Consider the following 114,276-nt stretch of genomic DNA (forward strand, 5'->3'; position numbering starts at 1 on the left):
GGCCATGGATGGCCGATGGCGGCGGGCCCACGGAGCAGGACCGGAGCGAGGGCATGCCGAGCCTTAGCGAGGCACCGAACGAAAGGGGCAAAAGCGCTTTGGTTACTTTCGCGCTTTTCGAAAGTGACCCGCCGTAAGGGCGGAACCAATAGCCGCCGTAACCGCAAAAATGGATATGTACACCCGATAGAAAATGGCCGGCTGCCAGAAAGCTATCGCGAGCAGGCTCACTCCTACAGAGGGCGTACGCGTTCCAGCTAAAAAAAAGCCCCGCAATTGCGGGGCCATAAAGGGTGCAGCAGTCATGCTTTAGGGCGTTTGTCCAGAACGTGGCAAGCCTTGCCCTCAGATCGCTTGATCGAGTGAAACGGCTGCAAGACGATCCGCGAACTGATCCCGATATACGTCTTGATGTGTTTGCTCAATTCACCGCAAACAGCCTTCTGCTGATCATCGGTCAGGTGCTGGTGCTCAGCCTTCAACTCGACATGCACATCAACACTGTCCATGTTGCCATTGCGATACAAATGGATCTCGTAACACTCGGCCAGTTGTTTAACTTTTAAAACCTGCTCCTCAATCTGCGTCGGGAACACGTTGACCCCACGAATGATCAGCATGTCATCGCTGCGTCCGGTGATCTTGTCGATACGACGCATTGGCCGCGCGGTGCCGGGCAGCAAGCGCGTCAGGTCGCGGGTGCGGTAGCGGATCATCGGCAAGGCTTCTTTGCTCAGCGAGGTGAACACCAGTTCGCCCATTTGACCATCCGGCAGCACTTCGCCGGTCACCGGGTCGATGATTTCCGGGTAGAAATGGTCTTCCCAGATCGTCGGTCCGTCCTTGGTCTCAGCGCATTCCATGGCGACACCCGGCCCCATGATTTCCGACAGGCCATAAATATCCAGTGCAGTAATGCCCAAGCGGTTCTCGATGGCGCTGCGCAGCTCGCCGGTCCACGGCTCTGCGCCGAAGATGCCCAGGCGCAGGGCCAGTTTGTGCGGGTCGATGCCCTGGCGCTCGATTTCATCGGCGATGTTGAGCATGTACGACGGCGTGACCATGATGATGTCCGGCTGGAAATCCTTGATCAGCTGCACTTGTTTTTCAGTCTGCCCACCGGACATCGGAATCACCGTGCAACCCAGGCGTTCGGCGCCGTAGTGGGCACCGAGACCGCCGGTGAACAGGCCGTAGCCATAGGAAATATGCACCTTGTCACCACGACGCCCGCCCGCCGCACGGATCGAACGGGCGACCACGTTGGCCCAGGTGTCGATGTCGTTCTGGGTGTAACCGACCACGGTCGGCTTGCCGGTGGTGCCGCTGGAGGCGTGCAGGCGCACCACCTCGTTCATTGGCACGGCGAACATGCCGTAGGGGTAGTTATCGCGCAGGTCGGATTTGGTGGTGAACGGGAACTTCGCCAGGTCGTCCAGTGATTTGATGTCGTCCGGGTGCACACCCAGCGCATCGAAACGCTGACGGTACAGCGGCACATTGTTGTAGGCGTGAGTCAGGCTCCAGCGCAGGCGATCCAGCTGATGTTGACGCAATTCGTCGATGCTGGCGGTTTCCAGCGGGTCCAGCACAGGATCAAGCACGGCTTTGGCAATTGGCATGTTCATGAGTTCACTCGAATTGTTTTTGTGTTCCGGCCCGGCCGCGGCAGGGCTTTGAGTGCATGCCCCAAGGATACCTCTGGGCGCCTTGGGAATCGCGGTTCTTTAGTCGGATATACGCTCAATGATCAGCGCGATTCCCTGGCCGACGCCGATGCACATGGTGCACAAAGCGTAGCGGCCCTGACGTTCTTCCAGTTCATGCAGGGCAGTGGTCACCAGGCGCGCGCCACTCATGCCCAGCGGATGGCCAAGGGCAATCGCGCCACCGTTCGGGTTGACCCGAGGATCGTTGTCGCCAAGGCCCAGTTCACGCAGCACCGCCAGGCCTTGTGCAGCGAAGGCTTCGTTGAGTTCGATCACGTCCATGTCGGCCAGGCTCAGGTTGGCCAGTTCCAGCACTTTGCGGGTCGCCGGCACCGGGCCGATGCCCATGATGCGTGGCTCGACACCGGCGGTGGCCATGGCGACCACCCGGCCGCGCGCTTTCAAACCGTGGCGTTTGGCGACTTCCGGGCTGGCCAGCAGCAGCGCACACGCGCCATCGTTGACCCCGGACGCATTGCCAGCGGTGACGCTGCCGCCTTCGCGAAACGGCGTACCGAGTTTCTGCAGTTGCTCAAGCGTGGTATCGCCGCGCGGGTGCTCATCGTGCTCGACGATTTTGGCCGGGCCTTTGCGTTGCGGGATGTCGACCGCGACGATTTCCTTGGCCAGACGGCCACAGGCTTGAGCGGCACCAGCGCGCTGCTGGCTGCGCAGGGCGAAGGCGTCCTGGTCGGCGCGGGAGACATTGAACTGCTCGGCGACGTTCTCGGCCGTCTCCGGCATGGAGTCGATGCCAAAGGTTTTCTTCATCAGTGGATTGACGAAGCGCCAGCCGATGGTGGTGTCGTAAATCTGCGCATCGCGGGAAAACGCCTGTTCGGCCTTGCCCATCACCAGTGGCGCGCGGGACATCGATTCAACACCGCCGACCAGCATCAGGCCAGCCTCGCCACAACGAATCGCTCGCGCCGCGGTGCCGATGGCATCCAGCCCGGAGCCGCACAAGCGGTTGAGCGTGGTACCGGGCACGCTGACCGGCAAGCCGGCCAACAGCGCTGACATGCGGGCGACGTTGCGGTTGTCTTCGCCGGCCTGGTTGGCGCACCCGTAAATCACGTCATCCACGGCATTCCAGTCGACCTGCGGGTGACGGCGCAGCAGTTCACGCAGTGGCACCGCGCCGAGGTCGTCGGCACGTACGCTGCTCAAGGCTCCGGCGTAGCGACCGATCGGGGTCCGCACCGCGTCGATGATCAAGGCGTCATTCATTCGGGGTCTCCTGCGCCAGCACCGAGCCGCGCACTTTGTAGGATTTGCCATGGAACAGGGCGATCAACTGGCCCTGTTGGTTTTCGATACGTACGTCGTAGTTGCCGGTGCGCCCGGAACGGCTTTGCTCGGTGCACTCGGCAGTCAAGGTGTCGCCCAGGCGGGCTGGGGCGATGTAGTCGATGCTGCAACCGATGGCCACCGTGGCGTCGTTGTAGCTGTTGCAGGCAAAGGCAAACGCCGAGTCGGCCAGCGCAAACAGGTAGCCGCCGTGGCAGGTGCCGTGGCCTTGAAGCATGTCGGCGCGCACGCTCATGCCCACGCGGGCACAGCCGGGGGCCGCCGAGAGCAGGCGCATGCCCATCGCCTGGCTGGCGGCGTCGCGGTTGAACAGGGTTTTTGCGCAGTCGCTGGCCAGGTTCATCGCTTCGTGATTAGTCATGGAAAGTCCTCCCTTCGGCGACCCGACGGCGCAACAGCAGCGAGGGCCGATAGCGCTCTTCGCCGTAACTGGCTTGCAGGTTTTCCAGCACCTTGAGCACGTGCGACAGGCCGACGGCATCCGCCCAGGCCAGCGGGCCTTGCGGGTAATTGACCCCGGCGCGCATTGCCAGATCGATGTCGGCGGCCGACGCCACGCTTTGCAGCACAGCGTCGGCGGCTTCGTTGGCGAGCATGGCGACAGTGCGCAGCACGGCGAGGGCCGGGCTGTCGCTGAGCAGGCTTACGTTGAAACCGGCCCGTTGCAGCAGGGCAACGCCTTGTTCGAGGGCTACCGGCTCAATGTCCGCTGTGCAACTGATCGCGATTCGGCTGGCGTTGCCGTAATCGAGCACGAGGTCGAGCAGGATCAGATTGCGTACCCCGTCTTCCCTGGCGCGCTGACAGGCCATGCGCCCATCGCTCAGCGCCAGCACCGCGTCGCCCACCCGCAACAGGCCTTGGCCGTCGCGTTGAATGACTTCGATGTTGTGTGTGCGCAGGCGCGGGATCAGCGCATTGGCAGCGCCGAGATCACCTTCGATCACGCAGCTTTCAACGGTCTGCTCGCTGCTGATGGTGGTCGGCTGCGGGCGTTCGGCGTTCTCGGCGTAGCTGTAGAAACCGTGACCGCTTTTGCGCCCCAGACGCCCGGCGTCCACCAGGTCTTTCTGGATCAGCGAAGGCTGGAAGCGGGTGTCGGCGTAATAGGCGTCGAACACTGAGCAGGTCACCGCATAGTTGACGTCATGGCCAATCAGGTCGGTCAGTTCGAAAGCACCCATCGCAAAGCCACCGGCATCGCGCATCAGCGCATCCAGCGTCGAGCAATCGGCAACGCCTTCCTGCAGCAGGCGCAGGCTCTCGGCGTAAAACGGCCGGGCCACGCGGTTGACGATGAACCCCGGCGTTGAACGGGTGTGCACCGGTTTTTTGCCCCAGGCCTTGGCGGTGTCGTACAGGCAATCGGCCAAGGCTGGATCGCTGGCCAGCCCCGAGACGATTTCCACCAGCGCCATGATCGGCGCGGGGTTGAAAAAGTGCAGGCCCAGCAGGCGTTCTGGGTGATCCAGTTGTGCGGCGATGCTGGTGATCGACAGCGACGAGGTGTTGCTCGCCAGAATGCAGCGCTCGCCGCAGATGCCTTCCAGTTGGCGGAAGAGGGCGCGCTTGACCTCAAGGTTCTCGACGATGGCTTCGATGACCAGTTCGCAATCGGCCAGCGCTTCGATGGCTTCCACAGGCAGCAAACGAGCGATGGTCGCGGTGCGGGCGTCGGCCGAGAGCTTGCCTTTCTCGACGCGTTTGCCCAGTTGGCGGTCAATGCCGTCGATGGCTTGAGCCGCGGCGCCGGGGCGATTGTCCAGCAGCAGCACGGTGTGACCGGCCTGTGCCGCGACCTGTGCAATCCCGGCACCCATGGCGCCGGCGCCGATCACGGCGATGGGTGCGTTGGTGTTCAGTGCGGTCATGACTCAGCGCCCCTTGAAGCTTGGGCTGCGTTTTTCCATGAAGGCGCTGACGCCTTCACGGTAGTCCTCGCTGCGCCCGGCCAGGCGTTGCAAGTCTTTTTCCAGCTCGAGCTGCTCGTCGAAGGTGTTGCTCAGGCTGGCATTGAGGCTGCGTTTGATCAGTGCCAGGCCGTAGGTCGGTTGCGTGGCGAGGTGACGGGCCAGTGTCAGCGCTTCACTACGCAGTTCGGCGTCGTCCACGCAGCGGTAGATCAGGCCCCATTGCTCGGCCTGTTCGGCGCTCAATCGATTGCCGAGCAAGGTCAGGGCTTTGGCGCGGGCCATGCCGACCAGGCGCGGCAAGGTCCAGGTGCCACCGGAATCGGGGATCAGGCCAAGTTTGCAGAAGGCCTGGATGAAGCTCGCCGAACGCGCCGCCAACACCAGGTCGCAGGCCAGCGGGATGTTGGCGCCAGCGCCAGCGGCCACACCGTTGACCGCGCAGATCACCGGCATTGGCAGGTCGCGCAATTGGCGGATCAGCGGGTTGTAGAACTTCTCGATGGACTCGCCCAAGTCCGGCGCGGCATTGCCCGGCGCCACATTGCGATCGCCCAGGTCTTGCCCGGCACAGAAGCCGCGACCTTCACCGGTCAGCAGCAAAACGCGTACGTCCGGGTTTTGCCGAACCTGCTTCAGGGCTTCTTTGACTTCACCGTGCATCTGCGCGTTGAAGCTGTTCAGTTGCTCGGGGCGATTGAGGCTGAGCAGGGCGACACCGGCCTCGATGGAAAACAGGATGTGTTCGAAGTTCATGGTCATGGCGCTCTCTGGGAGGTCGTTCGCTTTTTTGTAAAAAGGGCGGGGTGATTACTGGCCCGTGAAGTTCGGTGTGCGCTTTTCCTGAAAGGCCTGAATGCCTTCGTCGCGGTCGCGGGTGCCGGCCAGCACGGTGAAGGCATGGCGCTCGAAACGCAGGCCGCTGGCCAGGTCGGTGTCCATGGCCTTGAGCAGCGCTTCCTTGGCCAGGCGCACCGCCAGCGGTGCTTTGCCGGCAATGTTGCGGGCGATCTGCAAGGCGCGTTCGACGGTGAATTCCGGCTGGGTCACTTCGCTGACCAGGCCGGCGCGTTGCGCCTGGCGGGCGTCGATCGGCTCGCCGGTCAGGACCATTTGCATGGCCATGGATTTGCCGACGGCCCGCAGCAGGCGTTGGGTGCCGCCGGCGCCCGGCATGATCCCGAGGTTGATTTCCGGTTGGCCGAAACGCGCGTCTTCCCCGGCAATGATGATGTCGGCGTGCATCGCCAATTCACAGCCACCGCCGAGGGCGAAGCCGTTGACGGCGGCGATCAGCGGTTTGTTGAAGCGGGTAATGGTTTGCCACGACGCCTGGCGCGGGTCGTCGAGGATGCCGACCAGATTGCGCTCGGCCATTTCCTTGATATCGGCGCCGGCCGCGAAGGCTTTGCGGCTGCCGGTCAGGACCACGGCGCGGGTGTTGGCGTCGGCTTGCGCGGCGTTCAGTTCATCGGCCAGCTCACCGAGCAATTCGGTGGTCAGGGCGTTCAGCGCTTGCGGGCGCTGCAACGTAATCAGGCGAACGCCCGGTTCGATGATCTCGACAACAAGGGTTAGAGGCATGGCGGATGCCCTCACGGTGCACGCTCGGCTGTACTGCCGGCTCATTATTGGATCGGCGCGGTGGGCCGGTTTTGCCTGAGTATACCTACAACGTGATACGCAATAACAACATAAAAGTTCATTTAATGTGTCTTATTGATGAGCGGTCGGTTTCTTTCAGTCCGCGTCTCAGGGAGCCTTGTGAACGAGTAATCACCGGTTTTTCTGGCTTTAATGCCCGGTTTACAGCGCGTGAGGTGCGGTTATTCGGCGCCTTGACTAAGTGATACGGATTTTTGTCTTTGTGCTGTTAAAAGTGATGTGATACAAAATGAGCCTCTATCGGCATCGCTTTGCGAAGATGCCTGGCACTGCGCTTGAAGGAATGTCCAATGACCTGCTACAGCCTCGATGGCTTGACCCCGGTGGTTGATCCCACCGCTTACGTTCATCCGTCCGCCGTGCTGATCGGCGATGTGATCGTCGGTGCCCATTGCTACGTCGGGCCGCTGGCGAGTTTGCGCGGGGATTTCGGCCGGATCGTGCTGGAGGAGGGTGCCAATGTGCAGGACACCTGCGTGATGCATGGTTTCCCCGAGAGCGACACGGTGGTCGAGCGCAATGGCCACATCGGGCATGGCGCGGTGCTGCACGGTTGCCGCATCGGCGCCGATGCGCTGGTGGGCATGAACGCCGTGGTGATGGACAACGCACGGATCGGCCCGCGCTCATTCGTGTCGGCGGCGGCGTTCGTCAAGGCCGGGTTCGAATGCCCCGACCAGTCACTGGTGATGGGCGCACCGGCCAGCGTCAAGCGCGGCCTCAGTGACGAAGAAGTGGCGTGGAAGCAGGCGGGCACCCGCGAATATCAACAACTGGCCAAGCGTTGCCTTGAGCGGATGCAAGTTTGCGAGCCACTGACCGAGCCGGAAGCGGATCGACCGAGCATCAATGACAGCGGCTTTCGCCCAAAAGGCAATACCCTGTGAATGCCTCTGTAGCCGCTGCCGAAGGCTGCGTCCGGCTGCGAAGCAGTCGCCATCGGGTCGATACGATCTTCCTGAAACACCGCATGTTCAGGCTTTACGATTGCTTCGCAGCCGGACGCAGCCTTCGGCAGCTGCTACACGGGTACGTGTGAGTCATATGAAACCGGTATATTCCTTTTCTTTTTTCAGCCCGGTACGCCCATGTCGTCCCTGACACCCTTGAACCAATTGATCACCCGCTTCCAGGAGCAGACGCCAATCCGCGCCAGCTCGCTGATCATTACCTTGTACGGCGACGCCATCGAACCCCATGGCGGAACGGTCTGGCTGGGCAGCCTGATTCAATTGCTCGAGCCCATCGGCATCAACGAGCGGCTGATCCGCACGTCGATTTTCCGCCTGACCAAAGAAGGCTGGCTGACCGCCGAGAAAGTCGGGCGCCGCAGCTATTACAGCCTCACCGGCACCGGTCGCCGGCGATTCGACAAGGCGTTCAAACGCGTCTACAGCTCCACTGTTCCTGCGTGGGACGGTTCCTGGTGCCTGGTGATGCTCACGCAACTGACTCAGGACAAGCGCAAACAGGTGCGCGAAGAACTGGAGTGGCAAGGTTTTGGTGCGATTTCGCCGGCGGTGCTGGCGTGTCCGCGCAGTGACCGCAACGATCTCAACGCCACGTTGCTCGACCTCGGCGTTCAGGAAGAGACCATCGTCTTCGAAACCACCGTGCAGGACGTCCTGGCCTCCAAGGCCTTGCGTTTGCAGGTGCGCGAAAGCTGGAACATCGAAGAGCTGGCGACCCATTACAGCGAGTTCATTCAACTGTTCCGACCGCTCTGGCAAGCGCTTCGCGAGCAAGAGAACCTGCAACCGAGTGACTGCTTCCTGGCACGCGTCCTGCTTATTCATGAATACCGCAAGCTGCTGTTGCGCGACCCGCAACTGCCGGACGAGTTACTGCCCGGCGATTGGGAAGGTCGGGCCGCTCGCCAGTTGTGCCGCAACATTTACCGGCTGATCTACGCCAAAGCCGAAGAATGGTTGAACAGTGCACTGGAAACCGCCGATGGTCCGTTGCCGGACGTGGGCGAAAGTTTCTATCGACGGTTTGGCGGGCTGAAGTAGCCCGTCATTGTGGTGGGAGTGTGTTGGTTAGGGAGGACCTGTGGATTGGCGTAGATAATAAAAATAAGCCTGCGTGAGGCCCGACATGATTTCTGCAAATGCACAGCGCCGTGATGGATTTGATCAGTGGATCCATCAGATCAACCAGATCTGCGGCGCCTTCAATGCGCAAACCCTGGGCGATGAGTTCTCCGGCCAGATTCGCGAATACCAAAGCGGCGCGCTGAAACTCAGTTTTGTCGACGCCTGCCAGGCGCGGTTGTACCGCACACCTGCCGAAGTCGCGGTGGGCGAGGGCGGTAAATACTTTGCGGTGTTCCAGCTCGACGGTACGGCAGGCATGGCTCAGGGCGACGACAAGGTGTTGCTCTGCGCGGGCGACATCACCCTGATCGACGCCTCGCGCCCCAGCGACTTCACCTACAGTGAAAACTCGCGGCAGTTGTCGCTGATTTTGCCTGCGCCGTTGATTGAGCAATCCTTGCGCTTCAACCAGATCAAGTGCGGTCACCGGATCGCCGCAACGTCACCGATGGCGATGCTCTCTCACCACCTGATTCTCGATGCCTCGCGCCAGAGCAGCCTCAGCCTGCCCGAAAGTGAGGCGACGCTGGAGGCGATTGTCAGTCTGCTGCGCCCGGCCATCAGCCAAGCCGAAGACAGCAACGATTTGCACGAGCGCTTCTTTCGCAAGACGCTGGAATGCATCGACGCGAACATTCGCTCCGAAGAGCTGTGTCCGGAATGGCTGGCGCGGGAAGTTGGCATGTCGGTTCGAGGGTTGTACCGGATCTTTGCCAAGAAGGGCCTGGTGGTCGCGAAATACATCAAGAATCGTCGGCTGGACTTGTGCGCCCAATCCCTGCGCCAATCGCGCACCGAACAGAAACTGTCCGTGCTGGGTTACTCCTGGGGTTTCTCCGATTCGAGTCACTTCTCCACGGCATTCAAATCGCGGTTTGGCATTTCCCCCGGTGAGTACCGAAAAAACCGCGCCTGAGATCTGCCTGAATCAACGCATACCCCTGTGGGAGCGGGCTTGCTCGCGAAGGCGATAAGTGTGTGTTCAAGGTTTGAGCATCTGGCTGAACGCCTCCAGCTCGCTTTTCTCCAGATCGGATACCAGCACAAACCGCATGTGATTCGCTTGCCAGGACACCACGTTAAAACCACGAATGGACTGACTCTGTAGTGGCTGGTCCGCCTCCGGCGTGGGCAGGATAAACACGTTGATAATGTGTTTGGCCCGTCCATAACTCAGGGCCGCCGTGGTCTGGTGCTGCAAGTAATCCAGCCGTCCGCCCAACAGCACAAACCCTTGTGCCGAGTAATCGACGACCGGTGGCGAGAAGTCGAGTTTGCCGGTGAACCAAGGCTTCACGGTGTGACGGTCGGACGACACCACATCATTCAAATGCTCACCCATCAACGAGCGGACATGACTGGAGACAGCTTCGTCCATCAACGGCTGCTCGCTGGCCGGCGTAGCCACATAAAACACCACCGCCAGGCCCAACGCTGCCGCAGAAAAGGCCGGTGCGAACCATGTTCGCCAGCGCTCGACAATGTTTGGGCGCGGGGCAGCAGCGGCGAACACACTGGCGGTCAACGATGCCGGGGCCGTGTAATACGGCGCCTGGCGTTTCACGCCGAGCATCAGCAGCCTCGCCTGATCGTGCAAGCGCGCGCATTCGGCGCACTCGGCCAAATGCCCGGCTACCGTTGCCGTCGTCGGCGGGTCAAGTTCCTTGTCCAGATAGCCGTGCATCAACGTCTGGCAAACCGTGCAGTCGAGTTCATTCATGATCGTGCAACTTCAGTAGTTCGAGCTTGAGCATGGCGCGCGCCCGAGCCAGTCTCGACATGACGGTGCCGATGGGAATATCGACCACCAGGGCGATGTCCTTGTAGGGCAGGTCTTCGAGTTCTTTCAGAACAATCACCTCACGAAATGCCGGCGGCAGGGCGCACAGGGCTTGCTGGATCAGCGCCGCATTTTCCGTATGAATGGCCAGCAGTTCCGGGGTTTGGCCATGACCCAGCGCGGCGTCCTCTTCGGACAATTCATCGCCGATCGCGACCCAATGGCGCCCGGCCGACGCCTTGAGCCAGGTGTAGCTTTCGTTGCGCACGATGGTCAGGAACCACGCCTTGGCGTTGCCATCGGCGAAGCGGTGTAAAAAGCGGAAGGCGCGCAGGGCACTTTCCTGGACGACATCGCGCGCGGCGCTGTCGTTGCCGGTGAGCCAGCGCGCGAGGTTGTAGGCCGCGTCCAGGTGGGGCGCAAACAGTTCCTCAAATCGCTTCATAGTGGTTCCCGCACTGTCCCACCTCTATAACCGCGCTACTCCGCATTTTATTCCCGAAAAAAACAACTTTTCCAACACACAACTCATTTCCCTGTAGCCGCTGTCGAGGCACGAGGCTGCGTTGGGCTGCGTAGCGGCCCCCGAAGGGCGGTCCTGCGGACACGCAACGCAGCCTCGTGCCTCGACAGCGGCTACAGACGTTCAATGTAGTGGAATAAAACGCCGTCCTGATGGGTTGTACCTTGTGTCAGCACCATCACTGTAGTTCGCCAGCGAGGGAAAACCGATGGACATTCAATCAAGACACCCGCTTCGCACCGACGGCCCGCTCAACCCCGACCGCCGGACACTGCTGAAATGCTCGGCGTGGGCCGGAGCGGGGGTCATCTGGGCCTTGAGCGGCGGCATTCCCCGGGCCTTTGCCCTAGATGCGACGGGCAACGTTTCCGACCCCAAGGCACTGGCCAGCACCTTCCACTTCGTGCAGATCAGCGACTCGCACATCGGCTTCAACAAGGAGGCCAACCCGGAACCGGTGAAGACCTTGCAGGTGGCGATCGACAAGGTCATCGCGCTGCCAAAACCACCGTCGCTGATTCTGCATACCGGCGATATCACCCACCTGTCCAAACCCGAGGAATTTGACACGGCCGCGCAACTGCTCAAGGGCCTGCCGTCCACCGTGCACTACGTTCCGGGGGAGCATGACACCCTCGACGAGGGCGGCGGCAAGCTCTACCTGGAGCGTTACGGCAAGGGCACCAAAGGCAATGGCTGGTACAGCTTCGACGACCACGGCGTGCATTTTATTGCGCTGGTGAATGTCTTCAATTTCCAGGCGGGCCGTGAAGCGACCCTCGGCGCCGATCAACTGGCCTGGCTGGCCGATGATTTGCGCGCCGTGACCAGCAGCACGCCCATTGTGGTGTTTACCCATATCCCGTTGTGGACGGTTTATCAGCCGTGGGGCTGGGGCACCGAGGATGGCGATCAGGCGATTGCCATGCTGCGCAAGTACGGTTCGGTGACGGTGTTGAACGGGCATATCCACCAGGTCATCCAGAAAGTCGAAGGCAATATCACCTTCCACACCGCCCGTGGCACCGCTTATCCACAACCCGCACCGGGTGCGGCACCGACACCTGGGCCGATGACGGTGGCGGCTGATCAGCTGCGCAATTACCTGGGGATCACCGATGTGCGAGCGACGCAGGGTGATCATCCGCTGGCGCTGATCGATTCGACACTGGTTTAGGGGGAGGATACTCGGATGAAAAAGCGACTGTTGGCTGCGGCCTGCCTGATGCTGTCGATGCCGGTGTGGGCTCAGGAGGTGAAAATCGATATCAAGGAGTTCATGTTCGGGCCCAAGGATTTGAACGTGGCCGTGGGCACCAAAGTGACGTGGGTGAACGACGACCAGATTCCGCACACGGTGGCGGAAACCCACAAGGTGTTTCGCTCAGGGGCGCTGGACACCAATGACAGCTTTTCCTGGGTGTTCAATACGCCGGGAGAGTTTGAATATTTTTGTGCGCTGCATCCGCAGATGATTGGGAAGATTGTGGTTAGCCAGTGATGCTGCAAATACCTTGAACAACCCCGGACCCCTGTGGGAGCGAGCTTGCTCGCGATAGCGGTGTGTCAGATTACGTAGATGTTGACTGACACTCAGCCATCGCGAGCAAGCTCGCTCCCACAAGTTCTATGTGTGTAGTTACTGCGGGGCGTTGAGGTTCAACGTTGGCGTCTCGTCAAAGAAGTTCCACGGCTTCAACAGCACGTGAACCCACTCGGTCGGCATGATCGGCCATTCCTCGGCCCGCGCAATGTGCGTGGTGCCGGTGGTCAGCCAGACCACATCGTCCGAGTTTTCGATGGACTGGTTATCCGCGGTGAACTGCCCGAGCCCGGAGTCTTTATCCGAACGGTTCGGGTATTTGCCTTCCGGGTACTTCTCCTGCGGATCGTAGCGCGTCACCCACAGTTGTTTGTCCATGAAGCTGAGGCGGTGATAGAGCCATTCGTCCTTGCCGAAGTTGGCGCCCTTGGCCACCGGGTGCGTGCCGCCGGCATACGGAATCAACTGATAGGAAACCGGATTGCCGACTTTGTTTTCCTTGCTGAAGTTGGTCATCAGGCGAACGGTCGAAGGGTCGAATTTCTGTGCAGCTTGCTGTTCGTTGCTGACCACGTTGTGCTCGGTCTGCATCGTGCTGGTGCGCGGGCCGCCACGGTCGTTGGGCAGTACCACCGGGTTCACTTCAACCAGCGAGTTGCTTTCGCCATCCACGTCCATGTCCAGGCGGAAGTTATAGATGTGCTGGTGCGTGGTGCCGACGATGTTGTGGTCCAGCAGGGTGCCGTAGCGCGTGTCTTCCTTGGCCGTGGCTTCGTGCATGGTCTTGGACTGCACGCCCTTGACCGCTTCGATCCCGGTGGCGCCGGCATCGATGCCGATGGTGCCGTTTTGCTGGAAGACCCAATCGACGATGTAGTCGTAGTTGCCCACGGTGCTGATCCAGCGCACCACCAGTTCACGCCGCTCGGTGCTGAGGTTGGGCTGGCCCATTTCCTGGTGTTTGTATTCCGGGCCGGCGTAGCGTTCGAACACCGCTATGGCGCGGGGAATCGACTGCGGCGCGCCGGTGTAGTCGGCGATTGTGGCGTCGAGCAGCACGGCGTTTTGCGGGGCGTCTTTGCCGCGGGCAATCGGCGAAGTCAGGGTACCCATGCCGTATTCGCCTGAGTCCAGGTAAGCCTTGAAGTACCAGCCGGCGTCGGGGTCGCCGTAAGGCACGATCATCCCGCCCAGCGAGCCTTCGTACATGATTTTGCGTTTCTTGCCCTTATCGTCGTACGTGACGGTGGACAGGATCGGGCCGACCCGCGAATCGAGGCGAACATGGAAGTCCCAGTTCTGCCAGTGAATGCTGTTGCCGGTGATGGTGTAGTTTTTCCCTTCCGGCTCGATGATTTCCAGCGGCTTGACCTGCACACCCTTGCGGCCACGGCCGTCGTACGGCGTCGGCTTCATCGGTACAGGAATCAGTGCCTCGTCTTCGATCTTGATCAGCTTCTTTTGCTCAAGGTCGACAATCGCCACCAGGCCCTCGATCGGGTGTGCCCAGTAGTTGCCGTCATCGGTGTTGAGGTAGCTGACGATTTTCAGCAGGCGTTTGTCCTGCGTCAGCCCGTCCTTGCCATCGAAGTAACCGACCGTCAGCGGCGTGGCGACGACCTTCTTCACATCATTGATGCCACGCTTGGCCAAGGCTTGCGCGTACTCGGGGCTGTTCTCGACGGCCGACTGCACGGTGGCGAAATCGTCCAGCAGGACCATGCCGTGGGCACCTTCGATCGGCTTCCAGGACTTGAGCGCCTTGGCGTCGAGATCGACCAACGCTTCAATCACGTGCTTGCCGTCCAGCACCACGATGTTGGCCTGGCGCGGTTGCGTGACATTCTGGCCAGTGAAGACGAAGTTCCAGACCTGATCCTTGGGCGGCTCATTGACGGAGACTTCGGTGAAACGAAAACCGGGTTGGTAATGCTCGGACTGCTTGACGATGTCCACCGCTGCCTTGATTTCGTCCGCGCTCAACGGGTTGAGCGGGTTAGGGCGGGTTTCGACGACAAAGGTTTTATCCAGGCCGGACTGGAACACCTGATTGATGAAGTCCTTCGACATGTACGCGGTGTCGTGTTTGAACACCACCGGGACCGACAGCTCCATGCGCTTGCCGTTGAGCATGGCGACTTTGCTGTCCGGTTTGACCTTGAGGTAGACACCGTCCTTGGCAATCACGAACAGGTTGGCGTAACTGTCCCATTTGACCGTGGCGCCAAACTCTTCAAGCGTCGATTGCAGCGGCACCATCTCGGCAGCCCCGCCGTGGGCCTGTGCGCTAGACATCAAACCCGGCAAGCCGAAGGTACTCAGGGAAATGGCCAGCGCGAGCCGGGCCAATGGTTTTCTTTTTAACGAGACAATAGAGGTGAACATTTCTGAGTTCCTTGGTAAACCGGTGTCAGCACAGCACACTTTGCTACAGCCAGTGGATGGCTTCTTGTGAATTCCTGCCAGATTTCTGTTTCTGCGTGCCTAAATGAGCGGTTGACCAAGGTTAATCCACAAACAACAACGTGGCGTCGGCCAGCTTCCAGTTGGCCTGATCTGTCGCATAATGAATATGCGTGTCTTGGCTTCCAACGTTAACGTAATCAAGTGGGTCGAACATTGATCGAACGACGGCAATTCAGCGGCGGCATGAAAGGCAAAAATCTCCGCTACCTCAATGAGCATTCCAACGCGCCGGTGCAACTGACGCGAACCGGTTTTTTGCTGCTCGAACACTTTTCGCTGCCGGCGTTCACGCAAGCGCTGGACACGATTGTCACGTCCAACCTGCTACGCCCCGGATTGTTCTCGTCCCGCACGTTTGGCTTGAATGACGGGGAGGTGGTCAGCGATCTGGGGTTGGTCATTCGACCCGATGCCCGATTCAATGCGGGGGCGCTTCAACAGCTGGATCTGCTGGTCATTTGTGGCGGCTACCGGACTGAACTGAAGGCAAGCGATGAACTGATCAGCGTGCTCAAGGCTGCGGCAGAGCAGGGCATCACCCTGGCCGGGCTGTGGAACGGCGCGTGGTTTCTGGGCAGCGCCGGCCTGCTGGACGGCTACCGTTGCGCCATTCATCCAGAGCATCGGCCCGCGCTGGCGGAGGTTTCCAAGGCTGCTCATGTCACCAGCGAGCCCTTTGTGATTGACCGGGACCGACTCACGGCGTCCAGCCCTGCGGGGGCTTTCCATATGGCGCTGGACTGGATCAAGGGGCTGCACGATAAAGCGCTGGTCGAGGGTATCGAGGACATTCTGGCTTTCGAAGAATCTCGCTACCGGCGCATCAAACCGGCGGAAAACATCTGCGTGAGCGCGCCGTTGCGTGAGGTGGTCAAGCTGATGGACGCCAACCTCGAAGAACCTTTGGAGCTGGAACAACTGGCGGTCTACGCCGGGCGTTCACGTCGCCAGCTCGAGCGCTTGTTCAAGGAGCAACTGGGCACCACGCCGCAGCGCTATTACATGGAGCTGCGCATCACCGAAGCGCGTCGACTGCTTCAGCACACGGAGTTGTCCCAGGTGGACGTGTTGGTGGCGTGCGGGTTTGTTTCGCCGAGCCATTTCAGCAAGTGCTACAGCTCGTATTTTGGCTACCGGCCGTCCAAGGAAACACGGCTCGTCAAATAAACAGCCATGCCCTCTCCCCGGCAGGAGAGGGCGGTTGTTCACCTTAAGTGTGATGAATCTCGCGGTCCTTGGTTTCCGGCAGGAAGAACGTGCCGAGTACGGCCGTCATCACCGCGATCACGATCGGATACCACAGCCCGTAATAGATATCCCCCGTGGCCGCGACCATGGCGAAGGCCACCGTGGGCAGAAAACCGCCGAACCAGCCGTTGCCGATGTGATACGGCAGCGACATCGAGGTGTAGCGGATGCGCGCCGGGAACAGTTCCACCAGCCAGGCGGCAATCGGGCCGTAGACCATGGTCACGTAGATCACCAGGATGGTCAGCAGCAGCAACACCATCGGGTAGTTGGTCTTCGCCGGGTCAGCCTTTTCAGGGTAACCGGCGTCCTTGAGGGCGGTGCCGAGGGTGGCGACAAAGGCATCGTTCCTGGCCTTGAAGTCGGCGGCCGGCAGGCTGGTGCCCTCGAAGCTCGGCAACACCTTGTCGCCGATGCGGACCTGCGCGACGGTACCCGGTTCGGCCTTCTCGTTTTTGTAGGGGATGGCTTTCTTCGCCAGCACGCTCTTGGCGAGGTCGCAGGAACTGGTGAATCTGGCCTTGCCCACCGGGTCGAACTGGAACGAGCACTGGCCGGGATCGGCGATCACCGTCACCGGGTTCTTTTCCTGCGCGGCGAACACGTCGGGGTTACCGTATTGGGTCAACGCATGGAAGATCGGGAAGTAGGTCACTGCCGCGAGGATGCAGCCGGCCATGATGATGCCTTTGCGGCCGATGCGGTCGGACAGGCTGCCGAATATGACGAAGAACGGCGTGCCGATCAGCAGCGAGCCGGCGATCAACAGGTTGGCGGTTTGTGGGTCGATCTTGAGCATCTGCAATAGAAAAAACAGTGCATAGAACTGCCCGGTGTACCAGACCACCGCCTGGCCGGCCGTACCGCCGAGCAAGGCCATGATGACGATTTTCAGGTTGCCCCAGCGGGCGAAGGATTCGGTCAGCGGTGCCTTGGAGGCTTTGCCTTCCGCCTTCATTTTCTTGAACACCGGCGACTCGCTCAGTTGCAGGCGGATGTACACCGAGACGATCAGCAGCAGGATCGAGAGCAGGAATGGAATCCGCCAGCCCCAGGCCTCGAACGCTTCGGTGCCGAGCAGGGTGCGGCAGGCGAGAATCACCAGCAGCGAAAGAAACAGGCCCAGGGTCGCCGTGGTCTGGATCCACGACGTAAAGTAACCGCGCTTGCCGGGCGGCGCATGTTCAGCCACGTACGTCGCGGCGCCGCCGTACTCACCGCCCAGGGCCAGGCCTTGCAGCAGGCGCAGGCTGATCAGGATGACCGGCGCTGCCACGCCGATGGTGGCGTAGCCCGGTAGAAAACCGACGATGGCGGTGGAAATACCCATGATGACAATGGTGATCAGGAAGGTGTGCTTACGTCCGATCATGTCACCCAGCCGACCGAACACGATGGCGCCGAAAGGCCTTACGGCGAAGCCTGCGGCGAACGCGAGCAGTGCGAAGATGAAGGCCGTGGTCTCATTGACCCCCGCGAAGAAGTGCTTGGCGATGATGGCGGCGAGGGAGCCGTAAAGGTAGAAGTCGTACCATTCGAAAACGGTGCCCAGGGAAGAGGCAAAAATGACCTTGCGCTCCTCCTTGGTGATCCCGCGTTTGGGCGTGCTGCCCGTGGTTGTGCTGTCGATTACGGCCATGAGTGTTCTCCGTCTTGCTCTTGTTATAGGCCGGAGTACCTCACACCATTTACCGCACCCAGGCCCTGGGGCTGATGTCGTCGGATTGCAAATTGCACGAAGTCTGGATGCAGCTGACCGCCTCGGATAGGTGCCGGGTTAGTTGAAGCATAATCACCTTCGCGCAGATATCCACTCGCCATCACGCAGACTACAAATCAGTGCCCCAAAAAAACCGAAAACCTTCGTAATGCTCAAGCCAAAGCGAACCCTGTAGCAGCTGGCGAAGCCTGCGTTCGGCTGCGCAGCAGTCGTAAAATCAGACGATGCAGTGTTTCAGGAAGTCCGCGCGCTCAGGATTTACGACTGCTTCGCCCGAGCGCGGACCGGCCGACGCAAGCTTCGCCAGCTGCTACAGATCGTGGGTTCCTTAAAGGGCGGTGCTTACAGCAGCGAAATCGTGTAATTGACGATAAAGCGATTCTGGTCGACGTTGCGCCCGGCGTCCGTATTGGACTTGGCGTTACGCACGGTAAAGCCCAGGCCCTTGAGCGTGCCCGATTGCAGTACGTAGTCCAGGGTCATGTCGCGCTCCCACTCGGACTGGTCACTGGCGTTGCGGGCCTTGATGTCCGTGCCTTTGAGGTACGCCACAGAGGCTTTCAATCCTGGAATGCCCAGGGGCGCGAAGTCATAGGTGTACTGACCGAAATTAGTCTGCTCACCGGCGCGGGCAAAGTTCTGGATCATCTTGTCCGTGGGCAGGTAAACGCTGCCGCCACCGGCGCCCTTGTCCACCAGGCTGCCCTGGTTGGGCTGGACGAAGTTGCTGCCGTCGCTCACGCGTTGATGCCCCAAAGACACCGCATGACCCCCGTTCACATAGGTGATCATCGCGGACCAGGTGTTGTTGTCGATCTCACCGTTGTTGTTCTCGGTGAAACCGGACATGCCATAACCTTGCGCCCGGCCGGCGGCGGTGCTGTTGGCGCCGGTCGAGGTCGTGTTGAAGTAGCGCAGGTCGGTGGTGAGCGAGCTTTTGCTGTCAATCGGCAGGACGTGGACCAGCCCCAGGAAGTTCTGGTTGTAGAAGTCTTCCAGCTGCGCGAAGTAGTACTGGGCCTTCAAGTCTTTGGTGATGCTGTAGTCGCCACCGGCGTAGTAGAACGTGTTGCTGTCCTGAGTCGCGCCAGGCACTGACAAACCGGTACGGTCGGTGGAGGCTCGGCCGACCGCGTGTTCAATCACGCCACTGGTCAGGGTCAGGCCATCGATGTCGTTCGAGGTGACTTGGGCACCGGTGAATGACTGCGGCAATACCCGGGCATCGTTGGCAATGAGGATCGGCAACTTTGGCAGCAGGGTGCCGTAGCGAAATTCTGTTTTCGAAATGCGCATCTTCGCCGTCGGGCCGAAGCTGCTCCAGGCGTCAGCCGCACCGTCGCCGTCAGTCGGGATCATGCCGCTGCCGACATGCCGGCCTGCGCCACTGTCCAGCGTGATGCCCTGCAGCGCCTGCGCATCCAGCCCGAACCCGACCGCGCCTTGCGTAAACCCGGATTCATAGCGCAGCACCAAACCCTGGGCCGCTTCTTCGGTTTTCGAGGGGGCGGCGGTGCCGTCGCGGTAGTCGCTGTTGAAATACAAAGTGCGCATCGAGAGGGTGGCTTTACTGTCTTCCAGAAAGCCGTGCGCGGCGGTGTCTGCTGCCTGCGCGCACATGGAACTGGCGGCCAGCAAGAGGGCGGTGGGGACTGCTCGTTGGTACATACGGTGCTCCTGGTGAATTCTTATGATTGTTCTGGAGGTTCACCGCCAACCCGAAACCGGCGCGCAACAGGGCGCATCCGATGAGCGACCCTGAACATCAGGCCGTCGGGATGACGTGTTTTTTTGGTTCGACCGGAATACGGTTAAATCAGGCAGGAAAGTCCGAAGGACAGGGTCATGCGGTACTCCTCGAAAGGGTCACGTCGAATGGGTTGTGAAACTCTTAAAACATTTCGAGAGGTGATTTTCAAACGAGGCGAAAGTAATTTTCGTGGAGGGATAAGGCTTGTCGTACAGAGGCATGGGGCGTCGGTGTTTTTGAAACTCGGCCGGGCGGATTTTCATCCATCTGCGCCTGCTGGCGTTCAGTCAGATGGGGAGGCCAACTGAACAGGAACGTTGCAGGCGATCGAGTGGGCCTCGGCGTAATCGGAGACTGAAATCGGCAGACCTGGATTGCTTCGCAGCGCTGTCTTCAAGCGCTCCTGACCCATTTATAGAGTCGTTTCAGGTTGTCCAGATAGTTCCAGGCCAAGGTAGACCCAATGACAACGCCAGCCAGGCCAAACTTGAACACGGTTTGCTGCCAGTCATGGGACTCGTCGAGTACCAAATGGCCAAGCCAGTAAGCGTCCAACGAATGGTGTGTTCTGTAAGTAATCAAAAAGGCGATCAGGCAAAGCCCTAAAGACAAACAGAACAGAATGAATCCAAACCTGTTGACCGGTTTTTCAAGTTTTTTCAGGTTCATGCGCGGGACTTCCTTATCGAAAAGCCCAGCATTCAATCAATCTCGACCCGCAAAATCAATCCGTTGCGAGAACAATGGCATTCACACTCCTTGATGGTAGTGTTTGCGTGATTTTATGGATTGCTACTCAACTGATGGAGTTGTCGCGATGGCCGAAAAGATTCTGAAGTCCAAGCTGGTCAATTTTCTGGTGGCCGACGTCGAGGTGAATTACGCCAATGTCAGCGATGTGTACGCCGTCGCCGAGAGTGGTGATGTGGACGTGTTGGCCGGGGTGCTGGAAGCATTCAAGGAAGCATACGGTGGGTTGTGGGTGGGCGGGAAACTGGAGGTGACCCCAACCGTGGTTCGCTTGAACGCCAATGCCATGAACCGCCTCGTTCAGGATGGCACGCTGGATATTGAGCTTCCGCTGGCATGGGTCCGAAAAGTCAGCGTTGAAGGCGGGTTTGTGACGAAGATCGTCCGTCTGGACACCGATGCCGGCAGCGTCAAATTTCGCTGTTTTGGAGCGAAGGACGTCGCCTCGCTGATAGAGAAGCTGACGTTTCAGTGAATGACGAGCCAAACCGGGCAGTTGGAAAAAGCAGGGACGAGCCGTCTCGATGCTTGAAGGGGTTTTATCAACGACAAGGAGTCCGTTCATGAAGATGAACATGTTGGTTCCAGAGATGATCGTCTCTGACTTGCAACGAAGCCTGGCGTTTTACTGCCAGGTTCTGGGTTTCCAGGTTGAATACGAAAGGCCTGAAGACAAATTCACCTTTTTGTCTTTTCAAGGCAGCCAATTGATGCTGGAACAAGATGATCTGCAAGCATCTCCATGGCGCGTTGGCCCTCTAATGGCACCCTATGGCCGAGGAATGAATCTGTCGATTCAGTGTTCTGACTCCAAAGCGTTGGCTAGAGCCCTCGAAGAGGCCGGTATTGAATTGCGCAGACCCATTCAAGAGTGCTGGTACCGAGATAACGAGCGCCTGCACGGTGAGCTTAATTTCCTGGTACTTGATCCAGATGGCTATCTATTGCGGTTCACTCAAAGCTTGGGAATCAGGGCGGTCGAGCATCATGTAACAGCCTGAGAGCATGATGTCGCGTAGCGTGAGGGCTGAGGATTTTAATGTTCATTTCTGGTCGTTTTCTGCCTGTCGTGACGGGCAGCAAACAACCCGAAGCGGCCAGTGGAAAAACGACTACTAGCTCCTCCTTGAGCTGCAGTAGCGATGGTGCGGCCTCTTGGCTAGCCCCGAATTACTTTACGCGGACCGTCCCCCATGCAGAAACGCCCCGCGCGATTTGCCAGCGAGAGACAGGGACTACCGCGCCGCGCTCTTGACCTGTTGCATTTTTTGATCGAAAAGCACCCCATTCTTCAGCAATCAGCTTAGGCGTCTCCAGCGTGATGGTCAGCTTGTCGAGCGTGCCGGTAAAGCGGAACGGCGGCAGCTTGGCGTCTCGGATGGTCTTGCTGTTGTCTTTTCCGAAGTTGGCGAATGGTTTAAACAGCCGGTGGGCCACATCAGCTCGACATTGCGTTGTGATTTTTGTTCCAACCGCCGACTCAATTGAATGCGGTTGAGCCAGTCGTAGATGTAGATCTTCATCAGGATCGCGAGAGGGTAAGCAGGTCGGCCAGTATCTGCTGGAATGACCCTTTCAAAACCCGACGAAGACGTCGACTACGCGCACAGGATTGGTATCGCTGATGTACTAACACTCGAATAGATGTACTACGCTGCATCATAGGCTGCAATTCTAGATACAAGCAGCGAGGCAAGATTCGGTGCCCTCCAACACATTCGAGCCTTGAGGAAGGCAACGCCAGGTTTCTGTTTCCGTTGCCAACGATGGAGAGGGAGACGCGTTGCCGGAGGAGTTGAGGGTGAAACGGGGCTCGACGGAGCTCAATGGTGAACGACATGCTGAGGTAACAGCAAATGCTCTCGCCCGTCCGCCCGTCCCGCTTCGCGTGTACATCGCGATGGCTACCCACTGTTGCAATAAGCATGCTGGCTGTTCTTGCGCAGAAGACGGCGTACGCCCAGCCAGTCGTGATCGATGGCGGCGAGACGGTCACGGTGCCGAGCACCACCCAACCGAGCCCCTGGATCGTAGGGGAGCAACTCATCATCGGTTTCGCCGGCCAGGGCAACCTGATCATCCAAAACGGCGGAAACGTGGTGAGTAGGACTCCTGGCAGCACGCCGGCCGGAAGCCTGGGAGCATTGCTGGGCAGCGTGGGGTCGGCCACGGTTACTGGCGTGGATTCCGCTGGCGTCCGTTCCACTTGGGACAACCTCAATGGCGAATTCCAGGTCGGTCAGTCGGGCCATGGAACCCTGCTGATTTCCGATGGCGGCCTGGTGAGAATGTTTGCCATCTTCGGCACCCGCATCGGCACCAATACACGGGGTGTGGGTGAGGTGACGGTCACGGGCTCCGGGACCAGCATGCAAATGCCCGGTGAGATGGATGTGGGCTTCAGCGGTCAAGGCCACTTGACTATTAGTGCTGGTGCCACCGTCAACAACGACGGCGGCCGCATTGCGCGCAACCCGAATTCGATCGGTGATGTAGTGGTAACCGGTTCGGGCTCGACCTGGACCAACACCGATACCTTGACGGTCGGCATCGGCGGCGCCGGCAGCCTCACGTTGGCCGACGGCGGTCGGGCCATCGCACCGCGTGTAGCCATTGCACAGGACGCGGGCTCCAGTGGCGTGCTCACCATCGGCGCTGCCCAAGGTGCGTCCCCCGTCGCGCCGGGCACCTTGTCGACGATAGGGCCCGTGACCTTTGGTGCCGGCGCGGGGCGTATCGTGTTCAACCATACCGATACCAGCGGCGCCTATACTTTTGCTCCCCTGATTGCAGGTGCTGGCCAGGTCGTCGCCTTAAGCGGCACCACCGTGCTCAGCGCCAACAACTCTTACTCAGGCGGTACCACCCTTGGTGGCGGCGTGCTGCAGATCGCCAGTGATGCGAACCTTGGGGCTACTTCGGGAGCACTGTCCTTTGACTCAGGCGCCTTGAGCACCACAGCTGACATTTCGACCACCCGGCAAGCGAATCTCGGTGCGGGTGGAGGCACATTCGAGACGCAGTCCGGCACAACGTTGAACTATGGCGGCGTGATCTCCGGCAACGGCGCATTGACCAAGGCAGGTGACGGCACGCTTGTATTGAGTGAGGTCAACACCTATGGCGGGGGCACCACCATCAACGCCGGCACTGTCTCAGTCGACAGCGACAGCAATCTTGGGGCCCCAGGCGGGTCGTTGACCATTGGTAACGGCACACTCATCACCAAGCAGACGTTCGCGACAAATCGCCCAGTAACCCTGACCGCAAACGCCACACTCATACAAGCTGTCGATACCGGTTTCACCTTGAATGGTGTGATCAGTGGCTCCGGCTCTTTGGCCCTGGACGGTGATGGCGGTTCCGGCGGGCTTGTCACCCTGAATGCCGGCAACACCTACACGGGGGCGACAAACCTGAACCGCGGATTCCTGTTCATCAATGGCTCAATCGCAACCTCCAGTCAGTTGATAACCAACCCGGGAACCTTCCTCGGTGGCACGGGTACGCTGCCGCAAACCACTGTCGGCGGTATCGTTTCACCGGGACCGGCCCGCGACACAACCGGCACCCTCAATATTGCCGGGAGCCTGACCACCGCCCCCACGGCCAATTACATCGTGGACTTCAACCCCTCCGGCGCGCATGACCTGATTCACGCCACCGGCGTCGCTACGCTGAACAATGCCGACGCCACCACCTTACTCAACGGCTTTATCCCGGTGGTGAACCAGCGGTACGCGATCCTCACCGCTGACGGTGGCGTCAACGGCACGTTCAATTACCCGACCCGAGAGCTGCCGCTGTCGACCGTCAGCCTCACCTACGACCAGAACAATGCCTACTTCCTCGTCGCCCGCAATCAGGTACCTATTGGCGGCACACCCGAACACCCGATCATCATCCCGCCACCGGGGGGCACACCAGACCCCCCGATAGCGATCACCCCACCTCAAGAATCAACAGGGGGCGCCGTGGATGAGTTACCGCCGGACAACCCGATCCTCGGCGGGATCATCCTGTTGCCCACCGTGGGTGAAATCCGGGTTGCTCTCGATCAATTGTCGGGTCAGATCAACCCATCGCTCATGACCGTGATGCTGGAGGACAGCCACTTCGTGCGGGACGCGGTCTTTGACCGTCTCGACACGCCATTGGGGGCGCCGGTCACCCCCCACCATGCAGCGGACAATACGGTGCAACTGGCTTCGAACCTGACCGCATGGATACAAGGTGTCGGCGCACACCGCGAACAAGGTGACCTATCGGTTGACACCGGCGGGACGTTCCTGGGGTTTGACTCGCGCATCACTGATACGACAACACTGGGCGTTTTGTTCGGCTACACGCGGTCCAATGCAGACGCGCGCTACGGCTCGGCCGATGGCGACAATTACACCGTGGGCGCGTACGTCGGGACGCTGCTCGGGCCGTGGTCGCTCAAGGCCGGCACCAGCTACACATTCAACGAGATCGATACGCGCCGGACCGTGAACTTCGGCGATTTCAGTGACTCCCCTCACGCCGATTACTCAGCCAATACCACTCAGGTTTTCAGCGATGTCGGGTACAGATTGAACGCGGGGCCCATGGTGCTGGAGCCCTATGCCGACCTCGCATGGGTGAAGGTGAACGCCGATGGGTTTACCGAACACGGTGGGCCTGCCGCTCTCACAGTGGACGGCAGCGACAACGACGTGACGTACAGTACATTGGGAATACGGCCCAGCTACACATTTGTCGCCAACGAGATGCCCATGAGAGTGAAGGGCGGGTTGGGCTGGCGCCACACGTTCGGTGACCTCGAACCCTCCGACAAAAACGCATTCGCCCGGACCACAAATACATTCGCGATCCCCGGTTTACCGCTGGCCGAGGACGTGACGGTCGTCAATTTGGGGGTAGAAGCCGCCCTGACACCGAGTACCAACCTGAGCCTGATCTACAGTGGCCAGTTAGCCAGCGACGCGCATGAGAACGGTCTCGTGGGGTTGTTGCGGGTAACGTTCTAATTAGCCTCCCAAGTGTGCAGGTTGGCCGGCAGGTGGAGCGAGTGATCGACAACGGCTGATGAGCGCTCAACGTCTGGCCTCGTCACGTAGCGTTCATTGCGAGCCTCAATTACCACCACATGAAAATCTTCGACGGGCTGCTATTGGCCGATGGCGGTCTGTCACGAATGGCAGCTAATGGCTGTGACAGCCTCGGGCAAAGAGCTGCAAACAAACAGTCAGGACAGTGGCCATAAGTGTTGAATCGACCGGTTGAATCCACCCCCCATCGCTGCCACTGACCGGCGGTAAAACATCGTTCCGTCAAACTAACCCCACGGCGATATGAGCACTCTGATGTGCTCATATCGCCTGGCGGTGTCTCTCGTTACTTTTTCTGCAAATCGCCAGGTTTCCAGGCTTTATCGAAGAACGCCTTGGTCGGGCCGTACAAACGCAGGATGACGAAGAAGCCCTTGTCAGGCAGAGTCCGAATCCAGTTTTTTCCAGCCCCCGGTGACTCGGGGCCGAAGTGGACGTCGATCGAGCCGTCGGCGTTGGCCACTGGTTTGTCCATGGTGTTCAGCGATGGGAAGGGTTGCCCGTTATCCAGACCGGAGGCGGTCACCGAGTCATAGGCCGTGACCGACCAGAACAACGCCGCCGGAATGCCTTTTGGCAAGTTCAGCGTGTAAACGTTGCTGCCCGACAGGAATTCCCCTTTGGCATCGACGAACGTCGCCGGGTACTTGGCCCCGACGTTCTCCATGTTCACCGCCATGCCTGGGCTCGCCGAATAGGCGTTGGTGAAGAAGCCTGTGCGCGGGTCGATGTAGTTGAAAGTGTCGGCAGTAAAAGTGGCGTTGCCGGGGAATACATTCAGCCACTTGCGATCCGGATACCAGGTGCCACCGGTGACAATGGTCTGCGGGGTATAGGAAATGGCGTGGCCGATCTTGCTGGCGGTTTTCGCGGCCTTGTCGAGCAGCTCCCGCGTTGCCGAGTCAGGCTGGAACGGTTTGCCCTTGACGATGCCCAGGGCGGCGAGCATGCCGCGCATTTCCATGTCTTGCGGGTCGACGTATTCGTGGTCGATAAAGCGCGAGAGCATGTCGAATGCGCTGCCATCGGTAGGGTAGAGCATGTTGACCGGAGTTTTCGAAGCGTTCGGGAACACCATTGCCTTGGCCGTGGCTTCTTTACCCAGCGGATAGATGCGCGTCTGTTCCATGACCTTCACTGGCCCCTCAAGCTGCTTCGGATCCTTGAAGAACCCGCGCCAGAACACGAACACGCCATAGGTGCGCGAGCGGTAAGTCAGGTAACCGGGCGGCACTTCACCTTTGAAGTCCGGTGGCAATACCAGGTACTTGGCGCCCTTGCCCTTGTCCGGTCCGGGCAAGCCGACATCGCCGCACCACTGGCGACCTTCAATCGGGCCCTCGGAGCAAATCGGGCGCTGGAAAAAATCGTCGAGAATGCCCTGCAAGCCCGGCGGAACCTCGATCACCATCGGACCTTCCTGCTTCAGGTCGAGATAGCCCATGGCATAGATCACGTCGGAGTTCGGCGTGGTCACGAGTGTCCTGGCATTGAGTCGGTCTTTCCAGATCGGCAACACGTTGTAGCCCGCGCCGAAGGTTTTCTCCGAGCCTTCTTTCATGGCGTACATGTTCAGCGCGGGCAAGGCCCAGATGTAAGACTGCACGGCGCGCTGGAACAACAGCTCGTTTTTCAGTTGCGCCACACCGTCGAGTGTTGGATAGCCGCCGGCAAACGGCAGATCGGCCAGTTGCTCGTAGTGCGTGGCGGCCTGGGCGCTGATGCTGATTGCAATGCCCAGGGTCAAGGCAGTCAGGGTTTTACCTGAGGTACTCATGATTGACGTCCTGTTCTGATTAATCGGCTTTGACTACGGCTGGCGGAACCCACTGGCCATTCAGTGCGGCGGGCTCTGGCCAATAGGCACGGATATACAACGAGTAGTCCGCATCTTTGGGCGAAGGCAGCCAGTTGCTTTCCTTGTCCTTGCCCGGCGATTCGCTCTGCACATAAATCGTCAGCGAGCCGTCGGCGTTGGCTTGCAGGGATTTGTTCTTGGTGCCGATGGAATAACGCTTCAGGTCATTGGGCGCGAAAAAGTGTTGTTCGTTGTACAGCGTCAGCGACCAGAAGCCTTTGACCGGGGGCAGCTTGTCTTTGGCGAAGGTCACGCTGTAGCCGTTCTGACCATTGAGACGCGCGCCAGCCTGATCCAGATCCTGATAGAAGTATTTGGTCTCTTTCTGCTGGTTAACGAAAATGTTCGAGCGTGCCACGGCCGTGCGGGTGAAATAGTCGGTACCGAACGCCGCGCCGTTACTGATGGTGCTCCAGTGATCTGGCAATTGCAGGCCGTAGTTGCGGAACTGCAACAGCGGATCGATCACTTCGCTGTCGGCTTTTTTCGCCTCGTCGATCATCGCTGCCTTGAGCTGCGGATCTGCCTTGGCGATAGCACTCAGGGCGGCCATTTGCGCATAACGGGCTTCTTCACCCGGCAATGGCTTGGCATCTTTGAGAAGGGCAGGCAGTTCGTCGAAGAACTTCTCTGGCATCACCCACTTGGTTTCGGCGTTGCCTTGCGCTTGGGCGGGAAATTTCGGCAGCTTGGCCCAGTCACGTTTTTTGACCTTGCCGTCGTACTTGGACAACGGGTACATGTCGATCCCGGCCAGCGCCGGTTGCACTGTCTGACGGTCGGCGGCGGTGTCGTCCTGGAACACGCGGGGAATCACGAAACCGGTGTTGCTGCGCGCACGAAACACTTTGGTAATGCCGGCCGGGACCTTGCCATTCCAGTCCGGCCCGACCAGCAAGTAGAAGCCAGGTTGAGTGCCGTACATTTTGCCCAGCTCGGCGAAGCTGTCCGAGCGCAGATCAACCACCTGATACACCCAAAACCGACTGCCGAAATCCGGCACTTGCAGCACCACGGGCTCAAGGTCCAGGGCAATGCTGCCGGCGCCGTACACGACGTCTTGATTGGGACACGCCACCAGCCGCTCGGCGGGGTCGATGTAGTCGCTCAGCAGCGACAGCTGATTGATCGGTGCCACTGGCACAATGCCGCCCATCAAACCCGGCTCGGGAAGGTCTTTGAAGGCCTGGCGACGGTTGAAGATATTGGCCATCGGCCAACCCCAGAAGTACGCCTCACGCGCCATCATGCGCACGTACGGCTCAGTCACCTTGGTGCCGGCTACAGGCCCGGCGATGGTGGCCTCGGCGGCGTAGCTCTGAGTGGCCAACAAAGCTGCAGTGGAGAGTGTCGTGATGAACGTCAGTGCAAAGAGGGCGTGGCGATAGGGGGGGCGATTCATAAAGCATCCTTACTTGATGGCGATCACCTGATGGCGGTGAGTCGCTGACAAGATAGCTCATCTTTACCGAGTCATGATTTGGGTCTGTTTACATGCCTGCTATTGGCTGGATTCAACCGGCACCTCAATAGCTGAATGCTCGCTATGTCGCGATTTGTCATAGCGCTGGCGCGATTTTAAAAGTCCATTGCGGACGTAGCGAGCGACAGTGGCCTGCGAATGCCGTTACTCCGGCGTCATCATCAACGCGAGCGTTATCTTGATGAACTCTTCATTCTTGTCGAGGAACGAGGTGTCCCCGCCGGGTGAATTCTGTCACTCAAGAAGTGCCTTCATGGCGCGTCCTGTGTTTCTTTACTACGTTAGTTCAAGTCGCTCTAACGCATAGTCCTTGCCTGCCAAGGTAAGTTCAAAAATGGTCGCGCCGAACGTACCCCGTGTCACTTTTTGCTTAACAAGACGTTTGACCTGGAGTTGCTTAAGCCCTTCTTCAACTTCCAACTTGCTGAGTGACACAAGTTTGCAAACCGAGTCTAAGTTTGCAATTTTTCTGAAGTTTGCATGATAGGCCAACGCTTCCATCAACAGTGTCTGGTTCTCTGTCAGCTGTGGAAACTGAGGGTTGTTCGCTTTGTAAATTTTTCGCTCTATCTCATGTAGCTCGCCGCAAGCTCCGTCAGTGGTGCGGTAGTAGTAAATTGCTATAGCCAGAGTGCTGATCAGCGCCGCGATAAACATCAGCAGCGACCAGTTCGGCATGGGCGTTTCTAACAGAAGCCAGCTCCACGCACGTAGCAGCCAGTCCTTGGTAACGGCCAGCAACGTCAGCTCGAAGTAAGTGTCGAGCAGCTTTGTGGCAGCCCAAGCGACAAGGACGCCTCCAGCCGAGCCGGCCATAACCTTGAAAGTGAGCAGGGAATGCTTGCCTTCTGCTGCCATGCTGCTCGTCTCTAGTGAAGGAAAAAGATGCTATCAGCATAGCAGTGGAAAAGTGGCACTCCGGCATTGGCCTTTGCATTTGCATTTGCATTTGCATTGGGAAATTATCCTGGGCGCGAATTTCGACCAGGTACTCTCCGGGTGGCACGCCAGCCCCCCCAATAGTCGGGGTGCCACCACAACCCCCCATAGCGATCACCCCGCCACAAGAATCAACAGGGGGCGCCGTGGATGAGTTACCGCCAGACAACCCGATCCTCGGCGGGATCATCCTGTTGCCCACCGTGGGTGAAATCCGGGTTGCTCTCGATCAATTGTCCGGTCAGGTCTACCCATCGAACATGACCGTGATGCTGGAGGACAGCCACTTCGAGCGAGACGCGATCTTCGACCGACTCGACATGCCATTGGGGGCGCCGGTCACCCCCCACCATGCTGCGGACAATACGGTGCAACTGGCTTCGAACCTGACCGCATGGATACAAGGTGTCGGCGCACACCGCGAACAAGGTGACCTATCGGTTGATACCGGCGGGACGTTTCTGGGGATCGACTCGCGCATCACCGACACCACCACACTGGGCGTTTTGTTCGGCTACACACGGTCCAATGTGGACGCGCGCTACAGTTCGGCCGATGGCGATAATTACACCGTTGGCGCGTACGTCGGTACGCTGCTCGGGCCGTGGTCGCTCAAGGCGGGCACCAGCTACACGTTCAACGAAATCGATACGCGCCGGACCGTGAACTTCGGCGATTTCAGTGACTCCCCTCACGCCGACTACTCGGCCAATACCGGCCAGGTCTTCAGCGATGTCGGATACAGGTTCAATGTGGGGCCGATGATACTCGAGCCCTATGCCGACCTCGCGTGGGTGAAGGTGAGCGCCGATGGGTTCACCGAACACGGTGGGCCTGCTGCACTCTCCGTGGACAGCAGCGACAACGATGTGACGTACAGCACATTGGGAATACGGCCCAGCTACGCCTTCCTCGCCAATAACGTGCCCATGAGGGTGAAAGGCGGGTTGGGCTGGCGCCATACATTTGGCGATCTCGAACCTGTCGACACACAATCGTTCGCCCGCTCAGCAAACACATTCTCGATACCCGGCGTACCGTTGGCCGAGGACGTGACCATCGTGAATCTGGGGATGGAAGCGGCGCTGACCCCGAGTACCAACCTGAGTCTGATCTACAACGGCCAATTAGCCAGCGACGCTCATGAGAACGGCCTTGTGGGGTTGTTACGGGTAACGTTCTAATACCCTTCCATCTATGCAGGTTTGCCGGCAAACGGAGCGTACGATCGATAGCGGCTGATAAGCACTCGTCGTTTGGCATTGTCACGTAGCGTTCATTGCGAGCCTCAATGAACGTTACAGGGATATCTTCGACGGGCCGCTATTGGCCGATTTCTGCCTGTGGTCAAGGGCAGCAGACGACCCAAAGCTGACGATGGCGATAGGCAAAAAAGTGACCCGAAGTTGACTGTCGCGAACAACGCTCCGGCTAAGGTCATGGTCACAAGGGGGAGCATGCGAGTGGTGTGAGGCTACTTCATGACGGACAACCTAGGCAGGGAATGCCTTCTCGAGCAGCTTGCTTTCGGTGTCGCGGTCCAACTCCCCGGTTTCCGGTAATTCAGCTTGATTTTGGAACTGCTTCACCGCCGAGGTTGTGCAACGACCGCGTAAGCCATCGATTGGCCCAGGATCGATCCCAAGATAGAGCAATGCCGCTTGTGCGGTGCGCAAAGCTAAATCAGGGTGAACAACCTTGTACTTAGCGTAGGCAGCAGCCAGGCGCGTGTCATACTCGTTTTTATCGTGCTGAACGTTGTAGCCGCGTGTAAAAGCAGCCCAGTTCTTGCGCTGCAGCTCACCCGCCAGGTTATTTTCTTTGATAAAGTTTTCCACGGCCAGCAGTTGGGCGTCCTCATCCTTCACCATGGCGGCGACCATATCATTTACTGTGGCGAAGCCAACTGATTTGAAATTGAAACCCATGACTTGGCCGATACCCCATGATGTGCTTTGGAGTGCGGCGCCCGGCTCAAGCTCCATCGCTTTCTCTAGGCGTCGGTATCCACTTGGGCCTCCAATATAACCTCCTGGGTTTTGATTGCTGATATCTGAGTCTCCCGTATCGTGCTCCCCACCTGTAAGGCGGTGGAAAATATGACGCTCAAAAAATATCTTTGGTCGTCGATCCTGCAAAAAACCAAAACCCTGTGATTCAACACTCAGTATTGCCCATATTTCTGGTTCGAAAACGCTCAAAGCGTCGCAAATCCGCTCTATGCCTCCATCACTTAGCGGGCGGCCTTTACTTTTAAAGTTCATGATGAAGTCCTCTCTGTGTTAAAGCGTTATTAGCAAGCGCCATTTCAGCTTCTTCCGCCTGTGATGATTCAAAGCGGAAGTTACCGCCCCCCTGGCATGAGCGTTAAAATCATTGCCTTTTGGCACCCATCGAAAAGCTCAGAGCGTTCATAAGCCGAAAGTACTGCTTTCGTACTTCTGCTTTCTCTACGACATTTTCCGTCGAAAACTTCTGAGACCAAGCTGGATTCCACATGTATGCGCAATCGTTAGTTCGGTCTCCATAAGCTCCTTGAATGTGGGAGCGGATCTTGGCATCTTGGCCCGGGCTAGTGAACGTCTCGAACAAAGTATGAATATAAGATTGGTACGCCTCGTAAATTTCGTCATCAAACAGGTGGCGATAGATATTGAATATTCTGTCCAGTTCGCGTTTGGCCTTGATGACCTCTTCCGGTGAAACCTCCTTCCATTGACCTACCCAAGTGTAGAAGCACAGAAGCTGGTTGAGTAACGGTGCTATGGAATCGTAGATCGCTATTCTTTTCTCGGTCAGCTTTTGATTTGACCATTGAATAAATTCCAGGCGCTTTAGATGACGGCTTATAAACCATCCGAAGGCGGCAACGGACAAAGGCGTCAAGATCCCGACGATGAGTTTAACTATTTCCAGCGAACTCCATGGTTGCATTGGATACCCTGAGGAAAAAGTGTTAGACAAAACGAGTCCATTCAGAATAGGTCCTTGCAGCCTTAACCGCTTGGGTAATTGCACAGACTTGCCCACCCATTTGCATTCGACCTGACCAATCATTTGCATCGGATTTGACCATCACGCTGCGTGGCCATGACCGGCAGAGAACGACCCTGTATAGATAGTCCGTCTGCTTCCAGCCGCTGAGGAGACAATCTCGAAAATCGTTCGGTGGAACGCAGTTCGGCCTTCCGGACCGTCAGGAGAGGAGCTGATGCGCCTATCCAGAACTTCCGAGACTTACTCATGCAGACGGAATGTGAGCGCAAGGCGTTAAACGCTCACTTCGGCTCGAAGTGTCAAATACCCGTACCCGACCCACTGAAGAGACTCACCGTTCTGCGCTGCGAACACACGCTACCCTCCCTGGTCAGCCACCTCATGCTGTCATGGACAAAGATCGAACGGACCTCAAGGCCCTTGACCTCTGGATGAAGAGCCTGTCCGATTGCCACCGCCGCCTTCTCGCTGCGGGTCCACGGCAGAGTATCAAGCGCGTGCTGTACGCCCTAGTAAAGGGGATGGCTGTATCTGATGGACAACCGCTATCGGTGCGACGAGGTTTAGCGAGTGTATCCGTGGGTGGAGTCTTGACGAGCCGGCCGTTCAGGCCGGATCGAAGAAGCGCTCGTAGATTTGCCGCTGAACAGCCGACAGTGGCGTGGCCGAAGGTACCCACGCCCGCACGAGGGCCGTACTGCGCGGCCTGCGCCACGCGGCGAGACCGTCCGAAATGGACTCGATCTCACCAGGACGCACACCGAGATGGCGCGTCCACCGCTGCAGGCGCAGCCGCGCGGCTATGGCAGTGGGCTTGTCGGCGTCGTTAGAGTCGCCGGTCAGCGTGACCATCATTTCGCTATCGTGGGTGGCCGAACGGTTGCTGAAATTCATCGAGCCAACCATCGCCACTGCGTCGTCCGAGATTGAGAGTTTGGCATGTAGATAGCTACCGTCGCCGGACGGCGAGCGAGATAGGTTGAGCATCTCGAAGATCATCACCCGACCTGGAAAGGCCGCAATCAATGGCCGCCAGAAGTCGGAACGGCGCTGCGTCAGCCAGCGCAGGTCTCCGACAACCTCGATGGGCGACATCACGCCCACCACCGTGAAGGTGACGTTGCTGTTCAGGCGATCGCGAAGCACAGCGCCTAGCTCGTTGGTGCCGATGAGGTACTGGTCTTCGAAATAGATATATTTCGAAGATAGGCGGATTATGCGCAGTAAGGCATTGGCGCAGGAACGCACGCCACCTTTGAACGGGTAGCCATCGCCGTAGGTGTGAGTGACCTGCGCCGACACGTTGCCGACCGATATCTGCGGGTCTGCGTAGCCATCACCCCGCAGGGCCAAGTTCTTAGAATCATCATGCAACTTCCAGCGGTCGACGAAGGTCTTCAGCACGTCGGCGCACACTGGCCCAGTGATCCGGCATGACACGTCCTCCAGCGGCGCCCCGCGGTCTGTTGGCGGGTTCTTCGCCTTGCCGCCTTGGGCGAAGATGCGGTCGGCGTTGAAGTCGGTGCTGCCGACGTAAGCGACCAGACCGCGTCGCGACCTGACGACCAGGAACTTCTGGTGGTGGGATCCGAACAGCCGATGCTCGCCGTCAAGAATACCCAGCGAGTTGGCTGAACAACTGCGAATGTGCTTGATGGCCGCAGTGTTGATTGCCGCGAGCCAGGGGTCGCCGAAAATCGACACCGGTAAGCTGAGCATGCCTGCTGGCAACCCGGCCAAGTCGTGCTGCCGCTTATGGCGCCAGATCATGCCACACACCTGCGCGCCCATAATTGTCTGCGGAACCGGCTGCGAAGAGTTCGCGGCTGGATCGGGTCGCTCGCGGCAGATAAAGGTCATCACGCTACGCAGCAAGGGCGGCGACGGCGACGCGGCCGGGTCGCCCAGCGGAATGTCGACATCGCACCACCAGTTAACAAAGTACGCGAAGTCGTCCGCTCCGTCGGCCCCACTTAAGTCGGCCAGCACCGAGGAGAAGAGCTTGCGGTTGTCGGTGAAGAGTGTGACCTCGTTGCCGGGCTTGCTCTCCCAGACTCGGTCGCCATCGTTCGGCGGAAGAAAGAATTCGTCGTTCACGGTGCGGCTCCGATCCGGGTCGTAAAGGTCACATGTTCAAGTCGATGGGCTTGTACTCGACGGCGACGATCTGGTCAGTCGGCAACACGGTGATCCATTGGCTGAAGACCTGATTGGGTGGCAGGCCAGCGTTGAAGCCGTCTGCCAGCGGGTCGAAGCCGCTTTGGAACACCTTGTCGGCGGCCAGTGTATTCTGAATGTCGCCATTCTCGGCGGTGAGCTTTTCTGCAATGATCTGGAGCACCTCGCCCACAGTCTTGCCCGCGTACTGCGCGTCTTCGGCCGACGTACCCAGGTAGGGCGTATCCCAGCCGTCGTTCTCGTGGCCTTCGATCGATCGCAACCAGTTCAGCGCAGCCACCTCGCGACCGGGGCGGATGGGAACGACGGCCTTGGCCCACGGCGCGTTGAGAAAGGCATTGCGCAGGTTGTCGCCATCAAGCTGCATCAGCCACCCGAGCGATGCGCCGAGCTTGGCTGGCGCCGAGTCTTCGGTGATGTTGTAATTGGCGCTGCGCTTTTCGCCGCCCCATCGTGAGCTGTCGCCATCGGTCAGGCTGTAACGGTTTCCGTCGAGGTTGACGTTCAGGTCGAGCTGCCCCGTCCGGCGCTGCGGCATCCACCACTCGGGCGCAACGAAGTACAGCATCGCGTCGATGTCGAACAGCGAACGGACGATCTCGGAACGCACATGGCTCAGCCTCCGGTTTTCGGGCGTGTCGGGCAGCTTCCAGCTGTCGAGCATTAGCCGCTCGATGAGCTTGCGATAGACGATCGTGCGCTCCTCTTCGCGCAACGCAACTGTTGAGCGCTGGCGGACGTTGCTGGCGTCCTTGATTCGAGCACGAACGTTCTCAAGCACCGTCTTCTTGTACAGGCGCTGGACCTCGGCGTTGTACTTGCCCTGGTTGGCCGCGTTGATGGTGTCGACGCGGGTGATCTCGTCGCTTGTAGGCTGGTAGATGAGCTCAAGTTCGAGGTTAACCTGGTTCTCGCCACCGAAATTTACGAAGTTCATTACGATCTCGAAACTGCCGTCGGTCGTGGGCTGCGGCGGGAACTTGATCACCGCCTGTTTGTTGCCCTGCACGCCGACCGACCGCACTTCGCTTAACACATAGTTCGCCTGCGGCGGGTCGAACTTGAACGGAAACGGGCCGAAGATAGTCTGGCTATCGTCGTCTTCATCGTCGCCCTTGATGATGCTCAGGTGCTTTCCCTTGTACTGGGTGTTGGCCGTTTCGAGATAGGAGTAGGCGTAATTGGCGTGATTGTTCGAGTAGTTGAGGATCGGCGAAAACGGAATCGGCACTACGACCTTTTTCGAAATGGCTGCGGGACGCGGAATTAGGTCCGGTTCCTTAATGCTCGCCAAGTCTGGCGACTCGACCATGTGCACGAGGTCGGCCAGCCCCAACGTGCTGCCCGGGTCGTCGACGAAGATTTGCCAGCACAGGCGCACGCCGACATCCTGCATTTGCACGCCCACGCGCCGCATCTTGCGACGCAGCTCGTAATTGATGAGCTTGTTGCTCGGGTTCTGCAACACGTAACGGCGGCTGCGCGTGTCGGTGGTTTCGGTCGTCGTCTTGAAGACTGACTTGTAGCTGCGCTTGATCTCAGTCGACAGTTTCTCAGCCTGCTCGCGGCTTTGCTTGTGGGTCGTTTCGCGCCCCTCCTTGCGTGTCGACTCCAGCCCGAAGCTTGCAGACACCGTGCCTTGGTAGACGCCGAATTTCACGGTATTGGTATTCGACACGCCAAGTTTGGTGCTGCTGGTGTTTTCTTCCTTGACAGCGTCGCTGAGTTCGTCCTTTGACGTCTCGCTCAGCTCGCTGCGGGTCGTGGACTCTTGGGAGATCTCGTCGGTGCGCTCGAGCATCGTCTTTCGCGTGCTGACCTCGATCAGCTCGATTGTCGTGGCTGGCGCCAGCCAGACATGTTCGACCGGTTCGCCGATGAATGTCCCGAGGTCGAAGAAGTACTGTCTGAAGAGGTGCACGAATCCGACCGGTGCCAGTGCTCCCGTGCGATCCGCGGGGTCGATGTTAGCCAGCGGGTCGGTGGGCAGCAGGATGTCGCTCAGGGGCGGTGCTTCGTCGACCGAAAAGAGCTTGCGCAACTCGTCCGGATTGACACCAGCCTGGCCTTCGGCGAGGGCTAACAGAAGGGTCGCGATCTGTGATTCGTACTGCATCGTCACCAAGAAGTCGCGCCGCGACTGTTCTATCATCGCCTTGGTTGGCGATTGCCCAGCGGACTGCAACAACTGCTGATTGGCCAAGGCGCGCGCTGCGTCGTTAGCCTTGCGCAGATCGCCCTTATCCTTGTCCAAGAGGTTGTTGATTTCAATCAGTTGGCCCCATTCCGGACCGGCGGGGAGCTTGCCAGCGTGCGCGTCGACGAAAGCTTGGACCTTGGCCAGCACGATGAGGACCAACTGGCTGCCCAGGTCCTTTGTGAGCCGCACCTTAAAGGGTGACTTACCCGCGCCGGGCTCCAGCGGGTCGGCTATGAACTCCAGTGTGGGGGAGTTGTTGACGCTCGTCGGTCCGGGTGTGATACGACCGTCGAGGATGCGCTTTACGCGCGGATCGACCAAGATCCCGCCGCGCTCGATCCACTTCTTGCTGAGCTTCGATTGCCAGCCCAGTAGCGGCTGGTACACACCGTAGTGCTCGCTGGCATAAGGTGGAATTCCGCCGTAAGTGGCAAGATCCTTGGTTAAGTCGAACATGGCTGTGTCCAGAGAGCTACCAGTTGGGTCTCAATCGAAGGGTGGGGCTGAAGGTACGATCACTTGCGTAGATACAAGAAAAATCTGGCCACAAGTAAAATCGCATCGCAATCCTGCATAGCAATCCCGAGGCACTACTGTTGACCGACTGTTACCGGCCCTCGATCGCGTTTTTACGTGGCCGTGTCGTTTCACAATTCTCTATGTAACGTCGAAGGCCAGCGCGACCCTAGTGTGCTATGCGCATGGGGTTGAGCCGACCAAGCGATCTTAGATCTACTTCCAGCAACTTAATGGATACTGCTGACCGTTCCAAGTCGTCCATCCCGTAGTTTTATTACCTATAGGTTTGGGTAAATACCATCGATTACCATCAGCGTGATTGAAGTACATTCCTCCTTTATTGCCAAGGCGAGGATTGGTCAGTGCCACCCACTTCGAACCATTGTCGGAAAAACTGCCCTTCCAGCGGACGCCGGAGGTACTGGTCGCTGTGCCATCACCGTTGTCTGTCGTTTGGCTAGCCTCGACCACGGTCCACTTCATTTGAGCCGCCCGCCCATCGATAGTGCAGGACCAAGAGCCACCCCACCAGCCCGACGCCATGCCTGCGTATGCCGGGCCGGCAACGACGAGACAAAATAACGTCAGGTTGCAGGAAGCTGTAAGTAGCGAATGATACTTTGCGGTCATAAGCGCATACTCCTTGCGAAAAGATATGGACTGAATAACAGCAAAAAGTGAGCTTGGACGTTTGTTTGTTTCGGTCTCCAATGCTGGGGCATCATTACTTTGGCCAAGGACCAGATGTCGTCCTGCAATGATAGACAGTACGACGGCAGTCGTCAGAGCAATTGGAAGCCAAGGCGGCGCCAGTAATCGCAATTAATCAGACTGTAGTTTCAAGGGCTAGGAAATCGCTGAAAAAATGATTCGCGTTATGCTCCTGCAATTCGTTCTCATCGCAATCGATTCGACCGAAACCCATTGGTATTAGGACAGGACCGGCCCAGCGTCGTCCAGCTTACCCCAGACTTCTTAGTTGAAAATTGCACAGATTCCACCCACGGTGTTGTCGCAGCTTTAGATTGTAAGCGGTATCTCGTGAGTGGCTGTTTCTGGCCGATTCTGTTGAAAACAGTCGGTTTTCTGAAACGGCCAGAAGATTGACCGGTGAAAGCACCTTTTTAGCACGCTGATACGTGAAATCTGAGTCCGCTAACCTTTGCCGAAAGTGAAGATTTCAATCTCAGAAGCATTCTTTTCTGCTGCGGAAACCATGGCCGACTTTTTCAACAGAATCGGCCACTCTCTGCCAATCATGGTTACAAAGCGTGCTGGTCAAATCCGATGCAATCGGAGGTCAGAACGAATGCAAATGACTGGTCAGGTCGAATGCAAACGGGCGGTCAAGTGGAGTGCAATTTCGCACGCTAATGGAAATCGCTGGGGTACTTTTCGAACCACCCGAATTAGCTTGCGAAATCAGAATGGCGCGGATTGTCGCCAATTTACGGACTTTCATCCAATGGCTGCATTTGGCCGTTTTTTGCCCGTCGCGAAGGACAGAAAACGACTCAGAGTTGTCTGTCAGGCTGAATCCTCTCCTATGCATTCGCGACTAGAGTTTCACTGCCGACTATTCTAAAACCAGATTCTAAAATCAGGTCCTGTTTCAACGGTGCAACGTCAGGACACGAGCGCTATTTCAGCCTCTGGGAAACCGGTATGACAAGTCCGCAAGATAAAACCGAACCTGAGGAGGATTTAGCTCAGATGGTTATAGGGCTAGGGCCCTGCACCTATCTATTGCTGCTCTTACTAGGGTTGATCCTTGTGTTTCCCTTCCTTGAGGAGGGCACGTTTGCTCGCACGTTGCTCGGCATTCTGTTTTCCATCGTGCTGCTCGTGGGTGCTTTCGCCACCAGGCAGACTCGGCAAGGGTTCATCCTCAAACTGGGCCTGGCATTGCTTGGGGTTGGCCTTCAATGGGCTGCTTTGTGGGCTGAGAGCATCGCCATTCTTAACCTCGCCGGAATATCTTATGCGGCGTCTCTTGCCGTCTCGTTTAGCGCAGTGCTTAGCTATATTCTCAAGCGCGGGCCAATTACAGCCGACAAACTGCATGGCGCGCTTGCGGGGTACATCATGCTGGCCTTCGTTTGGTCCTTCGTTTATGCCCTGGTCGAGATATCCAGCGCTGGCTCATTCGGCCCTGGTCACCTCGATTTCGTACAGCCCGGCACTTTCTTCAAGCTGATTTATTTTAGCCTCACGACGCTCACAACCACCGGTTACGGTGATGTTATCCCGTTGACTAACCACGCCCGCTCACTTGTGATGGTCGAAGAGTTTTCAGGCGTCTTTTACGTTGGTGTTGTGATTGCGCGGCTTGCCGGTCTTTATCCATCGAATCAGATGAAGTGACTCTCGATTTGCCTGAGCCACCTCCGACCGAATGCAAATGGCCGGTTTCAGTCCATCACCACCGGCTGCAAACAAACCCTGGTGGGTAAAAAAGAACGTTTTTACAGCTCCAGTGAGGGGCCGATATCAGCCTTGAGAGCCGCTCTCAGAGGAAATGATGACGTCTTGACCGGACTCAGCCGCAAGCTTCAATCGGTCCGCTTTACTGATGTATTTAGAGGTGTTTCGTGGTGCCAGTTTGGCGCTGGCCTTTTTGGCGTGGGCCTTCAATAACTGCTTTATTTTTTTCTGGCGGTTCATCTTTTTCAACTCGGCTCGTAAATGTTTGAATGATATCAGCTTAAGGTATTGGGCCAGACTCCCGTGGCGCGCACCGAGTGCATAACGTTACACACCTTGCGATATGGACTGGCCGCGTCGGCAACTCAAGCGCACGAGGTAAAACAACGCAACGGATCGGCTTCATCACTCCTCTTCTCGAAGTGCATTAATCCGCCCTGATTTTTCTGCAGCGATAAGCGCGGCATGATCTTTCGCATTCTGATTGGCATAGGCGATGGCAAATTTGCCGATGACCTGGTCGAAGGAGTCCGTCTTGCCCAAGTAACCACTGATCAGTGCCGCATCCCCGGATTTGGCGTGGGCACGCGCCAGGGTATGACCGCACCACTCGGCATACATTTTCATCCGTGCGGCGGACATGCCTTCAATGGGCGCTGACATTTTCATGTCTCGTAACTGGCGTACAAAAAAATGCCGGTCGTTTTTACCGCGTGTCCAGCCCAGAAAAATGTCGCTGGAAGACTGCATCAACCGTTGCCCCGTGACCACGCGTTGCCCTTGGTTCTCGTACTCGCTCTTGCCGGCATAGGGCGCCAGTACCGAGGGGCAGGCTTCCTTGAATTGCAGGAGCAAAGGGTGGTTTTCCGCGGAAAAGAACAGGCCGACGAAACAATAGGTGCCGACGCTGCCGATCCCGACCGCTTTGACTGCAATGTCCTCGAGGCGGTAACGATCAAAAAGCACGCGTCGTTCATGGGGCAGTGACAAGCGATAATCCAGCAGTGCCAAACGGACGCGCTGGTTGAAGCCTTTTTCATACACATGGAACAGTAAGGGCGGTTGATCGATCAGCCGTCGACGCCCACCCACTTCGCTGCTGATTTTTGGAAAAAGGTAATCACCAAGACGCGTCTTGGCCTTGGCGACCACCTGCTCGCGAGTTTTCTTTATTTCAGCATTGGGCGCCATATCGATGATCGCTTGGGCATCCAGGCAGTCATACCAGACCTCCAGCGGGCCCATTTTCGAAAATTTGCGCAGGCCTTCGCGGTAGGCACAAACGCATTTGGCAGCAATGGCCCGAGCGTCTTTGTCGCTGAGTCGGTTATCGCGTGCGGCCACGGTAAAACTGATCGCCAGGCGTTTCACATCCCACTCCCAGGGGCCGGGGAGTGTTTCGTCGAAATCGTTGATGTCAAAAATCAGATTGCGTTCAGGTGTCGCGAACAACCCGAAGTTCATCAGGTGGCAATCCCCGCAGGCCTGCACCTCAATGCCAGTGGTCGGGATCGTGGCCAGGTCATGGGCCATCAAACCTGCAGAACCGCGCAAAAAGGTGAAGGGACTGCGCAACATGCGCCCGTAGCGCAGTGGCACCAGGTTGGGCAGTCGATAGCGGTTGGACTCTTCGAGAAGCTCTATGGGGTCGCGGTGTTTGCTCGGTGGTTTCCAGACGGAGTGAACCGCATGTGGCAGACGCTCGCGTAATTGCTCACCCGCGTACAGACGCTCCTTGCGCGAGAGAAAGATTGACTCGTCACCGGTGTTTTCCGATGGCCTTGCCAGGCTGCTGGCAGGCCTGCTTTTGCGGGGGGGCATGTCCACTCCTTTGCTCAACGAAGTCAAACTTGCGCGGGCACAGGATCTGGTAATGCGACTGTTCCATCAGCCCACAGAGCGCGCGTGCACCGGTGTCCAGGAAAGCGCTAAAAGGCTATTTGTTTGAAGCGTAGCAGCTGGTAAAACCGGCGCCTGTAGAAATGAGGTGGTTGTTACAGCGGGTACTTCTGACAGTTATTCCTGCGCTCACCGACCAGCGGAAACCCGCTTCCTTGTAGGGCCGCCTACGTCGTCTATCGTTAAATTCCACCCTGTGAGGAGTGTTTCGGTTTGCACGCTACAACAGCTCCCGTCCGCCCTGTGCGATGAGTGATTGGGGCACAACGGGATCGATGACTCTGGAAGGAGGAACATCATGATTCGCAAACGTTATTTGCCTGTGTTGGTCACGCTGGCCATTGCTGCGGGCAGTTGCTGGGCACCGACGCTGGCCTACGCGACCGACCAGGCTGACCAGCGCCGGGATTCGCGCGACACCAAGCAGGAAGGGCGCGACACTGCCCGGGAAACCAAGCAAGCCTGCAAGTCTGGCGATGAAAAGAGTCGTCCTGATTGCCGCCAGGACAAGCGCGACACCAAGCAGGACACGCGCGACACTGCGCGTGACATCAAATATTAATAATCTGGATCATGCCCCCGAGCATCGCTGGGGGGCTGAGAAGGTTGATCCTGCCGGCCATTGAATGCCGACCAGGTCTGTAGCTACCGCGATCACTGGGCGCTGGCGTTGACTTCGTGCTCGTCTGCAAAGGCCATGAGCACTTCCAGATCGAGCACATCCAGCTTGATTCGGGAGATAAACGCCGAGAAGGCCAGGTTGGCGGCGAGCAGGCGCAGGTCGCTGGCCCAGGCCGGAAGATGGGTGGGGCCCTGAAGCCAGCCGGATTCGAACAGTGGCGCCAGACGCACGGTGTCACCCAGAGTGAGGCGCCCCGCAAACAAGTGGCTCACCAGTTCCGGACGGTTGTCGCGGATGGCAATGCGCAACAGCGTGTGGACCCCGATCAATCCGGTCAAGTAAGCGGCATCCTTGGTAAACGCCGAGCCGCCCTGCAGGTTGGCGCCCCGGAAAATCCGTTGGGTGGAACGGAAAGACTCCTCTTGGGATTGCCCGGCCGCCAGAAAACCTTCGAATACCTGGATAAAATCGGCGCCATCCAGCGCTTGCTGAACTGCGAGCACGCGCAGGGCGAGGCGACGCAAGCGGTTGATGTCCATGCTGCCGGTGAACAGTTCGGCCAGCGTGGCGATGCCCTCTTGAGTCTGGGTTGTACGTGGTGCTCCCAGGCCCAGGCTTCGAAGGTTGGGTTGGAGCGCGCCGTTTTGGGCCGTGGCGACATGCACGAAGGCCTCATGCTGCAAAAGCTGATGCTTGTCCAATTCGCTAAACAGAGCACTGGTACGCAGGCGGATGCGGCTTGAGCCGGCGATGGCCTTGGCGGCCAGACTCGAATCGAGCACCACCGTGATCCGGCCCGGGCCGAAAAACCGGTCCAGTTCCGGCTGCATCCAGGCGGCGAAAGCCTCGGCCGGGATGTCGGCCTGGCTCGCTGGAATTCGGGCATTGCCCAGCAGGGCGTCAGTGGTCTTGAGGAAAAAGCGGGCCGCGTCGAGCATGCTCAGGTTCAGGCGTGGGTAGTAGAAATCCGGCCGCCGGTACAGCGCTGATGAATACTGAGTAAACGCGGGAGTGCCTATGGCGCCCAACAGGCGGCCGGCCGTGGCATAGCTTTGCGCGGTCATGGCCAGGTGATTCCCGGCCGGATGCCCCAGGTCGCAACGGCTGACAAAATCTTCCAGGGCCGCAATGTCGGAGCTGTGGTCGCGCGGGTGCAATTCGACGGTGGGCAGTTTTGCCCGTCCGCCGCGCCAATGCGCCAGGAAGCTTTCCTCGACGCCATCCGGCCAGGACAGCGCATCCAGCACGCGGATCTTGCGCGCCAGGCAGGGCAGGGCTGCATCGAGTTCGGACAGGGGCGCGGCGCTCATGGACGTCTCCTTGAGAGGCGAGGTTCAGTCGCTAAAGCTTAGTCGTTGTCGTCCCGGAATCATTTATTGTGGTCACTGCGTTTCTCGGCCACCAACAGCAACGATTGAGGCACAGGACTTTGCGGGTGCTGCGGCTCTTGCAGCGCGGCGAGGCAAAAACCGGCCATGTCCAATGCATTGAACCAACTGGACAAGGTCCGCAAATACCACGGCATGGGTTGCCATTGCCCGTTGAACCCGGCAAAGGTTTCTTCGCGCCAGCCATCCTGATAGTCGCCCGCCGCGACGCTCCATGGATGCAACGTCTGGATCACCAGCGCGCCGCCGGGGGCGAGCAGTGCGTTCATGGCGGCAAGCAGCGCAATGATGTCCTGATGCAGCAGGGCGAAGTTGGCGCAGATCAGATCGTAGTCGCGGCCGACGTCCACCTTCGCCTCCACCAGATCTGCATAGCTCGCCAAATACACTGGCGAAGCGCTCGCCGCCCGCGCGGCCTCCACCAGCGTCGCATCGCCATCCACGCCGACCCCGGTGATGCCTCGTTCAGTCAGCGCCCGCAACAACCAGCCCTCGCCACAGCCCAGGTCGAGCACGCGTTCGGGCTGGCGGCCCAGAACCGCCAGCACCATGGCCTGGTCGGTGACCTGAACGCGGCTTGCGAGGGTGCCACTGCGAATGGCTTCGATCCAGGCGCGGGCGTTGTGGTGCCAACTCTGGAGGAGGGTGGATTCGGGATCGGGCATTTCATTGTTCGCATCGATGGGTTTGATGCAAGGATAGGACACATGCCGGTGGCGCGGGAGCCAGGGCCGGTTAAATGACGCTGCAGCAACCATAAACGAGTGCCAGCACCGCAGCGATGGCAAAGGCTCCCACTGCTTTTTCAATGGCATGGTGCGCGGGCTCGGACTCGGTCGATTGTTGCCAGAAGGGCTCTGAATACGCCGACTGTTGGGAGCGGCGTTGGGCGATGACCTTGTAGGCGTATCGCGAACTGATCAGCAGAAACAGAGCGATCAGGCTCAAGACAATCCGGCGAGTGACAACCGGTTTGAGGTCTGACTGGTATTCGTGAAGGCAGGCAGCGCTCTCGACTTCCACAACGCTGATTCGCCCTAAGGCCATTGGGGACTGCTGGGCGCCAGTGTGGATGATCGGCTGTTGTTCCATGTCCAGCGCCTGATACTTCCAGAGTGTTAACGAGCCTTCCCGGCAGTAGGTGAACGTCATGGGAGTCGCCGCCGCAATAATGCAAGCGTCGTTGATGTTCAGTTTTTTCAGCGTTTGGTCAGCTGACCTTGTGAAATCGAGATCGATGACAGGAATGACCCCGTTGGCAGAAACCATGGCCGAAAAGAGCACGCTGAACGCAAGGCACACTGTTGAAGCCTTCAAGGTTAGCTTTCCTTGTTTTTCATCAACATAGGGGATGGCGTATGGAGCGGGGCTCCGCCTGATTCGATGAGTCTAGAAGACGGTTGGCCGCTGAATGAGTGATAGCAATTAAAGCGTCTAAAATGGCGTAAATGGCCTCAATAGGGGGGTGGCGGTCGGGCGACTCAATTGCTCATTCCATCTTCGATCGCGATCCCTTGCTCGCGCATTTCCTTGATCAACTCTGCCCGTGTACCCGGCAGGTTCAGCATGGCTTTGTGGCGTAACTCCGCAACTTCCTCCGCGCTGTAAGGCTGGTAGTTTGCTGGCGTGCTTTTGCCCGCCAGGCCATCTTCGCGCATCAACCAGTTGAGCAGATCGGCCAACTGCGCATTGTTCAGCGCCGATTGCGACATGCCCGGCACACGCACCAGAAACTCTCGGCCCCCCGGCACCTTCAGAAAGTTGCCGACAAATCCTGTGAGCCGAGGCGTGTCATTGGCGGCCGAGCCCATGCCGTTGCCCAAGTGGCAGCCAGCGCATTGCAGTTGGTAGTTCACGCCAACGCCGTAGCCGGCCTCGGCGATGGGTTTTTGCGGTGCTTCGTTGCCCGGCGCATGTCGCTGCGCCGGGTCGGGAATGGCACGGGCATAGGCGAGCGGGGCGCTCATGACACAGACCAGACCGAGAAAGAGCAACTTACGCATGACAAGCACCTCTACGGTAAAACACACGTTTATGTAGCAGCTGGCGAAGCCTGCGTCGGCCGGTCCGCGCTCGGGCGCAGCAGTCGTAAAATCAGCGCACGCGGTTTTTCAGGAAGACCTTGTTCACAGGGTTTACGACTGCTTTGCCCGAGCGCGGACCGGCCGACGCAGGCTTTGCCAGCTGCTACAGGGATTGCGTTGGGCAAAAAAAAGCCGTCGATTGCGTGAGCAACCGACGGCAATGCGCGTTAAACGGCGACGCCACGGATGACCGAAACGGTGCAGTGGTAGATGTGCGATTTGGCGGCCAGGCACCAGTTCACATCGTTGTTGTTGAACGGGCGATAAGCCGGTTCTTCACTGTCGTTACGGGTGCAGGCGCACTGGGCGCAGCTTTGCTTACCGCAGCAGTCGTTGTACGAAATGATGTAGTCCTTGCCGTCCGCCGGGTTGCGGCAGGTGCCGATCCAGGTCACTTGCGAGGCTTCGGTGCCCGGCGGGCAGGACGTTACCGATCCGCCGCAGCAGCTGCACAGAAAGCCGTCGATGGAGCAGTAACGCCAGTAGTCGCAGCTGTTCGGATCGCCCGGGTCACCGGCTTTCGGGTTATCGGCGGCCAGGGCTTTGCTGGTGCGGTCCAGCGGCAACAGCAGCGGCAATGCGGCACCGGCGACCATCAAGGAACCCATGCGCGACAACAATTTGCGGCGTGAGGTGGTGTCGGCCACTCGACGTGTCGAGCGCTCGAACAGCAGGTCTAGCAGTTTCATAAAAATCTCCCTGCCTTAATCAGTGGCTATGGCCGTGGCTGTGGTCGTGTGGGTGCGGCTGGCTGTTGAGGTATTCCTGCAGCGTGGACTTTTTCAGGTGCTCGACTTCGAACAGGCTGTCCAGGTGCTCGCGGGAATTGACCAGGCCTTTGGCGCGCAGGGTGCCGGACTTATCGATCAGGGCGGCGTAAGGGAGCTTGCCGATCTGATAGGTCATGCCGACTTCCGGCCCGACCACGTAGGTGGCGTCTTCCAGTTTGTGTTCGCGGATCAGCTTTTGTTGGGCGTCCATGTCGCCGTCACTGATAAACACCACGTCCAGGCGATCAGCCTGCTCCTTGGCAATGGACTTGATCGCCGGCAACAGCGATTTGCAGATCGGGCAGGTCGGCGAGAGGAAGAACAGCAGCTGATTCTTTTCGCCGGCATAACCGAAGTTCACCGGGCGACCGTTACGGTCGGACGCGGTGACTTGCGGCGCGGCTTCGTTGACCGCCACGCCTTTGTCCATCATCAGCGCCCCGGCCGGAGCCAGGCGGCCGTGCAGGACACCAATCTGACGCACCAGGCCCATGACGGCAAACGCCACGGCCGCGAGCAGAATCCAGAGCAAAACGTTGGAAACAATTAAGCCTTCCATTGATCACCTACCAATCAGTTTGAGCAGAAGAGGGGAGTTCGCCAGCAAGCCATCGGCTGCGGCGTACAGGAGCAGCGCAACGGCGCTGGCGGCAACGGTGACGAAGCCATCAAAAAAACCAAGGTCGCGAGCCATCGGCAGGGTGCTGGCCAACAGCGCCAACCCCACCAGCACGCTGTTGCGCAGCAGCAGGACCGGGCGCAGCGGTTGCGCCTGGTCCGGACCGGCACAGCCGCAGTCGATGTCGCGGCGACCGCGCCACAGGTTGATGCCAATGGCGGCGGCGTACAGCGCAATCAGGCTGGCTGCCGTCAACGCTGCCCAATGCCGGCTGACCGGCACCAGCAGCGCAAACGCGATCGCCAGTTCTACCACCGGGATCACACGGGCAACGGGACGCACCAGCGCGTCGGGCAGCAGTTGGTAGTCCGCCAACTGTTTGGCAAAGCGTGCCGGAGCGCGCACCTTGTGCGTCGCGGCACTGGCCAGCAACACCGCAATGGTGAGGGCGCAGGCAATGATGAAGATCGGATCTAAAAGCATGGCCGAACCTCGTTTAGTAGCTCATGACCTGAGTCGCGGTTTTGGCGACTTTTGGCATGCTGGCGGTGAGCTTGTTGGTCTTCAGATCAAAAATCTGCAAACCGCCCTCGACGTCGGCGCCCAGCAACAGCGGCTTGTCATCGCCAGTGGCTTGCATGCTCCAGACCGGCGCCGGCGCTTCCAGCGTCGCCACTTTTTTGTGGGTCTTGAGGTCGAACGCCCAGATCAGCGGGCTCGGGTCTTCCCACTTCATCGGTTCGTGCGCGTCATGCATCAGCACGTACAAACGGTCGAGCTTCGGCGCCACGGCCATCAACTGCCAGCCACCTGGCGCCCAACCGGCTTTCTTTTCCGCGTCGGTGGTCAACGACCACGACGGCAGGATCTTTGGCGCATCGGCCGAGAAATCCACCGGGCGAACGGTGCCGGTCGTGGTGGTGAAGTAGTACCTATCGCCGACGTTTACCGCGCGCTCGATGAGCTTTTCAGCATTCGGGTCGAAGAACGGCGTGCGGCTGCGCGCGGTTTCCTGGCCCTGATCGTTCAGCGTGATCACCTGCAAACTGCCATCGCCGCACAGAGAAGCGAAGCGACGAGCGCCGACCGGGTAGTTGAGCACGCAGCCCGGAATCGCCAGTTCACCGGCGACCGACTTGGTCTGGGTGTCGACCACGGTCACCGACGTCGACGGCGTGAAGTTGTAGACGTAGACGAAGCGGTCATCGCTGCTGGTGCCCAAGCCAAAGCGCTGGGTCAGCGATTCGGCCCGCTTGGTCGGAATCAACAGCTCCCAGGCCGGCGCCAGGGTCGACGTGTCCCACGCGGTCAGCACATCGGTGCGCGTGCCGCGGGTGCCGCGCGAGTAAAAGATGTCGGCGCTGTAGAGGGTTTTCTTGTCGCGGCTGAGCGTCGAAGGCGCGGCAAAGCCCGTCGGCACCATACCGAGGATGCGTTTTTTGTCGGGGTCGACCACGGTGACGCGGCCAGCCACGAAACTGTCGAATTCGACGTCGACGATATACGCCCGGTGAGCTTCTGGCGGAAACGCCAAAACGGTCTGGCCGATGGTGTCAGCCGGCAGGTCCGCACGGGCGCTGGTCAAGCCGAGTACAAGCAGGCTCAGACCTAGCGCTGACTGTACGTTGATCCTGTTGGTTCGCATTAGGGGAACTCCCTGAATTGTTATTCACGCAGATCGCGGGTGCTTGGGCAGATTTTTACAATTCGATTCTGCCTCGCCGGGAACCCCCTGGAATTGCTGTGGCTGCCAAGTGTTTGTGTGTCTGTGCCAGTCGTGGGAAACCGGCGAAAAGCACTGCAAACGCGGCGCACCTGTGGCTTCTGCCGAAGCCTGCAACGCGGCATACCTGTAGCAGCTGCCGAAGGCTGCGTCGGCCGGTCCGCGCTCGGGCGAAGCAGTCGTAAACCCTGATGACACGGTCCCTGTGACACACCGCGCGCTCTGGTTTTACGACTGCTGCGCAGCCGGACGCAGCCTTCGGCAGCTGCTACAGGCCGGCGTGGGATTTGGGTGTCAGGCGGGGTTCGCGAGGGGAAGGGAGAAGGTAAACACCGCGCCGCAAGGCTCCAGGTTTTGCGCCCAGATATCCCCGCGATGGCGGCCGATGATGTTTTTGCACAGCGCCAGGCCAATGCCGTTGCCGCTGACTTTGGACGAGAAGAACCCGTCGAAGAGTTTCTCTTGCGCCTGGGCCTGGATGCCGCGACCGCAGTCTTCAATGCGCACCAACGCAACCTCGTTGTCGGCGCTGGCATGAATGCGCAGCACGCGTCGTTCCGGCGGTAAATCGCTCATCTCTTCAATGGCATTAAAGGCCAGATTCAGGATGACCTGTCCGATCAACACCTTCTCGCAACTGATCAGCAGCGGTTCAGGGCTGGTGACGATCTCGACCTTGATCAGGCTCGGGTCGGCACGCAGGCTGATGAAATACTGGGAATCGCGTAGCAGCTCATTGAGGTCGATCAGCTCTTCGGATTGCTCCAGCTTGACCACGTATTCACGCACGCTCTTGATGATCACCGACGCATGCTCGATTTGCCGCACCGCGTTCTGCAAACCCCAGGCCACGCCTTGCTCGGTGGTGTCAGCATGGCCCAGACGGATCACCGCGCCTTCGATGAAGTTGCGCGTGGCCGCCAACGGTTGACTCAACTCATGGGCAATCGCCACGGCCATTTCGCCCATGGCGTTATAGCGCGCCAGGTATTCAAGCTTTTGCTCACTAACCCGCCGCGCTTCTTCGGCTTGCACCTGTTCGGTGACGTCGCGAAACAGCAGCAGATGCCCGACCAGATCATCTTCAATTTCAATAAAACGACACGTTGCCTCATGCCAGCGCCATTCACCGTCACGTCGCTGCACGTGGTAGTGGACGCTGAAGGGCGCGTGCTCGGGTGTCTCGCCGGCCAACTGTTGCAACAGGCGCTGGCGCGAATCGTCGTCGCACCAGGTCAGGAAATTTTCACCGATCAGCGCCGGCTCCTCGCTGTGCAGCAAGTGCGCACCGGAGTCGCTGATAAAACGGATCTCACCGTCCGGCCCGAGCACCGCCACCCCTTCGGCCAGGTCCTGCATAAAAGCCTTGAGGCGACTTTCGAAGCGCTTGAGGTCGCGCTTGACCCGGTCTTCCTTGGAGATGTCGCGGAACTGCACCATCAGTACATCGCGACCTTCCAGGTGCACCAGCGTCGCCACCGCCTCGGAGAGAATTTCCACGCCTTGCTTGGAGCGATAACACCACTCGATGGCGCGCTGACCCGTGCGCGCGGCGCCTTCCAGCCAGCGCAAACCCACCGAACGTCGGTATTTGGGCTCATTGCGGGTCATGTCCGGGGCCTTGAGCGGCGTCAGTTCTTCCAGGGTAAAGCCGAGCGCCGCCAGGGCCGCGGCGTTGGCCCACAAGATTTCCTTGCTCTGCGCGTCGTGAAGAATGATGCACAACGGCATGGCTTCGATGAGGGTGTAGAAGTCATTCGGTTTTGGCAGGTACATCGCGCAGCCCTTGACGACGGAGGGGTCCACTACGGGTGAGGTAGAAGTATGGCGTTTTATACCGGCTTGCGCTTCGGGATGCGCTCAGAGGTAACCCGCCTGGGCCTAGGGGTTTTCTTTAGCAGGGAGGCTACACGCACCAATAGTGGCGAGCGGATGCGGTTTTTACACTGAACCCATCAACGGTCGCCTCGCCACGAGGCAGGCTCCGTCTAATAACAAGTCAACGGAGAAGAAGCCCATGCTGCGTTCAGCTACCGCGCAGAAAGACCCTCTGCCAGGCGTCGACGACACCAGCGTCCACTGCCAGGAATTTCAGCGGGTGCTGGATGAAGTGCGCCAACGTCGCGATGAATTCGACGCCGGCTCCCATGTACCGCGGGACATGATCGAACGCTTCAAGCAGGTGGGCATCTACCGCGCCGCCACGCCGAAATGCTTCGGCGGCGATGCGCTGGCCCCCGCGCTGTTCCTGCAGATGATCGAACGCATTTCTGAAGCCGACGGGTCCGCCGGCTGGGTGGCGAGCTTCGGCAGTGCCGGTGTTTATCTCGCTGCGTTGCCGCCAGAAACCCTCGCTGAAATCTACGCGGACAGTCCTGATCTGGTGTTCGCCGGCGGCCTGTTCCCGTTGCAACCGGCGGAAGCGGTCGACGGCGGCTGGCAGGTCAACGGCACCTGGAAATTCGCCAGCGGCTGCAAAGGCGCCGACCTGCTCGGTGTCGGCATCGGCGCGGCCGGCGGCAAACCACGCACCGCTGTGTTCCGTGCGGACCAGGTCGACATCATCGAGAACTGGGACGTGGTCGGCCTCAAAGGCACCGGTAGCCACGACCTGCGCGTCACCGACAAACATGTCGATGAGCGCTGGACCTTCATCCGTGGCGGTGCTGCCACCATCGACGAGCCGCTGTTCCGCTATCCCTCGATTGCCTACGCTGCGCAAGTGCTGGCCGTGGTCAACCTTGGTCTGGCCCGCGCCGCCCTCGACGAAGTCAGCAGCATGGCCGCCGGCAGCGGCATCACAGGCGCGCCGAAGATGGCTGACCGCGCTTACGTGCGGATTGAAATCGCCAAGGCCGAAGCGCAACTGGCCGCCGCACGCGGGTTCTTCTACAACGCCACCGAACAGGTGTGGAACTCGATCCTCGCCGGCAACCCGGTCACGCCAGAGCAAACCAGCCTGCTGCGCCTGTCCGCCATTCACGTGTCCCAGGCCGGTGCGGCCGTGGTGCAGAGCGCATACAGCCTGGCCGGCACCACCGCCATTTATCTGCGCCATCCATTGCAGCGCTACCTGCGCGATTCGATGGTGGTCACACAGCACGCATTTCTCAGTGAAGGCCTGTACGACGGCGCCGGTTCGGTGTTCCTCGGCGTGCCGCCATTCCCTGGCTACATCTGAACCCTCTCTTTCAAGGATCAAGTCCCATGTCCCAGACCACTCAAGAACCGCTGCGCGTCGTCTTTTGCATCGGCATCACCCAGAACTTTTTCGACCTGCCAACCGGCGAAGGCCTGAGCGTGTGGAAAGGCTTCAGCCAGATGATGGGCTCGCTCGGCGCCCTGCCGGGTATCACCGTGCTGGGCGCGATGGACGATGACCGCTTGATGGTCGGCCCGTCCACCACCTCGCCGTGGACCGTCTACATCATGGCCGACGTCGACTGCCATCAAACGGTGATCGACGCCTGCAACCTGTTCCGCACTACGCCGGTGAACGAATACAGCCTGTGGCGCTACGCCAAGGTCGAAGCGCGCATCGGCCGCCCACTGACCATTCCTGATGCAGCCAAGGTTTAAACCATGAACGAGGCCGTGCTGCAGCGTCTTGAAACGCTGGAAGGGGAGAGCCAGGTGCGCCGCTTGATGGCGCGCTACATGGACCTGTGCGATGTGCCGAGGGCACCGACGCAGGTGCGTGAACTGGCTGAATTGTTCAGCGAAGACGCGATCTGGGAAGGCATCGGCAGCCAGACGGTGCAGACCTTTGGCCAGCATCGCGGACGTGACGCCGTGGCTGCGTTTGTCGGCAGCTACTTGCCGCCGTCCGAACACTTTGCGCTGAACCTGCATTACCTCACCAGCGAGTCGATTGTGGTCGACGGCAGCACGGCCCAAGGGCAGTGGATCATGCAGCAGATTTCAACCTATGCCGATGGCCGCAGCGAATTGTTCGGCACGCGCTTGAACATCGATTTCCAGCGCGTCGACGGTGTCTGGCTGATCGCGCATTTCCGCACACAACGTTTGTTCAACACGGTGCTGGGCGCATGAGTACGTTTATCAGCGAATTTCTACTCGGTGGCAGCGGCAAGCGGGTCGCGATCAAGGATTCCATCGACATTGCCGGCCACCCGACCCAATCCGGCAGCCGCGCCTTTGCTCGCGCTTTGCCGGCCCTGAAAAACGCCGAGGTGGTCGATGCGATCCTCGCGGCAGGCTGGCAAATCGTCGGCAAGACCAACATGCACGAGCTGGCGTTTGGCGTCACCGGCATCAACGACTGGACCGGCACTCCGATTAATCCGCAAGCGCCGGACCGCGTGCCCGGTGGTTCTTCCAGCGGTTCGGCGGCAGCCGTCGCGGCCGGGCTGGCAGACATCGCCATCGGCTCCGACACGGGTGGTTCGGTACGTGTACCGGCAGCGTGCTGCGGCATTGCCGGGTTGAAACCGACCTATGGCCGTGTCAGTCGGGTCGGTGCGCATCCGGCTGAATCCAGCCTCGATTGCGTGGGGCCTTTTGCGGCGGACATGGCGGATTTGATTGCTGCGATGCAAGTGATCTGCCCTGGCTTTCAGGCTCAGGGTTTGCCATCGGCCAATGCCTCGGTGGGCTTTCTCGATGTCGCCTGCGATCCGCATTTGCAAGCGTGTCTGGGCGCTGCTGCCGACCGTGCCGGTTGGCGCCGCAGCACCGTGCAACTGAGTGAATTCGACGCCGCATTTGCCGCCGGCCTGACCGTGATCAATTTTGAAAACTGGGCCGCGTTCGGCCACCTCACCGGTCAAGGGCTGATCGGTGCGGACGTCGAACTGCGTCTGCTGGCCGCCAGCCGCACCAGCGCTGCCGAACTGGCAGAAGCCGAAAAGGTCCGTGAGCGCTTCACCCGGCAGGTGGATGCCGCGCTGGAAAACGTTGAAGTGCTGCTATTGCCGACGATGCCGAGTTTGCCGCCGACACTGGTCGAAGCCCGCAGCGCGAGCAAAGCCGTGGCCGGCATGACGCCGCTGGTACGGCCATTCAACCTCAGCGGCCATCCGGCGCTGACGGTGCCGGTGGAACTCGATTGCGGCGGGCTGAAAGTCGGCCTGCAAATTGTTGGCCGCAAAGGTCAGGACGAAGTGGTCTGCGCCTTTGGTGCGCAGTTGCAACAGAGCATGACCGGTGAACGGTCGATCCCTAACAAGAAGTCATAAAAAGCCATGAGGAGAACCGCATGAGCACTCATGAATACCGGCTGATCGCTACGTCGAAAAGCCCTGACGAACTGGTCGAGCACGACCGCGTCGACGTCTCGCTGTACAACGACCCGGCGCTGTTCGAAGCCGAGCTGGAAAAGATTTTCTACCGCACCTGGGTGTGGGTCGCCCACGAAAGCGAAGTGCGCAACAGCGGCGACTTCAAGACCGCCACCATTGGCCGTCGCCCGGTGATCGTTGTTCGCGACAAAAAGAACAACATCAACGTTCTGGAAAACCGCTGCCGGCACCGTGGCGCCACAGTGTGCGAAAAACACAAAGGCAACGCCACCGGTTTCACCTGCCCGTACCACAGCTGGTCCTATGGCCTGGACGGCAAACTGCGCGCGCTGCCGTACCCGGACGGCTACGAAGGCATTCTGGAAAAGTCCGAACTGCCGCTGACCAGCCTGCGCGTTGAACGCTACGCCGGTATGGTTTTCGCCAGTTACAACGACGAGATCGAACCGCTGGAAGACTTCCTCGGCGGCGCCAAACACTGGATGGACCTGTTCATGAAACAGGGCGCCGGCTACCCGATCAAAACCCAGGGCGAACACAAGTTCAGCTTCAAGGGCAACTGGAAGATCCAGCTGGAAAACACCACTGACGGCTACCACTTCCCGATCGTGCACAAGTCGTTCATGTCGTCGGTGGATGAAGAAACCTCGGAAATGCTCTCGTTCATGACCGACGAACAAGCCGTAACCCATTCGTTGGGCAACGGCCACAGCGTGATGGTGATGGTGCCGGAACACGTCGATCTCGATCACGACGACGGCACCGAACAGCTGCAAGAGCGCTTTGCGCATGTGACTGAAGAACTGTCGAAAACCCTGCCGGCGGATCAAGTGCGCCGCATCGTGCGCTCGCTGCACGGCGCCGGGTTCAACTTGAACCTGTTCCCTAACGTGGCGATGTCGATGTCGTTCTTCCGCGTGCTGCGTCCGGTATCGGTCACCGAAACCGAGATCCGCCACGTCGCCCTCGGCATGGACGGTGGCCCGGAAATCGCCAACCGCGAACGCATGCGTATTCACGAACACTTCCAGGGCCCGTTCGGTTTCGGCAGCCCCGACGATGCCGAGGCCTGGGACCGCGTGCAGCGCGGCTCGTACGCCGGCGTCGATGCGCCAATCCTGGTCAACCGCGGCTTGAACCGCGAAATCATCGCTGAAAACGGCGACAAGGTCAGCCACGCCACCGATGAAGGCGGCATGCGCGGTGCCTACGACATGTGGAAAAGGATGATGAGCCAATGAGCAATCACGACACCCTGAACGGTTTTTCCGGCCCGTTGGCCCAGGCCATCGAATTCATCTGGCGCGAAGCCGAACTGCTCGACCACAAGAACTACGCCGAATGGGCGACCCTGTGGAGCGAAAGCGGCAAGTACATCGTGCCGATCGACCCGGACACCGAAGACTTCGAAGCGACCCTCAACTACGCCTATGACGATGCGCGCATGCGTGACCTGCGCATCGAACGCCTGACTGCGGGCTACTCGCCGTCGGCGGTGGACGCGGCGAAAACCATTCGCTCGGTCTCGCGTTTCCGTCTGGTGGAAGCGGCGGGGGATCTGGTTGAAGTGAATTCGGCGCAGGTGCTCTACGCCTACAAACGCGGCGTGCACACACCGTTCGTGGCCGACCTCAACCACCGGATTCGCTTCACCGACGGCGTGGCGAAACTGGAGCGCAAGGTCGTGCGCCTGATCAACTCCACCGACAGCCTGAGCGCGCTCGGCTTCCTGCTGTGAGGGCCAACACCATGAACCGAGTAGCCCTGGTGACCGGCGCTTCGCGCGGTCTCGGCGAATGCATCGCCCGTCGCTTGCACGCGGCGGGTTATCGCGTGGCCCTGGCCGACGTGCGCCTTGATGGCGTGCAGCGGTTGGCGGCGGAGCTTGATAGCAGCGGCGCGAGTGCCGTCGCCGTCGAACTGGATGTGCGTAATAAGGCCGACTTTGTCCGTGCCCGCGATCTGCTCGCCGAGCGTTGGGGCGGCACTGACATTCTGGTGAACAACGCCGGTCAATCGAAAGTGGCCGCGCTGATGGACATCACGCCCGAAGAGTTCGATGAGTCGATGGCGATCAACCTGCGCGGCACGTTCGTGGCTTGCCAGGTGTTCGGCGCGCACTTTGCCGAGCGCGGCTTTGGTCGCATCGTCAACATCGCCTCGCTGGCCGGGCAGAACGGCGGCACCGCCACCGGCGCGCATTACGCGGCGGCCAAGGGCGGCGTGGCGACCCTGACCAAAGTATTCGCCCGCGAACTGGCGCCACAAGGGGTGACGGTCAACAGCATTTCGCCAGGACCACTGGACTTGCCGATCGTGCACGAAACCGTGGCCCCGGAGCGTCTGGAGCAGATTTTGAAGGTGATCCCGGCCGGCACCCTCGGCGCCCCCGACTACATCGCCGACAGCGTCTTGCTGTTGATCGCCGACCACGCCGCCTCCGTAACCGGCGCGTGCTGGGACATCAATGGCGGGTTGTTCATGCGCTGAAAAAGCGTTCGACGCAGCTTATGTAGCAGCTGTCGAGCAGCGCGAGGCTGCGTTCGGCTGCAAGGCAGTCGTGAAATCAGGCGATGCGGTGTTTCAGGAAGATCGCGTTTTCAGGATTGACGGCTGCTTCGCCCGAGCGCGGACCGAGCCGAACGCAGCCTCGCGCTGCTCGACAGCTGCTACCGGCGAACGCAGCCTCGCGGTGCTCGACAGCTGCTACAGGGCTGCTCATTTAACAAAATCAACCGAATTCAGGTGATGCAATGATGAAAGTGAGGATCGAAAGGATCGTCGACGAAGCGCTGGATATCCGTTCCTTTCGCCTCGTGCGCAGTGATGGTCAGCCGCTCGACGCTTATGAACCGGGGGCGCATGTCGACCTGACCGGGCCGACCGGCGTGACTCGTCAGTATTCGCTGTGCAGTCCGCCGCAGGATCGCCGTGCGTATCTGGTGGCGGTCAAGAAAGAAGCGCAATCGCGCGGTGGTTCCGCGGCCCTGCACGAGCAGGTGGAAGAGGGCATGGAGCTGGAAATGGGTGCCCCGCGCAACCTGTTCCGCCTCGACCCGACCGCCACCGAGCACGTGCTGTTCGCCGCCGGTATCGGCGTCACGCCGCTGTTGAGCATGGCCTATCGACTGGCAGAAAGTGGTCAACCGTATCGTTTGCATTACTTCGCCCGCTCGCCGCAGTACGCGGCATTTTCCGAATTGTTGGCCAGCACCTTTGCCGATCACGTTCAGTTCCATTACGGCGTCGAGCCGGGTGACATGGACGCTGCATTGACGCAAAGCCTGAACCAGGCCGGCAGCGATGCCCACGTCTACACCTGCGGCCCGGCGCCGTTCATGAACAAAGTGGTGGAAGTGGCCGCCCGCAGCCGTAGCGAAGACGCGATTCACCTGGAGCATTTCCAGGCCGACCCGGCCGCCAATGCCGGCCCGAGCGGCGGTTTTGAAGTGGAACTGGCCAGCTCCGGCGTGGTGCTGCAGATTCCGGCCAATACCAGCCTGGTCGACGTACTCCAGGCCCACGGCTGCGACATCGACACCGAGTGTCGCGAAGGTATCTGCGGCACGTGCATCGTCGAGGTCCTGGACGGGGTGCCGGAACACCGGGATAACTGCTTGTCGAGCAAAGAAAAAGCGGGCAACAAGCAAATTTGTGCCTGCGTTTCACGAGCGTTGTCCGCTCGTCTGGTATTGGACCTGTAAGCGCAAATCCCTGGAAACATTGCGTGGGAGTCGATTAAATCGACGCCCCACGACCGTCTAAGGAGGCGACGGTCACGAAACCGGTATTCATCGAACCGCTCGACGAAGCGGTCGAAAAATAACAATAAAACTGACGTGAGGCCTTGCGGTCATGATTACTTCATCGGCACTGCGCAACGATGCATTTGAAAGTTGGTTAAGTCAGGTCAATCAGGCCTGTGGGCGCTTCGACGCCCGCGCACTGGACACGAATTTCTACGGTGAACTGGCGGAGTTTCGCAGCGGCGCGATCAACCTCAGCGTGGTCGACATGGCCCACGTGCATTTGTATCGCACCAGCAAAGACGTCAGCACCAGCAGCGACGGCCACTACTACGCAGTGTTCCAACTGCGCGGCAGCTCGCAACTCGAACAGGGTGACAACCGCGCCCAATTGGGCTGTGGTGACATTGCGCTGATCGACGCCTGCCAACCCAGTGACATGACCTACAACGAAGACTCCCGGCAGTTGTCACTGATTTTGCCGCGCCAGGTGGTGCAGCGCGGTTCGCACTTCAACGCGCTCAACTGCGCCACGCGCATTGCGGCCACCACGCCACTGGCTGCGCTGGCCAACCGCATGGTCCTGGAAACGCGGCAGCATCAAAGCCTGGACATGCAGGAAAGCGAAGCGGTGCTCGACGCGCTGGTCAGCCTGTTGTTGCCGGGTATCAGCGCTCGCGATGCCAGCGTGGATGCCCACGAGCGGCAATTTCGTAAAACCATCGCTTACATCGACGAACACATCAGTGCTGAAGAACTGTGCCCGGAGCTGATTGCCCGTGAGGTGGGGATTTCGGTGCGCGGGCTGTACCGGATGTTTTCCAAGCGTGGTCTGGTGGTGGCGCAATACATCAAGCATCGACGCCTGGATTTCTGCGCCGAAAACCTGCGCCGTTCGGATGTCGAGCAGAAGCTGTCGGCGCTGTGCTACGCGTGGGGATTCTCGGATTCGAGCTACTTTTCCTCGGCGTTCAAATCGCGCTTTGGCGTGTCACCAGGTGAATATCGCAAGCGCTACAGTCACTGACTAATTGTGACGACCTCATCGCGGGCAAGCCCGCTCCCACAGTGATTTTGTGAACGCCACAAATCAACTGTGGGAGCGGGCTTGCCCGCGATGGCGGCCTGAAGACCGCCGAGGATTAAGGTCAGTGCCGGGCAGGTTCATCCACCGGCAAATGCAACACCTCGCGCACCAGCATCGCAATGCTGCTCACGCCCATCTTTTCCTTGATCTTGGTGCGGTGCACATCAACGGTTTTGACGCTGATGTTCAGCTCGCGGGCGATTACCTTGCTCGCCTTGCCATCGATCACCAGCATCAACACTTCCCGTTCCCGGCTGGTCAGCAGCGCCAGTTTGCCTTGCAGGTTCTGACGTTGCTCCTGATCGGCCTGGGCATGCACGGCGGTCTTCAGCGCCGCCTGAATGCGGTCGATCATCTGCTGCGGGTTGTAGGGCTTCTCGACGAAATCCAGCGCACCGTTTTTCATCGCCGTGACCGACATCGGAATGTCGCCATGGGCCGACACGAAAATCGTCGGCAGGGTGCTGCCACGCTGGTTGAGGATTTCCTGCAACTGAAAGCCGCTGGTTTCCGGCATGCGCACGTCCAGCACCAGACACGCCGGTTGCTTGGGGTCGTACTGGCTCAGGAACTCTTCAGCGCCGGCAAAGCATTGCGCCTGCACACTGACCGACTCCAGCAACCACGCCAATGAGGTGCGCAGGTCTTTGTCGTCATCGACGATATACACAATCGGTTTGCGGGTTTCCATCTGGGACTGCCACGAGAATTTCTAATTATTGTTTTCGCACGCGTGCACGCTGCGGCGGACATCAGCTCATCACGGAGCTTAGTAGCAGAATACCCACTGCCGTGGGCCCTGACGATAAAGAAACCACCTAGTCGACTAGCGGAAAGCCTACCTCGCCATGGGGATCGTCAGAATGGTCGCGCGCCGCGCCGGGCCTTAATCTTGTTCCAACAACAAGGGGCCGCGCAACGACGGTCCTCCTGAAGGAAGGGGCATCGACATGGCCGACCTGAGCCAGCAGCAAATCGACTTTCGCAACGCCATGGCGCAACTGCCTGCTGCGGTGAACATCATCACCACCAACGGCCCCGGCGGACAATGCGGCATCACCGCCAGCGCCGTGTGCTCGGTCACCGACTCGCCACCGACCGTGCTGGTCTGTGTGAACCGCAACAGCGCCACCCACGATGTGTTCCGCACCAACGGCCACTTGTGCGTCAACGTGCTGTGTGGCGAGCAGGAAGAGCTGGCCCGACACTTCGCCGGCATGACCAAAGTGTCGATGGCCGAACGTTTTGCCTGGGACCTGTGGGACGAAGGCGACACCGGCGTGCCGTTGCTGCGCGATGCGTTGGTGCAGTTGGAAGGACGGATCACCGAATGCAAGGAAGTCGGGTCGCATTCGGTGATGTTTGTTGAGCTGTCGAATGTCGGTGTGCGCGGGGAGAGGGACAGCCTGGTGTACTTCAACCGGTTGTTTCATCGCCTTGAGCATGCCGGGGCGCATTGCTGATACACCGCGTTATCGTTCATCGCGGGCAAGCCACGCTCCCACAGGGTTTTGCGCAATACACAAATTTGGTGTTCACGCTGACCACTGTGGGAGCGGGCTTGCCCGCGATGGCGGACTAACAGTCACCGCACCTGTTGCAGATACTCCCGAGCCAACAAGCAAGCCCGATCAATCAACATCGGTGCCATTTCGATCGCGGTCGGTGTGCCTTTGCGGGTATGAATCCAGCCCAGGTACGTGGTGCCGCGCAGCATCAGAAACAGCGCCAGCGTCCCCCGGTCGGCGTCCGTCAGCGGTTTGACCGCGTGATACCCCTCCAGCAACGCCGCTTTGATCTGCTCATAACGCGGGTCGTCCAGGCAGAAGTAAAGCGCCGTCGCCAGTTCAAACATGTGCCAGCCAAAACCCGCATCGTCGAAGTCAATCAACCGCAGGTTCTCGCCTTCGATCAGCAGGTTCTCTGGCACCAGGTCAGCGTGGATCATGCCGAAGTTGCCCAGCTGTCGACCGTATCGACGCAAGTCGCTGCGCGCACGGCGGCGGGCCTGTTGCAGCAGTTCACGTTGATCGACGCTGAGCTGTTCCAGGTCCCAGAACCGCCCCCAGAACGGATTGGCGCCGATCAAGCCATCCTCATCCCAGGCATGCCGGACAAACTCGTCCGGCTGTTGCCAATCCGCCGCGTGCAAATGAATACGCGCGGCGAGGGCGCCGGCTTCGGCAAACAAAAAGTCGATTTCGGTGTCCGCCTGCACGCCCGCTTCAGAGGTGCCCGCCGTGGCGCCGGGCAGCCAGGCGAGCATGTCGACATGGCGCGGTTCGCCGATGTCGGCATGCAGCACTTCGACCAGGTGGCGCTGGTTTTGCGCGCGGATGATCTGCGGCACGGTAATGCCGGCCGTGGCCAGCGCTTCCATCCATTGCAGCTCCGAACGCAGCGCCGCTTCGCAGTGATAGCCGTTGCGGTGGATGCGCAAGGCGACCCGTTGGCCGTCCTCACGGCGCGCCGAGAACACCGCGTTCTCGCGGAATTTCACCAGTTCGATCTCGGCAAAGGCGCCGTCCCACTGTTGCAGGGCGTGCCGGGCCAGATCGTGCAGTTTGGCGACTTGCTGGTCGTGGCTCAGGGTGTGGAAATCAGTCATGGCATGGCCTCAGATAGCGCTCAGGGCGGTGTCCAGCGTGTCGACGAAGAGGTCGGCGTGCTCGCGGTTGAACACCAGCGGTGGCCGTAGTTTGAGAATGTTGTCGCCGGCGCCGATCTTGCTGATCAGCACCCCCAGCTCACGCATGTGGTTGACCACCCGCCGCGCCTCCAGCCCGGCGGGCTCTTTGCTGGCGTGGTCGCGCACCAGTTCCATGGCGAAGAACAACCCTTTGCCGCGCACATCGCCAATGATCGAGTGCTTGCTGGCGAGCACCTGCAAGCGTTGCTGCACATAAGCGCCGACGGTGTGCGCATTGCGCAGCAACTGTTGCTCTTCAATGACATCGAGCACCGCCATGCCAACCGCCGCCGCCACTGGCGAGCCGCCGAAGGTGTTGAAGTACATCGCGCTACGACCGAACGACTCGACCAGCTCCTTGCGGGTAATCAACCCGGCCAGGGGATAACCGTTGCCCATCGGCTTGCCGAGGGTAACGATGTCCGGCACCACGGCGTGGGCCTGATGCCCCCACAAGTGTTCGCCGGTACGCGCAAACCCGGATTGCACCTCGTCGGCAATGAACAAGCCGCCCGCCGCACGGATCAGCTCAGCGGCTTTTTTGACGAAACCGGCCGGCACCCGTGGCAAGCCTTCGTTGGCAAACAAGGTGTCGATCAGCAACGCGGCAGGGCGAATGCCTTGGGCTTGCATCGAGGCGATGGCGGCTTTGATGTTGGCGGCATATTGCTCCGCCAATTGCGCTTCAGTGGTGCCAGCGGGCGCGTGATAAAGACACGGGATCGGCACGGCGCGGGCATGCGCGCCGAACGGTTCCGGTGACGGCAACGCGGTGGTGACTTCGGCCAGCGACGCCGAGTTACCGTGGTAGTTGTAATCGCTGACGATAATGCCGGTGCCGCCGCTGGCGAAGCGTGCCAGGCGCAACGCCAGCTCATTGGCTTCGCTGCCGGTGCAGGTGAACATCGCGGTGTCCAGCGGGTCGCTGAAGGTTGCGGTCAGGCGCTCGGCGTAGCGTACGATTTGCTCATTCAGATAACGCGTGTGGATGTTCAGCGTTTCGGCCTGGCGGTGCATGGCCGCCACCACGTGCGGGTTGCAATGGCCGACGCAGGGCACGTTGTTGTAGACGTCGAGGTAGCGCTGACCATCGACGTCATACAGCCAGACGCCTTCGCCGCGCACCAGGTGCAATGGCTTGTCGTAGAACAATGGTGAAGCGCTGCCGAGTACGCGATGGCGGCGCTGCAAGAGCGTGTCTTCAGGCATGGTCTGGGGTCTCGATCAGTGGCGCGTTGCCTTGCAGACGGGCACGCAGCAGGAAGTTGAAAGTGCTCAGCACGAAGGTCACCGCGAGGGCGATCAGCATCAGCATGTCGAGCTGGAAGCAGGCAGCGATCACCACCAGCGTCAGGGCCAGGCCCAACCAGGCGATCACTTTGCCGCCGGCCAGGCAAAACGGCCTTGGCAGGTCCGGTTGACTGCTTTTGATGCGCAGGTAGGCGCCGAAAATGAACAGGTAGCAAACGTTGAGCAGCAGCACGACCGCGAGCATCACGGTGGCCGGGTCGACGGCGGACAGCGGCAGGCCGATGGCGCCGATCAACAGCAGTGCCGGGAACGGCGTGCCGCGCTTGCCGGTTTTGCCCAACCACTGCGGGAACAAGCCGTCGCGGGCCATGGCAAACAGTTGTCGCGAGGCGGCGTAGATCAGCGAGAAGAAGGTCGCGATCAAACCGAACACCGCGCCGCAGCCAATCACCTTGGCCAGCCACGAAGCGTCGCCGTAGACATTGGTGCTGGTCATCGCGGCGTACAGCGGGTCGCCTGCCGAACCGACCAACTCAACGCCACCGGCGCCCGGTGCGCACACCAGCACCACCAATGCGGTCACCAGCAACGTGGCGATGGCGGCAAGAATTCCGCGTGGCATGCTGCGCCCGGGGTTTTGCGCTTCTTCGGCGGCCGAGCCGGTTTGCTCGACGGTGATGAACAACCAGATCGCGAACGGCACACAGGCGAAAATACCGCCCAGGCTGATCGATGGCCCAGCGATGGCCGCCGGCATTGTCAGCAGGTTGGCCAACTCGACATGCGGTGCCATGGCCACGCCAAAGGTCAGCAGGGCGGCGACCGCGATCACGCCGGCAATCATGGTCAGGCCCATGGCCTCACCGACGCCGCGCATGTGGATGCCGATGATGATCGCGAACAGGGCGATTTTCACCGGCCAGCCACCGAGGCCGAACATCGACTCGGTGTAGGCGCAAATAAACGTTGCCGCCGCCCCGGTGCCGATGGTCAGTGCCAGCGCGCAAGCGACGCCGACCAGGTAACCCACGAACGGTCCGAAAGCGTTTTGCGCATAGACGAATACACCGCCGGCACTTGGCAACGCGGTGGACAGCTCCGCCACACACAACGCCAGACCGCCGCACAGCAAGGCCATCAACAAGGTGGCGATCAGCATGTTCAGCCAACCGCCGGCCATCAACCCGAAGTTCCAGCCGGAAAACTGCCCGGCCACCACCAACGCAATTCCGAGGCCGGCAATCTTTGGCCAGCCCAACGCACTTTTCTTAAGCACAAGCGTCTCCCGCGACCCTGGGGTCGATTTATTGTTTTTGGGGGTTAGAAAAGGGGATCGGTTTTGATACTACGCGGGGGTGGTGGTGGGGCTTGTTTGCGTGGATGCCATCCGGTTGTTTGTGGATGCCAGATTTGGTTGGGTGGAGGGCAGGGGGATCGCGTTATCGTTCATCGCGGGCAAGCCCGCTCCCACAGGATTTGAGGTGATCACAAAATGAGTGAGCACCACGCACACTGTGGGAGCGGGCTTGCCCGCGATGGCGCCCTCAAATCGAAGCACATGTTTAACGGCGTTTAAGGTTACTTCCTGAAAGCCACAGCACCTTGCGCCATTACCTACGACTACGCCAGAATCCGCCGGCTTGTGCGCTTCGGACGCCCTCGGTAACTTGATTCCCGTCACTGATTCCCAGTGATCGGGTTTAGTAGCCCGAGGTTCGAGTAGTGCGTCAGGCGTCTGTCAGACAGGTATTTCATTGCCTGCATTTGATGGTGGCTGTTCGCAGGGCGCCCTCGGGCGCGCCGGTCTTCTATTCGTTCCCCGGTCTACTAACCTGCGTACAGCCGCCACCCCTCGTATTAGTAGCGAGGCGTGGCTGCCCAATCAGGAACGCATAATATGTTCAAGGTAACGCCAAATCCGCCAGACACAGATCCGGCATCCCCCTACGAATCAGTCGATTCAAAAAAACTCCACGAAGCCGCCGAGCGCGCGCTGAATCACTACCTCAACCCCGCGGCCCTCAAATCACCCGCTACCCGCAAACCCAGCACGATGTTCATGCTCGCACCGAATATCAGAGACGAAGACCTGCTCGCCCATACCTGTGAGTCATTGGCCCAGGCCAGTGTCATGGCCAGCGATTTCGCGGGGTACCTGGAAGGACCGCATCGGCACACGGCGATGGCGATTCAGCAGATCATCATGCTGGCGGAATTGGCGGCGAACCGGATGATGGATAACGTTGAGGTGCCGAAGTAACAATCAGAGACCGCGTCATCGTTCTTCGCGGGCAAGCCACGCTCCCACAGGTTTTGTAGTGTTCAGTCATTTTGTGATGACCTCAAAACCTGTGGGAGCGGGCTTGCCCGCGATGGCGGTGGGTCAGGCGACACCCATCTCAGATCCGAAAACTACCCACAAGCTGATTCAACCGATCCGCCTGCCTTTCCAGCTCAGTACACGCCCGCAACGTCGATTGCAGATTCTCCACCCCTTGCTGGTTCAGGGTGTTGATCTCGGTGATGTCGACATTCAACGCCTCAACCACCGACGTCTGTTCTTCCGTCGCCGCTGCCACCGACTGGTTCACATTGTCGATCTCGCCAATGCGCTGCGTCACGCTGCTCAAGCGTTTACCGGCCAGGTTGGCGATGCTCACGCTTTCCTCGCTGTGCTGTTGGCTCTCGGTCATGGTGGTGACCGAGTCCCGGGCGCCGATTTGCAGTTCTTCGATCATCTGCTGAATCTCCGCCGCTGACGTCTGGGTGCGTCCGGCCAGGCTGCGCACTTCGTCGGCGACCACCGCAAACCCGCGACCGGCTTCACCGGCGCGTGCTGCCTCGATCGCGGCGTTGAGCGCCAGCAGGTTGGTCTGCTGCGAGATGCCTTTGATCACTTCGAGGATCTGCCCGATGTTCACGGTTTTGCCGTTCAGCACTTCGATGTTGACGCACGAGGCGCTGATTTTTCCGGACAGTTCGTTCATCAGTTCAATCGTGCGCTCCACCACTTGCCGGCCATCCTCGGCTTGTTCCCGTGCAGCCGAAGCCTGTTGCGAAGCATCGGACGCGTTATGTGCGATCTCCTGCGCGGCGGCACCCAGTTGATTGATCGCTGCGGCGACGCTGTTGGTGCGGGTCGATTGTTCGTCGAAGTTGCTCATCGACGAATTGGAGGCGAGCAGCACACGCTTGGCCACTTCATTCACGCCAATCGCTGCCAAAGACACCTCGCGTATCGACTGGTGAATGCGTTCGACAAAGCGGTTGAACGCGGTCGCCAGTTGGCCGATTTCATCCCGCGACTGCACCTCAAGACGCCGCGTCAGGTCGCCTTCGCCTCGGGAGATATCTTCCATGACCCGCGTCAGCACTTGCAGTGGCCGGGTGATGCGAAACGCCGTGTACCAGATCAACAGCAAACCGAGCAGGGCGGAGCCGCCACCCACCAGCATTTCGAGTGCGGTGCTTTGCACGCCTTGGGCATCAAGTTCTTTTTGCAGCGTGGTCACCGGCGCCAACAGCACGTCTTGCGGCACGCCCACCAATACGCCCCACGGCGCGGCGCCGGCAATCGGTGCCAACGGTTCGAGGACTTTGATCTGCTGCTGATCGACAAAGACCTTCGGTTGACCCTGACGCAAGGCGTCGATCACCTCGGCATTGTCCAACGGTTGCCCGAGGCGGCTGACGTCCTGGCTGTTGGCCGAGATCACGCCACGCGGGCTGACGATGCTGATCTGCCCATGGCCGTCGAACAGTTGATGGGCGCTGGCTTCGCTGTTCTGTTGCAGGGCGGCGAGGTTGATGTCGAGGCCAACCACGGCGATGACTTTGCCGTTGTCCATCAGCGGGAACGCGACGCTGGTCACCAGTTTGCGGCTGCCGGAGGCTTCATCGAAATAAGGTTCGAGTACACAGGCATGACGGGTGTCGCGGGCGCAGGTGTAGAACGCGTTGTACGGTGCGCCGCTGGGGCCGGGTGAGGTGTTGGCCAGCAATGATTCATCGCCGATCACCGCTTGCAGTTCGCCGGGTTTGCTTTGCACCCAGTAGAGGGAGAAGCGCCCGGTTTCGTTGCTGCCCATGGCGGCCTGGTCGGTGAAACCGGCGTCGGCACCGTCGAGGGCATCGGGTTCGAAAATGACATAAAGCCCGAGCAGGTCGGGCTTGTCGATCAGGGCTTGATGAAGCTGGGTGCTCAGCTCCTGGCGCAGTTGCGAGCGGGTCAGATGACCCTGCTGTTGCAGCTGCCGGAGGTAGAGCAAATACCGCGACAACCCTTGGCCGTATTCGTGAGTCTGCATGAAGGTGCGTTGCACCTGCATCGCCTGCACGGTGCCCAGCGCTTGCATGTGTTCCCTGGCCGCGTTGGCGAGCATGTCGCTGCTGGCCTGGGCCACTTGCTGGCTGCTTTGATGGGTTTGGTACAGCGACAACCCCATCAACAAACCCACCACCAACAACAGGCAGAGGCCGGCGAGCAGGGCGATTTTGCTCTGAATCGTCAGAAATCTTGAGCGCATTGGAAACTCCGTTTCCGTTGAAGAACAATGTTTGCCTCAACCCGTTCCCTGTAGCAGCTGGCGAAGCCTGCGTCCGGCTGCGCAGCAGTCGTAAAACTTGAATGCGGGGCCTTCCTGACATGCCGCATTGTCTGTCTTGGCGACTGCTGCGCAGTCGGACGCAGGCTTCGCCAGCTGCTACAGGGATCGTGTTGGGCTTACAGACTTAGAACGAAGTGGCAAACACCACTTGGCTGTAGACGTTCTGGTCGTTGTTGCCCAGCTGGGTGCCACCCTGTTCGGCGCTCTTGTCCGGCTGGTAGATACCAACCAGCGGCATCACCGTCAGGTGGTCGTTGACGTGCCATTCGGCGTACAGGTCGACTTCGTGGCCATCGGTGTTGCCGAGGTTGCGGGAGAGGGTGTCGTAGTTGAAATACATCACGCCGACGTTGAGGTTCTCCAGTGGCGAAACCTTCATGGAAACGTTCTGGATGCGCGAGTTGCTGTTGAACGGCCCGGCATAGTTACCGGCCACTTCACCCTGGAACCAGGTGCCGTAACCGCGACTGAAACCGTAGAACAACGTGTCGTAATTTTCCGAAAAACGGCTGTAGCGGTAGCTGACATACGGCGTCCAGAGGGCGTCGGAAAAGGTCCAGCCCGCTTCCAGGTACCAGGCGTCTTCGTTGCCGGTGTGCGGTTTGTCCTGCTCGGCGTATTCACCGGACAGGAACAGGTTTTTCACCCCGGCATTGCCGGTCGCGCGCAGGCTGTAGGTCTTCATGCCGTCGCGTTCAGCTTGCAACGGGGACGCGAATTGCTCGTCGACATCGGTGGTGTCGATGTAGGTCAGGCCGACGGTGCCGGCTTCGGCCACGTGCTCAAGGGTGCCGACGTACATTTCGGTCTTGGCCTGGGCGCGGTTATCCGACTTCAACCACATCAGGTCGCTGCGCCAGCCTTGCTTGCCACCGAGGCGCAGCACGGCGGTTTCGTCGAAGGCTTTACGCGCGGCCAGGTAGTAGGCGCCGCCGCGATTGAACTCACCGTCGGCCAGACCTTTGCCGATGTTCAGCGCGTCGCCATCAATCAGGAAACCATCGCCGACCACGATGTTCTGGCGACCGAAGGACAGGTCGACGCCGTCATCACCCATCGCTTCAAACAACTTGCCCGAGCGCCAGCCGAGGTAGGCGTCTTCGAACTTGGTGGTGCGTTCCGAGCCGTCGGTGAAACCGGCGGCATCGCCATCACCCCAAGTGCCGGAGCTGAGCATGTTGCCGGCGCCGTAAGCGGTGCCGACACCGCCCAGGGCCTGGTCGAAGCTCAGGCCGTATTTGATGTAGCCCTCTTGCCATGAAGAAGAGCCTTCACTGAGACGACCCGACAGCGCGTAGTTTTCCTGGCTGTGGAACGCGCCGAAGACGGCTTCCAGGGTGGCGTTCAAATGACTGTCGTCATCGGCATAGAGTTCGTAGGCATGGGCCTGGGTGGCGCTGATCATCAGCGCGAGCGTCGAAAGACGAAGCAAGGGGGACTTGAGCATGGTGTGGCATCCATTCTTGTTCATGACCACAGGGTTGAGGTCTGTTTCGATACTAAGGCGAGGAACTTTTTCGGCCTTTTGTGTGGTTGCCAAAGAGTTGCCTGTGCTTGCCAAAAAGCGTGGTTTGGCAGCCCGGCCAACACGACTGGCACGCAGGGCAAAACCTGTGCGTGAGTCAGCGCTGACAATCCGTTTCAACCCTGCTGTTGCTTCCCCCACGGATTTTCAAGGTCGCTTCTTATGTTCACTTCACACAAATGCTCGCTCATTGGTTTGCTGACACTGGCGCTGGCGCAAACCGTCGTGGCCGCCGACTGCGCGCCGGATCAAGCCCATGGCGCCCAGGTGTTCGCCAATGAGTGCGGGGTTTGCCACTCGGTGAGCAAGGGCATGGCCGGCATGATGGGGCCGAACCTGTCGGGCGTGGTCGGACGCAAATCCGGCTCGCTCGAAGGCTTCAGCTACTCCCAGGCCATGCGCAGCAAGGACGTGACCTGGCAAGCCGAAACCATCAGCCAACTGATCACCCAACCCCAGGCCTATGTGCCCGGGACCTACATGCCCTACATGGGGCTGGCCTCCGCCGATGATCGCCAGGCGGTCGTTTGCTATCTCAAAGAACAACGCTAATCAGCCGGACTTCCAGGCTGAACCACACGTTTGAATGACAGGTGAATTATGAGCAACGTTGAAATTCTGCCGCAGGTTGCTGCCTTCCTTGAACGCCGCCATGGCTGCTTCATTGACGGCCAATGGGTGTTGGCCGACGGCCCGCAAATCGCCGTGGTCAACCCGGCCACCGGGCAAACCCTTTGCGAAACCCTGGACGCGCCGCTGGAAATCGTCGAGCAAGCCGTGCAGTCGTCGCACAAGGCGTTCAAATCCGGCGTCTGGTCGGCACTGCGCCCGGCGGACCGCGAACGCATCCTGCTGAACTTCACCGCACTGGTTGAGGCCCACGCCGAAGAACTGGCGCAGCTGGAGACCCTGAGCCAGGGCAAGTCGATCAACATGGCCCGCGCGCTGGACTTGAACGCCACCGTGGAATTCATGCGCTACATGTCGGGTTGGGCGACCAAGATTGAAGGCCAGACCTTTGACGTGTCGATCCCGCTGCCACCGGGCGCCAAGTTCACCGCGTTCACCAAGCGTGAGCCAGTGGGTGTGGTGGTCGGGATTGTGCCGTGGAACTTCCCGCTGCTGATCGCGGCCTGGAAGCTGATGCCCGCGCTGGCCACCGGTTGCACGGTGATCATCAAGCCGGCAATGGAAACCCCGCTGACCGCCATGCGCCTGGCCGAATTGGCCCTTGAAGCAGGCATCCCGGCCGGCGTGTTCAACGTCGTCACCGGTGGCGGCGCTTCGGTGGGCGGTGTGCTGACGGCGCATCCGCTGGTGAGCAAAGTGTCGTTCACCGGTTCCACTGCGGTGGGCAAAAGCGTTGGCGTGGCGTGCATGGAAAACATGACGCGCTTCTCGCTGGAACTGGGCGGCAAAAACCCGATGATCGTGCTCGCTGATGCCGACATCGAAAAAGCCGTGCAAGGCGCGATCCTCGGTGGCCTGCTGAACAACGGCCAAGTGTGCGCGGCAGCTTCGCGCTTCTATGTGCACCGCTCGATCCACGATCAATTCGTCGAAGCGCTCGCCGCAGCGGTATCGGCCATGCCGATCGGCGCGGGCATGAACTGCAATGCCGCGATCAACCCGTTGGTGTCGCGCAAGCAACAACAAAGCGTGCTCAAGCACATCGAACTGGCTCGTCGTGAAGGCGCGCGCGTGGTGTCGGGCGGGGAGTTGGTGGAAGGCGAGGGCTTCTACGTGCAGCCGACCATTCTGGCCGACATCGACCACAGCATGGCCGTGGCCCGTGAAGAAGTGTTCGGCCCGGTGCTGGGCGTGATGCCATTCGACGACGAAGACGCCGTGATCGCGCTGGCCAACGACAACCGCTACGGCCTGGCCGCCAGCCTGTGGACCAATGACCTGGGTAAAGCGATGAACCTAGTGCCGCGTATCGAGGCCGGTACGGTGTGGGTCAACGCCCACGTGCTGCTCGACCCGGCGATGCCGTTTGGTGGGGTCAAGCAATCGGGCATGGGCCGTGAGTTCGGTCGTGCGGTGATTGAGGCGTATACCGAGCTGAAGTCGGTGTGTATTGCGCACTGATTGAGTGATTGGCAACGGCCCCTGCAATGGGGGCCGTTGGTTTGACTGACTGGCGGCGACGTTGGCGACGTAGTATCCATTGCTTCCGGTTAATAGGAAGCATTACTATTCGCGCCTCCGTCCCCACAGCACACCGCAATGACCCCCAAGCTGCCCCGCAGACACGGCTTTTTCGAGCATTACGAAGAGTTGGTTGGCACCTGGACCCGTCGCCTGAGAAATCGTCAGCAGGCCGAGGACCTGGCCCACGACACCTTTGTGCGGGTGCTTGAGTCCGATTCGGCGGTGGTGGAGCAACCCCGGGCCTATTTGCACCAGACCGCACGCAATATCGCGGTGGATGGTTATCGGCGTGAGGATCGGCGGGGCGCCATGGAGTCGCAGGCGAATGATCACAGTGTGTCGTCGTCCGGCGACCCGGAGCATTTCATGCAGGCGGTTCAGTTGGCTGATTCCATCGAACGGGCGCTCACCGAGTTGCCGATCAACTGCCGCAAAATATTCGTGTGGCAGAAGATCGAAGGCCTGACCCAGGCTGAAATCGCCGAACGCCTGGGCCTGTCCAAGAACATGGTGGAAAAGTATATGATCCGCACCCTGCGGCATCTGCGCGACCGCCTCGACGGACTGTACCCATGACTGGCCGCGCATTCTCATCCCCAGCCAAACAGGAACTTCCATGATGGATACTCGTGATTGTGCGTGTGGGCAAACAATCGTTCGCGACGAGGCGGCTCGCTGGTTTGTGCGTTTGCAGGAGCCGGCCGTGGACGACGAAGAGGTCCAACGCTTTGAAGCCTGGCTGAGCGAACATCCTCAACACTGCGACGAATTCAAGATTCTTCAGGGCTTGTGGACGGCTGCAGATAGGCTGCCGGTCAAACGCCTGCAAGCCTTGTGCGAAACCCCATCGACCCGCCGCAAACGCCAGCCATTGGTGCGTTATGCCGTGGCGGCCAGCATCGTCGCGGTAGCACTGGGGCTGGGATTGTTCAGCGGTTTGAATCATCCGCCAGCGTATACGGCTGAATATTCCACGGCGCTGGGCGAGCGGCGTCATGTGGCCTTGCCGGACGGTTCGGTGATCGACATGAACAGCCGCAGCCGCGTGCAGGTGCGCTATGAAAAGAATCGTCGGGCCATCGAATTGACGGAAGGCGAGGCCATGTTCAGCGTCGAACATGACACCAGCCGGCCGTTTGTGGTCGACGCTGGCAACGGCAAGGTCACGGTCACCGGTACGCGTTTCGATGTACGTCGCGACCCCACGCAAACCCGGGTGGCGGTGGAGCAGGGCACGGTCAAGGTTCAGGGGCAGGGCGCTGATTTCATCACCGTCACTGCCGGCCTCGGTACCCGCATCGATGCGCAAGGGGTGGTCGCAGCCGCCTATGCGATCAATCCCGAGGAACTGACCGCATGGCGCAGCGGCAAACTGGTGTTCAACAACGCCAGCCTCAGCGAGGTGGCTGCCGAAGTGTCGCGCTACCGGGCCAAACCCCTCACGGTCGGCAACGATAAAGTGGGCAATTTGCGCCTGACCAGCGTGTTCAAATCCGACAACACCGATGCACTGCTCAAGGCCTTGCCGAGCATCCTGCCGGTGGCCGTGCGCACCCTCGATGACGGCAGTCAGGAAATAATTTCCAATTAATTTCCAAACCGATTCAGGTTTTTTTCGAGTTCATCGTCTTCTTGTCCAACTGCAACTGGTTTGCATTAACAGACGCACACTCTTGCGATTCTCAGGACACTGTTCGACGTGAAGAAAACCACCGCTAAAAACAACAATTCCCCTTGGCTGCGGCTCGCGCTTGCCCTGGCCATCAGCTCGGCGCTGCCTCAGGCATTCGCCGCTGACGCGATCCGCATTCCGGCCCAGCCGTTGGGCGAGGCCTTGAGTGAACTGGGTCAGCAAACCTCGCTGCAGGTTTTTTTCAGTCCGGAACTGGTGGCCGGCAAAACAGCCCCGGCGGTAGACGGCAACTTCTCGCCTGAAGAAGCCTTGCGCCAATTGCTGCAAGGCAGCGGTCTGCAATACCAGATCGATGAAGGCTCGGTCACGCTGATGCCAGCACCGACTTCCGCCGCCAATGGCCCGATCGAACTGGGCGTGACCGACATCAACGTGGTCGGCGACTGGCTTGATAATGCCGATGCAGCCCTGGTGCAGAACCACCCTGGCGCGCGGACGGTGGTGCGCCGCGAAGCGATGATCGAGCAGGGCGCGATGAACGTTGGCGACGTGCTCAAACGCGTTCCCGGCGTGCAAGTGCAGGACGCCAACGGCACCGGCGGCAGCGATATTTCCCTGAACGTCGGCGTGCGCGGCCTGACCTCGCGCCTGTCGCCACGCTCTACCGTGCTGATCGACGGCGTCCCCGCCGCGTTCGCCCCCTATGGCCAGCCGCAACTGTCGATGGCGCCGATTTCCTCAGGCAACCTCGACAGCATCGACGTGGTACGCGGCGCCGGTTCGGTACGTTACGGGCCACAGAACGTCGGTGGCGTGATCAACTTCGTCACCCGCGCCATCCCGGAAAAGGCCACTGGTGAAATCGGCACCACCCTGGAAACGTCCCAGTACGGTGGCTGGAAACACATCGACACCGCGTTCCTCGGCGGCACGGCGGACAACGGCATCGGCATGGCGCTGTTGTATTCCGGCGTCAACGGCAACGGTTACCGCGAAAGCAACAACGGCAACGACATCGACGACGTGATCCTCAAGACCCATTGGGCACCCACCGATGTCGACGATTTCAGCCTCAATTTTCATTACTACGACGCCAGCGCCGACATGCCCGGCGGTCTGACCCAGGCGCAGTACGACGCCGATCCGTTCCAGTCCGACCGTGACCACGACAACTTCAGCGGCCGGCGTAAAGACGTGTCCTTTCGCTGGGCGCGGCAGATCGACGACCGCACCCAGGCCGAAGTGCTGACGTACTACACCGACAGTTTTCGGGGCAGCAACATCGCCGCCCGCGACCAGAAAACCCTCAGCTCGTACCCGCGCACTTACTACACGTACGGCATCGAGCCACGGGTGTCCCATGTGTTTGATGTGGGCCCGACCACTCAGGAAGTCAGCGTCGGCTATCGCTACCTGAAGGAAGCCATGCACGAAGAATCGAGCCGCGTGGCGTTGGTGAACAATCAGCCGGTGATCACCAAGACCTCCGATGGCCACGTGTTCCAGGACCGTACCGGTGGCACCGAAGCCAACTCGGTGTATGTCGACAACAAGATTGATGTCGGCAACTGGACCGTGACCCCGGGTATTCGCTTTGAACACATCAGCACTGACTGGCACGACCGCGCCGTGCTCGACACCGCCGGCAAGCGTGTACCGGCGAAAAGCCGCAGCATCGAGAGCAACGAGCCGCTGCCGGCCCTGAGCGTGATGTATCACATGTCCGAAGCGTGGAAGCTGTTCGCCAACTACGAAACGTCGTTCGGCAGCCTGCAATATTTCCAGCTCGGCCAGGGTGGCATTGGCGACAACCCGGCCAATGGCCTGGAGCCGGAAAAGGCCAAGACCTACGAAATCGGTACGCGCTACAACGATGACGTGTGGGGCGGCGAAGTGACGCTGTTCTACATCGACTTCGACGACGAACTGCAATACATCAGCAACGATGTGGGTTGGACCAACCTCGGCGCGACCAAGCACCAGGGCATTGAAACGTCGGTGCATTACGACATGGCGGCGCTGAACCCGATGCTGGAAGGCCTGACAGCCAACGCCGGTTTTACTTACACCCGCGCGACGTATGAGGGTGAGATTCCGGGCTTCAAGGGCCGTGACCTGCCGTTCTATTCGCGCCAGGTGGCCACCGCCGGGTTGCGTTACGACATCAATCGCTGGACTTACAACCTCGATGCGTTTGCCCAGTCCAAGCAGCGCTCGCCGGGTACAGGCGTGAACGCCGATGGCAGTTTCAACGGCAATTACATCACCGAAGGGACTGCGGACGGCCAGTTCGGCGACATTCCGGGTTACGTGACCTGGAACGCGCGCGGCGGGTATGACTTCGGTGCGCAGTTGTCAAATCTGAAACTGGCGGCGGGGGTGAAAAACATCTTCGACAAGCAGTACTTCACTCGCTCCAGCGACAACAACTCGGGGATGTATGTCGGCGCGCCGCGCACGTTCTTTGTGCAGGCCAGCGTCGGCTTCTGATAGAGCGAGGTGACTTCATCGTCGGAACGCCGCCCGGACCAAGCCCGCTCCTACAGGTTTTGTGAACGACACAAAACAAATGTGGGAGCGGGCTTGCCCGCGATTGCTGTTTCAGGCTCTCAACACTTTCCCGCCAATCGCCACCGCCACCAGCAGCAATGCCATCAAGCCGAAGGCAAAACTCAAGCTGCTGCCATGGGCGATAAATCCGATCACGGCCGGGCCGGCGAGGATGCCTGCATAGCCCAACGTAGTGATGGCCGGCACGGCAATGTGTTCGGGCATGACCGTTTGTTTACCGACGGCGGTGTACAGCACCGGCACAATGTTGGAACACCCCGCGCCCAATAACGCATAACCGGCCAGCGCTGCCTCCCAGGCCGGTGCGAACGTGGCCAACGCCAGGCCCATCGCGGCTGTCAGCCCGCCAAACACAATTACCCGCGTCGAACCCAGGCGTCGGACAATCCGGTCACCGGTCAAGCGCCCGGCCGTCATGGTCAGTGCAAATGCCGCATACCCAAGTCCCGCATACGCGGTATCGATCCCGCGTTCCTGCGCCAGAAATACCGCACTCCAGTCGAGCGCCGCGCCTTCGGCCAGGAACACGATGAAGCACATCCCGCCAATAAACAGCACGATGCCATGGGGCACGGCAAACGCAGGCCCTGTGCTTTCGCTGCCATAGGGCAACAGGTGGGGAGCCGCCTTGAGCAACGCCAGTACCAGCACCACAATGACCACGGCCATCGCGCCCAGCGGTGAAAACCCAAGGCCAAGCAGGCCACTGACACCGGCCGCGCCAACAATCCCGCCCAGGCTGAACATCCCGTGAAACCCCGACATCATGTTCTTGCCGCTGGCCCGCTCGACAATCACCGCTTGCAGGTTGACGGTCGAATCCACCGTGCCGAGACCGGCGCCGAACATGAATAACGCGGCGATCAACCCCGGTATGGACGACACCGTCGCCAGCAGCGGCAATGCCACACAAATCAACAGCGTTCCCCCAGTCGCCACTCGCCGGCAACCGAAGCGCGCGGCCAGCAACCCGGCCATCGGCATCGCCAGAATCGAACCGACCCCCAGGCTCAACAGCAACAAACCGAGTGTCCCTTCTTCAAGCCCGGCCCGTGCCTTGGCGTAAGGCACCAGCGGCGCCCAGGCGGCGATGCCGAGACCGGCGATGAAGAACGCGATGCGCGTGGACATCTGCTCCAGACGGCCGGGAACCAGCGGGGTTTGGGTGTGAAGGTTGGTCATATCAATCCTTGGCAAAAAACGTCGCGTCCCCAAAGGACACCGACTGACCCGCGGGGTTCGGTCAGTGTCCGCAGCGGTTCGCGGTCAGGCAGGTCCACATCCTTGCACAGCCAGCGGTTGTTTCGCGATATCGTCGACACTTTGATTGCTCAGGCAGGAGGCGACATGGCGGGGATGTACGATGCGCGAGGCAATATTTATATCGTCGTGGCGCCTGACGCCGTGCGCGCAAGCGGTATCGAATTACCTGAACAGGCCGACCTTGCCGCGCAAACCCGTGAGAAATGGGGACTGTCGGCCATCGAGACGTTCTGCGCCTGGGCGCCCGGCTCTCAGCCACCCGGCAGCAAAGATCACAGCAGCGACGGTTTGCTGGTCGGGCCGTTTCAATCGGCGCCACCTTATGACCTGCTGATCGTCAACACCGACGGCACACTGGCCGAACGCAGTGGCAATGGGCTGACGATCTTTTCCCAGTCACTGAGCGAGCAAGGCTTGATGCCGAAGGAGGGTGCCTGCCTGCTGCGGGTTCATCACGACAAGGCTGACGCGGTTTCGCCGGTTGAAACGACCGTCATACCGGCCGAGGTCGAGGGCGTGCACGGGTTCTGGCTGGATTTGGGCAAACCGTCGTTCGGGCCGCAAGCCGTGGGTGCGCAGGGGATTGAAGGCGAGTTGTTGAAGGGGTGTGATGTCAGCCATGTGGCGCCATTGGCCGCGCTCGAACCGGCGTGGAGCCGCAGCCAGTTTGTGCGCATCGGCAATCCTCATTGCGTGACGCTGGTGGCGGACGCTGCCGCGTTGCCGAGTAATGAGCAGATGCGTGAAGCACCGTTGGCGCAAGGACTGCTGCGCATTGCGTATGCCTTGCCGACCGGGGCAGGGGCGCCGTGTCCGGCGGGGGTGAACCTGCAATGGGCGATGCTTGAATCTGAAGGCCGGGTGGTTGCGAGGGTGTTTGAGCGCGGGGAAGGGCCGACGGCGTCATCGGGCACCAGTGCCAGTGCGGTGGCGTGCGCGGCGTGGTCGGTCGGTTGGGTGGCGGCGGGGGCCGTGAGCGTCGTCATGCCAGGGGGCACGGCGCCGATTTTGTTGGAAGAATCAGCAGGGGAATTGAGTCGGGTCAGGCTGTTTGGTACGGCTCGGTTGATGGGTTGAATTCAAGATTGCTATCGCGGGCAAGCCACGCTCCTACATTTGGAATGCATACCACTGTGGGAGCGTGGCTTGCCCGCGATGAGGCCATCAACGTCGACGCAGTTTTCAGCTCAGACCACTGAACTCGACCACGGGCATCGTCCGCTTCATCAGCAACTTGCCCCCGCGAACCGAATACAGCGGCAGGCCCTGACTGCGAATCACCTCATAATCGCTGTCCGCCGACAGCACCAGCAAGTTCGCCGGCCGCCCGGCTTCCAGGCCATAACGATCGCCGAGGTTCATCGCCCTGGCGCTGTTGTCGGTGACCAGGTCCAGTGCGCTTTGCAGGTTGCGATACCCGAGCATATGGCAGATGTGCAGCCCCGCTTCGAGCACCCGCAGGATGTTGCCATTGCCCAGCGGATACCACGGGTCAACGATCGAGTCCTGGCCGAAACACACGTTCATCCCCGCTTCGAGCAACTCGTTGACCCGTGTCACGCCACGGCGTTTCGGAAAGGTGTCGAAGCGTCCTTGCAGGTGAATGCTTTCGGTCGGGCAGGAGACAAAACTGATCCCCGAATGCCCGAGCAGGCGAAACAGCTTGGCGCAGTAAGCGTTGTCGTAAGAGCCCATCGCCGTGGTGTGGCTGGCGGTGACCCGCGAGCCCATGTCGCGACTGCGGGCTTCTTCGGCCAGCACTTCGAGGAAACGTGAATGCGGGTCGTCGGTTTCGTCGCAGTGCACGTCCACCAGGCAGCCAGTGCGTTCGGCCAGGTCCATCAGGAACTTCACTGAGCTGACGCCCTGATCGCGGGTGTACTCGAAGTGCGGAATGCCACCGACCACATCGGCGCCCATGCGGATCGCTTCTTCCATCAACTCGCGGCCATTGCGGTAGGACTCGATGCCTTCCTGCGGGAACGCGACGATTTGCATGTCGATCAGGTGACGGCTTTGCTCGCGCACCTCGAGCATGGCCTTGAGCGCGGTGAGTTGCGGGTCGGTGACGTCGACGTGGGTGCGCACATGCTGAATGCCGTGGGCGGCGAGGGTCTGGATGGTTTTTGTGGCGCGGGTCCTGGTGTCTTCCTCGGTGATCGTGACCTTGCGCTCGCCCCAGCACTCGATGCCTTCGAACAGTGTGCCGCTCATGTTCCAGCGCGGCTCGCCGGCGGTCAGGGTGGCGTCGAGGTGAATGTGCGGCTCGACGAAGGGAGGCACCACCAGGTTGCCGCCGGCGTCCAGATCGTCGGGCCCCAGGGTCGGGGCTTCGGTCTGGCGGGCAATGGTACGGATCAGGCCGTTTTCCAGGTGCAACTCATGCAGGCCTTCTTGGTTGCGCAGGCGGGCGTTGATGATGTGCATGAGGTGAGTCCTTTGGGTTGATGACTCTAAATTAGCGCGGCAGTGGCGATCCTTGCTAGTGCCGCGTGACGAAACACAACACTGCTCTTGTAGGAGTGAGCCGGCTCACTCCTACAGGGGGATTGTGGGGTCATTGCGCCAGGGGCAAGAATTTCAGCAATGCGGCGACAATCGCTTCCGGCACATCTTCCTGAACCAGATGCCCGGCATTGGGGATCGGGTGAAATTGCGAGCCAGCAATCATCTGGTGCAAGGCCCGTCCTCGCTCGATGGGGATCCACTGGTCATCCTCGCCCCACAGAATCTGCACCGGGCATCGAATGGTCGGGTACAACCCTTCGACCTCGCGGGTATAGCGTTCGTCCATCTGCGCAATCTGCCGGTAAAACGCCGCTTGCCCCGGATCACCCAGCCACGGTTGCACGTAAGGCGCGAGTTCTTCATCGGTCATGTCGCGTTTGATCGCCCCGCGAATGTAGGCCGGCACGATGGCCTGCTGAATGTAATCGGGTACGCCACTGAACGCCGCTTCATGCTGACGCACATGCTGCACGAACGGCGAACCCCAGGGCGACAGCGCTACCGGGTCGATCAGCGTGAGGCTGCGGTAATCCTTGCCGTTCAACAGATGCGCGCGCAGGGCCGTGGCGCCACCGAAATCGTGGGCCACCACGTCTGGCCGTTCGATTGCCCAGTGATCGAGCAAATGCGCCAGCAACTCGTTCTGCACGCCCAGCGACACGTCACCGTCGACCTTCTCGGATTGGCCATAACCCAGCAGGTCAAAGTAATGCACGCGGTGTGTGGCGATGAAGTGCGGGGCGATCCGGTGCCACACATAAGAAGAGAAGGGGGTGCCGTGTACGAACACCAGCGGTGGGCCGTCGCCGTGAACGGCGTAGTGAATCCGGTGCCCATTGAAGCGGTATTGGCGGTCCAGCAACCAGTCAGCCATGTGCCTGTCCTCTTGGCGGGGGCGAACCCGAAAAGCATAGGCATAAAAAAACCACCGCTGAGGGTGGTTTGATCATTCACTGACGAAACGCAGTTCCAATGTGGGAGCGGGCTTGCTCGCGAAAGCGATGTGTCAGTCAAAATTATCGTTATCTGTCACACCGCCTTCGCGAGCAAGCCCGCTCCCACAAGGGGATTTGTGTCGGTCTTTAGGGCGGGTTACTCGCCGTGATAGATGCAGCCGCTGGTGCACGTCTCGTGGATACGGATCGCGCTCAGTTCCGGCAGCAGGGGCTTCAATTCATTCCAGATGAATTTGGCCAGGACTTCACTGGTCGGGTTTTCCAGACCGGGAATGTCGTTCAGGTAGTTGTGGTCCAGACGCTCGTAGAGTGGCTTGAAGATCGCCTTGATTTCCGAGAAGTCACGGATCCAGCCGGTGTGCGGGTCGATGTCGCCGCTCAAGTGGATCGCCACTTTGAACGAGTGACCGTGCAGGCGACCGCACTTGTGGCCTTCCGGTACGTGAGGCAGGCGGTGGGCGGATTCGAACGTAAACTCTTTGAAGATTTCCACAGTGATTTGAGCTCTGTCAGGTGGCGATCGCCGCGGCGATGTGGGCAGGTGGCGAGTTTAACAGAGCTCTGGGCAAAACACTGACTAAAGGGTCAGCAAGCGCTCGCCGAGGCGACCATTGGCGGCCAGTTCGAGGAACTCATCACCGAGGCGACGGCTTTCATCCATCGCGGCACGCCAATATTTCTGCCGGCCCGGCGCGTCGCCCATGAAACGCTTGAAATCGTTACGGTCCGGCAGTTTGCCGTAGGGCAAGCGCGCCAGATAATCCTTCGACGGCGCCAGTAGCAGAACATCTTGCAACCGCGCGGGGCAGGCACGGCGCCACGGCAACGTCTTGTCGAACCAGCCGGGAATCACCCGGTCGGTGAAGTGCGGGTACAGCACGATGTCGTTGCCGCTGTAGGGCAGATCAAGGTGGTAATCCAGCAAGCCGCCATCGCGGAACGTCCCCTTGCCGGCCCCTGGCAAATCGCGCACGCCTTCCATCACCATCGGGATCGAGCCCGACGCGAGCAAGGCCTGGCGCAGGTTGCCGGCGTTCAATGCGACAAAGCGCGACGGGAAGTCATTCAGTGCATTGACCGGCGGGGCCAGGCGCGGGTCGTGGATGATCAGCCGTTCGAAATGCCGCGACAGCCGCGCGCGAGCACGCAAGTTGTCGGCGATCACTGAGCCGAGCGCCAACCCGAGCCGGCCACGATGATCGTCGGCCAGGCGTCCGTGGCTTTTGACCACCATGATGTTCAGCCGGTAATGGGCGTTGCTCAGGATCGAGGCGTCGCGGCCGTCGAGCAATTCATCGAGCATGCGCCGGGAACTCTGGCTGATCTGCGCCATGGTCACGCCCTTGGCAAAGTTTTGCTCGGTGTACAAGTGACCGAGGCGCCGGATGCCTTCGGCGGCATCCGGCAGGCACGCGCTGGCGAAGCGCCAGGAACCGACCGAGGCGCCAATCAGCGAACGCTCCCGAGGCGCGGCCGGCAGCCATTCGCCAAACAACGCCAGGTCCAGACCTTGAATCCCCAGGGCCTTGGGGCCACCGGCGGCACCCGGCAGCGTGCCGACATCGGCGGCGCTCAAGCCGTTTTCACGGATACGCGCCATGGCACGCGGGCCGGCCTTGAGGGTCAGGGAGGGGAACTTGATGTGGATAGCGGTCATACCGGTCTCGATTGTTGGCAAGCGCAAGATTATAAGCAGTTCAGGCAACACCACCCATCCACTGTGGGAGCGAGCTTGCTCGCGATTGCGGTCTCAAATTCACCACTGATGGTGACTGATACACCGCTATCGCGAGCAAGCTCGCTCCCACAGGGTTTGTGCAGATCTGCAATTTCGTGGTGTGTTGTTCCAATGATGGCCATTCAGTTTCAATTAAGTTCAGCTCGCTAAGGTGTCCGGTGCTGCAACACATAAAAACCCGGAGACACCCATGAACACCCAGACTGCCCTGTTCTGCGCCTCGATCATCGCCATGACCGCCAGCCTCGCCCACGCTCGCGACCTGGGCCCCGACGAAGCCCTGAGGCTGCGTGACGCTGGTACCATTGTGTCTTTCGAGAAGCTCAACGCCACGGCGCTGGCCAAACACCCCGGTTCGACCGTTACCCAGACCGAACTGGAAGACGCGTATGGCAAGTACATTTATCAGGTTGAGCTGCGCGACCCACAGGGCATCGAGTGGGAACTGGAATTAGACGCTGTCAGTGGCCAGGTTCTCAAGGATCATCAGGATACGTAATGAAGGTGTTTTCATTTTCACGCATGGCGCTGGTGCTTCTGGCGTTTTGTTCGGTGGCCCTGGCCCGCGACCTTGATCAGGACGAAGCCCTGCGCCTGCGTCAACAGGGTGTGATTCTGCCGCTGGAGCAACTGCTGCAGCAGGCACTGGATCGCTACCCCGGCTCGAAATTGCTGGAAGCCGAGCTTGAAGAAAAACACGACGTCTACATTTATGAAGTCGAACTGCTGACCGCCGAAGGTGTGGTCCGCGAACTGGACATCGACGCCACCACCGGGCGTTTACTCAAAGACAAGGAAGACTGATCGATGCGATTGCTGCTGGTGGAAGACCACGTGCCGCTGGCCGACGAATTACTCGCCGGCCTCATTCGCCAGGGTTACGCCGTGGACTGGCTGGCCGACGGTCGCGATGCGGTGTATCAGGGCAGCAGCGAGCCCTATGACCTGATTATTCTCGACCTCGGCCTGCCCGGTTTGCCGGGGCTTGAGGTGTTGGAGCAATGGCGCACCGGCGGCTTGTCGACGCCGGTGCTGATCCTCACCGCGCGCGGGTCCTGGGCCGAACGCATTGAAGGCCTCAAGGCCGGTGCCGACGATTACCTGACCAAGCCGTTCCACCCTGAAGAACTGCACCTGCGGGTCCAGGCGCTGCTGCGTCGCTCCCACGGTCAGGCCAATCAACCGACGCTCAAGGCCGCCGGGCTGCACCTGGACGAAGGCCGCCAGTGCGTGACTCGCGACGGTGCCGACATTCAGCTCACAGCCGCCGAGTTTCGCCTGCTGCGCTATTTCATGCTGCACCCCGAACAGATCCTTTCCAAAAGCCACCTCGCCGAACACCTCTACGACGGTGAAACCGAGCGCGACTCCAACGTGCTGGAAGTTCACGTCAACCACCTGCGGCGCAAGCTGGGGCGCAGTGTGATCGAAACCCGTCGCGGTCAGGGTTACGTGTTCGGCGGGGCGGCTCAGTGAAGTCGATTCAGCGCAGCTTGAGCCTGGGCCTGATCAGCGTCATGGTCGTTGTCGGCCTGGTGCTGGCTCAAACCAGTTTGTGGTTGTTCGAAATGGGCTTGCAGCGTTACCTCGAAGCGGGGCTGCGCAATGACAGTGAAAACCTGCTGTTGGCGCTGGTACGCGGGCCGCAAGGGTTGCAACTGGAGGAGCGGCACCTGTCGCCAGCCTACCAACGACCGTTTTCCGGGCACTACTTTCGCATCGATTTCGACGATACCCACTGGCGCTCCCGTTCGCTGTGGGATCAGGAACTGCCCATGCTTGAACATCCGGGCCTGCACAGCAACTTGCAGCTGGGGCCCGAAGGCCAGCAGTTGCTCGTGTTGCGGTCAGACTATCGGCGCCTTGGCCAATCGATTTCCATCAGCGTCGCTCAGGACTACACCCCGGTGCGCGAGAGTTTCAAGCGCATGCAGCAGGTGGGGCTTGGCCTGGGATTGGCCGGGCTGCTGCTGATTTTGCTGCTGCAACGCTTCACTGTGCGCCGCGCCTTGCGCCCGCTGGAGCAGGCCCGCGAACAGATCGCCCAGTTGCAGCAGGGCCAGCGTTCGCAACTGGATGATCAAGTGCCGGTGGAGTTGGAGCCGCTGGTGGCGCAAATCAACCATTTGCTCGCGCACACCGAAGACAGCCTCAAGCGTTCGCGCAACGCCTTGGGCAACCTCGGTCACGCCTTGAAAACCCCGCTGGCGGTGTTGTTGAGCCTGGCGTCCAGCGACAAACTCGACGCTCATCCAGCGTTGCGCAAGCTCCTCAAGGAGCAGTTGGAACAGGTGCAGCAACGCCTAAATCGCGAACTCAACCGCGCCCGATTGGCTGGCGACGCGCTGCCGGGGGCATTGTTTGATTGCGATGAAGAACTGCCGGGGTTGTTGGCGACACTGAACATGATTCATGGCGAGCACCTGGCGCTCAGCTACCGCGCGCCGACGGGCTTGCAGCTGCCGAGGGATCGCGAGGACCTGCTCGAACTGCTCGGTAACCTGCTGGACAACGCCTGTAAATGGGCGGATGCCGAGGTTCGCTTGAGTGTGGCCGAGACGCAGGATGGGTTTGAACTGAGCGTCGAAGATGACGGGCCGGGGATTCCCGAAGACCAGCGCGAGCAGGTGCTCAATCGCGGCACGCGACTGGATGAACAAACGGATGGCCACGGGTTGGGGCTGGGGATTGTGCGCGACATCGTCGACACGTGGGGCGGGGTGATGCGATTGGAGGAGAGCGAGTGGGGCGGGTTGAAGGCCGTGATCGGACTCCCCAAACGCTGACCCAATCCAAAGCCAACCCCTGATCAAATGTGGGAGCGGGCTTGCTCGCGAATGCGGTGTGTCAGATAACAGAGATGTCGTCTGATACACCGCATTCGCGAGCAAGCCCGCTCCCACATTTTGATCTTCAGCGGACACAATAACTGCGTTAAACGCGGAACTGATCCATCAAGCTCTGCTGCTGATTCGCCAGGCTGTTCAGCGATTGGCTCACCCGTGCCGATTCGTTGGCCTGCCCCGACAACGATTCCGTCACGTCCCGAATGGTCGCCACGTTGTTGTTGATCTCCTCGGCCACCGCGCTCTGCTCTTCCGCTGCCGACGCAATCTGCAGGTTCATGTCGCTGATCACCGTCACCGCATCACCAATCTGGCGCAGCGCGGTCACCGCCTGGCTGACTTGATCGACACTGCCCTGGGCCTGGCGATGGCTGTTGTTCATCGAACCGACCACGTCCTGGGTGCCGCTCTGCAATTGCTCGATCACCAGGCGGGTTTCTTCGACCGACTCTTGCGTGCGTCGCGCCAGGTTGCGCACTTCATCGGCGACCACGGCAAAACCGCGCCCGGCTTCACCCGCACGGGCAGCTTCGATGGCGGCATTGAGGGCCAGCAGGTTGGTCTGCTCGGCAATCGCGCGAATCACTTCCAGTACCGAACCGATTTTCTCGCTGTTCGCCGCCAGACCCTCGACTTGCACCATGGCGGCGCTCATGTCGGCGGCCAGACGGTCGATGCTGGTGGTGGTCTGGTCGATCACGGTCAACCCGCGACGGGTCGCCTGGTCCGCATCTTTGGCGGCTTGTGCCGCTTGCGCAGCGCTGCGGGCAACGTCCTGGGCGGTGGCGCTCATTTCGTGGGACGCGGTGGCGACCTGATCGACCTGGCGGTATTGCTGCTCCATGCCGGCGCTGGTCTGGGTGGCAATGGCCGATGATTGGTCTGCGGTGCTGCGTGCGTCCTGCACCGAGCGTTTTACCTCGGCAATGATCGGTTGCAGCTTGTCGAGAAAACGGTTGAACCAGCCGGCCAACTGGCCCAACTCATCCTTTTTGTCGTAGGCCAGGCGCCGGGTCAGGTCACCTTCGCCGCTGGCAATGTCTTCGAGCATGTGCGCCACGCCGAGGATCGGATTGGTCACGCTGCGGGCCATCAGCCACACCAGCATCAGGCCAATCAACGCGGCCAGCACGCCGAGGCTGAGCTCCATCAGGGTGCCGGAGGTGTTGCTTTCATCGAGTTGTTTTTTTAGCGCTTCGGCTCGGCCGACCAGGACTTTTTCCGGCACGTCCAGCAGCACGCCCCAGGATTTACCCCCGGGAATCGGCTGGAATGGCGACAACACTTTCAACTGATGATCGTTGTGCAGGCTTTCGGTTTTGCTGCTGCTGGCAAGCATGCGAATCAGCTCGGCACCATTGGCTTTGTCCACGGTGTCCAGGCGCTGGCTGAGTTTGCTGGCGTCGGCGCTGTAGCCGGCGAGCAAACCGACCGGGCTGAGGATGCTGACATTGGTCTGGCCATCGTAGAGCTTTTTGCTCGCGCCCTGACTCATGGCTTGCAGGCTGTTGAGGTTGATGTCCACCGACAGCGAGGCGATGACCTTGCCGTTGACCATCAGCGGGAAAACGATGCTGGTCATCAGCACGTTCTGGCCGTCGATCACGTAGAAGTACGGTTCGATCACGCACGGTTTGAGCGAGGTGCGCGGGCAGGTGAACCAGGCGTTGGCCGGTTCGCCGCTGGGGCCGGTGCTGGTGTCGGCCATGTCACTTTCCGGCAATGCCATGGAGGTGACCTTGCCCGGTGTCGGTTGCGACCAGTACAGGGCAAAACGGCCCTTGTCGTTGCTGCCCAGTTCCGCCTGACCGGTGAACAGTTCGTCCTTGCCGTCCAGTGCGTTGGCTTCGAACACCAGCGACAGGCCGAGCAGTTCCGGGTTGGCTTGCAGCGCCGACTTGACCTGGCGAGTCAGGTCTTCACGCAGGTCGAAGGCGTCCAGAAAACGCTTTTCTGCCTGATCGCGCAGGAACAACACCTGACGCGAGAAGCCGTGGCCATATTGATAGGCATCCATGAACTGCTGACGAATCAGCAGCGCCTGGTTTTCACCCTGGGATTCGATCCGTGCCTGGGCGGCTTCGGTGAGCATCTCCATGCTTGAGGCTTTCACCATCTCGGAGCTGTGCTCCATGCGATACAGCGAAAGACCCACCAACAGGGTCACGATGCCGGCCAGGCAGAGCCCGGCCAACAGGGTGATTTTCCATTGAATGGAAAGTTGTCTTAGCGACATGGAGACGTCCTTTATTCGATAAATATCTGAGACTTTGCACTGTAGCGGCCGTGATTTGGCTTTCTTTATCCATGCGCTCAAATAAGAAACGAAACAAAACTTGTAGCAGCTGGCGAAGCCTGCGTCGGCCGGTCCGCGCTCGGGCGTAGCAGCCGTAAACCCTGTGATCTCGGTTCATTTGATTCACCGCGCTGCCTGATTTCACGACTGCTGCGCCCGAGCGCGGACCGGCCGACGCAGCCTTCGGCAGCTGCTACAGGGACGGTGTTCACTTTGACAAGGCGCCGGTGCTGCGGCACAGTGCGCGCCCTCTAATAAAACCCATTCTTAACTTCGCTGGCGGCTCTTCGCAGACTGCCGGCTGAGCTCATTTCGCTTGCCCAGAGGTAACGATGATTAATGCTGTAATTGCCGCGGTCGGCATCATGCTGATCCTCAGTCTGTCGCGCGTGCACGTGGTCATCGCGCTGATCGTCGGCGCGCTGGTGGGTGGTTTGACCGGCGGCCTGGGCATCGACGCCACGCTCAAAGCCTTTAATAGTGGCCTCGGTGGCGGCGCAACAGTCGCGTTGTCGTATGCCTTGCTCGGTGCGTTCGCGGTGGCGATTGCCAAGTCCGGCATGGCCCATGCCCTGGCGGACAAGGCCCTGGCGATGGTTGATCGCCAGCACGCCAGCGGTGGGGGGCAAGTCAAGTGGCTGCTGATCGGTTTGCTGTGGGTGGTGGCCATCGCCTCGCAAAACATTCTGCCGATACATATCGCGTTTATCCCGTTGCTGGTGCCGCCGCTTTTATATGTGCTGACCAAGCTGCAACTGGATCGCCGGTTGATTGCCTGCGTCATGACCTTCGGTTTGATCACCCCGTACATGTTCCTGCCGGTGGGCTTCGGCAACATCTTCCTCAACGAGATTCTGCTGGCCAACGTCGCCCGCAGCGGCGTGGACATCAGCGGCATCAACGTCACCCACGCCATGGGTATTCCGGCACTGGGCATGGTGTTCGGCCTGGCGGTGGCGTTTTTCAGCTACCGCAAGAAACGCGTCTACGACCTGGAGAAAATCGAGCAAGTCGAACAGGTCGCGGTGCAGTACAACCCGCTGAGCCTGATGGTCGCGGGCGTCGCCATCGTGGCGGCCTTCATTATTCAGTTGCTGCTGGACTCGATGATCATCGGCGCGCTGGCCGGGTTCCTGATTTTCTCGGTGTCGGGCATTGTGAAATGGCGTGAAACCGACGACCTGTTCACCGAAGGCATGAAGATGATGGCGATGATCGGCTTCATCATGATCGCCGCGTCCGGGTTCGCCGAAGTAATGAAAGCCACCGGTCAGGTGCAGACGCTGGTGGAATCCTCGGCCTCGTGGATCAACCACAGCAAAGGCATCGGCGCACTGTTGATGCTGTTGGTGGGGTTGCTGGTGACCATGGGCATTGGTTCGTCGTTCTCCACCGTGCCGATCCTGGCGGCGATATTCGTGCCGTTGTGCGTGCAACTCGGTTTCAGCCCGTTGGCGATCGTGTGCATCGTCGGCACGGCCGGCGCCCTGGGTGACGCCGGTTCGCCGGCCTCCGACTCGACCCTGGGCCCGACCTCGGGTTTGAACATCGACGGCCAGCACCATCACATCTGGGACACCGTGGTCCCGACCTTCCTGCACTACAACCTGCCGCTGCTGGCGTTCGGCTGGGCGGCGGCGATGATTCTCTAACCTGGCCCACCCTGTAGGAGCACGGCTTGCCGGCGATGGCGTCCTTGAAATCGCCATCGCCGGCAAGCCGTGCTCCTACAGTTTTTTGTTGGCGTGCCGTTAAAGCCTTTAACCACGCCAACAAAACCAAAAGAGTGAACCGTCATGCGCATGAGCCTGAAGGCTAAAGTCCTGTCCCTTGCCGTTCTCCCGGTGTTGCTCTTTGCCTTGGTTATCAGCCTGACCACGCTTTTCGTCCTCCAGGAACAGGCGCACAAGGAAGTCGAAGAAACCCGTCAGCGCCTGCTCAACGATGCCAAGGCCACGCTGCAAAGCTACGTTGCCGTGGCCATGACCACGATCAAACCGCTCTACGACGCGGCCGCCCCCGGTGATGATGCCGCGCGGGCGCAGGTGATCAAGTTGCTGTCGAGCATCACCTACGGCAAGGAAGGCTACTTCTTTGGCTACGACTCCAACACCGTGCGCCTGTTCAAGGCCAACAGCCCCGAAGGCGTGGGCCAGAGCTTCAAGGACAACCGCGACCCGAACGGCGTCTACGTCAACCGCGACCTGGTGAAAGTCGCCAAGGACGGTACTCACTACCTGCAATATAGCTCGCCGCTGCCCGGCAATACCCAGGTGCTGGTGCCTAAACTCGGCTACACCGAATACCTGTCGAAGTGGGACATGGCGGTGGGCACGTCGGTCAACCTCGATGGCATCGAAGCGCAAGTCGCGCTGGTGGAGGCCAAAGTCCAGGAACGCATGGAAGGCGTGGTGCTGAGCATTGTCGGGATTGCCGCGGTGCTGCTGTTGGTGATTGCGGCGGTCGGCCTGCTGCTGGCCAACACCATTCTGCGTCCACTGAACCTGATGAAAGCCAACCTCGATGACATCGCGGCGGGTGAGGGCGACCTGACGCGTCGCTTGTCCATCACCAGCCAGGATGAACTCGGTGAACTGGCCGGCTCGTTCAACCGTTTTGTCGACAAGATCCACAGCCTGGTGCGCCAGATCACCGAAATGACCTCGCAACTGACCGGTCTGGTGAATCAGGTCTCCGACCAGGCCCAGCGTTCGGACCAGGCCATGGAGCGTCAGCGCCATGAGACCGATCAGGTCGCGACGGCGATCAACGAAATGTCGGCGGCGGCTCAGGAAGTGGCCAAAAGTGCGCAAAACGCAGCCGTGGCTGCGCAGCAAACTGACGAGGAAGGCCAGGCCGCCAAGCGTGTGGTGGCCGGCAGTATCGTGAAGATTCATGCGTTGGTGGACGACATCCGCAGCAGCGGTGTGTCGTTGGACAGCCTGCAAAAAGACGTGTCGTCGATTGTCAGCGTCCTCGGTGTGATCCGTTCGATTGCCGACCAAACCAACTTGCTGGCACTCAACGCCGCCATCGAAGCGGCCCGTGCCGGCGAAGCGGGGCGCGGGTTTGCGGTGGTGGCCGATGAAGTTCGCGCGCTGGCCAGTCGTACGCAAATCAGCACCCAGGAAATCCAGGGCATGATCGACCGCTTGCAGGCCGGGACCCAATCGGCGGTGGAAGCCATGCGCCGTTCCAGCGAAGCCGGCGACGGCACGTCCGCGCAGGCCAACGAGGCGGGCGCCTCACTGGACACCATGGCGCAGTTGATCGGCACCATCAACTCGATGAACGCACAGATCGCCAGCGCCGCTGAAGAACAAACCGCAGTGGCCGAAGAGATCAACCGCAGCGTGCATCAGATCGCGGTCGCCGTGGACAATGTGGCGGATGAAACGCAACTCGGTGCGCAGACTTCGCGCAGCCTGGCTGACCTCGGCCAGCGCCTTGGCAAACTGGTCGGCCAGTTCCGTATCTGAGCCGTTAAGCATTCTTTGTAGCAGCTGGCGCAGCCTGCGTTCGGCTGCGAAGCAGTCGTAAACCTTGAGTGCGAGGTCTTCCTGAAACACCGCATCGACTGATTTCACGACTGCTGCGCAGCCGAACGCAGGCTGCGCCAGCTGCTACAGATTTATGTTGATGCTACGGTCTGTCCCAATACGGCACAGCCCCAAAGCATTCAACAAAGAAATCAATCACCGTCCGCACCTTCACCGACAACCGTCGGCTGCCCGGCCACAACACCGCAATCTGCTGCGGCTCCAGGCTGTTGGATACCTGAAAGTCCCCCAGCACCGGCACCAGCGTGCCTTCGCGCACTGCCTCGCCAATCAACCATGACGGAAACATCACCAACCCCAACCCTTGTTCGGCGGCTTGAACCAGGGTGTCAGCGTGATTGCCGGTGATCGGCCCTTTGACCGAGTAGGGCGTCCAGTCCTGCTGATCCTTGCGGAAAAACCAGCGTTGCAGGCCTGTCGCGCCTTTGTAGGCCAGGCATTGATGCGCTGCGAGGTCTTCAGGGCGTTGCGGCGTGCCGTGGCGTTCGAGGTAGGCCGGGCTGGCGGCGACTTGAAAGCGGTGCGGCGCGAGGATCCGTGCCTGCATGCTGGAGTCGTGCAGCGGGCCGATGCGAAACAGCAGGTCGGCGCCTTCTTGCAGCGGGTCGATGTAGTGGTCGGTTTGCTGGATATCCAGTTGCAACTTGGGATAGCGCTCGCACAATTGTCCCAGCCACGGCGTCAGGTGCCGTTGGCCGAACACCACCGGGGCGTTGATCCGCACCAGTCCGCTCGGTTCGCTTTGCTGTTCCTGCAAGGCTTGCTCGGCTTCCTCCAGTTGCACCAGCACCAGTCGCGCATGATGACCGAGCATGCGCCCGGCTTCGGTGGGCGTTACGGCGCGGGTGTGGCGGTAGAGCAATTGCTGGCTCAGGGCTTGTTCCATTAGCTGGATCTGCCGGGAAATCGAAGAGGGCGCCAGGCCTTCGCGCCGCGCCACTTCGGAAAAACTGCCATGGTCGAGCACCGCGACAAACAGCCGAAGTGCCTTGAATCCGAGTTCGTTGAGAGCGTGCATGTTCGTCCTGCTGTGCGAGTTGCGCAAAAGTGTTGTCAGGATGCTCCCATTTATCGCAAAGCTCTGCCACTGGATAATGCCGGCCATTGTTTCTACAGGCAGGTTTCCCTTATGCAAGCGTCTTCAATTGACACCGCGGTCACACCCGCGACCAAACCAGGGCTGCGGCTATTGCTGTTGCCGCTGGTGATCCTCGCCGGCATGGGCCTTTCCGTGGAGGCCGGGCTGCTTGGGCCGCTCGGGGTTCAGGTCGGGCATTTGTGGGCGACGTTGAGCATCTTCGGGGTCGGTTCGGCGATTCTGTTTTTGCTGCTGTTGTTCAGCGGCCCGCAACAAGGCCCCGCGTTGAACACCTTGCCGCGCTGGCAGTTGATCGGTGGCTTTCTCGGGCCGATCTATGTGGTGGTGCTGACCCTGGCCACGCCGCACATCGGCATTGCGATGACCATGATCGCGATCCTCTGCGGGCAGGTCGGCAAAAGCGTACTGATCGACCACTTCGGCTGGTTCGGCGCCGCCCGCAAAAAGGTCAACGGTGAACGCTGGCTGGCGTTGCTGTTGATTGTCGTGGCACTTGTTCTGATCGCTCGGGGTTGATGATGAATCTGATTATTTTGTTGGCCGTAATCGTGGCGGCCGGTGCGGTGTTGAGTGTGCAGGCGGCGATCAATGGCCGTCTGGGCGAAACGGTTGGCGTGTTGCGCAGCAGTTTGCTGACCTTCGTGGTGGGGGCAGTGGTTACCGGACTGCTGATCCTGTTTTTCGAACCGGCGCAGGCCGTGAGCTTGCTGGACGTGCCGAAGTGGCAACTCAGTGGCGCGCTGTTTGGGGTGGTGTACATGATGGTCATGGTCGGCGCGGTGCCAAGGGTCGGTACGGCGGTGGCGACTGTGGCGGTGATTGTCGGGCAACTGGGCATGGGCATGTTGATCGACAATTTCGGCTGGCTGGGTAATCCGGCCATCGACCTGTCGAACAGCCGGATCGTGGCGATGGTGTGTCTGGGACTGGCGTTGGTGTTCATGTATCGCAGCAGCAAGCGGCAGGCCTGACGCAAACTCCTACACTGGTAAGACGGGCCGCGCGTGCGGCACCCCGACGACCACACCAATGGAGTCTGACTCATGATCAGCAGTGACAGTATCTGCGATTGTCCCAAATGCTCGTGCAAGCTGGGCGAGCATCCGATAGCGCGCCACGGTAAACACTATTGCTGTGAAGCCTGTGCCAAGCACCATGAACATGGCGAAGAGTGTTCCCACAAGGAATGTAAGTGTGCTCATGCCAAATAGCGCAAGTCTGTTCAGATAACGTTGTGGCGCGGGAGCAAGCTCCCTCGCCACAGGGTGTTCATGCATTTCATCGTTAACTCGCTGGCCGCCAGGTCACGTTCTCGACGCCGAACTTCTCTGCCATCGGCTTGCTGGTCTTTTGCACCTTCTCCCGGCCGAAACGCGGGATCCGGCCCACCCCGGCGTCGCAGCTCGCCCAATGCCAGGCCTCCGCGTTGTCCATCTTGTCCAGGCGGATGATGAATGACTTGGGGGCGCCATGAAGGGTGTATTCAATGACGAAAAGTTTTGCGTTGTTCATAAAGCCCGTATTCCTCCCGGTGGTAATAGAGGGATCGTCGGTGTCGCGGAAAATTCAGTTGGATTGTCAGGTGGCGGCGACCAGTGGCGAGCAGACGTTGGGCTGGTTACCATGCAATGTCTCAATACCCCAATGAATGCTGCCCATGGCCCTTGCCGCACCCCCCGACCTGAGTGATACCGATGTGCCTGTGCAACCACTGGCACGTACCTATCCGCGCGGCTTGTTCATCGAGCCACACGAGCATGTCTGGGGCCAGTTGCTGTATGCGATGAGCGGGGTGATGTGGGTCGAAACGCCCCATGAGGCGCTGGTCGTGCCGCCGCAACGGGCGGTGTGGCTGCCACCGGGCGTGCCCCATGGGATTCGCGTGGTCTCGGACTTGCAGATGCGCAATATCTACTTGCGGCCGGCACTGGCGGCGACGCTGGACGAAACCGTTCAGGTGATCGAGGTTGGCGGCTTGCTGCGCGAGCTGATCGTCGGGTTGGTGGAGCAGGGCGACAACGGCGCGCCCGAGTATTACGAGGCGCTGGTCGGCCTTGCACTGCTGGAACTCAGGCGCGCCAAGCGCTCCGAGTTGAAAATCCCGATGCCGGATGATTCCGACCGACGCCTGATCAACCTCTGTCAGGCCGTCATGGCCGCGCCATCGCTGGACATCTCTTTTGAACAACACGCCGAAAGCGCCGGTGCCAGCGTGCGCACCCTGGCGCGCTTGTTCAAGGACGGTCTGGGCATGGGGTTCGCCGAGTGGCGGCGACAGGTGCAACTGGCGACAGCCGTGGCCGAGCTGATTCAGGGTGTGCCGGTCAGTGCCATTGCGCGCGAATTGGGCTATTCGCCGAGCAGTTTCAGCGACATGTTCCGCCGGGAACTGGGCATTGCACCCTCACAATTTTCCAGCCATCACCAAACCCTGTAGCAGCTGGCGAAGCCTGCGTCCGGCGGCGAAGCAGTCGTAGAACCTACTAGCACGGTATTACTGAACGACCGCGTTGCCTGATTTTACGACTGCTTCGCCGCCGGACGCAGGCTTCGCCAGCTGCTACACGTCGTCTTGTATTCGGCATTAGTGCTTTGGCCGGAAAGCAGAAGCACTTGGCCGATGCCCGGCGCAACCTGCCATTAGACTCTGGCCTATCTTAATAGCCCACGGAGTCAGCCATGAGCTACCTCATCTCACTGGCCATCGGTCTGGGCGTCGGTTTGCTCTACGGCGCACTGGATTTTCGTTCCCCCGCACCGCCGGCTATCGCGCTGGTCGGGCTGCTCGGCATGCTGGCCGGTGAAAAGTTGTGGCCCATGGGGCGGCAACTGGTCGCTGGCTGGATCTCCTGAACCGTTTATTTACTCGATGGAAACGCTCATGAAAGCATTGCAGTTCGACAAAACCGGCGACCTCTCGGCCCTGCGCTACGTTGACGTGCCCACGCCGGTACCCGGCGCCGATGAAGTGCTGGTGCAGATCAAGGCCGCGGGCCTCAACCCCAGCGACGTGAAAAATGTGCTGGGGCGTTTTCCCTACACCACGTTGCCACGGATTCCCGGTCGGGATTTTGCCGGTGTCGTGGTTGAAGGTCCGCAGGCGTTGATTGGTCAGGACGTCTGGGGCACCGGGCGTGAGCTGGGGTTCTTTGCCGATGGCTCCCATGCGCAATTCGTCAAACTGCCGGCCAACGGTGTCGCGCTCAAACCGACCCACCTGAGTTTTGCCCAGGCCGCCAGCCTCGGCGTGCCGTACACCACGGCCTGGGATGCGTTGGAGCGCAGCCTGGTGACGGCGCAAACGCGATTGTTGGTGATCGGCGGCGGCGCGGTGGGCAGCGCGGCGTTGGCGCTGGCCAAGGTGCGCGGAGCTCAGGTGCTGGCGGCGGCGCGGCGACCGGAGCAGGTCAAGGAATTGCAGGCTCAGGGCTATCAAACCCTGCAACTGGATAATCCGGAAGACCTGGGCGCTCAGGTGAACACCGTGTACAGCGGCGGCGCTGACGTGATCTTCGACACCACCGGGTTCTGGCTGCCGGCCTCAGTCCCGGCACTGGCGACGTTCGGTCGTATCGCCATCATCGCCGCACCGGTGGACGGCATGGTGCAATTGCCGGCGCTGGCGCTGTATCGCAAGGGTGGCTCGGTGGTCGGGATCAACTCATTGTTGTACGGGGTTCAGGCGTGCGCGGCGATGCTCGATCAGTTCGGCAAGTTTTTCGATCAGGGGTTGTTGCCATTGCCCGAGGGCTTGTTTGAATCACCGCTGTCCCAAGGCCTGGAGCGGTATTCAGAAGTGAATCAGGGCAGTGGCGACAAAGTGATCCTGTTGCCGTAACGGTGATCGTTCCCACGCTCTGCGTGGGAATGCAGCCCGGGACGCTCCGCGTCACTAGTCGAACGCGGGAGCGTCCGTTGAGGCATTCGGAACGATCACCAGACACAATGCTAGAATCGCTCGCACTGACTTCCCAAGGTGCCTCCCATGAGCGAGCCGATTCGTCTGACCCAATACAGCCACGGCGCAGGTTGCGGCTGCAAGATTTCCCCCCAGGTGCTGGAGGTGATTCTGGCCGGCAGCGGGGCACAGAACCTCGACCCCAAACTCTGGGTCGGCAACGCCTCGCGCGATGACGCGGCGGTGTACGCCATTGATGAAGAACGCGGCGTAGTCTCGACCACTGACTTCTTCATGCCCATCGTCGACGACCCGTTCGATTTCGGCCGCATCGCCGCCACCAATGCCATCAGCGACATCTACGCCATGGGCGGCGACCCACTGATGGCGATTGCGATCCTCGGCTGGCCGGTCAATGTGCTGGCGCCGGAGATTGCCCGGGAAGTGATTCGCGGTGGCCGTTCGGTCTGCGATGAAGCCGGGATTCCACTGGCCGGTGGGCACTCCATCGATGCGCCGGAGCCGATCTTCGGCCTGGCCGTGACCGGGCTCGTGGAAAAGCGCCACATGAAGCGCAATGACACGGCCACCGCCGGCTGCCTGCTTTACCTGACCAAGCCGCTGGGCATCGGCATCCTCACCACCGCCGAGAAGAAGGGCAAGTTGCGTACCGCCGATATCGGCCTGGCCCGCGACTGGATGTGCACCCTGAACAAACCCGGCAGCCGTTTCGGCAAGCTCGACGGCGTGACCGCCATGACCGACGTCACCGGGTTTGGCCTGCTGGGGCACCTGGTGGAAATGGCTGACGGCAGCCACCTGACTGCCCGCATCGAATACGACCGCGTGCCGCGCCTGCCAGGGGTTGAGTATTACCTCGACCAAGGCTGCGTACCGGGCGGGACGCTGCGCAACTTCGACAGTTATGCCAGCAAACTGGGGCGGCTTCAGGAAATGCACAAACGCGTGTTGTGTGATCCGCAGACCAGCGGTGGCCTGCTGATTGCGGTCACGCCCGAGGGCAACGAACAGTTCCTGGCAGTGGCGGCCGAGCTGGGCCTGAGCCTTGAGCCGATCGGCGAACTGGTTGAGCGACAGACACACGCGGTTGAGGTGTTTTGATGTCGATCGACTTCACCGATTACCGCGACATCTTTCTCAACGACCGGCCGATGATGGATGCCCGCGCGCCGGTGGAGTTCAGCAAGGGTTCATTCCCGGGGGTGGTCAACCTGCCGCTGATGAATGACAGCGAACGCCAGCGCATCGGCACCTGTTACAAGCAGCACGGGCAGCAAGCGGCCATTACGCTGGGGCATCAACTGGTGTCCGGCGAGATCAAGGCTGAACGCATCCAGGCCTGGGCCGATTTCGCCCGGGCGCATCCCGAGGGCTATTTGTATTGTTTTCGCGGCGGCTTGCGTTCGCAGATCGTCCAGCAATGGCTCAAGGACGAAGCCGGCATTGACTATCCCCGGGTCGGTGGCGGCTACAAGGCCATGCGCACGTTCCTCCTCGACACGCTCGATCAGGCGGTGACCCAGTGCGATTTCGTCTTGCTGGGCGGCATGACCGGCACCGGCAAGACCGAAGTGCTGACGCAGTTGAGCAACGGGCTGGACCTTGAAGGCCACGCCAATCATCGCGGCTCCAGCTTCGGCAAGCGCGCGACCGGGCAGCCGTCCAACATTGATTTTGAAAACCGTCTGGCGGTGGATGTCCTGAAAAAACGTGCCCACGGCATCGAGCAGTTTGTGCTGGAAGACGAGAGCCGGGCGGTCGGCAGTTGCGCATTGCCGTTGCCGCTGTATCAGGGCATGCAGCAATTTCCGATGGTCTGGCTGGAAGACAGCCTCGAAGGGCGTGTCGAACGGATATTGCGCGACTACGTGGTGGACCTGTGTGCCGAGTTCATCGGCGTGCATGGCGATGAAGGGTTTGCGTTGTTTTGCGCACGTTTGCTGGAAAGCCTGAACAATGTCCAGAAACGCCTGGGCGGCGAACGCCATCGCCGGATGTTGATATTGATGGAAGAAGCCTTGGCCGAGCAGGGCCGAAGCGGTGCAGTGGATTTGCACCGAGGCTGGATTGAAGGGTTGCTTCGTGAGTATTACGACCCGATGTATGCGTTTCAGCGGGAGAAGAAAGGCGCGCGGATCGAGTTTGCTGGGGAGAGGGTAGCGGTACTCGAATACCTGCGCGAGCGAGTCAATCAGCAAGGTTGAGGTTGTAGTGACTGGCCCCAATCGCGGGCAAGCCCGCTCCCACATTGAATCTTCAGTGAACACAGATTGTGTGTACTTCCGAGATCCACTAATGAAATGGCTACCCCCGCTGCCCCCTGTGATCGCCCACTAAGCTTTCACAGGGGGCTCATCGGAGATCATTGCCATGAACAACGTAGCTATTGCCGCCATCGACCTCGGAAAACACTCCTTTCATCTGCATGCCCAAGATGATCGCGGCCACGAGGTTCACCGCAAAAAGTTTACGCGGGCAGCGCTCACCCAATATCTGGCGAAACTGGAGCCCTGCACCGTCGTGTACCCCCGCTGCCCCCTGTGATCGCCCACTAAGCTTTCACAGGGGGCTCATCGGAGATCATTGCCATGAACAACGTAGCTATTGCCGCCATCGACCTCGGAAAACACTCCTTTCATCTGCATGCCCAAGATGATCGCGGCCACGAGGTTCACCGCAAAAAGTTTACGCGGGCAGCGCTCACCCAATATCTGGCGAAACTGGAGCCCTGCACCGTCGTGATGGAAGCCTGTGGCGGYGCCCAYTTCATGGCRCAGGARGTCGCCAARCTGGGGCATACGCCCAAGCTYATTGCKCCWCATCTSGTRCGCCCTTACGTGAAAAGCAACAAGAACGACTTCGCTGATGCCGAAGCGATCTGCGAGGCGGCGTCTCGCCCCACGATGCGCTTCGTGCCCCCCAAAACCCAGGCTCAGCAGGCGCTGGCGATGCTCAACTCCACCCGCGATGCCTTCATCAAAGACCGTACCGCCACCGTCAATCGGATTCACGCCGCCCTGCTGGAGGTGGGTATCAGCCTGGCTCCCGGCTTCAAATCCATCAAAGAACTTCCAGCGTTGCTTGAGATGAGTTCATTTTCCGGCTCCATCAAAAAAATYCTGATGGGGCTGCATGAGCACTTCAACTATCTGGATGGGAAGGTCAAAGCGCTGGACAAGGAGGTGGAATGCCGGGCCGCTGAAGATGATCTGGCGGCTCGTTTGATGACCATGCCGTGTGTCGGCCCGCGATCGGGCTGGTACCCAAACAGCACGGCACGGGCGACAARAYCGTGTTGCTGGGCATCAGCAAGCGCGGCGATCGAAATCAGAGGCGCCTGCTCATCCAGTGCGCCCGTGTGTACTTGATACAGCTGGAACGACAGAAAGGTGCCCTGGCGGACTGGGTCCGCCAACTATTAGCCACTCGCCACCACTCCAATCTCGTGGTCTGCGCGCTGGCCAACAAGCTGGCAAGAATCGCYTGGGCGATAGCCGCACACCACACTGAATTCGATGCGGGGCCAGCCGCGATGAACGCCTGACCCCGCTGTCACCCGAGCACCACCCACCTGGTTTTGCGATGCTGGATAACTGATGACGTGAACGGCCAACCGGCCTGACGACAACCCTGAGCTCCTACACGGCTGTAAGGCCGTTCMACTAATTAGGGTCGTTGGGCATCGATTCTCATYGAGGCGCGGGGTGACAGCCCCACTCAGACGCCGGATAGATGAAAGCAAGCCAAACACGACATCAAAAACAGTATTGCAGAAAAGGGGGTAACCATAGATGTAGGAGCGAGCCGCTCGCGAAGGCGATCTGACCGGTGTTACAAAACCTAGAGCAACGCCGCCCCGATCAACCCGCTGATCACACCAATTGCCATGGTCATCAGCGCCACGCTCACCAGCACCCGCGCATCGAAATCCTTGCGCAGCATCAGCAGCGACGGCAGGCTGATGCTCGGCAGGGTCATCAGCAATGCCACGGCCGGGGCGGTGCTCATGCCCAACGTCATCATGGTTTGCACGATAGGGATTTCTGCTGCGGTAGGAATCACAAACAACGTACCGATGATTGCCAGCGGCACCAGCCACAGCAGGCCGTTGGCCATGGCCCCGTCAATGTGCGGGAACACCCAGACCCGCACCGCGCCCAGCACCAGGACTGCCAGAATATAGATCGGGATGGTGCTCCAGAACAAACTCCACAGGGTTTTGGCCCAGCGTGTCAGGAATGGTTGGGTATCTTTTTCGCTGACTTCGGCCACTGCCTCGACGGCGGCTTCAGGCAGTGTTTCCGGGCCGCTGATGCGTTGAGCGATCATCGACACCCCGAACACCAGCACAATCCCGGCGACCAATCGCAACGCGGTGAACCCCCAGCCCAGCACGAACCCCATGAACACCAGTGTCGCGGGGTTGAGCACCGGGTTGCCGATCCAGAAGGCCAGCGCTGCGCCGACCGAGACATTCGAGCGACGCATGCTCGCGGCCACCGGGGCGGCGCAGCACGAGCACATCATCCCCGGCAGGGCGAACAGGCCGCCACGCAAGGTTGAAGCGAAGCTGGCGCGACCGAACAGGCGCAGCAGCCAGTCTCGTGGAATCAGGACTTGCAGGAGGGAGCCGAGAATCACGGCCAGCACGGCGGCTTTCCAGATCGCCAGGAAGTACACCTTCGCGTACGTCAGCGCGGCGGCCAGCGGGGCGGTCTGTTCGTCATTGAGGATGGAGGCGCCGATGCTGTGATTGTCAGCGGCGATGAAGGCTTTCAGGTAGTAAGGCGACCACTTGACGTAATAGAGGCCGATACAGGCGACCAGGACGAAAAGGGCAGGTTTCCACCAGAACGACCAACCCCGGGCGGGGACAACTGCGGATGAGAGTGACATGGAGAGAGTCCAGACAAGGGGAAGTTGCATACATGATAGCCCGCCCCTTGGCTGTCGTGGTCTTCACCGGCTGTGGGATGTTGCCGACCGCTTAGGTCGGACAAGTCTGCGACCCGTTATCCAGCCCTTGTTTGTAGCTGTGACTGACGAGGCTGGCCTTGCCGTTTTGCCAGGTCAACGTGAGTACGAACACCGAATCGTAGTCGCTGGACGCCCAGTCTTCGGTGATGCTCTGCTTCTTGCCGACGGCGTCTCCAGCGACCTTGTTGATCAACTCTGGCAGGTAGCCATGGGACCAGGCGGTGTAGATGATGGAGTTGTGGTACTTGTCGTGCAGCAATTCTTCGGCGAGGTCGCTGGTGTCGTTGGCCGAAAATGAGATGTTCACCGGCAAACCGAGCTTGATCGCGCTGGGGCTGATGGTCATCAGTGGACGGATATAGCTGTAGGAGTTGTCCAGTTCACCTTCCTCGACATTGCGCGTCGGGTTGGCGGCAAACACGTAGTTGGCCTTGCCGAACTTTTCCGGCAACAAGGTGGCCAGGTCGATGGCGCGGTTGAGGCCCTGGCAATTGAGCTGGCCCAGACCGCCGGCGGGTTTCTCTGCGTGACGCAGGAACACCAGCGTCTGGGTGCCGTCCGCCGGTTGGGCACGGCTTTCGCGGGACTCCAGCAACAAAAACACTGCGCATGCCGCCAGCAGCACCGGCAGAACAATAAACGCACGGTGCTTGAAGCGTTTAGCGAATTTAAAAAGTTTGGTCATTGGTATAAGTGATCTTCAGCGCATTCGGTTAAGGCTGACAAACCTTTACACCACGAGCTCCCAGCTTCGAGTGTTTTCCATGTCGTTGAGTCGGTCCGAGTCCGAAAGGGCATTGCTCAGAGTCCTCCGATGCCCATTTGGTTCGCGTCCGGTGGTTGCGCAGCACTGTATCGACAACCTTGAGCGGGTTGCAGCGAAGGTTATCGACAAGATGTTGCGAATTTGTGGACACCCTACACCTTGAGGCTCGGGCAAAGGCTGAGATCTTTCGATCGTGTTCATCAATGGTTTTGATAACGCGAAAAGATCGCAAGCAACGGGCGCTAATCCTGGATTATGCTCATCCCTTTCTTTAGCGACGGATGTTCCCGATGACCGATTTGTCCGCGTTCCCCATCACCCAAAAATGGCCAGCCCAATACCCCGACTGGATCCAGCTTTACTCCTTGCCGACCCCCAATGGCGTCAAGGTGTCGATCATGCTTGAAGAGATCGGCCTGCCCTATGAACCGCATCGTGTGGGCTTCGACACCAATGACCAGATGTCGCCCGAGTTTCTGTCACTGAGCCCCAACAACAAGATTCCGGCCATCCTCGACCCCCATGGTCCCGGGGACAAACCCCTGCCATTGTTCGAGTCCGGGGCGATTCTGATTTACCTCGCCGACAAGAGCGGGCAACTGCTGGCTCAGGAATCGGCCGCGCGTTACGAGACGATTCAATGGCTGATGTTTCAGATGGGAGGCATCGGGCCGATGTTTGGCCAGCTCGGTTTCTTCAACAAGTTTGCCGGCAAGGACTACGAGGACAAACGACCGCGCGACCGCTACGTCGAGGAAAGTAAACGTTTGTTAAAGGTTTTGGATGGACGCCTTGAAGGGCGCGACTGGATCATGGGCGAGCGCTACACCATCGCCGACATCGCAACGTTCCCGTGGGTGCGCAACCTCATCGGTTTCTACGAAGCGGGCGATCTGGTGGGCATCAAGAATTTTGCGAATGTCACACGCGCGCTGGAGCGTTTCCTGGCGCGGCCGGCCGTCATGCGCGGGCTGGAAATTCCCAAATCGATCCTTTGATTTCTTCAAGACCAAGGCAGGCAATGAGTTCATTCGATTTCAAGCAAGTAGATGTCTTCAGCCGCGTCGCCCTCAAGGGCAACCCATTGGCAGTGGTGTTCGGTGCGGACGAACTCAGTGAGGAACGCATGGCCGCGTTCGCGACCTGGACCAACCTCAGTGAAACCACGTTCGTGCTGGAACCGCGCGATCCGCGGGCCGACTATCGGGTGCGGATCTTTACCACCCTGAACGAGTTGCCATTTGCCGGGCATCCGACCCTGGGCACCTGCCATGCGTGGCTTGATGCCGGTGGCGTGCCCAAGGGCGAGGAGATCATTCAGGAGTGCGGCGTCGGACTGGTGCGTATTCGTCGACAAGGCGCGCAGTTGGCCTTTCTCGCGCCGCCCCTGATTAACGCCGGGCCGGTGGACGCCGAACTGGTGGAGCGCGTGCGACGCGGCCTTGGCCTGGAGGTTGGGGTGATTGTGCGGGCGCAGTGGGTGGATAACGGTGCCGGATGGCTGGCAGTCATGCTCGAAGAGCGCCAACAGGTGCTGGACTTGCAGCCGGATCATTCGCAAATGCTGGGCCTGGCCGTCGGCGTGATTGCGCCGTGCAATCCCGAGCGCGATGGTGATGACGCACAGTTCGAAGTGCGGGCGTTCATCTCGGGTGACGGCATGCCGGAAGACCCCGCCACGGGCAGTCTGAACGCAGGGATTGCGCAATGGTTGCTCGCTGAAGGGCTGGCGCCTGCCTCCTATGTGGTCAGCCAGGGTTTGACGATGGGACGAGCGGGGCGCATCCAGGTGGATCAGGTGGGTGATGAGATCTGGATTGGCGGTGCTGTGGTGACCTGCATTACCGGCACCCTGATGCTTTAACCGCCCTGTAGCAGCTGCCGAGCGTGCGAGGCTGCGTCCGGCTGCGCAGCAGTCGTGGCCCGGTGAACGCGGTTTGACTGAAAGAATTCGGTTGCAGGTTTTGCGACTGCTTCGCAGCCGGACGCAGCCTCGCACGCTCGGCAGCTGCTACGAGGGATGTGTTACAGGCGCGGATTATTGCTGACCCGGTAAGGGTTTTTCCGCTCTTGAGGTTTGTGCCTGGCGCCTTGCAAGGCATAAGCTTCGCTCCCTACGACGTTTATCTTGTCCTCCGTTTTCAGGAATGCCCATGTCCAGTCAGTTCCCCGAAGCACGTCCACGCCGTCTGCGCCGCAATGCGAGCCTGCGCAGCCTGTTCCAGGAAACCGAATTCAGCCTGAACGATCTGGTACTGCCGATTTTCGTCGAGGAAGAAATCGACGACTTCGTGCCGATCAAAAGCATGCCTGGCGTGATGCGCATTCCGGAGTCGAAACTGGCCGGCGAGATCGAGCGCTACGCCCGCGCCGGCATCAAATCCGTGATGACCTTCGGCGTGTCGCATCATCTGGACAGCGGTGGCAGCGACACCTGGAACGACAACGGGCTGGTGTCGCGCATGTCGCGGATCGCCAAGGATGCCGTGCCAGAGATGATCGTGATGTCCGACACCTGCTTCTGCGAATACACCGACCACGGTCATTGCGGCGTGCTGCACAACCACGAAGTCGATAACGACCAGACCCTGATCAACCTCGGCAAACAAGCCGTGGCCGCCGCGCGGGCTGGCGCCGATGTGATTGCGCCCTCGGCGGCCATGGACGGGCAGGTCCAGGCGATTCGCCGGGCGCTGGATGACGCGGGTTTCAGCCAGACCGCGATCATGGCGTATTCCACCAAATTTGCCTCGGCACTCTATGGCCCGTTCCGTGAAGCCGGCGGCAGCGCGCTCAAGGGCGACCGCAAAAGCTATCAGATGAACCCGATGAACCGCCGCGAAGCGGTGCGCGAATCGCTGATGGACGAACAGGAAGGCGCGGATGCACTGATGGTGAAACCGGCCGGTGCCTACCTGGACATCATCCGCGACATCCGCGAGGTGTCGCGTTTGCCGTTGTCGGCGTACCAGGTCAGTGGCGAGTACGCGATGATCAAATTCGCGGCGCAAGCGGGGGCGATCGATGAGGATCGCGTGGTGCGTGAAAGCCTCGGGGCGATCAAGCGCGCGGGGGCGGATTTGATTTTCACCTACTTCGCGATGGACCTGGCCCTGGCTGGCATCTGAACCCCATTGCCAATGTGGTGTTCTCAGGGGCAGCCAAAAAATGGCCGAATCCCGTGATCCCTGAAGTACCGCTCGATCACTTTCGGATCGGAACACGTCTCGGCAATCGCCACATACGTATCCGGCCGTAACAGGTAAAACCCGTTACGGCCCAGCCCCGCGGCTTCAAACGCGGGCCTCCAGCCGAACACCTGCAGCGGCAGGTGATGCTCATTACACCAAGCGATCATTTCGTCGCTGGTGTCGCCATATACATGCACTTGCCAGTTCGGGTTCTTCAGCGACCCAAAATTATCGCCCTCACCGTCGTGGGCCCAGGGCAGGCGATCACCGCCGTGAACGTGCCCGGCAACGCCAGTGCTCAGCGGCATGCCGCGATAATTGAGGGTGATCTGCGAGACCGTGCGAAACAGGAACTCGCGGGTCGCTTCAAACGAAGCCATTTTGGGAATCACAAACGGTGCCAGCCGTGTACGCAGCACGTCGGCCAGACGACCTTCGGCGGTGACGAACGTGAATACACGGTCGGTGGTGGCGACCAGTTTGCGGGCGAACGCGATACGCTCGGTTTCGTACGTGTCCAGCAGCTTGGCCGTAGCGCCGCCGCTTAACACCGCCGCGAGTTTCCATGCCAGGTTGATGGCATCGCCGATTCCGGTGTTCATGCCCTGACCACCCGCCGGGCTGTGCACATGGGCGGCGTCACCCAATAGAAACGCGCGTGCGGTGCGAAAGTGGTCGGCCACCCGATGATGCACACGGTAGGTCGAGAACCAGTTCACCTGTTCGATCTGCACCTTGAGATGTTCGATGGCCCGGCTGCTGATGTCCTCAAACTGCAGGGTTTCAGCCTGCTCGGCACGTTCGTCGCGCACGGTGCCGATCAACCGGGCACGGCCTGTGCCGCCGAGTGGAAATATGGCGAGGAAGTCCGCTTCATCCAGATCCACATGCAGTTCGCCATTGAAGGTCGGCCCGCTGGCTTGTACGTCGGCGACATAGAAAATCTGCTGGTAGGTCCCGCCTGGAAAGCCGGTGTCCAGGGTCTTGCGCACAATTGACCGGGCACCGTCGCAACCCGCCAGATAACAGGCCTGACAGGTTTCCTGCTGGCCGTCGGGCAAGCGCAGTTGGGCGGTGATGCCATCGCCGGTGTCTGTGAAGCTTTCCAGTTCCGTGTTGCGCTCCACCTGAATACCAAAGGCTTCGAGGCGTTTTATCAGCAGTCGCTCGTGCTCGTCCTGAGGGTATATTTCGAGGAAGGAGTAGGGCGTCAGTCCCTCGCCGACGCGGCTCAGGGGCAAGCGCGCCACCGGTTCGCCCTTGACCCAGAAATTCGCCGCCTCAACACGATGACCGTTTTGCACCACGGCCTCGCTGAGATCAAGCTGGCGATACAGCTCCAGTGTCCGCGCCTGGACCGCGAGTGCCCGCGACGTCGTGCCGGGTGCCGACGTCTTGTCGAGAATCCGCACGCGAACGCCCATTTTGCTCAACCACAGCGCGAGTACCAGCCCGGTCGGGCCGGCGCCGACGATCAGCACGTCACTACGATTCATCAACCTGTCCTCCTCGGTGACTGGCTCAAGTATGGTCCACTCGTACAGCGCAGGCAGGCTGACTGCCCAACGGAAACGGCCGTGCTGCTGCGACCGGGGAACGGGGGGCGGCGGCAGGAGTCATAGCCTGCGCCATGCCATTGGTCGTATGGTTAACCCGGTTCAACGGATTTGATGGAGCACCATGCAAGCCAATCGATTGCTCACGGGGGTTGCGGCGCTGTTGCTTTTGGCCGGTTGCGGCACTCAACGCTCGCAGGAACAGCCTGCGCGCACGCCCGCCGAGGTCAAGGCCGAGATCTTGCGGCTATTGCCGGTTAAAACCACCGATCGGCAGGGCTGGGCCACGGACATATACACCGCATTCGCTACCCGGAAACTTGATCCCTCCACGCAAAACCTGTGTTCGGTGATCGCCGTCACCGAGCAGGAATCCACGTTTCAGGTCGACCCGCCGGTGCCGGGCCTGGGCAAGATCGCTCGGGAAGAGATCGATCGTCGCGCCGCTAAAGCTCATATCCCCAGTCTGTTAGTCAGTGGCGCATTGCAGTTGCGTTCACCCAACGGCAAAAGCTACAGCGAGCGCCTCAAAGCAGCGCGCAGCGAGAAAGAACTCAGCGCGATTTTCGATGACTTCATTGGCATGGTGCCATTGGGCAAGACCCTGTTTGGTGGCTTCAATCCGGTGCACACTGGCGGGCCAATGCAGGTCAGCATCGATTTCGCCGAGCAGCAGGCGCGGGGCTATCCGTACCCGGTGAACGGTTCGATCCGGCATGAAGTGTTCAGCCGCCGAGGCGGCATGTACTTCGGCATCGCCCACTTGTTGGGTTACCCGGTGAGCTATACGCAACCGCTGTATCGCTTCGCTGATTTCAATGCCGGCTGGTATGCCAGCCGCAATGCGGCGTTTCAGAACGCGTTGAGTCGGGTGTCAGGCATTCCGCTGGCGCTGGATGGCGATCTGGTTCGCTATGACTCGATCATGCCCGGCACCACTGAAGTAGCGGCGCGCAGCCTCGGCAAGCAGTTGGGCATGCGCAATACGACCATTCGCGATCAATTGGAGGAGGGCAAAAGTCTGACATTCGAGGACACCGAACTCTATCGACGAGTGTTCGCGTTGGCCGACCAGGCCGAAGGTCGGTCATTGCCTCGTGCAGTGCTACCGGGGATTGAGTTGCAAAGCCCGAAAATCACCCGAAAACTTACGACCGCGTGGTTCGCCAAACGGGTCGATGAGCGTTATCAGCGCTGCCTGGTGCGGGCAGGCCAGTGAGCGGAAGCAAAAAACAGACGTAAAAAAACCCGGCGGGTGAGGCCGGGTTTTTCATTGAGTCCTGCGGTAAAACCCTGCATTTATGCCGCACGGCTTTCGATCAAGCGGTCGGAGCCACCTTCGGCCACGCGGTTTTGCATCAGACGGTCGGAACCATCAGCGGCAACGCGGTTTTCGATCAGACGGTCGGAGCCACCTTCAGCAACGCGGTTCTGCATCAGACGGTCGGAACCATCAGCGGCAACGCGGTTTTCGATCAGACGGTCGGAGCCACCTTCAGCAACGCGGTTCTGCATCAGACGGTCGGAACCATCAGCGGCAACGCGGTTTTCGATCAGGCGGTCGGAGCCACCTTCGGCAACGCGGTTCTGCATCAGACGGTCGGAACCATCAGCGGCAACGCGGTTTTCGATCAAACGGTCAGAACCATCAGCGGCAACGCGGTTTTCGATCAAACGGTCAGAACCATCAGCGGCAACACGATTTTCGATCAAACGATCCGAACCCCCTTCAGCCACACGGCTTTCAATCAGGCGATCCGAGCCGCCTTCGGCGACGACAGGTTGAGCAGAGGTAGCGGCAAAAGCGTTAACTGCAAAAACCGAGAAAGCGATGCTGAGAAGAGTTTGGCGTTTCATGAGGGTGTGCTCCGGGGTGTTATTGGTTGGTATGGAGCGGATGTTACGCCGACGATTTTTTATGAGAACTTCATTGCTGTGATTGTGAACATCGACGGTATTGATAGGTGATGAAAGTAACCCCACGCAGGCGTGATGGTTCAGTCGTCGGATAGCGCGGGTAGGGTTGAGCGGCACTTCTACACTGGTTAGCTGGCGCGTGCCCCCGAGGAGCCAATCATGAATACCAGTTCTTATGTTGCCGAACACACCGGCCTGCTGCTGGTGGACCCTTACAACGACTTCCTCAGCGAAGGGGGCAAACTTCACGGTCGGGCCAAACCGGTGGCTGACAGCGTCGGCACGCTGGCCAATCTGAAGGCCGTGGTGTCGGCCGCTCGCCATGCCGGGATCCGGGTTTTCTATGTACCCCACCACCGCGCCGAACCGGATGACCTGGCCCACTGGCAGCATCCCAGCCCTTATCAACAAGGGGCCAGCAGCGCGCAAGTGTTTGCGGCGGGAGCCTGGGGCGGGGAATGGCACCCGGACTTCCATCCCGAGGCGGGCGACGTGATCGTCAAGGAACACTGGGGCGGCAGCGGTTTCGCCAACACCGACCTGGACTTTTTGCTCAAGCAACACGGGATCGACAAGGTCGTGGTGGTGGGGATGCTCGCCAATACCTGCATCGAAACCACCGGCAAGTTTGCCGCTGAACTGGGCTATCACGTGACGCTGGTGCGCGACGCCACCGCCGCGTTCAGTGCAGAAGCCATGCATGCCGCGCATGAGATCAACGGGCCGACGTATGCGCATTCGATTGTCACGACGGCCGAGTTGATCGCAGCGCTGGGCTAGTACGGCCAGCAGATGGCGCCTCTCTTGATCCTTCATTTTTGTCACGCCAGGAGGCCGCACCATGTACCAACTTTATGGACACCAGAATTCCGGCGCGGCGGCGATAGAGGCTGCCCTCGAACTCTGTGAAATTCCTTATCGCTTCATCGACGTCGAATCTTCGCTAGAGGCCGCCCACGCGCTGGAAAAACTCAACCCGCTCAAACAAATCCCAACCCTGCAATTACCCGATGGCAGTGTGCTGAGCGAAAGCGCGGCGATCCTGATTCATCTCGGGCTGACCTTTCCCGAGTCGAACCTGCTGCCGAAGCTGGCCGCTGATCGCGATCAAGCCATTAGGGGCCTGGCGTTCATCATCTGCAATTGCTACACCGCCATCGGCATTATCGATTACCCCGAACGCTGGTTGATCGAGGCGGATGAGTCGTCCAGACAAAATCTCATGGCCGGCGCCCGCACACGCTTGCACTGGAGCTGGGAGGTGTTTGCCGATCAGTTTTCCGGCGAGCTGTATCTGGGCGATGAGACGCCGGGAGCGCTGGATGTACTGGCGGCGGTGGTGTCGAGATGGGCGGGCAGCCGGGAGCATTTACGCCGTACCCGGCCCGGTTTTTTTGCATGGCTTGAGCGTATAGACCGGCACCCGACCTTGGCACCGGTCTTCGCGCGGCATTGGCCAACCTGAACACAAAAGATCAACGGTGAGCTGTAGGCGCCGGGCTTGCCCGCGATGCAGGCGACCCGGTTTGACGTCGAACCGGGTTGATCCCATCGCGGGCAAGCCCGGCTCCCACAGGTTTTTGTAGTGTGTACGGATTATTCCCCGCGGATGTACTGCTCCAGTTGTTGAATCAGTTCAGCCTGCTCGGCAATGGCTTCCTTGACCAGGTCGCCGATCGACAACAAGCCGATCAACTTGCCGTTTTCCACCACCGGCAAGTGACGCAGGCGCCTGTCGGACATGATGCCCAGGCACGTATCGACGGTTTGATGGGTGTCCACGGTAATGACTGGGGACACCATGATGTCGCGCACCGGCGTGCCGACCGAGGAGCGGCCATGCAGCACCAGTTTGCGGGCGTAGTCGCGTTCACTGATGATGCCCAGCACTTCGTCATTTTCTACCACCAGCAAGGCACCGACGTTTTTCTCGGCCATCTTCATCAGTGCTTCCAGCACCATATGATCAGGCTTGATCTGATGCACTTCCTGATTCTTCTGATCTTTGAGCTTGAGCAGTTGAGCGACGGTTTTCATGGCGGTTTCTCGGGTGTTGTCGTTGTTCTTGAAGAATCGTAGACGCAAGCGCTGAGGGCAAGGGAGAAAGCGGCAGATAACACTCAAAAAACGTCATTCGGCGGTTTTTCTTTGGTAAAGCTTCGTCGAAAGGAGCGTGCCAAGGGAAATTCTCACCCCTGACCCGCTGACCCTTGATGACGGGTAGAATTGCAGCCTGAACAAAACGTGAGGTTGCAGTGGTGGATTTACAGCAGGGCTTCGTCCTGACCCGGCATTGGCGCGACACCCCGGCCGGTACGGAAGTCGAGTTCTGGCTGGCGACCGACTCCGGTCCCCGGCGCATCCGCCTGCCTCATCAGCCGTCGGTGGGGTTCATTGCGGCGCAGCAGCGCGAGCAGGCTGAGGCAGTGCTGCACGGCGAGAAAAACGTCGAGCTCAAGCCCCTGGCGCTTCTGGATTTCGAGCACCGCCCGGTGCTCGGCTTGTATTGCCAGCAGCACGGTCAGTTGATGCGCCTGGAAACCGCGCTGCGCAAGGCCGGCGTCGAGATGTTCGAGGGCGACGTACGCCCGCCGGAGCGCTACATGATGGAGCGGTTCATCACGGCGCCGGTGATTTTTGGCGGCACGCCCGATGCGCAGGGCTTGTTGCTCGACGCGCAGATGAAACCCGATCCGGACTACCGACCAACGCTGCGCCTGGTCTCGCTGGACATCGAAACCACCGCGCAGGGCGAGTTGTATTCCATTGCGCTGGAAGGCTGCGGCGAGCGGCAGGTGTACATGCTCGGACCGCCCAACGGCGACGACAGTCAGGTGGATTTCCAGCTCGAGTACTGTGACTCGCGAACCGTGCTGCTGAAAAAGCTCAATGAATGGTTTGCCCGCCACGATCCCGACGCAATCATCGGCTGGAACGTCGTGCAGTTCGACCTGCGCGTGCTCCATGAACACGCCCGGCGCCTGGCGGTCCCGCTCAAGCTGGGGCGTGGCGGTGAAGAGATGCAATGGCGCGAGCACGGCAGCCGCAACCATTACTTCGCCTCGGCGGCAGGGCGGTTGATCATCGACGGTATTGAGTCCCTGCGCTCGGCGACCTGGAACTTCCCGTCGTTCAGCCTGGAAAACGTCGCGCAAACCCTGCTCGGTGAGGGCAAGTCAATCAGCACGCCTTACCAGCGCATGGACGAAATCAACCGGATGTTCGCCGAGGACAAACCGGCCCTCGCCACGTACAACCTCAAAGACTGCGAACTGGTGACGCGGATTTTCGCCAAGACCCAGTTGCTGACTTTCCTGCTGGAACGGGCCAGCGTCACCGGTTTGCCGGCCGATCGCAGCGGTGGTTCGGTGGCGGCGTTCACCCACTTGTACATGCCGCTGATGCACCGCCAGGGCTTTGTCGCGCCCAACCTTGGCCGCCAGTCACCGCAGGCCAGCCCCGGCGGCTTTGTCATGGACTCACAACCGGGTCTGTACGAGTCAGTGCTGGTGCTCGACTACAAAAGCCTTTATCCGTCGATCATCCGTACCTTTCTGATCGACCCGGTCGGGCTGATCGAAGGCTTGCAACACCCCGACGACAGAGACTCGGTACCGGGTTTTCGCGGGGCACGTTTTTCCAGAACCCGGCATTGCCTGCCCGCCATCGTCGCCCGGGTGGCCGAAGGTCGTGAGACTGCCAAGCGCGAACACAACGCACCGCTGTCCCAGGCGCTGAAGATCATCATGAATGCCTTCTACGGCGTGCTCGGTTCCAGCGGCTGCCGCTTCTTCGACACGCGCCTGGCTTCGTCCATTACCTTGCGCGGTCACGAAATCATGCTGCGCACCCGGCAGTTGATCGAAGCCCAGGGCCACACAGTGATTTATGGCGATACCGACTCTACGTTCGTCTGGCTGCGCCGGGCCCACGGACAGGAGGAAGCCGCGCAGATCGGTTTTGCGTTGGTCGATCACGTCAACCAGTGGTGGCGCGAGCATGTGCGGGCGGAGTACGGACTGGAAAGTGCGTTGGAGTTGCAGTTCGAAACCCACTACAAGCGCTTTCTGATGCCAACCATCCGTGGTGCGGAGGAGGGCAGCAAGAAGCGTTATGCCGGCCTGGTCACGCGCGCCGATGGCTCTGATGAAATGGTCTACAAAGGCCTGGAAACCGTGCGCACCGACTGGTCGCCACTGGCCCGGCAATTCCAGCAGGAGCTGTACTCGCGGATCTTCCATCGCAAGCCGTATCAGGATTACGTTCGCGATTACGTGCGCAAGACCCTGGCCGGCGAGTTCGACGACCGTCTGATTTACCGCAAGCGTCTGCGCCGCACCCTCGATGACTACGAGCGCAACGTGCCGCCCCACGTGCGCGCCGCGCGCATCGCCGATGATTTCAATGACCGGCAGGGTCGCCCGCGTCAGTACCAGAACGGCGGCTGGATCAGCTACGTGATCACCGTCGCCGGGCCCGAGCCGCTGGAGATCCGCAGCGCGCCCATCGACTATGACCACTACGTCACCCGGCAGCTGCAACCGGTGGCGGATGCGATCCTGCCGTTTGTGGACGACGACTTCTCAACGCTGATTGGTGGGCAAATGGGCTTGTTTTAGGTCCAGCAGAGACAGCGTCCAGTCATCCCGTATGCCGTGGAAATATTGCTCGAGGGCTCGATGGAAAACGCTGCCGTCGGGGGCGACTTGGGCAAACAGGGTCATCGAGGAGTGAAATTTCAGGTCATCAGGATGGCCGAAGATATCGGCGATCGAGCGTTGTTTGACGTTCAGGACCAATTGCGTGCACGTGCGTAGCCTTGGGCCCAGCAGTGGATGCTCCAGATACGCCGCGGCTTCCTCGTCGGAGCGTATGGCGAAGTGGCGGGACATCTCGCTTCCGCCTAACCCGGCAAGCTGCGGAAAGATGAACCACATCCAGTGGCGGCTTTTTTTTCCGGCGTGCAGTTCTTCCTGTACCCATTTGAATACCGGGTCTTGAGCCTGGACGAAGCGTGGCAAATTAAAAGCGTCGAGCTGATCGGTGCTTCTCATGCACATGCCCTCTGGCAAATCGGCGATGGTTCAGACCATGGCCAACCGATGTTTGCGTTGTGGCGCGTGAAACGCGTGATCCAGCGCCTCCAGATCCCCGGGTTCGAGCCGCAACTGCGCGGCTTGCGCATTCAATTGCACGTGTTCAGGTTTGACCGCTTTGGGGATGGCGATCACGCCGCTCTGCCGCAGAATCCATGCCAGCGCTACTTGAGCCGGTGACGCCCCATGACGGGCGGCAACCTTTTTCAGCGCCGGATGGGCCAGCATTTGCCCGCCCTGACCGATCGGGCAGTAAGCCATCAATGGCTGGCGATGCTGTTGGCTCCAGGGCAGCAAATCAAATTCGATGCCGCGCTCTTCCAGGTTGTAGAGCACCTGATTGGTGGCGCAGGCCGGTGAGTCGAGTTCTTGCAGGTCGTCCACATCGAAATTGGACACGCCCCAACGACCGATCTTGCCGTCTTCACGCAGGCGTTCGAAGGCTTCGACGGTTTCCTCCAGGGAATACTGGCCACGCCAGTGCAGCAGGTACAAGTCGATGTAATCGGTGTTCAGACGCCGAAGGCTGCGCTCGCAGGCCTGGGGAATGCCTTTGCAGCTGGCGTTGTGGGGGTAGACCTTGCTGACCAGAAAGACGTTGTCACGCAGACCACTGATGGCTTCAGCGACCACTTCCTCGGCACCGCCTTCAGCGTACATTTCGGCGGTATCGATCAACGTCATGCCTAACTCGATACCCAGCCGCAGGGCGGCGACTTCATGCCGGTGCGCCGAGCGATCCTCGCCCATGCGCCAGGTGCCCTGGCCGATGACCGGAACCTGGGAGCCGGCCAATT

At 60.0% G+C, this 114,276-nt stretch carries 101 protein-coding genes and 7 pseudogenes (1 of these 108 running past the window's edge); 53 read left to right on the plus strand and 55 right to left on the minus strand.

Annotated features, from left to right (window positions below):
* Positions 1-302 precede the first annotated feature (302 nt).
* The 6 genes from paaK to paaF form a co-directional block, all read right to left on the minus strand.
* Positions 303-1,628: a phenylacetate--CoA ligase PaaK gene (gene paaK / locus BMS17_RS21565; protein WP_046032670.1), complete on the minus strand. Its 1,326-nt coding sequence runs from the start codon at positions 1,626-1,628 to the stop codon at positions 303-305.
* Between the two features lie 99 nt (positions 1,629-1,727).
* Positions 1,728-2,939 carry a 3-oxoadipyl-CoA thiolase gene (gene pcaF / locus BMS17_RS21570; protein ID WP_077431707.1) on the minus strand — a complete coding sequence of 404 codons (1,212 nt, stop codon included), beginning with the start codon at positions 2,937-2,939 and terminating at the stop codon, positions 1,728-1,730.
* Positions 2,932-3,381 (minus strand): hydroxyphenylacetyl-CoA thioesterase PaaI, encoded by a 450-nt coding sequence (paaI, locus tag BMS17_RS21575; protein WP_046032672.1) that lies wholly within the window; start codon positions 3,379-3,381, stop codon positions 2,932-2,934. Before paaI ends, pcaF begins: the two co-directional genes overlap by 8 nt.
* Positions 3,374-4,891, minus strand: coding sequence for a 3-hydroxyacyl-CoA dehydrogenase PaaH (gene paaH, locus BMS17_RS21580; protein ID WP_046032673.1), 1,518 nt, complete (start codon positions 4,889-4,891; stop codon positions 3,374-3,376). The genes paaI and paaH overlap by 8 nt, the downstream gene beginning before the upstream one ends.
* 3 nt (positions 4,892-4,894) lie before the next feature.
* Complete coding sequence (gene paaG, locus BMS17_RS21585) at positions 4,895-5,686, minus strand: 2-(1,2-epoxy-1,2-dihydrophenyl)acetyl-CoA isomerase PaaG (protein WP_046032752.1); 792 nt, start codon at positions 5,684-5,686, stop codon at positions 4,895-4,897.
* A 54-nt stretch (positions 5,687-5,740) separates the two neighbouring features.
* The gene (gene paaF, locus BMS17_RS21590) at positions 5,741-6,514 is read right to left on the minus strand and encodes a 2,3-dehydroadipyl-CoA hydratase PaaF (RefSeq protein WP_046032674.1); all 774 of its coding nucleotides are present in this window, start codon (positions 6,512-6,514) and stop codon (positions 5,741-5,743) included.
* Positions 6,515-6,885: 371 nt separating this feature from the next.
* On the opposite strand from paaF, the gene paaY reads away from it, so the two are divergent.
* The 3 genes from paaY (at position 6,886) to feaR (BMS17_RS21605) (ending at position 9,607) form a co-directional block, all read left to right on the plus strand.
* Entirely contained in the window at positions 6,886-7,482 is a 597-nt protein-coding gene (gene paaY, locus BMS17_RS21595) for a phenylacetic acid degradation protein PaaY (RefSeq protein ID WP_077431708.1), read from the plus strand.
* A gap of 201 nt (positions 7,483-7,683) precedes the next feature.
* Positions 7,684-8,607 (plus strand): phenylacetic acid degradation operon negative regulatory protein PaaX, encoded by a 924-nt coding sequence (gene paaX / locus BMS17_RS21600; protein ID WP_077431709.1) that lies wholly within the window; start codon positions 7,684-7,686, stop codon positions 8,605-8,607.
* Positions 8,608-8,692: 85 nt separating this feature from the next.
* Positions 8,693-9,607, plus strand: a complete 915-nt coding sequence (gene feaR, locus BMS17_RS21605; protein WP_046032677.1) for a transcriptional regulator FeaR — start codon at positions 8,693-8,695, stop codon at positions 9,605-9,607.
* Positions 9,608-9,673: 66 nt separating this feature from the next.
* On the opposite strand, the gene BMS17_RS21610 is transcribed toward feaR (BMS17_RS21605), so the two are convergent.
* Positions 9,674-10,411 (minus strand): anti-sigma factor, encoded by a 738-nt coding sequence (locus tag BMS17_RS21610; RefSeq protein ID WP_077431710.1) that lies wholly within the window; start codon positions 10,409-10,411, stop codon positions 9,674-9,676.
* Positions 10,404-10,916, minus strand: coding sequence for a sigma-70 family RNA polymerase sigma factor (locus BMS17_RS21615; protein WP_046032679.1), 513 nt, complete (start codon positions 10,914-10,916; stop codon positions 10,404-10,406). Before BMS17_RS21615 ends, BMS17_RS21610 begins: the two co-directional genes overlap by 8 nt.
* 286 nt (positions 10,917-11,202) lie before the next feature.
* Here BMS17_RS21615 and BMS17_RS21620 point away from each other — a divergent pair, with 286 nt between their 5' ends.
* A complete protein-coding gene (locus BMS17_RS21620) occupies positions 11,203-12,171 on the plus strand; it encodes a metallophosphoesterase (protein WP_077431711.1) in 969 nt (322 codons plus the stop codon).
* Between the two features lie 15 nt (positions 12,172-12,186).
* A complete protein-coding gene (locus BMS17_RS21625; protein WP_046032681.1) occupies positions 12,187-12,495 on the plus strand; it encodes a cupredoxin family copper-binding protein in 309 nt (102 codons plus the stop codon).
* A 138-nt stretch (positions 12,496-12,633) separates the two neighbouring features.
* Here BMS17_RS21625 and tynA read toward each other — a convergent pair whose 3' ends face one another.
* Complete coding sequence (gene tynA, locus BMS17_RS21630; protein ID WP_077431712.1) at positions 12,634-14,922, minus strand: primary-amine oxidase; 2,289 nt, start codon at positions 14,920-14,922, stop codon at positions 12,634-12,636.
* 264 nt (positions 14,923-15,186) lie between these two features.
* On the opposite strand from tynA, the gene BMS17_RS21635 reads away from it, so the two are divergent.
* On the plus strand, positions 15,187-16,170 hold the full coding sequence (locus BMS17_RS21635; RefSeq protein ID WP_077432205.1) for a GlxA family transcriptional regulator: 984 nt from the start codon (positions 15,187-15,189) through the stop codon (positions 16,168-16,170).
* A 43-nt stretch (positions 16,171-16,213) separates the two neighbouring features.
* Here BMS17_RS21635 and BMS17_RS21640 read toward each other — a convergent pair whose 3' ends face one another.
* The 3 genes from BMS17_RS21640 to BMS17_RS21650 all read right to left on the minus strand — a co-directional run bounded on the left by BMS17_RS21640 (position 16,214) and on the right by BMS17_RS21650 (position 20,390).
* Positions 16,214-17,890 (minus strand): MFS transporter, encoded by a 1,677-nt coding sequence (locus BMS17_RS21640; protein WP_046032683.1) that lies wholly within the window; start codon positions 17,888-17,890, stop codon positions 16,214-16,216.
* A gap of 423 nt (positions 17,891-18,313) precedes the next feature.
* Positions 18,314-19,639, minus strand: a complete 1,326-nt coding sequence (locus tag BMS17_RS21645) for an OprD family porin (RefSeq protein WP_077431713.1) — start codon at positions 19,637-19,639, stop codon at positions 18,314-18,316.
* Positions 19,640-20,114: 475 nt separating this feature from the next.
* Positions 20,115-20,390 carry a hypothetical protein gene (locus BMS17_RS21650; RefSeq protein WP_077431714.1) on the minus strand — a complete coding sequence of 92 codons (276 nt, stop codon included), beginning with the start codon at positions 20,388-20,390 and terminating at the stop codon, positions 20,115-20,117.
* 148 nt (positions 20,391-20,538) lie between these two features.
* On the opposite strand from BMS17_RS21650, the gene BMS17_RS21655 reads away from it, so the two are divergent.
* Both BMS17_RS21655 and BMS17_RS21660 read left to right on the plus strand, forming a co-directional pair.
* Complete coding sequence (locus tag BMS17_RS21655) at positions 20,539-20,946, plus strand: hypothetical protein (protein WP_046032686.1); 408 nt, start codon at positions 20,539-20,541, stop codon at positions 20,944-20,946.
* Positions 20,947-21,034: 88 nt separating this feature from the next.
* Positions 21,035-21,472, plus strand: a complete 438-nt coding sequence (locus BMS17_RS21660) for a VOC family protein (protein ID WP_046032687.1) — start codon at positions 21,035-21,037, stop codon at positions 21,470-21,472.
* 373 nt (positions 21,473-21,845) lie between these two features.
* Here BMS17_RS21660 and BMS17_RS30035 read toward each other — a convergent pair.
* Positions 21,846-22,100 (minus strand): annotated as a pseudogene (locus BMS17_RS30035) (transposase); the annotation flags it as partial.
* 470 nt (positions 22,101-22,570) lie between these two features.
* On the opposite strand from BMS17_RS30035, the gene BMS17_RS21670 reads away from it, so the two are divergent.
* The gene (locus BMS17_RS21670) at positions 22,571-25,483 is read left to right on the plus strand and encodes an autotransporter domain-containing protein (protein ID WP_175648984.1); all 2,913 of its coding nucleotides are present in this window, start codon (positions 22,571-22,573) and stop codon (positions 25,481-25,483) included.
* Positions 25,484-25,850: 367 nt separating this feature from the next.
* Here BMS17_RS21670 and BMS17_RS21675 read toward each other — a convergent pair whose 3' ends face one another.
* From BMS17_RS21675 to BMS17_RS21685, 3 genes are all read right to left on the minus strand, one after another.
* Positions 25,851-27,341, minus strand: coding sequence for a DUF1254 domain-containing protein (locus BMS17_RS21675; RefSeq protein WP_077431717.1), 1,491 nt, complete (start codon positions 27,339-27,341; stop codon positions 25,851-25,853).
* A 19-nt stretch (positions 27,342-27,360) separates the two neighbouring features.
* On the minus strand, positions 27,361-28,824 hold the full coding sequence (locus tag BMS17_RS21680; RefSeq protein ID WP_077431718.1) for a DUF1254 domain-containing protein: 1,464 nt from the start codon (positions 28,822-28,824) through the stop codon (positions 27,361-27,363).
* A gap of 357 nt (positions 28,825-29,181) precedes the next feature.
* Positions 29,182-29,763: a hypothetical protein gene (locus tag BMS17_RS21685; RefSeq protein WP_046032691.1), complete on the minus strand. Its 582-nt coding sequence runs from the start codon at positions 29,761-29,763 to the stop codon at positions 29,182-29,184.
* 227 nt (positions 29,764-29,990) lie between these two features.
* Here BMS17_RS21685 and BMS17_RS21690 point away from each other — a divergent pair, with 227 nt between their 5' ends.
* Positions 29,991-31,028 carry an autotransporter domain-containing protein gene (locus BMS17_RS21690; protein WP_175648985.1) on the plus strand — a complete coding sequence of 346 codons (1,038 nt, stop codon included), beginning with the start codon at positions 29,991-29,993 and terminating at the stop codon, positions 31,026-31,028.
* Positions 31,029-31,337: 309 nt separating this feature from the next.
* Here BMS17_RS21690 and BMS17_RS21695 read toward each other — a convergent pair whose 3' ends face one another.
* The 5 genes from BMS17_RS21695 to BMS17_RS21715 all read right to left on the minus strand — a co-directional run bounded on the left by BMS17_RS21695 (position 31,338) and on the right by BMS17_RS21715 (position 38,368).
* Entirely contained in the window at positions 31,338-32,108 is a 771-nt protein-coding gene (locus tag BMS17_RS21695) for an N-acetylmuramidase domain-containing protein (protein WP_077431720.1), read from the minus strand.
* Between the two features lie 109 nt (positions 32,109-32,217).
* A complete protein-coding gene (locus BMS17_RS21700) occupies positions 32,218-32,907 on the minus strand; it encodes a hypothetical protein (protein WP_218191593.1) in 690 nt (229 codons plus the stop codon).
* Between the two features lie 540 nt (positions 32,908-33,447).
* Positions 33,448-34,938 (minus strand): phospholipase D-like domain-containing protein, encoded by a 1,491-nt coding sequence (locus tag BMS17_RS21705; RefSeq protein WP_077431721.1) that lies wholly within the window; start codon positions 34,936-34,938, stop codon positions 33,448-33,450.
* A 28-nt stretch (positions 34,939-34,966) separates the two neighbouring features.
* A complete protein-coding gene (locus BMS17_RS21710) occupies positions 34,967-37,675 on the minus strand; it encodes a hypothetical protein (RefSeq protein WP_077431722.1) in 2,709 nt (902 codons plus the stop codon).
* A 276-nt stretch (positions 37,676-37,951) separates the two neighbouring features.
* Positions 37,952-38,368: a DUF6006 family protein gene (locus tag BMS17_RS21715; RefSeq protein ID WP_077431723.1), complete on the minus strand. Its 417-nt coding sequence runs from the start codon at positions 38,366-38,368 to the stop codon at positions 37,952-37,954.
* Positions 38,369-39,403: 1,035 nt separating this feature from the next.
* Here BMS17_RS21715 and BMS17_RS21720 point away from each other — a divergent pair.
* On the plus strand, positions 39,404-40,102 hold the full coding sequence (locus tag BMS17_RS21720) for an ion channel (protein ID WP_077431724.1): 699 nt from the start codon (positions 39,404-39,406) through the stop codon (positions 40,100-40,102).
* A 126-nt stretch (positions 40,103-40,228) separates the two neighbouring features.
* Here BMS17_RS21720 and BMS17_RS21725 read toward each other — a convergent pair whose 3' ends face one another.
* The gene (locus BMS17_RS21725) at positions 40,229-40,402 is read right to left on the minus strand and encodes a DUF2986 domain-containing protein (RefSeq protein WP_077431725.1); all 174 of its coding nucleotides are present in this window, start codon (positions 40,400-40,402) and stop codon (positions 40,229-40,231) included.
* A gap of 165 nt (positions 40,403-40,567) precedes the next feature.
* A complete protein-coding gene (locus BMS17_RS21730; RefSeq protein WP_218191594.1) occupies positions 40,568-41,983 on the minus strand; it encodes a DUF2252 domain-containing protein in 1,416 nt (471 codons plus the stop codon).
* 376 nt (positions 41,984-42,359) lie between these two features.
* Between BMS17_RS21730 and BMS17_RS21735 the strand changes: the two genes are divergently transcribed.
* Positions 42,360-42,623, plus strand: coding sequence for a hypothetical protein (locus BMS17_RS21735; RefSeq protein ID WP_046032694.1), 264 nt, complete (start codon positions 42,360-42,362; stop codon positions 42,621-42,623).
* Positions 42,624-42,715: 92 nt separating this feature from the next.
* Here the strand turns inward: BMS17_RS21735 and BMS17_RS21740 are convergent, their stop codons facing one another.
* From BMS17_RS21740 to BMS17_RS21785, 9 genes are all read right to left on the minus strand, one after another.
* Positions 42,716-43,993: a flavohemoglobin expression-modulating QEGLA motif protein gene (locus tag BMS17_RS21740; RefSeq protein ID WP_046032695.1), complete on the minus strand. Its 1,278-nt coding sequence runs from the start codon at positions 43,991-43,993 to the stop codon at positions 42,716-42,718.
* A gap of 59 nt (positions 43,994-44,052) precedes the next feature.
* On the minus strand, positions 44,053-44,736 hold the full coding sequence (locus tag BMS17_RS21745) for a bifunctional 2-polyprenyl-6-hydroxyphenol methylase/3-demethylubiquinol 3-O-methyltransferase UbiG (RefSeq protein WP_077431726.1): 684 nt from the start codon (positions 44,734-44,736) through the stop codon (positions 44,053-44,055).
* 70 nt (positions 44,737-44,806) lie between these two features.
* Positions 44,807-45,388: a hypothetical protein gene (locus tag BMS17_RS21750; protein WP_046032697.1), complete on the minus strand. Its 582-nt coding sequence runs from the start codon at positions 45,386-45,388 to the stop codon at positions 44,807-44,809.
* 164 nt (positions 45,389-45,552) lie between these two features.
* Positions 45,553-46,074: a cytochrome C gene (locus BMS17_RS21760; protein WP_077431729.1), complete on the minus strand. Its 522-nt coding sequence runs from the start codon at positions 46,072-46,074 to the stop codon at positions 45,553-45,555.
* Between the two features lie 248 nt (positions 46,075-46,322).
* Positions 46,323-46,844, minus strand: a complete 522-nt coding sequence (locus BMS17_RS21765) for a methylamine dehydrogenase light chain (RefSeq protein ID WP_046032699.1) — start codon at positions 46,842-46,844, stop codon at positions 46,323-46,325.
* 19 nt (positions 46,845-46,863) lie between these two features.
* Positions 46,864-47,484, minus strand: coding sequence for a methylamine dehydrogenase accessory protein MauD (gene mauD, locus BMS17_RS21770; RefSeq protein WP_046032700.1), 621 nt, complete (start codon positions 47,482-47,484; stop codon positions 46,864-46,866).
* A gap of 3 nt (positions 47,485-47,487) precedes the next feature.
* Entirely contained in the window at positions 47,488-48,027 is a 540-nt protein-coding gene (locus BMS17_RS21775; RefSeq protein ID WP_077431730.1) for a MauE/DoxX family redox-associated membrane protein, read from the minus strand.
* Positions 48,028-48,040: 13 nt separating this feature from the next.
* Positions 48,041-49,189: an amine dehydrogenase large subunit gene (locus BMS17_RS21780; RefSeq protein WP_077431731.1), complete on the minus strand. Its 1,149-nt coding sequence runs from the start codon at positions 49,187-49,189 to the stop codon at positions 48,041-48,043.
* Between the two features lie 372 nt (positions 49,190-49,561).
* Positions 49,562-51,043, minus strand: a complete 1,482-nt coding sequence (locus BMS17_RS21785) for a sensor histidine kinase (protein WP_046032703.1) — start codon at positions 51,041-51,043, stop codon at positions 49,562-49,564.
* Positions 51,044-51,284: 241 nt separating this feature from the next.
* Between BMS17_RS21785 and BMS17_RS21790 the strand changes: the two genes are divergently transcribed.
* The 9 genes from BMS17_RS21790 to feaR (BMS17_RS21830) all read left to right on the plus strand — a co-directional run bounded on the left by BMS17_RS21790 (position 51,285) and on the right by feaR (BMS17_RS21830) (position 59,301).
* Positions 51,285-52,448 (plus strand): acyl-CoA dehydrogenase family protein, encoded by a 1,164-nt coding sequence (locus BMS17_RS21790; protein ID WP_046032704.1) that lies wholly within the window; start codon positions 51,285-51,287, stop codon positions 52,446-52,448.
* A 26-nt stretch (positions 52,449-52,474) separates the two neighbouring features.
* On the plus strand, positions 52,475-52,846 hold the full coding sequence (locus BMS17_RS21795; RefSeq protein WP_046032705.1) for a hypothetical protein: 372 nt from the start codon (positions 52,475-52,477) through the stop codon (positions 52,844-52,846).
* Between the two features lie 3 nt (positions 52,847-52,849).
* Positions 52,850-53,320, plus strand: coding sequence for a nuclear transport factor 2 family protein (locus BMS17_RS21800; RefSeq protein WP_046032706.1), 471 nt, complete (start codon positions 52,850-52,852; stop codon positions 53,318-53,320).
* Positions 53,317-54,465, plus strand: a complete 1,149-nt coding sequence (locus BMS17_RS21805) for an amidase (protein WP_077431732.1) — start codon at positions 53,317-53,319, stop codon at positions 54,463-54,465. The genes BMS17_RS21800 and BMS17_RS21805 overlap by 4 nt, the downstream gene beginning before the upstream one ends.
* A gap of 20 nt (positions 54,466-54,485) precedes the next feature.
* The gene (locus BMS17_RS21810) at positions 54,486-55,769 is read left to right on the plus strand and encodes a Rieske 2Fe-2S domain-containing protein (RefSeq protein ID WP_046032708.1); all 1,284 of its coding nucleotides are present in this window, start codon (positions 54,486-54,488) and stop codon (positions 55,767-55,769) included.
* The gene (locus tag BMS17_RS21815) at positions 55,766-56,266 is read left to right on the plus strand and encodes an aromatic-ring-hydroxylating dioxygenase subunit beta (protein ID WP_046032709.1); all 501 of its coding nucleotides are present in this window, start codon (positions 55,766-55,768) and stop codon (positions 56,264-56,266) included. Before BMS17_RS21810 ends, BMS17_RS21815 begins: the two co-directional genes overlap by 4 nt.
* Before the next feature lie 11 nt (positions 56,267-56,277).
* Positions 56,278-57,018 (plus strand): SDR family NAD(P)-dependent oxidoreductase, encoded by a 741-nt coding sequence (locus tag BMS17_RS21820; RefSeq protein WP_077431733.1) that lies wholly within the window; start codon positions 56,278-56,280, stop codon positions 57,016-57,018.
* A gap of 263 nt (positions 57,019-57,281) precedes the next feature.
* Complete coding sequence (locus BMS17_RS21825; protein ID WP_046032711.1) at positions 57,282-58,232, plus strand: PDR/VanB family oxidoreductase; 951 nt, start codon at positions 57,282-57,284, stop codon at positions 58,230-58,232.
* 151 nt (positions 58,233-58,383) lie between these two features.
* Complete coding sequence (feaR, locus tag BMS17_RS21830; RefSeq protein ID WP_077431734.1) at positions 58,384-59,301, plus strand: transcriptional regulator FeaR; 918 nt, start codon at positions 58,384-58,386, stop codon at positions 59,299-59,301.
* Between the two features lie 121 nt (positions 59,302-59,422).
* On the opposite strand, the gene BMS17_RS21835 is transcribed toward feaR (BMS17_RS21830), so the two are convergent.
* On the minus strand, positions 59,423-60,052 hold the full coding sequence (locus BMS17_RS21835; RefSeq protein ID WP_046032713.1) for a response regulator transcription factor: 630 nt from the start codon (positions 60,050-60,052) through the stop codon (positions 59,423-59,425).
* Between the two features lie 259 nt (positions 60,053-60,311).
* Here BMS17_RS21835 and hpaC point away from each other — a divergent pair, with 259 nt between their 5' ends.
* Complete coding sequence (gene hpaC / locus BMS17_RS21840; RefSeq protein WP_077431735.1) at positions 60,312-60,824, plus strand: 4-hydroxyphenylacetate 3-monooxygenase, reductase component; 513 nt, start codon at positions 60,312-60,314, stop codon at positions 60,822-60,824.
* Positions 60,825-60,946: 122 nt separating this feature from the next.
* On the opposite strand, the gene BMS17_RS21845 is transcribed toward hpaC, so the two are convergent.
* From BMS17_RS21845 to BMS17_RS21855, 3 genes are read right to left on the minus strand one after another with little or no spacing between them, the layout of a single operon-like run.
* Positions 60,947-61,969 (minus strand): phosphotransferase enzyme family protein, encoded by a 1,023-nt coding sequence (locus BMS17_RS21845; protein ID WP_077431736.1) that lies wholly within the window; start codon positions 61,967-61,969, stop codon positions 60,947-60,949.
* Positions 61,970-61,978: 9 nt separating this feature from the next.
* Positions 61,979-63,259: an aspartate aminotransferase family protein gene (locus tag BMS17_RS21850; RefSeq protein WP_077431737.1), complete on the minus strand. Its 1,281-nt coding sequence runs from the start codon at positions 63,257-63,259 to the stop codon at positions 61,979-61,981.
* Positions 63,252-64,577 carry an amino acid permease gene (locus BMS17_RS21855; protein ID WP_077431738.1) on the minus strand — a complete coding sequence of 442 codons (1,326 nt, stop codon included), beginning with the start codon at positions 64,575-64,577 and terminating at the stop codon, positions 63,252-63,254. Before BMS17_RS21855 ends, BMS17_RS21850 begins: the two co-directional genes overlap by 8 nt.
* Positions 64,578-65,198: 621 nt before the next feature.
* On the opposite strand from BMS17_RS21855, the gene BMS17_RS21860 reads away from it, so the two are divergent.
* Positions 65,199-65,561: a DUF6124 family protein gene (locus tag BMS17_RS21860; protein ID WP_077431739.1), complete on the plus strand. Its 363-nt coding sequence runs from the start codon at positions 65,199-65,201 to the stop codon at positions 65,559-65,561.
* A gap of 139 nt (positions 65,562-65,700) precedes the next feature.
* Here the strand turns inward: BMS17_RS21860 and BMS17_RS31005 are convergent.
* The 3 genes and pseudogenes from BMS17_RS31005 to BMS17_RS21870 form a co-directional block, all read right to left on the minus strand.
* Positions 65,701-66,732 (minus strand): annotated as a pseudogene (locus BMS17_RS31005) (methyl-accepting chemotaxis protein); the annotation flags it as partial.
* Between the two features lie 366 nt (positions 66,733-67,098).
* A pseudogene (locus BMS17_RS31010) lies at positions 67,099-67,827 on the minus strand (cache domain-containing protein); the annotation flags it as partial.
* 205 nt (positions 67,828-68,032) lie between these two features.
* On the minus strand, positions 68,033-69,355 hold the full coding sequence (locus BMS17_RS21870; RefSeq protein ID WP_077431741.1) for a hypothetical protein: 1,323 nt from the start codon (positions 69,353-69,355) through the stop codon (positions 68,033-68,035).
* A 240-nt stretch (positions 69,356-69,595) separates the two neighbouring features.
* Between BMS17_RS21870 and BMS17_RS21875 the strand changes: the two genes are divergently transcribed.
* From BMS17_RS21875 to BMS17_RS21895, 5 genes are all read left to right on the plus strand, one after another.
* Positions 69,596-69,985: a cytochrome c family protein gene (locus BMS17_RS21875; RefSeq protein ID WP_077431742.1), complete on the plus strand. Its 390-nt coding sequence runs from the start codon at positions 69,596-69,598 to the stop codon at positions 69,983-69,985.
* A 48-nt stretch (positions 69,986-70,033) separates the two neighbouring features.
* Positions 70,034-71,524 (plus strand): aldehyde dehydrogenase family protein, encoded by a 1,491-nt coding sequence (locus BMS17_RS21880; protein WP_046032724.1) that lies wholly within the window; start codon positions 70,034-70,036, stop codon positions 71,522-71,524.
* 138 nt (positions 71,525-71,662) lie between these two features.
* Positions 71,663-72,163, plus strand: coding sequence for a sigma-70 family RNA polymerase sigma factor (locus BMS17_RS21885; RefSeq protein WP_046032725.1), 501 nt, complete (start codon positions 71,663-71,665; stop codon positions 72,161-72,163).
* Positions 72,164-72,203: 40 nt separating this feature from the next.
* Complete coding sequence (locus BMS17_RS21890; protein WP_077431743.1) at positions 72,204-73,178, plus strand: FecR family protein; 975 nt, start codon at positions 72,204-72,206, stop codon at positions 73,176-73,178.
* A 108-nt stretch (positions 73,179-73,286) separates the two neighbouring features.
* The gene (locus tag BMS17_RS21895) at positions 73,287-75,710 is read left to right on the plus strand and encodes a TonB-dependent receptor (protein ID WP_077431744.1); all 2,424 of its coding nucleotides are present in this window, start codon (positions 73,287-73,289) and stop codon (positions 75,708-75,710) included.
* A 111-nt stretch (positions 75,711-75,821) separates the two neighbouring features.
* Here the strand turns inward: BMS17_RS21895 and BMS17_RS21900 are convergent, their stop codons facing one another.
* Positions 75,822-76,973: an MFS transporter gene (locus tag BMS17_RS21900; RefSeq protein WP_046032728.1), complete on the minus strand. Its 1,152-nt coding sequence runs from the start codon at positions 76,971-76,973 to the stop codon at positions 75,822-75,824.
* A gap of 165 nt (positions 76,974-77,138) precedes the next feature.
* On the opposite strand from BMS17_RS21900, the gene BMS17_RS21905 reads away from it, so the two are divergent.
* A complete protein-coding gene (locus BMS17_RS21905) occupies positions 77,139-78,131 on the plus strand; it encodes a DeoR family transcriptional regulator (RefSeq protein WP_046032729.1) in 993 nt (330 codons plus the stop codon).
* 105 nt (positions 78,132-78,236) lie between these two features.
* Here the strand turns inward: BMS17_RS21905 and codA are convergent, their stop codons facing one another.
* The 4 genes from codA to BMS17_RS21925 form a co-directional block, all read right to left on the minus strand.
* A complete protein-coding gene (gene codA, locus BMS17_RS21910) occupies positions 78,237-79,481 on the minus strand; it encodes a cytosine deaminase (protein ID WP_046032730.1) in 1,245 nt (414 codons plus the stop codon).
* A gap of 130 nt (positions 79,482-79,611) precedes the next feature.
* Positions 79,612-80,436, minus strand: coding sequence for an alpha/beta fold hydrolase (locus BMS17_RS21915; protein ID WP_046032731.1), 825 nt, complete (start codon positions 80,434-80,436; stop codon positions 79,612-79,614).
* Between the two features lie 218 nt (positions 80,437-80,654).
* The gene (queD, locus tag BMS17_RS21920) at positions 80,655-81,011 is read right to left on the minus strand and encodes a 6-carboxytetrahydropterin synthase QueD (RefSeq protein WP_077431745.1); all 357 of its coding nucleotides are present in this window, start codon (positions 81,009-81,011) and stop codon (positions 80,655-80,657) included.
* An 84-nt stretch (positions 81,012-81,095) separates the two neighbouring features.
* Positions 81,096-82,175, minus strand: coding sequence for a patatin-like phospholipase family protein (locus BMS17_RS21925; protein WP_077431746.1), 1,080 nt, complete (start codon positions 82,173-82,175; stop codon positions 81,096-81,098).
* Between the two features lie 271 nt (positions 82,176-82,446).
* Here BMS17_RS21925 and BMS17_RS21930 point away from each other — a divergent pair, with 271 nt between their 5' ends.
* Genes BMS17_RS21930 through BMS17_RS21945 form a run of 4 tightly spaced genes read left to right on the plus strand, consistent with a single transcriptional unit; the run spans position 82,447 to position 85,042 of the window.
* Positions 82,447-82,755: a PepSY domain-containing protein gene (locus tag BMS17_RS21930; RefSeq protein WP_046032734.1), complete on the plus strand. Its 309-nt coding sequence runs from the start codon at positions 82,447-82,449 to the stop codon at positions 82,753-82,755.
* Positions 82,755-83,060: a PepSY domain-containing protein gene (locus BMS17_RS21935; RefSeq protein WP_046032735.1), complete on the plus strand. Its 306-nt coding sequence runs from the start codon at positions 82,755-82,757 to the stop codon at positions 83,058-83,060. The genes BMS17_RS21930 and BMS17_RS21935 overlap by 1 nt, the downstream gene beginning before the upstream one ends.
* A gap of 3 nt (positions 83,061-83,063) precedes the next feature.
* Complete coding sequence (locus BMS17_RS21940; RefSeq protein ID WP_046032736.1) at positions 83,064-83,732, plus strand: response regulator transcription factor; 669 nt, start codon at positions 83,064-83,066, stop codon at positions 83,730-83,732.
* Positions 83,729-85,042 carry a sensor histidine kinase gene (locus BMS17_RS21945; RefSeq protein ID WP_077431747.1) on the plus strand — a complete coding sequence of 438 codons (1,314 nt, stop codon included), beginning with the start codon at positions 83,729-83,731 and terminating at the stop codon, positions 85,040-85,042. Before BMS17_RS21940 ends, BMS17_RS21945 begins: the two co-directional genes overlap by 4 nt.
* A gap of 148 nt (positions 85,043-85,190) precedes the next feature.
* Here the strand turns inward: BMS17_RS21945 and BMS17_RS31015 are convergent, their stop codons facing one another.
* The gene (locus BMS17_RS31015) at positions 85,191-85,946 is read right to left on the minus strand and encodes a methyl-accepting chemotaxis protein (protein ID WP_371916734.1); all 756 of its coding nucleotides are present in this window, start codon (positions 85,944-85,946) and stop codon (positions 85,191-85,193) included.
* A gap of 102 nt (positions 85,947-86,048) precedes the next feature.
* A pseudogene (locus tag BMS17_RS31020) lies at positions 86,049-87,338 on the minus strand (HAMP domain-containing protein); the annotation flags it as partial.
* A gap of 395 nt (positions 87,339-87,733) precedes the next feature.
* Here BMS17_RS31020 and BMS17_RS21955 point away from each other — a divergent pair.
* The 3 genes and pseudogenes from BMS17_RS21955 to BMS17_RS31030 all read left to right on the plus strand — a co-directional run.
* Positions 87,734-89,050 carry a Na+/H+ antiporter family protein gene (locus BMS17_RS21955; RefSeq protein WP_175649046.1) on the plus strand — a complete coding sequence of 439 codons (1,317 nt, stop codon included), beginning with the start codon at positions 87,734-87,736 and terminating at the stop codon, positions 89,048-89,050.
* A gap of 150 nt (positions 89,051-89,200) precedes the next feature.
* A pseudogene (locus BMS17_RS31025) lies at positions 89,201-89,971 on the plus strand (cache domain-containing protein); the annotation flags it as partial.
* Between the two features lie 315 nt (positions 89,972-90,286).
* Positions 90,287-90,877, plus strand: a pseudogene (locus tag BMS17_RS31030) (methyl-accepting chemotaxis protein); the annotation flags it as partial.
* A 163-nt stretch (positions 90,878-91,040) separates the two neighbouring features.
* Here BMS17_RS31030 and BMS17_RS21965 read toward each other — a convergent pair.
* Positions 91,041-91,976, minus strand: coding sequence for a LysR family transcriptional regulator (locus BMS17_RS21965; RefSeq protein WP_077431750.1), 936 nt, complete (start codon positions 91,974-91,976; stop codon positions 91,041-91,043).
* Between the two features lie 111 nt (positions 91,977-92,087).
* On the opposite strand from BMS17_RS21965, the gene BMS17_RS21970 reads away from it, so the two are divergent.
* The 3 genes from BMS17_RS21970 (at position 92,088) to BMS17_RS21980 (ending at position 93,268) form a co-directional block, all read left to right on the plus strand.
* Positions 92,088-92,573, plus strand: coding sequence for a DMT family transporter (locus BMS17_RS21970; protein WP_077431751.1), 486 nt, complete (start codon positions 92,088-92,090; stop codon positions 92,571-92,573).
* On the plus strand, positions 92,573-93,028 hold the full coding sequence (locus BMS17_RS21975; protein ID WP_046032743.1) for a DMT family transporter: 456 nt from the start codon (positions 92,573-92,575) through the stop codon (positions 93,026-93,028). Before BMS17_RS21970 ends, BMS17_RS21975 begins: the two co-directional genes overlap by 1 nt.
* A gap of 72 nt (positions 93,029-93,100) precedes the next feature.
* Positions 93,101-93,268, plus strand: a complete 168-nt coding sequence (locus tag BMS17_RS21980) for a metallothionein (RefSeq protein WP_077431752.1) — start codon at positions 93,101-93,103, stop codon at positions 93,266-93,268.
* A 73-nt stretch (positions 93,269-93,341) separates the two neighbouring features.
* Here BMS17_RS21980 and BMS17_RS21985 read toward each other — a convergent pair whose 3' ends face one another.
* Positions 93,342-93,569 carry a DUF6555 family protein gene (locus BMS17_RS21985; RefSeq protein WP_046032745.1) on the minus strand — a complete coding sequence of 76 codons (228 nt, stop codon included), beginning with the start codon at positions 93,567-93,569 and terminating at the stop codon, positions 93,342-93,344.
* A gap of 145 nt (positions 93,570-93,714) precedes the next feature.
* On the opposite strand from BMS17_RS21985, the gene BMS17_RS21990 reads away from it, so the two are divergent.
* From BMS17_RS21990 to BMS17_RS22015, 7 genes and pseudogenes are all read left to right on the plus strand, one after another.
* Positions 93,715-94,494: a helix-turn-helix domain-containing protein gene (locus tag BMS17_RS21990; protein WP_175648986.1), complete on the plus strand. Its 780-nt coding sequence runs from the start codon at positions 93,715-93,717 to the stop codon at positions 94,492-94,494.
* A gap of 242 nt (positions 94,495-94,736) precedes the next feature.
* Positions 94,737-94,910: a DUF1427 family protein gene (locus BMS17_RS21995; protein ID WP_077431753.1), complete on the plus strand. Its 174-nt coding sequence runs from the start codon at positions 94,737-94,739 to the stop codon at positions 94,908-94,910.
* Between the two features lie 28 nt (positions 94,911-94,938).
* Entirely contained in the window at positions 94,939-95,895 is a 957-nt protein-coding gene (locus BMS17_RS22000; RefSeq protein WP_046032747.1) for a zinc-binding alcohol dehydrogenase family protein, read from the plus strand.
* A 147-nt stretch (positions 95,896-96,042) separates the two neighbouring features.
* On the plus strand, positions 96,043-97,077 hold the full coding sequence (gene selD, locus BMS17_RS22005; RefSeq protein WP_046032748.1) for a selenide, water dikinase SelD: 1,035 nt from the start codon (positions 96,043-96,045) through the stop codon (positions 97,075-97,077).
* Positions 97,077-98,180, plus strand: a complete 1,104-nt coding sequence (gene mnmH / locus BMS17_RS22010; RefSeq protein WP_046032749.1) for a tRNA 2-selenouridine(34) synthase MnmH — start codon at positions 97,077-97,079, stop codon at positions 98,178-98,180. The genes selD and mnmH overlap by 1 nt, the downstream gene beginning before the upstream one ends.
* Before the next feature lie 166 nt (positions 98,181-98,346).
* Positions 98,347-98,520, plus strand: coding sequence for a hypothetical protein (locus BMS17_RS30055; protein WP_371916704.1), 174 nt, complete (start codon positions 98,347-98,349; stop codon positions 98,518-98,520).
* Between the two features lie 44 nt (positions 98,521-98,564).
* A pseudogene (locus BMS17_RS22015) lies at positions 98,565-99,520 on the plus strand (IS110 family transposase).
* A 296-nt stretch (positions 99,521-99,816) separates the two neighbouring features.
* On the opposite strand, the gene BMS17_RS22020 reads toward BMS17_RS22015, so the two are convergent.
* Positions 99,817-100,872, minus strand: a complete 1,056-nt coding sequence (locus BMS17_RS22020) for a permease (RefSeq protein ID WP_046032613.1) — start codon at positions 100,870-100,872, stop codon at positions 99,817-99,819.
* A 91-nt stretch (positions 100,873-100,963) separates the two neighbouring features.
* On the minus strand, positions 100,964-101,638 hold the full coding sequence (locus BMS17_RS22025; protein WP_077431754.1) for a histidine phosphatase family protein: 675 nt from the start codon (positions 101,636-101,638) through the stop codon (positions 100,964-100,966).
* A gap of 371 nt (positions 101,639-102,009) precedes the next feature.
* Between BMS17_RS22025 and BMS17_RS22030 the strand changes: the two genes are divergently transcribed.
* The 3 genes from BMS17_RS22030 (at position 102,010) to hemB (ending at position 104,847) form a co-directional block, all read left to right on the plus strand.
* Positions 102,010-102,717 (plus strand): glutathione binding-like protein, encoded by a 708-nt coding sequence (locus BMS17_RS22030; protein WP_046032611.1) that lies wholly within the window; start codon positions 102,010-102,012, stop codon positions 102,715-102,717.
* A 23-nt stretch (positions 102,718-102,740) separates the two neighbouring features.
* Positions 102,741-103,583 carry a PhzF family phenazine biosynthesis protein gene (locus BMS17_RS22035; protein ID WP_077431755.1) on the plus strand — a complete coding sequence of 281 codons (843 nt, stop codon included), beginning with the start codon at positions 102,741-102,743 and terminating at the stop codon, positions 103,581-103,583.
* Between the two features lie 289 nt (positions 103,584-103,872).
* Entirely contained in the window at positions 103,873-104,847 is a 975-nt protein-coding gene (hemB, locus tag BMS17_RS22040) for a porphobilinogen synthase (RefSeq protein ID WP_046032609.1), read from the plus strand.
* A gap of 23 nt (positions 104,848-104,870) precedes the next feature.
* Here the strand turns inward: hemB and BMS17_RS22045 are convergent, their stop codons facing one another.
* Positions 104,871-106,406 (minus strand): FAD-dependent oxidoreductase, encoded by a 1,536-nt coding sequence (locus BMS17_RS22045; protein ID WP_046032608.1) that lies wholly within the window; start codon positions 106,404-106,406, stop codon positions 104,871-104,873.
* A gap of 184 nt (positions 106,407-106,590) precedes the next feature.
* Between BMS17_RS22045 and BMS17_RS22050 the strand changes: the two genes are divergently transcribed.
* Positions 106,591-107,685, plus strand: a complete 1,095-nt coding sequence (locus BMS17_RS22050) for a DUF1615 domain-containing protein (RefSeq protein ID WP_046032607.1) — start codon at positions 106,591-106,593, stop codon at positions 107,683-107,685.
* Positions 107,686-107,765: 80 nt separating this feature from the next.
* Here the strand turns inward: BMS17_RS22050 and BMS17_RS22055 are convergent, their stop codons facing one another.
* Positions 107,766-108,572 carry a hypothetical protein gene (locus BMS17_RS22055; RefSeq protein ID WP_305879764.1) on the minus strand — a complete coding sequence of 269 codons (807 nt, stop codon included), beginning with the start codon at positions 108,570-108,572 and terminating at the stop codon, positions 107,766-107,768.
* On the opposite strand from BMS17_RS22055, the gene BMS17_RS22060 reads away from it, so the two are divergent.
* Positions 108,543-109,163: an isochorismatase family cysteine hydrolase gene (locus BMS17_RS22060; RefSeq protein ID WP_077431757.1), complete on the plus strand. Its 621-nt coding sequence runs from the start codon at positions 108,543-108,545 to the stop codon at positions 109,161-109,163. The genes BMS17_RS22055 and BMS17_RS22060 overlap by 30 nt on opposite strands.
* A 61-nt stretch (positions 109,164-109,224) precedes the next feature.
* Positions 109,225-109,848 (plus strand): glutathione S-transferase N-terminal domain-containing protein, encoded by a 624-nt coding sequence (locus BMS17_RS22065; protein WP_046032604.1) that lies wholly within the window; start codon positions 109,225-109,227, stop codon positions 109,846-109,848.
* A 131-nt stretch (positions 109,849-109,979) separates the two neighbouring features.
* On the opposite strand, the gene BMS17_RS22070 is transcribed toward BMS17_RS22065, so the two are convergent.
* On the minus strand, positions 109,980-110,420 hold the full coding sequence (locus BMS17_RS22070; protein ID WP_046032603.1) for a CBS domain-containing protein: 441 nt from the start codon (positions 110,418-110,420) through the stop codon (positions 109,980-109,982).
* A 221-nt stretch (positions 110,421-110,641) separates the two neighbouring features.
* Here BMS17_RS22070 and BMS17_RS22075 point away from each other — a divergent pair, with 221 nt between their 5' ends.
* Positions 110,642-113,002, plus strand: a complete 2,361-nt coding sequence (locus BMS17_RS22075; RefSeq protein ID WP_175648987.1) for a DNA polymerase II — start codon at positions 110,642-110,644, stop codon at positions 113,000-113,002.
* Here the strand turns inward: BMS17_RS22075 and BMS17_RS22080 are convergent.
* Both BMS17_RS22080 and BMS17_RS22085 read right to left on the minus strand, forming a co-directional pair.
* On the minus strand, positions 112,967-113,437 hold the full coding sequence (locus tag BMS17_RS22080; protein WP_077431758.1) for a DUF1810 domain-containing protein: 471 nt from the start codon (positions 113,435-113,437) through the stop codon (positions 112,967-112,969). The two genes, BMS17_RS22075 and BMS17_RS22080, sit on opposite strands and share 36 nt — an antisense overlap.
* A gap of 30 nt (positions 113,438-113,467) precedes the next feature.
* A protein-coding gene (locus BMS17_RS22085) for an aldo/keto reductase (RefSeq protein WP_077431759.1) crosses the window boundary here: on the minus strand, positions 113,468-114,276 show its 3' portion. 13 nt of this gene lie beyond the right edge of the window; the window shows 809 of its 822 coding nt (coding positions 14-822); its start codon lies beyond the right edge, outside the window — the gene reads right to left on this strand; it ends in the stop codon at positions 113,468-113,470.

The organism is Pseudomonas sp. C9 (assembly GCF_002000165.1).
Taxonomy (GTDB): Bacteria; Pseudomonadota; Gammaproteobacteria; order Pseudomonadales; family Pseudomonadaceae; genus Aquipseudomonas.

Bases quoted from the DNA above. Each gene is read 5' to 3' on its own strand.
- paaK (WP_046032670.1), bottom strand. From the start codon at position 1,628: ATGAACATGCCAATTGCCAAAGCCGTGCTTGATCCTGTGCTGGACCCG.
- pcaF (WP_077431707.1), bottom strand. From the start codon at position 2,939: ATGAATGACGCCTTGATCATCGACGCGGTGCGGACCCCGATCGGTCGC.
- paaI (WP_046032672.1), bottom strand. From the start codon at position 3,381: ATGACTAATCACGAAGCGATGAACCTGGCCAGCGACTGCGCAAAAACC.
- paaH (WP_046032673.1), bottom strand. From the start codon at position 4,891: ATGACCGCACTGAACACCAACGCACCCATCGCCGTGATCGGCGCCGGC.
- paaG (WP_046032752.1), bottom strand. From the start codon at position 5,686: ATGAACTTCGAACACATCCTGTTTTCCATCGAGGCCGGTGTCGCCCTG.
- paaF (WP_046032674.1), bottom strand. From the start codon at position 6,514: ATGCCTCTAACCCTTGTTGTCGAGATCATCGAACCGGGCGTTCGCCTG.
- paaY (WP_077431708.1), top strand. From the start codon at position 6,886: ATGACCTGCTACAGCCTCGATGGCTTGACCCCGGTGGTTGATCCCACC.
- paaX (WP_077431709.1), top strand. From the start codon at position 7,684: ATGTCGTCCCTGACACCCTTGAACCAATTGATCACCCGCTTCCAGGAG.
- feaR (WP_046032677.1), top strand. From the start codon at position 8,693: ATGATTTCTGCAAATGCACAGCGCCGTGATGGATTTGATCAGTGGATC.
- BMS17_RS21610 (WP_077431710.1), bottom strand. From the start codon at position 10,411: ATGAATGAACTCGACTGCACGGTTTGCCAGACGTTGATGCACGGCTAT.
- BMS17_RS21615 (WP_046032679.1), bottom strand. From the start codon at position 10,916: ATGAAGCGATTTGAGGAACTGTTTGCGCCCCACCTGGACGCGGCCTAC.
- BMS17_RS21620 (WP_077431711.1), top strand. From the start codon at position 11,203: ATGGACATTCAATCAAGACACCCGCTTCGCACCGACGGCCCGCTCAAC.
- BMS17_RS21625 (WP_046032681.1), top strand. From the start codon at position 12,187: ATGAAAAAGCGACTGTTGGCTGCGGCCTGCCTGATGCTGTCGATGCCG.
- tynA (WP_077431712.1), bottom strand. From the start codon at position 14,922: ATGTTCACCTCTATTGTCTCGTTAAAAAGAAAACCATTGGCCCGGCTC.
- BMS17_RS21635 (WP_077432205.1), top strand. From the start codon at position 15,187: ATGAAAGGCAAAAATCTCCGCTACCTCAATGAGCATTCCAACGCGCCG.
- BMS17_RS21640 (WP_046032683.1), bottom strand. From the start codon at position 17,890: ATGGCCGTAATCGACAGCACAACCACGGGCAGCACGCCCAAACGCGGG.
- BMS17_RS21645 (WP_077431713.1), bottom strand. From the start codon at position 19,639: ATGTACCAACGAGCAGTCCCCACCGCCCTCTTGCTGGCCGCCAGTTCC.
- BMS17_RS21650 (WP_077431714.1), bottom strand. From the start codon at position 20,390: ATGAACCTGAAAAAACTTGAAAAACCGGTCAACAGGTTTGGATTCATT.
- BMS17_RS21655 (WP_046032686.1), top strand. From the start codon at position 20,539: ATGGCCGAAAAGATTCTGAAGTCCAAGCTGGTCAATTTTCTGGTGGCC.
- BMS17_RS21660 (WP_046032687.1), top strand. From the start codon at position 21,035: ATGAAGATGAACATGTTGGTTCCAGAGATGATCGTCTCTGACTTGCAA.
- BMS17_RS21675 (WP_077431717.1), bottom strand. From the start codon at position 27,341: ATGAGTACCTCAGGTAAAACCCTGACTGCCTTGACCCTGGGCATTGCA.
- BMS17_RS21680 (WP_077431718.1), bottom strand. From the start codon at position 28,824: ATGAATCGCCCCCCCTATCGCCACGCCCTCTTTGCACTGACGTTCATC.
- BMS17_RS21685 (WP_046032691.1), bottom strand. From the start codon at position 29,763: ATGGCAGCAGAAGGCAAGCATTCCCTGCTCACTTTCAAGGTTATGGCC.
- BMS17_RS21695 (WP_077431720.1), bottom strand. From the start codon at position 32,108: ATGAACTTTAAAAGTAAAGGCCGCCCGCTAAGTGATGGAGGCATAGAG.
- BMS17_RS21700 (WP_218191593.1), bottom strand. From the start codon at position 32,907: ATGCAAATGATTGGTCAGGTCGAATGCAAATGGGTGGGCAAGTCTGTG.
- BMS17_RS21710 (WP_077431722.1), bottom strand. From the start codon at position 37,675: ATGTTCGACTTAACCAAGGATCTTGCCACTTACGGCGGAATTCCACCT.
- BMS17_RS21715 (WP_077431723.1), bottom strand. From the start codon at position 38,368: ATGACCGCAAAGTATCATTCGCTACTTACAGCTTCCTGCAACCTGACG.
- BMS17_RS21720 (WP_077431724.1), top strand. From the start codon at position 39,404: ATGACAAGTCCGCAAGATAAAACCGAACCTGAGGAGGATTTAGCTCAG.
- BMS17_RS21725 (WP_077431725.1), bottom strand. From the start codon at position 40,402: ATGAACCGCCAGAAAAAAATAAAGCAGTTATTGAAGGCCCACGCCAAA.
- BMS17_RS21730 (WP_218191594.1), bottom strand. From the start codon at position 41,983: ATGCCCCCCCGCAAAAGCAGGCCTGCCAGCAGCCTGGCAAGGCCATCG.
- BMS17_RS21735 (WP_046032694.1), top strand. From the start codon at position 42,360: ATGATTCGCAAACGTTATTTGCCTGTGTTGGTCACGCTGGCCATTGCT.
- BMS17_RS21740 (WP_046032695.1), bottom strand. From the start codon at position 43,993: ATGAGCGCCGCGCCCCTGTCCGAACTCGATGCAGCCCTGCCCTGCCTG.
- BMS17_RS21745 (WP_077431726.1), bottom strand. From the start codon at position 44,736: ATGCCCGATCCCGAATCCACCCTCCTCCAGAGTTGGCACCACAACGCC.
- BMS17_RS21760 (WP_077431729.1), bottom strand. From the start codon at position 46,074: ATGCGTAAGTTGCTCTTTCTCGGTCTGGTCTGTGTCATGAGCGCCCCG.
- BMS17_RS21765 (WP_046032699.1), bottom strand. From the start codon at position 46,844: ATGAAACTGCTAGACCTGCTGTTCGAGCGCTCGACACGTCGAGTGGCC.
- mauD (WP_046032700.1), bottom strand. From the start codon at position 47,484: ATGGAAGGCTTAATTGTTTCCAACGTTTTGCTCTGGATTCTGCTCGCG.
- BMS17_RS21775 (WP_077431730.1), bottom strand. From the start codon at position 48,027: ATGCTTTTAGATCCGATCTTCATCATTGCCTGCGCCCTCACCATTGCG.
- BMS17_RS21780 (WP_077431731.1), bottom strand. From the start codon at position 49,189: ATGCGAACCAACAGGATCAACGTACAGTCAGCGCTAGGTCTGAGCCTG.
- BMS17_RS21785 (WP_046032703.1), bottom strand. From the start codon at position 51,043: ATGTACCTGCCAAAACCGAATGACTTCTACACCCTCATCGAAGCCATG.
- BMS17_RS21790 (WP_046032704.1), top strand. From the start codon at position 51,285: ATGCTGCGTTCAGCTACCGCGCAGAAAGACCCTCTGCCAGGCGTCGAC.
- BMS17_RS21795 (WP_046032705.1), top strand. From the start codon at position 52,475: ATGTCCCAGACCACTCAAGAACCGCTGCGCGTCGTCTTTTGCATCGGC.
- BMS17_RS21800 (WP_046032706.1), top strand. From the start codon at position 52,850: ATGAACGAGGCCGTGCTGCAGCGTCTTGAAACGCTGGAAGGGGAGAGC.
- BMS17_RS21805 (WP_077431732.1), top strand. From the start codon at position 53,317: ATGAGTACGTTTATCAGCGAATTTCTACTCGGTGGCAGCGGCAAGCGG.
- BMS17_RS21810 (WP_046032708.1), top strand. From the start codon at position 54,486: ATGAGCACTCATGAATACCGGCTGATCGCTACGTCGAAAAGCCCTGAC.
- BMS17_RS21815 (WP_046032709.1), top strand. From the start codon at position 55,766: ATGAGCAATCACGACACCCTGAACGGTTTTTCCGGCCCGTTGGCCCAG.
- BMS17_RS21820 (WP_077431733.1), top strand. From the start codon at position 56,278: ATGAACCGAGTAGCCCTGGTGACCGGCGCTTCGCGCGGTCTCGGCGAA.
- BMS17_RS21825 (WP_046032711.1), top strand. From the start codon at position 57,282: ATGATGAAAGTGAGGATCGAAAGGATCGTCGACGAAGCGCTGGATATC.
- feaR (WP_077431734.1), top strand. From the start codon at position 58,384: ATGATTACTTCATCGGCACTGCGCAACGATGCATTTGAAAGTTGGTTA.
- BMS17_RS21835 (WP_046032713.1), bottom strand. From the start codon at position 60,052: ATGGAAACCCGCAAACCGATTGTGTATATCGTCGATGACGACAAAGAC.
- hpaC (WP_077431735.1), top strand. From the start codon at position 60,312: ATGGCCGACCTGAGCCAGCAGCAAATCGACTTTCGCAACGCCATGGCG.
- BMS17_RS21845 (WP_077431736.1), bottom strand. From the start codon at position 61,969: ATGACTGATTTCCACACCCTGAGCCACGACCAGCAAGTCGCCAAACTG.
- BMS17_RS21850 (WP_077431737.1), bottom strand. From the start codon at position 63,259: ATGCCTGAAGACACGCTCTTGCAGCGCCGCCATCGCGTACTCGGCAGC.
- BMS17_RS21860 (WP_077431739.1), top strand. From the start codon at position 65,199: ATGTTCAAGGTAACGCCAAATCCGCCAGACACAGATCCGGCATCCCCC.
- BMS17_RS21870 (WP_077431741.1), bottom strand. From the start codon at position 69,355: ATGCTCAAGTCCCCCTTGCTTCGTCTTTCGACGCTCGCGCTGATGATC.
- BMS17_RS21875 (WP_077431742.1), top strand. From the start codon at position 69,596: ATGTTCACTTCACACAAATGCTCGCTCATTGGTTTGCTGACACTGGCG.
- BMS17_RS21880 (WP_046032724.1), top strand. From the start codon at position 70,034: ATGAGCAACGTTGAAATTCTGCCGCAGGTTGCTGCCTTCCTTGAACGC.
- BMS17_RS21885 (WP_046032725.1), top strand. From the start codon at position 71,663: ATGACCCCCAAGCTGCCCCGCAGACACGGCTTTTTCGAGCATTACGAA.
- BMS17_RS21890 (WP_077431743.1), top strand. From the start codon at position 72,204: ATGATGGATACTCGTGATTGTGCGTGTGGGCAAACAATCGTTCGCGAC.
- BMS17_RS21900 (WP_046032728.1), bottom strand. From the start codon at position 76,973: ATGACCAACCTTCACACCCAAACCCCGCTGGTTCCCGGCCGTCTGGAG.
- BMS17_RS21905 (WP_046032729.1), top strand. From the start codon at position 77,139: ATGGCGGGGATGTACGATGCGCGAGGCAATATTTATATCGTCGTGGCG.
- codA (WP_046032730.1), bottom strand. From the start codon at position 79,481: ATGCACATCATCAACGCCCGCCTGCGCAACCAAGAAGGCCTGCATGAG.
- BMS17_RS21915 (WP_046032731.1), bottom strand. From the start codon at position 80,436: ATGGCTGACTGGTTGCTGGACCGCCAATACCGCTTCAATGGGCACCGG.
- BMS17_RS21925 (WP_077431746.1), bottom strand. From the start codon at position 82,175: ATGACCGCTATCCACATCAAGTTCCCCTCCCTGACCCTCAAGGCCGGC.
- BMS17_RS21930 (WP_046032734.1), top strand. From the start codon at position 82,447: ATGAACACCCAGACTGCCCTGTTCTGCGCCTCGATCATCGCCATGACC.
- BMS17_RS21935 (WP_046032735.1), top strand. From the start codon at position 82,755: ATGAAGGTGTTTTCATTTTCACGCATGGCGCTGGTGCTTCTGGCGTTT.
- BMS17_RS21940 (WP_046032736.1), top strand. From the start codon at position 83,064: ATGCGATTGCTGCTGGTGGAAGACCACGTGCCGCTGGCCGACGAATTA.
- BMS17_RS31015 (WP_371916734.1), bottom strand. From the start codon at position 85,946: ATGGAGCAGCAATACCGCCAGGTCGATCAGGTCGCCACCGCGTCCCAC.
- BMS17_RS21965 (WP_077431750.1), bottom strand. From the start codon at position 91,976: ATGCACGCTCTCAACGAACTCGGATTCAAGGCACTTCGGCTGTTTGTC.
- BMS17_RS21970 (WP_077431751.1), top strand. From the start codon at position 92,088: ATGCAAGCGTCTTCAATTGACACCGCGGTCACACCCGCGACCAAACCA.
- BMS17_RS21975 (WP_046032743.1), top strand. From the start codon at position 92,573: ATGATGAATCTGATTATTTTGTTGGCCGTAATCGTGGCGGCCGGTGCG.
- BMS17_RS21980 (WP_077431752.1), top strand. From the start codon at position 93,101: ATGATCAGCAGTGACAGTATCTGCGATTGTCCCAAATGCTCGTGCAAG.
- BMS17_RS21985 (WP_046032745.1), bottom strand. From the start codon at position 93,569: ATGAACAACGCAAAACTTTTCGTCATTGAATACACCCTTCATGGCGCC.
- BMS17_RS21990 (WP_175648986.1), top strand. From the start codon at position 93,715: ATGGCCCTTGCCGCACCCCCCGACCTGAGTGATACCGATGTGCCTGTG.
- BMS17_RS21995 (WP_077431753.1), top strand. From the start codon at position 94,737: ATGAGCTACCTCATCTCACTGGCCATCGGTCTGGGCGTCGGTTTGCTC.
- BMS17_RS22000 (WP_046032747.1), top strand. From the start codon at position 94,939: ATGAAAGCATTGCAGTTCGACAAAACCGGCGACCTCTCGGCCCTGCGC.
- selD (WP_046032748.1), top strand. From the start codon at position 96,043: ATGAGCGAGCCGATTCGTCTGACCCAATACAGCCACGGCGCAGGTTGC.
- mnmH (WP_046032749.1), top strand. From the start codon at position 97,077: ATGTCGATCGACTTCACCGATTACCGCGACATCTTTCTCAACGACCGG.
- BMS17_RS30055 (WP_371916704.1), top strand. From the start codon at position 98,347: ATGAACAACGTAGCTATTGCCGCCATCGACCTCGGAAAACACTCCTTT.
- BMS17_RS22020 (WP_046032613.1), bottom strand. From the start codon at position 100,872: ATGTCACTCTCATCCGCAGTTGTCCCCGCCCGGGGTTGGTCGTTCTGG.
- BMS17_RS22025 (WP_077431754.1), bottom strand. From the start codon at position 101,638: ATGACCAAACTTTTTAAATTCGCTAAACGCTTCAAGCACCGTGCGTTT.
- BMS17_RS22030 (WP_046032611.1), top strand. From the start codon at position 102,010: ATGACCGATTTGTCCGCGTTCCCCATCACCCAAAAATGGCCAGCCCAA.
- BMS17_RS22035 (WP_077431755.1), top strand. From the start codon at position 102,741: ATGAGTTCATTCGATTTCAAGCAAGTAGATGTCTTCAGCCGCGTCGCC.
- hemB (WP_046032609.1), top strand. From the start codon at position 103,873: ATGTCCAGTCAGTTCCCCGAAGCACGTCCACGCCGTCTGCGCCGCAAT.
- BMS17_RS22045 (WP_046032608.1), bottom strand. From the start codon at position 106,406: ATGAATCGTAGTGACGTGCTGATCGTCGGCGCCGGCCCGACCGGGCTG.
- BMS17_RS22050 (WP_046032607.1), top strand. From the start codon at position 106,591: ATGCAAGCCAATCGATTGCTCACGGGGGTTGCGGCGCTGTTGCTTTTG.
- BMS17_RS22060 (WP_077431757.1), top strand. From the start codon at position 108,543: ATGAATACCAGTTCTTATGTTGCCGAACACACCGGCCTGCTGCTGGTG.
- BMS17_RS22065 (WP_046032604.1), top strand. From the start codon at position 109,225: ATGTACCAACTTTATGGACACCAGAATTCCGGCGCGGCGGCGATAGAG.
- BMS17_RS22070 (WP_046032603.1), bottom strand. From the start codon at position 110,420: ATGAAAACCGTCGCTCAACTGCTCAAGCTCAAAGATCAGAAGAATCAG.
- BMS17_RS22080 (WP_077431758.1), bottom strand. From the start codon at position 113,437: ATGAGAAGCACCGATCAGCTCGACGCTTTTAATTTGCCACGCTTCGTC.